A 99,850-nucleotide genomic window follows, 5' to 3' on the forward strand; every position below is an offset into this window, starting at 1 on the left:
CCGTGCCGTGTCTCCATGCGCGGACCTGCGGCCCGATTATCAAGATGCCCGCCGATGAAGAGCGCTGGACTCGCCGGGGCTCGGATACCTACGCCGGGTCAGGTTGTGCAGATAAAGGCCCGGGGGTCTCAGAACCCGAGGGACTCACCCACCAGGAAGACCTTGAAATCGGTCATCATGGGCCTCTGGCGGATGATGGTGGTGATGCGGCAAATGCTGGAGGGCAGGGTGCAATCGTAACACCTGCCCTTCTGCACGCAGGGGCTCGCGTCCATGCCCGGCACCGCCATGCCGTAGCGGACGGCGTTGGCGGGGGCCGCCACCTCCTTGATGCGCTCGAAGGCGGCGTCCAGGTCCGGCACCAGCTTGTTATAACCGGCGACGATGATCACCGTCCCGGGACCGAAGGAGGTGCCCGCCACGCGGTTTCCGATACCGTCGGTGTTAACCAGCTCTCCCCGCAGGGTGACGGCGTTGGCGCTGCAGAGGTAGTAGGGGCACAGCAGGGCCTCCCTGCGCACGCGCGTGGCCTCCTCGAAGTCCATCCCCGGCTCATGGGCGTACACCGGGTTGCCGCGCTCGCGCAGGGCATCCAGCAGGCCGATCTGGCGCGTGGTCCAGGAGCCCCCGCATCCCACGCCCGCGTCCGGGGGAATGATCTCCATGACCGCCCTGACCACCTCCTCGCGGCCCGGGAAGAAACGGGCGTCGAATTCGCGTTTTGTCAGGGCCTTGACGGCGGTTTCGCAGCGGGCGCGCACGTAGCGGCTCCAGACCTCACCCATCTCCGAATAGCTCATCTCTCCTCCTCTCCAGGCCGCCACCGTGGCGGCGGCTCACGTTTCGCCTGCCGGGCCGGCCGCCGGGCTCCAGGCCGTCTCCGCTCCCTCCATGCCCGGCGAGATCCCCCGGGCCGAGCCTGCAGCGTACGGCCGCCTCGCCCTAAGGCTATCACCTGCACGTCACCTCCGTCAGCCCACGGCGACATCCAAGGCCGGACCCGAGCCCCGCGGTCCTCTCCTGCTGTCTCCTCGACACCGGAGCCTCGCGGAGGCGGCGGCCCGACATCTTCGCCCATGTCGACAAGCCCGGGAGGAAGACCTCGCTACGTCCGACCGAGGGCATGACCACTCCACGACCCCTCGACCCCCTCCATAGCGCGGACGCCTCGGCGGTCCGCCGCACCGTGTGTGAGCCCCGCGTCGGGGAAGGCGGCGGGCGGGGCGCGCGGGATGTCCAGCGGGCGAAAGGCGGTGAGGCCGGTCAACGCTACGCCGGCCGATTAGTCCTGCGGGCGGGACGCGCGGGAAGTCCGGCGGGCGAAAGGGCGACTGGCTTCCCGCCGATAAGCGTTATATAATCCGTGCACGCAGGACCGGCGAGGCGACGGGAGGGAAGTGTGGACCGGCGAGAGTTACTGGCGGCCGCCCTGGCCGGGGAGCCCACGCCGCGCTTCCCCGTCCTCGGTCCGGGCGGCCTCATCAACGTGATCACCCGCGAGGTGCTGGACCGCTTCGGCATCCCCATTCCCGCCGCCCACTACAGCGGGGTGATGATGGCCGAACTGGCCGCCGCGGCCTACGACATGGCGGGATTCGACAACGTGGGCGTCCCTTTATGCCTCACGGTGGAGGCCGAGGTCCTGGGGGCAAAGGTGGACATGGGTGACGGTATGGCCATGCCGCGCATGGTGGCTTACCCCGAATCCACCCCCGAGGAGATCGTCGCCAACGCCGTGCCCGCCCTCCTCAACCACGGACGGGTGCCCCAGGTGCTGCGCGCCATGGAGCTGTTGCGGGAGATGCGCCCGGGCGCCCCCATCATCGGCAACATCGCGGGCCCCGCCACCCTGGCATCCTCGCTCATCCGCCCCTCGGTGATGATGGAGCTGGTGAAAAAGGACCCCGCCTTCCTCAATCACCTGCTGGAGGGGATCGTCTCCTTCCTCTGCGCCTACGCCGAGGCCATGGTGGAGCGGGGCGCGGACATCATCATGATCCACGAGCCCGCAGGACGCTCCGGTTCCTACCTCGGTTTCGACCTCTTCCTGAACGTGCTGCCCTACCTCAACGAGGTGAGCAGGTACGCCCACCTTGGAGGGGCGAAGCTCATCCTGCACCTCTGCGGAGGGCGCATGGAGCAGGTGAGGATGTGCAGGGAGACGGACATGGACGCCTATTCCTTCGAGGCCGAGGTGGACCCCGGTGAGGCCCACCGCATCCTGGGAAAACCCATCGTGGGCACCGTCCCCGCTTCCCTGGTGCATTACTTCCCCCCCGAGATGGTGCTGGAGGAGACCCTCATGGCGGTGAGCAGGGGAGCAGCCATGATCACTCCCCCCTGCGGACTGGGCCTGGACACCCCCTTCCAGAACCTGCGCATCATGAAGGAGGCGTCCCACCGCTTCCGCGTATGAGCGCGAGCGCACCGGAAAAGGTAGGGCCAACGGCCCGCCGTCCGACTCCCATATGATGCCGGGGAGAGAGCGTGCCGCGGCATCGCGTCCTCCCGGCTCACGCCCGTCCGCCCTCGAGGCGGGCGCCTTCGGCGCGGTCGCGCAACCCGCCGAGCGCACCTACCCCAGCTCGCGCGCCACCTCCCCACCGCCCAGGCGGCGCAGGCGGACGCCTCCGTCGATCACCAGGTAGGTCATGCCGGTGCCCCCCTCGCCGTCGTCCAGCCAGCAGCCGGTGTTGGCCACCCGCACGCGGACGCTCCCCACCCCCGTCTCGCCCAGCCCCGCCCTGTGGGTATGGCCGAATACGAAGAGGTCGGGGATGTAGCCGGGCAGGAGGTGCAGCAGCAAGTCCCGCACCTCGGAGGCGTTCTCCTCGATGCTGGTGAAGCGGCGCGGGCTGGCTCCTTTGCCGGTCTGGAAACGCAGCAGGCGGGCGAAGAGCCTCAGGACTCCGTAGAGGCGGTATTCCCAGGAGGTGATCTCGGGCACGCGCGAGGTACAGGCCAGCAGCTCGAAGAAAGGCTTGTTCAGGCGGTCGATGTCGGAGAGGGCGATGCCCGGCGTGCCCTTGAGGATGAACCTCGCCAGCCAAGCCGTCTTGGCCCACCAGAAGGAACGGCTGAAGAAATCCAGATGGTGGCCGTGCGTGAGCAGCACCGACCTCATGCCGACCCTCAGGGTGAGGAAGGGATAGCTCATCCACAGAGGGAGCCCCTCCACGGCATAGACCGGCTCCTCCCATGCACGGCAGGGCCCGAGGACCAGCGACAGCTCGCCCGATTCCTCCCATCCCGCCTCCCGGCGTTCCCAGGCCTCCTCGTGGAAGGACCATACGTGGTGATCGTGGTTGCCGCACACCAGGACCAGTTCCTTGGCGCCGCCCCAGGCCGCCAGGGCGCGGAAGAACCCGGCCCCCGCCGCAGCCGCCGCGGACAGCCGCGTCCTCCAGAGGTCCCACACGTCCCCCAGAAGGACCAGGAGGTCTATTTCCCCCAGCCCGTCCAGCTCGCGGAGAAACGCCTCCACCACCTCCCCGCGCGTCAGCACCGCCGCGCCGTCGCCGAAATGGGTGTCGCTCATCACCACCGCCCTGCCCGCGATCTCCCTGTCCATACCTCCTCCTCCGAACGCCGTGCCAAAGCAGACCGGGGAACGACAACAGGATACCAGCTCAAGCCGCGCCCGCGCCGCAGGTGCCGGGTCCGGCGGCGTGACCCCGTGTCCGGTCCAACGCCTGACCTCCGGATGAGCATGGGATATAATGCGGATATCCGCCCACGGCCGCGGCGATACCTCCGCCTCGGACGGCTGGCAGAACGGAGAGGGAAAGGAAGAGCGAGTGCCATGATCCGTGCCGACAACCCCCTGGAGATGATCGGGCGCACGCCCGTGGTGCGCCTGACCAAGGTCGTGCCCCGCAACCCCCGGGTGGAGATCTTCGCCAAGATGGAGGGCTATAACCCCTGTTCCTCGGTGAAGGACCGCATCGCCAAGTACATGATCGCGGGCGCGGAGGAGCGCGGGGAACTGACCCCCGACAAGGTGATCGTGGAGGCCAGCTCGGGCAACACCGGCATCGGCCTGGCCATGGTGGCGGCGCACAAGGGCTACCGCCTGAAGATCATCATGCCCGAGTCTATGAGCGTGGAACGCCGGCGCGTCATGCAGGCCTTCGGGGCTGAGGTGGTGCTCACCCCCGCCGCGGAGGGGATGAACGGGGCCATCGCCAAGGCCTTGGAGCTGGAGAAGGACCCCGCCTATTACCATCCCAACCAGTACGCCAACCCCGACAACGTGAGGGCCCATTACGAGGGCACGGGGGCGGAGATCCTGGAGCAGGTGGAGGGCATCGACGTGCTGGTGGCCGGCCTGGGGACCGGGGGCACCATCATGGGCGTGGGCAGGCGCCTGCGCGAGGTCTATCCAGACCTGCGCATAGTGGGAGTGGAGCCCTACCCCAACTCCCTCATCCAAGGCCTGCGCAACCTGCAGGAGTTCATGCCCCCCATCCTCGACCCCTCCATCATGGACGAGAAGATCAACGTCGAGGACGGCTGCGCCTTCAACACCGTGCGGGTGCTGGCCAACGTGGAGGGCCTCTTCGTGGGCATCTCCTCCGGCGCCGCCGTGCACGCCGCCCTCCAAGTGGCGGAGGAGATGGACTCCGGGCGCATCGTGGTCATCCTCCCCGACCGCGGCGACCGCTACCTCAGCACGGAGTGCTTCACCTGCGGCAACCTGGAGTGCGTCTACCGAGACTTCATCTCCTCCCTGCAGCCGCGGCAGCGGAAGGGCTGAGCGGCCCGCCGGGACGCCGTTACCGCAGGGCCCGGGGATGGTGATGACGGCCGGGCGGGGAGATCCCGGGAGATGGAGCCGAGAGTATATAGAAACTTCAATCCGGCGCCGATTAATCATATGATAAAAACGGAGCGGAAGCGGCCGTGGGGCCTTCCGCCTTGCGGCGCGTAAGCCTTGGGCAAGGCCGCGGCGAGCTCCTGCGAGAGGAGGGGAAGGGATGCCTTCCGCGACCGACCGACTGTCACAGTTGCTGCTCAAGAACAAGGTCATCACCGAGGAGCAGCTCACGACGGCCCTGGAGCGCCAGAAGGAATCCGGCGCTTCCCTAGGCCGGGTGCTCCTGGAGCTGGGCATGGTGAGGGAGAACCAGCTCGCGGAGGTCATCGCGCGCGAGCTGGGCATGGAGTACGTGGACCTCCTGGAATACAAGATCAACATCCAGGCCACCACCTCCATCGAGGAATCCACCGCCCAGCGCTACGCCTGCATCCCCATAGACTTCGAGGACGGCAAGCTGGTGGTGGCCATGGCCGACCCCACCAATATCTACGCCCTGGACGACATCCGCCTGAGCACGGGATACGAGGTGAAGCCTGTGGTCAGCGCCAGGGACGACATCATGAACGCCATCCAGCGCTATTACCACCTGGACACCGACGTGGTGGAGCAGGCGTTGGAGGGAAAGATGGACGAGGAGGTGGAGGGGATCTCGGGGGTGGTGGACGACACTCCCCTGGTGCGCTTCACCACCACCATGATCGCCGAGGCCATCAACCGCGGCGCGAGCGACATCCACGTCGATCCGAGGGAGAACGAGGTCCTCATCCGCTACCGCATCGACGGCGTGTGCCAGGAGATCAAGCGTGTGCCCAAGAACATCCACCAGGGCATCGTCTCGCGCATCAAGATCATCTCCGACCTAAACATCGCCGAGCACCGCGTCCCCCAGGACGGCCACTTCGGCATGGTACAGAACGGCAAGGCCATCGACTTCCGCGTGGCTGTGCTGCCCACGGTCTACGGCGAGAAGGTGGTCATGCGTATCCTGGACAAGTCCAGCATCCTGCTGCGCCTCGAGGACCTCGGGTTTCTCCCCGGACCCCTGGAGAAGTTCCGCAAGGCCTTCACTCAGCCCCATGGGGCTCTGTTGGTGACCGGCCCCACGGGTTCCGGCAAGTCCACCTCCCTTTACGCCACCCTCAACGTGCTCAACACCGCCGAGAAGAACATCACCACCGTAGAGGACCCTGTGGAGTACCGCCTGCCGGGCATCAACCAGGTGCAGGTGAACCCCAAGGCGGGGCTCACCTTCGCCAACGCGCTGCGCAACATCCTGCGCACCTCGCCGGACATACTCATGGTGGGCGAGATCCGCGACCGCGAGACGGCCAAGACCGCCATCGAGGCCGCCCTCACCGGCCACCTGGTCCTCTCCACCCTGCATACCAACGACGCCCCCAGCGCCCTTCCGCGCCTCATCGAGATGGGGGTGGAGTCCTTCCTGGTGTCCTCGGCGGTGAACTGCGTCATGGCGCAGAGGCTGGTGCGCAAGCTCTGCCCCAACTGCAAGGTGCCGTACGAACCGGACCCCGAGGTGCTCGCGACCCTCAATTTCCCCCTGGACGAAGAGGACGGCGACCTCATCCTCTACAAGGCCAACGAGAACGGCTGCGCCAAGTGCGGGGGCACGGGGTACAAGGGGCGCGTCGGCCTCTACGAGGTCATGCCCATGAGCGAGGAGATACAGCGCCTCACGGTGAAGGAGGCCTCCGCCACGGTGATCATGAACCAGGCCAAGGAGGAGGGGCTCCTGACCATGCGCGACGACGGGTTCATCAAGGTAAAGATGGGAATTACTTCCATCGAGGAGGTCATGCGCGTGGTGGCCATCTGAGGGGGCGGAGGGCGGCCTCTTCCGGGAGGTTCACCGCACGGCCTCGACCGCTTCCTCCAGCTCTTCGTAGAAGTCGATGATCTTCTCGAACTGCGCCACCCGGAAGAGGTCCCGCACCATCTCAGAGGCGCGCGCGATCACCAGCTTCCCCCCCATGGCCTGCGCCTTTTTGTAGGCGTCGGCGATCACCGAAAGCCCGCCGCTGGAGAGGTAGCTGGCGAAGGCCATGTCCAGGACCACGTTCTTCATGCCCTTTTTGAAGACGCCGTTGATGAACCCGAAGAACTCCTCCACGTTGGTGGAGTCCACCACCCCCGCCACCTCCACCACCGCGAGCGACCTCTCCGGGTCGCTCTCCCTAACCTTCCAGGCCATGCCGCGCTCCCTCTTCCTCCGTGCCCTCACCCCGCAGGGCACGCCAGAACTGCGCGAAGACCTCGGGGATGGGAGGCATCCCGAAGGCGATGATGAAAGCGGCCAGAGTGGGCAGGATGAGCAGCAGCAGGAAGCCGGTGGGGAACATGGCCTCCACGACGTTCCTCATGATCTCCGCCCCGTTCTCCCAGATAAAGCGGAAGGAGACGAGGTCGAAGAAGATGGTGCGGAAGGCCTTGTGCTTCACGATGATCAGGAACCAGTGCAGGAACTCCCCCAGGAAGAGGGCGAAGAAGGTGACCAGGGAGGCCTGCACCGCCAGCTTGGTCCCGTGCTTCCTTCCCGCCTTCCACCAAAAGGCGAGGCCTACGAGCACCCCGATGACGATGGCCACGGCTCCGTACTCGGTGTCCCTGGGTATGAGGTAGGCGTTCACCACCGCCCACAACGCCGCTCCCCCAAAGAGCACGCCGGCGATAAAGAGGGCGGCCCGCCACCAGGAGAGCGCAATGAGGGTAAAGTCGGAAGAGCGTGGCTGGGCAAGGAAAAACCACCGCCCGGCCCTTTTCTCCCTTGCGGCGCGTTCCCTTCTCCTCCCGGCCGTCCTCGCGGCCTTCACCGCTGGCCTTCGTGCCGGCGGGGCTTCCTCGAGCGCCGCCGCGGAAGCGGTAGGCACACCCGCATCGGCTCCCTCCGGCATGAGCAGGGTGGAGACCACGTCGTGCAGCAAGGCGTCCTCCGGGGAGAGTTCCCCTTCCCCTCCCCTCACCGGCAACTTTCTCTCCCGCTTCCTGCGGCTCGGCTTCGGCACGGCGGCCGACCTCTTTGCCTCGAGGCTTCCCGCCGCGGAAGCGGGAGGCGCGCTCTCCCCGCCCGGCAGGGCCGTGGCCGCCGCCACCGGCCCGGTATCCCCCCCGTCCGAGATATCGTAACCGGTTTGCGGCTTCCCTTCCCTCGCTCCTTTTCTCCCCCTACGCCTCCCCGGGCCAGCGGCTGCCCCCCTTCCCTGGAGCAGGCTGAAATCCTCGTCCGGGCCCTGGGCGAGGAACTCGTCCGCGCCGGATACGGCACCGCCCTCAGAAACTCGCGCGCCTTCCTTATCCGCTCCTCGCCTCCGTGATCCCTTGAGACCGGTTACCCTGGCCATGATGCCGGGTCCCGCCGTGCTTGCGGGGGGAGTCGGGGAAGGGTGCTCCCCGCCGGCCCTCCGTCCCGGCTTCGGCACCGCTCTCCCAGCGGCGATGCCGCCGGCCGCCGTTGTCGCGGTTTCGAGAGACCCGGGGCCGGGCACCCTAGCCGCGGGTCCCGCCAACTCGCCCGTGCCCTCGCCTTTCCCGGCTTCCTCTTCCGCGGCCGCGGCGGACACGGGACCCGGGCTCGAGGCCATGCGCCGCCCCTCGAGAGAAGGCCATTCCCGCGCTCCCGCACCGCCTCCGTACTCGCGCTCCATATCTCTTCTGTGGCGGCGCAGACAATCGTGGCAGAGGGTGGTCTGGTCCGTCTCGCGCACGCATTCGATGCAGAAACCCGATCCGCATTCCTTGCAAGAGGCGATCTCCCGTTTGCCGGGATGTCTGGGACAGTTCAAGCGCAGCCCTCCCGTCTGGAACCGGCCGCACGCAGTGCGGCCGTATGAAACCGCCTGTCGTGTCTATATTAACTGAAAGCGCATCCCTCCGAAAGGACGGGGAAGGAAGGCCGGCGCATCGCGTCATGCATCCAGTTCCCGGGCGTACATCGCCGCGTCCTGCCCGCTTGACGGCTCTCTTGACGCGACGCCCGGATACCCGGGGGTCGGCGGTCTCCACCCAGCACCGCCCGATCTTTTCCGTACCCGCCCCTAACCGAGGCCCGAGAAACCCTTCCCGCTCTCCACTCGCCCCGCCCGGCACGCCTCGGGAAAGGCTGCGGCATCACCCGGAATTCTCCAGGTAAAGCCGGTTTATCTCCAGCTCGACGCGCTCCATCAGAGGGTCTATACCCGCCACCTTGAGCTTACTGGATAAGCCCTCAACGAGAGAAGGATAGGTGGACAGGAGCTGCTGGAAGAGCAGGAAGTCCGGATTGTGTTCGACATCGACGTTGGGGATCAGGCCTTGGGTGACGGCGATGAGGTCGTCGACCAGCTTGCCCAGTACACCCAAGAGCTGCTCGAAATAATCCCTGTACTCGCGGAGAAGGGGTGGGGGCGCCAGCCGCTCCAGCGACGAGAGCGATTCCGCAAGGGCGGCATCGAGCCTCTGCAGGCGCCCCATGAACTCGACATCGCTGCGGGGCGCTTCCAGCTGCGTGACCGAGGCCTCCTCGCGCAGGATGGGCTCCAGGGCGAGCAGGATCTCCTCCAGCCCGCCGTATACCACCTCCAGCTCGCCCACCGCTTCCCCCATGGCGGAGGCGTATTCCTCCACAACCCTTCCCAGCTCCTCTAGCTCGCCCGGATACGCGAGAGTTAAAAGCTCGTCCATGCTTGCCCTCAGTTCCGCGCAGGCGGTCCGTCCGGCTTCGATCCCCGCCCGTACATCTTGGAGGAAGGCGGCGTTCTCGAAATCGAACCTCTCCAGGCAGCCCATGAAAGCGGTGGTCTCGGCCAGGCGCGAGGATCCCCGGCGGAAGGAATCGTCGATCCGCTCCACATCTTCGCGCGTTACCGTGTCCCTTGCGCAACCCGCCGTGGCGAGAGACACGCCGGCCAGGACCAGCAAGGCCAGGGCCGGCATAGCCGTCCTCTTCCACTTCCGTCTCATCGCGCTCACAGGGAATCCTCCCCCTTACCCCCCGGTTCCTGCTGGGGCCAGGCCTTGGATCTTGAACTCCTGCCCAATGTCTACCATATATCTTGCCGTGCTTGCAGCGCGACCCGTCCCGCCGGCCCGTGCCGGCTTCTGCGGCCGGCCCTCGTGGTTGGGTCCAAATCTGTACCATTTTATGGTATTAGATTCAAGATTCAAGACCTGACCCCATAAAGAGGGCCGGCCCTTTCGAGCCGGCCTCCGTGCGAAGCTGTGACCGCGCTCAGTACGGGTCCCCTCCGTTGGCATCCCAGACGAACCCCTCGATCTTCCCGGCGATGTGATGGCCGAGGCCCAGCACGTTCAGGTCGGAGTGGAGATGCAGGATGAACTGGTCGAAGAAGGTGATCGGAGCCGAGTCGTTGTCCGGATCCACCCCGGTGGCGTTGAGGGCGTTGACCAGCGCCTGGCCGCGGGCGTTGTTGTTGGGCCCACCCAAGTTGATGATGAGGTTGGTGAGGAAGGTGCCGTTGGAGGCGATGGCCCCCGCCAGCACGTTGGTGTCCAGGGCGCCGATGAGGTTGGTGAGGAAGGTGCCGTTGGCGTTGATGGCGCCCGCCAGCACGTTGGCATTGAGGTTGGATATCAGATTGGTGAGGAAGGTCTGGTTGGTGTTGACAGCGCCTGCGATGACCGTGGGCGACAGGTTGGCCAGCAGGTTGTTGAGGAAAGCCCCGTTGGAGTTGATCACCCCCGCCAACGTGGCCGCGTTCAGGTTGGACACCAGGTTGGTCACGAAGGTCTGGTTGTTGTTGACGATGTATGCGACCTGTACCGGGTTCAGCCTGGACACCACGTCCGTAAGCCAGTTCCTCACCGAGTTGGAGTTGAGCACGTTGGCAAGGACCTGGGAGTTCAGGTTGGTGAGCAGGGTGGTGAGGAAAGCCTCGTTGGCGTTCACGGCGTTAGCCAACACGCTCGGCGACAGATTGGTGACCATGTTGGTGACGAAGGTCTGGTTGTTGTTCACCGCCCCCGCGATTACGGAGGCATCCAGGTAGCTGACCAGGCTGTTTATGAAGGCACCGTTGGCGTTGACGGCAGCCGCCAGCACCTGGGGGTTGAGCGTACCGATGAGGGTGGTGACGAATCCCTGATTGGCGTTGACGGCCGCCGCTACCACCGTGGGGTTGAGCGCCCCGATGAGGTTGGTGAGAAAGGTGCCGTTGGCGTTGACGGCAGCCGCCACCACGTTGGGATCCAAGGCGCCCACCAGGGAGGTCACGAAGGCACCGTTGGCGTTGATGGCGTTGGCCAGCACCACGGGGTTTAGGTGCTGGATAAGGCCGTTGATGAAGGTGCCGTTGGCGTTGACGGCAGCCGCCAGCACCTGGGGGTTGAGGTTGGCAAGGAGCTCCTGGACGAAGGAGCCGCTGTTGTTCAAGCCTCTGGCCGTGGCCCTTGCGGTGTTGGGGTCGAGGCCTGGCAGCAGGTTCTCGATCAGGGTGTTGCCAACCCCGAGGGCCGAGTTGTTGTTCACCGCCGTGGCGATGACCGCGGGGTTGAGGTTGTCCAGGACCGCCTGGAGAAGCGGCGCGTTGGCGTTGATGCCCGCGGCGGCTGCCTGCCCCGTTCCGGCGTTCAGGCCGGTGATAAGCCCGGTGGTGAGCGACGGGTTATCGTTGACCACACCCGCCAGCGTGCCCGCGTTGAGCCGCCCCGCCAGGTCGGACAGCCAGGCGCCGTTGTTGTTCACAATATTGGCAAGGTTCTGCGTGTTGAGCTGGGGCAGCAGGGCGTTGAGGAACGCTGCCGTTTCGGGCAGGTTGGCGAGATTTGCGATCGAACCCACGGCGTTCAACCGCAGGTCATCTAAGAGATCGCCCACCCAGGCGGGATCCAGGTTGTTGACGATGTCCACCACCATGCCGGTGTTGAGGTTGGAGATGAGATCGCCCACGAAGTCGCCGTTGTTGTTGAGTACTCCCGCCAGGATGGTCGGGTCGAGGTAGCCGATGAGGGCGTCCACGAAGGCGGTGAACTGCGGCGAGTTGGCGATGTTGCCTATCACTCCCAGGGTGGTGGCGTTGTTGAGGGCGGCGAAGAGCTGGGAGGTCCAGGCGGGATCCAGGTTGTTGACGATGTCCACCACCATGCCGGTGTTGAGGTTGGAGATGAGATCGCCCACGAAGTCGCCGTTGTTGTTGAGTACTCCCGCCAGGATGGTCGGGTCGAGGTAGCCGATGAGGGCGTCCACGAAGGCGGTGAACTGCGGCGAGTTGGCGATGTTGCCTATCACTCCCAGGGTGGTGGCGTTGTTGAGGGCGGCGAAGAGCTGGGAGGTCCAGGCGGGATCCAGGTTGTTGACGATGTCCACCACCATGCCGGTGTTGAGGTTGGAGATGAGATCGCCCACCCAGGCGCCGTTTGCATTTACTATATCCGCGATAGCCTCGGGGTCCAGGAGGGGAAGCAACCTATTGAGGAAATCTATGGTGTTGGGGTGGTTGACCATGGTGGCCACGATGTGCTCATCCAGGCCCGGCATGAGGGAACCCAGGAACCAGGGGCCGATGTCGACGAGCAGGCTGTTGACGGTTGCGGGGGTTATCCCCGAGACCAGGTCTCCCACCCAGTTCCAGTTGGTGTTCATGATCCCCGCGAGGGCAGAGGCGTCGAGCTGGGGCAGCAGCGCGTTGATGAAGGCGATGGTCGCCGGGTCGTTGGCGATGCCCGCGATGGCCCCGGTGTTCAGGTTGGGCAGGAGTGTCCCGGTGATCCAGGGCCTGAGGTCGGAGATCATGGTGTTCACCGTGGCGGGGGTAATCCCCGATACCAGATCGGCCACCCAGCCCCCGTTGCCGTTGACGATGCCCGCGAGGGCAGAGGCGTCGAGCTGGGGCAGCAGCGCGTTGATGAAGGCGATGGTCGCCGGGTCGTTGGCGATGCCCGCGATGGCCCCGGTGTTCAGGTTGGGCAGGAGTGTCCCGGTGATCCAGGGCCTGAGGTCGGAGATCATGGTGTTCACCGTGGCGGGGGTAATCCCCGATACCAGATCGGCCACCCAGCCCCCGTTGCCGTTGACGATGCCCGCGAGGGCAGAGGCGTCGAGCTGGGGCAGCAGCGCGTTGATGAAGGCGATGGTCGCCGGGTCGTTGGCGATGCCCGCGATGGCCCCGGTGTTCAGGTTGGATATCAGCCCCACAACCCATGAGGGGTTACCGTTGACGACGTCAGCGATGGTTTCAGGAGAAAGCGCTCCCACGAAGTCCACCAGGAAGGCGGAGTTGTTGTCGATGATCGCTCCCAGCTGCGCGCCGTCCAGCTCCCCGATGAGGGCGTTGATCCAGGCGGCGTTGTCGGAGACCGCGCCCGCCACCACCGAGGGGTCGAGCTTGCCCAGGAGCTGGGTGATCCAGGCTTGGTTGCCGTTTACGATGTCGGCCACGGTATCGGTGGAAAGCGCTCCCACGAAGTCCACCAGGAAGGCGGAGTTGTTGTCGATGATCGCTCCCAGCTGCGCGCCGTCCAGCTCCCCGATGAGGGCGTTGATCCAGGCGGCGTTGTCGGAGACCGCGCCCGCCACCACCGAGGGGTCGAGCTTGCCCAGGAGCTGGGTGATCCAGGCTTGGTTGCCGTTTACGATGTCGGCCACGGTATCGGTGGAAAGCGCTCCCACGAAGTCCACCAGGAAGGCGGAGTTGTTGTCGATGATCGCTCCCAGCTGCGCGCCGTCCAACTCCCCGATGAGGGCGTTGATCCAGGCGGCGTTGTCGGAGACCGCGCCCGCCACCATACCGGGATCCAAGTAGCTGAGCAGGGAACTCACGAAACCGGCGTTGGCGTTGATGGAGCCGGCGATGGAGGACGGATTGAGGAAGCCGATCAGCGAGGTGACGAACTTCTGATTGTTGATTATCGAAGCGATGAAAGACGGCTCGAGCATCCCCACCACGTCAAATACCAGTTCCTGGTTGTTGTTGAGGACGTCGGCGATGACCGCCGGATCGAGGTAACCGAGCACGTCCACGAGAAAACGGCCGTTGGCGTTGACGGCGCCCGCGAGCACCCGGGCGTCAAGCAGCCCCATCACCATGGTGAGGAAACGTCCGTTGTCGTTGACGGCCATGGCGGCGACGCAAGGATCGATCAACCCCAGCAGTCGAGAGAGCAAGCTCGGATTCTCGTTCACCGCGCGGGCCAGCACCGCGGGTTCCAGCAACCCCGCCACGCGGGTGATGAAAGTGCCGTTGTTGTTGATGACGCTGGCGATCACCACTGGGTCCAGGGAGCCTACCAGCTTGATGGCGAAATCGGCGTTGCTATTGACGATATAGGCAAGGGAGACGGGATCCAGATACTGCGCAACCTCCACGATGAACTGCGTGTTGTTGTTGACCACGTTGGCCACCACTTCGGGGTCGAGGTACTTGATCACCTCACCCAGGAAGGTCTGGTTCTCGTTGACGATGGAGGCCGCCGTCTTGGGGTCGAGGGCCGCGACCAGCTTGCATACGAAGTCCTCGTTCTCATTGATGGCCTGGGCCAGGAGGTCGACCTGGAGCAGGGGGAGGAGCTCCGCGACCAGATCGGGGTTCTCGTTAAGGGCCTGGGCGACCTCCATGGGGTCGAGGCTGCCCATGAAGTTCACCAGGATATCCTTGGAGTTGAACAGCTTTCCCAACATCGGCCCCATGGGGCTTCGCGCAGGTAAGGCCATCACGCCCCCGAAGGCGAACAGGCCCACCAGCAGGATGATCACCACGAGGTTCACCGCTTTCTGGATGTTCCTGTTGAGAAGCATCTCCATCTCCCCCTTGCTCCCTTGCTCCTGGATACGTCCTAAATCCCTGAAAATGCCAGAACCTGTGATCGCCCCCATGGGTACCGCGCCCCGGGCCGAAAGGCCGGCGACGAGCCATATCCCATCTCCAGCGGGCTTCCATCATCTTTCACGTGGGAAAGACCCGGGGGCGCATGCTCACGGCCGTGTATCGGGCTTCTCCAAGTCCTCCAGGCTCCGCCAGCCACGCTCCGTCCGGCATGCGAGTGGGACCGGTCGCCCCGGAGGCCTGGATAGTCCGGGCCGCCTCCGCTTTTCCCGTAGAGGCTGTATGGCATGACGATACGATCGGCAGGGCATGAAACGGCATGTAGGGCTGCGCTGTCCGGCAGACGAGGTCAAAGAAAGGCCCGGTCAGGAGGGATTCTTTACGAAAGCGCAGATAACGGCACTGCGCGCATGCGAACCAGCCTTTCCCTGCTTCCCTTGGTGGCAGCACAGGATGGAACGCGCCGAAACCTGAGGCCGGCCCTGCGTTTGTTTTTGCGACCCCTCTCATCCTTGTCTGCATACAGGGCTCTTTCTCTTGCCGCGCTCTTACCTGCTTAGATCTTTATGGCATTCACTCCTTCGCGATACACGTCGCTCAGGTCATTGTCTCCGGGTCGGCGGAATCTTCACCTTGCCGCGACTCCGCCGAACTCCAGCCATCTTTCGCGCTGATTCACTCCTATATATCGGGCAGCAGGGGTGGTTTTTTCACACAAGAGGGTGAATTTTATAGAAATCGTAACATCTCCGTCACACCTATGTAACATCACCGGTAACATATACGCTAAGGGTGACAGGTACGTACGTAAAATGCATAAAATGTTATGCATTTTACGGCTTGCACCCCGGGATGCATGCGCGCTGCGCGTCCGCCCCCCGCCATTCCCTTCCCGGCGCCCCACTCGCCGGTCGACGCACCGCCCGAACGCGTCGATCATCTCAAGGCCGCCGTCAATGCCTCCGTCTTTCCCGCTTCCGGGCCCATCACACCGGCGGGGTGATGGAGATGGGCTGGTTGATGCTGCTCAGGGTGGTGACGATGCGAATGTCGCCGTATCCTATCTTGTCGGTGATCAGGGCGTTGTTCACCACCGCCTCATACTTGACCCGGTAGCCGCTGTCCTTCTCCACCCACACGTCGACCTTCCCCCCGGTATTCGATGCAAGCTGTTCCGCCTGCACGTTCTTGAAGAGGGAGGAGACCTCGTTGGGGGAAAGGGTGAAGGAGAGATGGTAGGCATCGACGCCGCCGATCTTCTCCAGACCGAGGTTCTGCGAGGATGAAGCCACCTCCGGAAGGCGCGAAAAGCCTTCGAGCTGTTCCGAGGCCGCGCTGCCGCTTATGGTCGCCGGCTGTTCCTTCCACTCCTCGCTGCCAGCGCTGCGCACGTACTGTTTACCTCCCACTACGATGATCTCGCTGAAGCTCTGCCCGAAGATGGCACTGGTGGAGTGGACGTTGTTCCCGCTCACGTCGATGGAGGTGGTCTGGATCTGGCCTCCGCCGAACTTCGTGTTCTGGTAATATATGGCTACTTCCATGTGCAGGGAGGTGATGTTCTTCTCCGCCGCCTCACTCTTCTCCCAGAGCTCCTGCACCCCGGGCTCCCCCTTGCCGCAACCCGCTAGGGCCACCGCCGTGCAGGCCACCACCAGTCCCGTGACCAGCGAAACCCATATCTTCATCTGCCCGGCCTTCATCATGCTCACCCCTTTATCGTCTAGGCCCGACCATACTCCGTACGGTACATCATCTTCCCATATCGGTGTTTCGGCCTCCGACTTTACCTCCAACCGCTCCCTAGGGTGCCGCTCCGGGGCCCACCTTCGCGTCCCGGGCCCCGCATCCAGCCTCCGGTCGCCCCCCTCTTTCCCGCTTTTCCATTCCGCTCCCTTTACCGCCGCCCATCGCGCCCCGGACCGCCATTCCTGCGGAGGAGCCGGAGAGCGCCCGGGCAGCACGGGGAGCTCTCCCACGTTTTGATTATTCTACTCTCCGTAGCAGTAGACCTTGCGGTTCTGGGCGCCTATCAGCAACCGCTCCTCCGTCAGGGTCAAGGTCTGCGGCAGCACGCCCGGCAGCTCGAGATCGAAGCTGGGGGTGCCCGAATCCACGGAAAGCGCCCTGAGCTGGTCCCGGCCGCAGAGATAAGCATCCTTGTTGCTGGCATAGAGCCGAGTCCGGGCGGAGGTCTCTCCGGAGGCGGCGTCCCAGAGTCTGTCTCCCGTCCTCGCGTCCAGGGCCAGGGTACTAGACAGCAGCCCTTCCCCTCCGATCACCACCAACACCTGGCTGCCCCTCAACGCCAGGTCGGATATCACCGTGGGACCGGTCTCGTATTCCCACAGCAACTTCCCGCTCTGTGCGTCTAGGCAGAAGATCTCGAACTCCGTCGCCAGGAAGACCCTGCCGCCGTCCGCGGCGGGGCAGGCCACGGGGACGGCATGCGACTGGAAGGTCCACACCAGGCGACCGCTCCCCGACTCGAGGGCGAAGAGATCGCCCTCGTAAGATACCCCGAAGACCTGTCCCTCATAGACACATGGCGATACCTCCACGGGCCCGGCCGCCCCGAAAGACCAGCGCTTCTTGCCGCTGGCCATGTCCAGGCAGTAGAGGTGGGCGTCAACGGATCCGAAATAGACTCCGTCCCCCTCGGGAATGGGGGTAGAGGGGACTGAGCCGCCCACCTCCGCCTCCCACACCGGTTTGCCTCCGGAGGAGACCAGTCGGACCCTGCCGTCCGAGGTGGCCACCAGGATGCCCCGCTCGCAGACCGCCGGCATGCAGGACACGCCTCCTTCCGCGTCATGCCTCCACAGCGGGCGTCCGGTTTCCAGGTCCAGGCAGTAAAGTAGCCCTCTCCTGCATGCGGCGTACACCCGCCCCGCCGCTACCGCGGGGGGGCCGGCGGGCTCATCTTCCAGCCTCGTGCTCCAGAGCTCCCTCAGCCTGCCCTCGGGAGCGAGGGGGAGGTAGGAGAGGTGAGCGGGGTTTCCTCCCGGCATGGGCCAGACCCCTGCGCCCGGCGCTGTCCTCTTTCCCTCGGAGCGCAGGGTGAGCGGCAGGATCACCGCCAGCGCCGCAACGCCGGCCACGCAGGCCGCTATGAATATCCATCGCCTGGCGTTCATGGCGACACTTCCTCCGAGCAGCATCCCCTCAGCGGGGTGACGGGTATCCCCCAGCTCCAACGGGTCCCGTGTTTGCCTCATGTAAAGGGCTGGATGGTCTTCTCTTGCCGCCGAGCGAAGCCCAGTGGCGCGACGCCGGGGCTCGTCTTTGGCGTCCGTAATACCGCGCCCCCATGTGCATCCTCTAAAAGGGCGGCTCGATCTCCACCGGCTCATTGACGCCGCTGATGTTCACCACGAACCTTATATCGCCCTTGCCGATCTTCTCCGGGATGATGACCTCGCGGATGACTATCTCGTAGCGCAGGAGATAATATTCGTCGCTGTCGATCCACACCTCCACCTCTCCTCCCTTGTTGGCGCTGAAATCGAAGGAGGGCTGGCTGGAAAAGATGGACTTCACGGCCTCGGGACCGAGGAGGAAACGGAAGCGTTCCGCCTCCTCGCCGCCGATGGTCTCGGTGCCCAGGTGGGACTGGGATTCCGCCAGGGAGGGTAGTTCCAGGAACTGGGAGGAGTACTCCCTGGCCGCGTCAGACGAGGCGTCCGGCGTCACCTCCTCCCAAGTCCCGGTGGACATGTTCCGGTTATACTGCTTCCCCCCCACGCGCTTGTACTCGAAATAGACCTGGCCGAGGAGGAGATCCTGTTCGTGAAGGTCGTCCCCGTTGACGTCGATGATGATGCTCTGAATCTGCCCGCTGCCGTACTGCGTGTTCTCGTAATAGCTAGCGATCTCCATGTGCCAGGAACGGATCTCGCTGTCGGCCTCCTGCGCCCGGGACCAGAGCTCCTCTATGGTCATCTCGCCCGCGCCCTTCTCCGCCTCTTCCCCAGCCCCGCATCCCGCCAGAGAAGCGAGGCCTACGGTCGCTAGCGCAATGAGGACGGGCAAGATGGCCATATAACCGACGCCGCGCCTGCCGCCCCACAACCTCATGCCGTCTCCGCCTTCCCTCGCACCCTTTCCGTGTTTCGTCCCGAATCGCCGCGGGCTCACGCCCTTTGTAACATAGCAAACCGAATCATTTCAAACCGGATGTCCGCCCGCATCTCCGCCGTGCCACCCGGACCTGCTCTCGTCTATGAGCGGTGACCGTTATTAGCTGACGCGCGCCGCGGGACGGGGGTTCCCGGCTCGTCGTCGTAGGGGGGCGGTGAAGTCGCCATTTCCGGCCGGAAGCGTTCCTGACGCCCATCCACTCATGGTATATGTTATATATATTGACTAATATTACTAACTGTATTATATTACGCATCAGGAGGTGGTATGGAGATGATAATGACAGCCGTGGCCCTAAGCGCCGGGGAGGAAGTCCCCGGCATAATAGCGGTCCTGGAGAGACATCCCTCAGTGGAACTGTGCGGGATCTCTCGCTCCGTCGGCGATCTTTTCCGACTCCTTACCCGTTTCGCGCCCTCACTTCTCATCGCCTCGCCTGGCATCCTGGAGGAAGTCGTCCAGGAAGGCCTGACGGGCGAGGGGGCACACCACATGAGCGACCCGGTCACCTTTCTGCTACGGGAGGGGAGAGGGACAGAGGAGGGCGTCGGCCTGGAAAGGATCATGCAGCTCCCCGTGAGGATCGCCGGACTGGTCGAGCGGGAATGCGACGAAAGGGAGATTGACCGTGTTTTTCAATATATTAAAGCTAAACTAGAGATATATAATTGCGCCTGTGACTCACATACTTCAAGGAATACCAACGGCTCCGAAGGCGGCTTTTTAGTCTTTTCAGGCTGCAAGGGAGGCGTAGGCACCACCCTCCTCTCATGCTCTTTCGCGGCGGTCGCCGCCTCGGGTTCAAGGCGCGTGCTTCTTATGGAGATGGGCGGGAACCATTCCCAACTTACATATATTAAATCTAATGTTGAGGGTAAGACATTATACGAATTATCCCCCATGGCCGAGGAGGTCTCGTGGGACCTCCTGCGTATCTCCCTCTTTCGCCACCCGTGCGGGTTCTATCTACTTCCAACGGGCCGGCGGAACGCAGGCGGCAAGGGGGTAGCATCCCGGAATGCGGCACCTCTCCTGCGCAACCTGCTCTTTCTCTTCGACGTGGTGGTCATGGACCTCCGGGATCCCTGGAGCGGTGATCTCTCCCTCGTCAACCCCTTCTCTCCGCTGATCCATCTGGTCACCCTTCCCGACGTCCTGTCCGCGGCATGCGCGCGTGACGCCGCCGAGCTGCTTCGCCGCACCGGGATGGACATGTCCCGCCTGCGGCTGCTGGTCAACCGCAGAAGCGGAAACCACCTGCTGGGCCTGGAAGAGATCTCGCGTGCTACCGGGCTGGGGATCGCGGCCGTGCTTCCCGAGGACCCCCGCTCCGGTCTTGATTTCGCCGAGCTCGGAGAGGTCCCCCGCCCCGAGTCGCCCCTGGGGAGAGCGGTCGCGTCCCTGGCCGCAGGCCTGGGACTCGCCTCCACGGGACACGCGGGGACCATGGCCGACGGGCGTTCCCGCCGGAAAGGCAGGTTTCGCGGCAACGGGCCCCCGGTCAAGGTGAGGGGAGCGACGCATGGGTGGTCGGCGGAAGCCTAGCGCTCACGGGCCGGCCGTGCCCGCCGCGAGGGGCGCGCGGCCCGGAGAGGGAGATGACCGGGGAGGACGGAGATGAGAGAGGCTTAAGCGCGGCATGTCGCCCGGCGAGCGGTCGAGGGGCACCCCCGCGAGGGGCGCGCGGCCCGGAGAGGGAGATGACCGGGGAGGACGGAGATGAGAGAGGCGTATGTTCGACTGAAAGAGAAGGTCAAGGAGAGGTTGCCCCAGGGTGAGTTCTCGCCCCTTTCCGACCGCGGCTCCGAAGGCCTGAGGAGGGCGGTCCTGCGCGCGGCCCGGAGAGGGAGATGACCGGGGAGGACGGAGATGAGAGAGGCGTATGTTCGACTGAAAGAGAAGGTCAAGGAGAGGTTGCCCCAGGGTGAGTTCTCGCCCCTTTCCGACCGCGGCTCCGAAGGCCTGAGGAGGGCGGTCCTGCGCGCGGCCCGGAGAGGGAGATGACCGGGGAGGACGGAGATGAGAGAGGCGTATGTTCGACTGAAAGAGAAGGTCAAGGAGAGGTTGCCCCAGGGTGAGTTCTCGCCCCTTTCCGACCGCGGCTCCGAAGGCCTGAGGAGGGCGGTCCTGCGCGCGGCCCGCGAGGCGGCCTGGGAGGAAGGGCTGATCCTGGATCCAGCGGAGATGCAGGCAATGCTGGGGCGGTTGATAGACGACATACTCGGTCTCGGACCCCTGGAGTCCCTCATGCGCGACGAGGCCGTCACCGAGGTGATGGTAAACGGTCCGCGGTGCGTCTACATAGAAAAAGAGGGGCGCATCTATCCCTCGGATGTGGTCCTGGAGGGGGAGCAAGAGATCTACCGCATTATCGATCGTATAATCGGGCCCCTGGGGCTGCACGTGGACGAGGCCTCACCCTACGTCGATGCCCGCCTCCCCGACGGTTCCCGGGTGAACGTGGTGCTGCCCCCCCTCTCGCTCCTCGGTCCCGTGCTCACCATACGCAAGTTCCGCCGCTGCCCCTACACGGTGGAGGAGCTGACCGCGGCCGGCACCCTGACCCCTGCCCAGGCGGAGTTCCTCTCCCGCGCCGTGGCAGAGAGGAAAAACCTGGTAATCTCGGGAGGGGCGGGTACGGGCAAGACCACCCTGCTCAACGCGCTCTCCTCATGCATCGGCCGTGAGGAGCGTATCATCACCCTGGAGGACGCCGCCGAACTGCGCCTGCAACAACCGCACGTCATCCCCCTGGAGACCCGCCCTCCCAACCTCGAGGGAAAGGGAGAGGTGACCCTGAGGGACCTCCTCCGCAACGCCCTACGCATGCGCCCGGACCGCATCATCATCGGAGAGGTACGGGGCGCCGAGGCGCTCGACCTGCTGCAGGCCTTGAACACCGGCCACCGCGGATCCCTCACCACCGTGCACGCCAACTCCCCCCTTGACGCCCTCTCTCGGCTGGAGACCATGGCCCTCACCGCCGGGGTGGGCCTGCCCTCACACGCGGTCCGGGAGCAGATCCTCCAGGCCGTGGACGTCATGGTGCACATGGAGCGTACCGCCGGAGGCGAGAGACGGGTGGCGGAGGTGGCGTGCATGGAACGCGAGGAGGGGTCACAGCCCCACCTGCGCCGCGTCACCCCGAGCGCCGTCGAGAGCCCGCGCGGAGAACCCGGGGGCTCCGGCACGGTAGCATCCCTGCCCCTTCGCGTGCCGCGAGAGGAGGTGACGGCGCCCCCCCTCGCGGCGCCGCGCCCGTGATCGTTCTCGCCCTTTCCCTCGCCCTCGCCGCCGCGTCCCTCGCCGCTTTCCTCGCCTGGCGCAAAGCCGGCAGGAGAGAACGGGCATGGAAAACCCTTTTCGGAAACACGGGGCCGGACGGGCCTTCCCCCACCTCCCTCCGTTCTTGCCTTCCCGACCTTGTCTCCGCGGCCGCCACGAGACGCGGAAGGTCAGCGCTCCTCGTCGCGGCGTCGGCGGCGGCCTTCCTCCTCACCCGCAATCCATTTCTCTCCGCCTCCGTGTGGCCGGGATACGTCGCCCTGCGACGCCTCACGACCAGAAGAAGGCGAGCGCGCTCCCTCGGCGCTCTCGAGGAGCAGACGCTGGAGCTCATCGACTCCCTCAACCAGTCGCTGCGCTCGGGGCTGTCCCTCTTGCAGGCCCTGGAGGCGAGCCGCGAGGACGTGGGCGCGGAGCTCGGCGCGGAGGTGGCGCTGATCCTGCGCGACGTAGGCATGGGCTCCGGGCTGGAGGAGTCGCTCATGCTGGCCGCCGGGCGCGTTCCCTCTTCCTCCCTGCGCCTGACCTTCACCATACTGGCGCTGCTGCACGGCAGGGGCGGTGACCTGCCCCGCATCCTCGAACGCCTCCGCAGGCGGGTACAGGAAGGCCTGGAAGTGAGGCGCGAGGCGAGGATGCTCACCTCCCAGAGCCGCGCCTCCGGCTACCTCGTCGCCTCCCTTCCGGCCGCTTTCCTGGCCCTCCAGGGCCTTCTCAATCCCCGATCCCTGAGCCCGCTGCTCACCACCCCCGCCGGTAACCTCATGGTGGCGGCAGCGGTGGCGCTCAACGCGGGGGCCTTCCTGGTCATCCGCAAGATGGTCAACCCGGGGGCTTAAATGGAGGCGCTCATCGCGTTCCTCGCGGCGATATCCGTGTTCTCGCTGTGCCTCCATCTCCTCCCGGGTCTTCACAGGCGGGCCTCGGCCCTTTCCCTTCTGGGGATGGAGGAGTCGGAGGGGGCGGAGGAGCGCCCCGCTGTACGGCCACTTCCTCTCTTACGGAGGGCGGTCACCCGACTGGGAGGCCTTCTGCCGGAAGCGCCCGCGTCCGAGACCACATCCCTGCTCCAGGAGTCGGGTACGGACTGGACGCCCTCCTTCCTGAGGGGGATACGCCTGGCTTCCGCCCTGGCCCTCGCGCTCCTCCCTCTCCCCCTCGGACCCGCATGCCTCCTCCTCTCCCCCTTCCTCGCCGCGGCCGCATACCACGCTCCGGTGGTCATGCTCAAACAGCGCGCGAAGAGGCGCGGGGAGGAGCTAGCCGCCGACCTCCCCGAGATCGTGGACCTCATGGCGGTGCTCTGTTTCGCGGGCGAGAGCCTGCACACCGCCCTACACCATTCGCTCCAGGCCTGCGCCCATCACACCACCCGCGCGGTCATGGAGGGAGTGGTGGAGCGCATGAGATTGGGGGAGAGCGCCTCCGAGGCCCTGCGCCGCGCCTCCGCGCACTCCGGGCGCGAGATGCGCCGTTTCTGCCGCACCCTGCTGAGGGCGGACGAGACCGGCGCCCCCATCGCCGACATACTGGAGGAGCTGGCGGTGGAGTTCAGGAACGGTAGGCGCGAGCGCGAGAGGACGCGCGCCGCCCGGGTCTCCATCTATATCCTCTTCCCGCTCGTCTTCATGATCCTGCCCTCCTTCCTTCTCCTGACCGTGGGGGGCATCATCCTCGGGAACACCATGTAGAGACGGCTGAAAGGAGGTGAGCCGGATGCGGCAGCTGGTGGAACTGGTCCGTGATGACAGCGCCCAGACCACCGCCGAATACGCCCTGGTGATACTGGGAGCCGCGGCGGTGGCGGGAGCCCTTATCGCCTGGGCGGGGGGCACCGACATCATCAAGAGCTTCTTTAACAAGATATTCCAGCAACTGATGAAGGCCCTGGGCTGATGGAGAACGGGAGAGGGGGTCGGTGAGATGGCCACCGCCAGGCTGGCGGCGCTCCTCGCCTTCGCCGCCGCGGCGAGTTATCACGACCTGCGCTACCGCAGGGTCCCCAACGCGCTAGTTCTCGCCTTCCTGGTAGGCGGGAGCGCCATACTGGCCTGCGGGGGATGGAGCGCGCTGGGCCGCGGCCTCCGGGGCATGCTCCTCGGTTTTCTCGTCCTGCTGCCCGCCTTCTTCCTGCGTATGGTGGGAGGGGGAGACGTGAAGTCCCTTGCCGTGATCGGCCTTCTCGCCGGTCCCTCTCTGCTATGGCCGGCCTTCCTCCTGGGAGCTGTGGCGGCGGGTATGGCGGGGGCCATGCTCATAGCCGCCCGCCGCCTGCGGCGCCGCAAGGGCAAGGGCGCGGGGGAGGGGCGGGCAGGCATCCCTTACGCGGCCTTCCTCTCCCTGTCCGCCGCGCTGTGCGCGCTGCTCTTCTGAATCCCCTGCGTCACGTCGCGGGAGGAAACCCGCGTCGGTTCCAGACTATATAATGGTCCCATGTCCGGCTTACGGGAAACGGAGACGGGAGCGGGGACCTACGTCAACGTCCTCATAGACGCGCCTGCGCGCCAGCTCGACCGTCCCTTCACCTACCTCGTGCCCTCGCACCTCGAGGGAAAGGTGGTCACGGGAAGCGTGGTGCTGGTCCCTCTGCTCAACACCCTTCAGGTGGGCTACGTCCTGGGTGCCTGCGAGCCTCCCGATCTCCCGAGGATCCGCGCCATCGAGGCCCTTGTGGACGAGCCCCCGGTCTTCGACGCGGAGATGGTGAGGCTCTGCGAATGGATCGCCGAGCGCTACCTGTGCTCGCTGTCGCAGGCCTTGCGTCTGGTGGTGCCGCCTGGCCGCTCCCGACGCGTGGTGGAGTTCATATCCCTCGCCGCGGATGCCGGGCATATCCTGGAAGATATTCCCTCTAGGGCCACGCGCCGCCGCGAGATCCTCCGCGCCCTGGCCGCGAGGGGAGGCGAACTCCCCCTTCCGGAGCTCAAGGAGACGCTGGGGGCCGGGTTCTCATCCCCGGCGCTGAAAGCCCTGCTGGACAGGGGGCTGGTGAAGCGCCGCTACGTTATCCCGCGGCCTCGGGTGTCGCGGGTCACCGTGCGCCTGGCGGAGATCACCGCCGCCGGCCGCTGCGCGCTCGAAGACCCCGATGCCGCCAGGCGAACCCCCGCCCGCCTGCGCCTCCTGGAGGTACTGCGGGACCATGGCGGTGTCCTCACCGTCAGCGAGCTGCAGCACCTGGCCAGGACCTCATCCGCCGTACTGCGGGAGGCGGAGGCGGCTGGGCTGGTCTCCATCCGCCACGAGGAGAGGTTGCGCGACCCTTTCGCCATGCGTTCCTTCCCCCCCGTAGAGCCCCATGAACTGAATCCCGAGCAGGAGGAGGCGCTGCGGGCCATCAAGGAGAGGATGGATGCTGGCGAGGGCGGGGTTTTCCTACTCCACGGCATCACCGGCAGCGGCAAGACGGAGGTCTATCTCCACGCCATCGAACATGCGATATCGCGTTCCCGCACCACTCTGGTGCTGGTCCCCGAGATCGCCCTCACCCCCCAGATGGTTCAACGCTTCAAGGGAAGGTTGGGGCGCGAGGTGGCGGTCCTCCACTCCCGTCTGGGGCTCGGCGAGCGTTACGACCAGTGGCGGGGCATCAGGGAGGGATATTACCGCGTGGTCATCGGGGCGCGTTCCGCCCTCTTTGCCCCTCTGCGCGACCTCGGCCTCATCGTCATCGACGAGGAGCACGAGTCCACCTACAAGGAGAACTCCGCGCCGCGTTACCATGCCCGGGAGGTGGCGGAGGAGAGGGCGCGCCTGAGCGGCGCCGTGCTGCTCCTGGGCAGCGCCACCCCTCTCCTGGAGAGCCGCCACGCAGCCGAAAAGGGCGCCTACGGATACCTTCTCCTGCCGCGCCGCGTGGATGACCGCCCCCTGCCGGGAGCGGAGATCGTGGACATGCGGGAGCTCAGCGTACCCGGTCTGCGCACCATCCTCTCACCCCGTCTGGTCAACGCGCTGGTGAGGGTACACGAGACGGGGGAACAGGCCATCCTCTTCCTCAACCGCCGCGGTTTCGCCCGTTTCCTTCAGTGCCACGACTGTGGCTATATCTTCCAGTGCCGTAACTGCTCCGTGAGCCTTTGCTTCCATGCCCGGGAGACCTACCTTCTCTGTCACCACTGCAACTGGAGCGTATCCGATCCCTTCGTCTGCCCGCAGTGCGGCAAGAACGTGGTGCGTTACGCGGGCATCGGCACGGAGCGCGTGGAGGAGGAACTGAGACGCCTGCTGCCGCAGATGAGCTGCATCCGCATGGACGCCGACACTACCCGCCGCAAGCACGCACACTGGGATCTGCTGGAGGATTTCAAGTCCCGCCGGGCGCAGGTGCTGCTGGGGACCCAGATGATCGCCAAGGGGCTCGACATACCCAACGTCACCCTGGTGGGGGTGATAAACGCCGACACCTCCCTGGGGTTGCCGGACTTCCGCGCAGGGGAGAGGACCTTCCAGCTTCTCACCCAGGTCAGCGGCAGGGCCGGCAGGGGGAGCCTCCCGGGCAGGGTCATCGTGCAGACCTTCAACCCCGAGCACTATGCCATCCGATCCGCCGTGCGCGGGGACGCCGAGGCCTTCTACCGCCAGGAGCTCGCCTTCCGGCGCGAGGCCATGTACCCCCCCTTCAGCCGCCTGGTCAATCTGGTGATCAGCTCGGAACGCGAGGAGCACGCCCGCGCCGCCGCGGCAGGCTTGGGGGAGATCCTGCGGCCCCTCATCCAGCCCCCGGAGGGAGAACTCCTGGGGCCGGCTCCCGCCCCGCTGGCGAAGCTCAAGGGGCGCTACCGCTACCACCTCACCCTCAAGACGCCGGTGCTGGAGAAGCTGGCGGGAAGGTTGAGAGATGCCCTTTCTGCCTATGATTCCTTCCGGCAGTCCTACTGTAGGGAGGCGGGCATCCCGCGCGAGGACCTCTCCCTCGCCGTGGACGTGGACCCCGTCACCCTCCTTTGAAAAAGGCTGTCTGTACGTGCCCTGACCGCGGAAAGGTAGAGGAGGAACATATCAATAGACATGTGGGCTGAGTGGAGATGCCGGCCAGGCGGAGATGATCATGACCGGGGGTCCGAGGTTAGCGGCGAGGCGGGTGAAGTGTTAAGATGGGGCGAAAATCATCGGATGACGCCGTGTGGATGACCCGCGGGAAAGGGAGGAGTCGCGATGGTAAGGTGGCTGGCATCTCTGCGGTGGAGGGCCACGGCTTTTATCGCCGTATCCTCCTGGTACGCGGGCATCCCGGTATGGGTGCGCACCGCGGCCATCGCCATGGTGCCCGTCTTCGAGCTGCGGGGCGCCATCCCCATCGCCTACCTGACCTGGAAGATGAACATCTGGCACACCTACCTCTGGGCGGTGGTCGGGAACATGATCCCGGTGCCTTTCATCCTCCTCCTGCTGGGCCCCGTCTCCAACTGGCTGCGCCGCCATTCCGGGCTCATGGACCGCTTCTTCACCTGGCTCTTCGCCCGCACGCGCAGGAAACACGGGAAGTCGTTCGAGCGCTGGAGGGACGTGGCGCTCTCCCTCTTCGTGGCCATTCCCCTTCCCGGCACCGGGGCATGGACGGGCGCGCTGGCCGCTTTCGTCTTCGACGTCCCCTTCTGGCCCGCCCTGGCCGCCATCCTCGCGGGGGTGCTCATCGCGGGGGTGGTGGTGAGCGTGGTGGTCTACGTCTTCTCCGCCATCCCCCTCTGGCTCACCCTGGTCTCGGCGGGGGCCATGCTTGCCCTCCTGGCCGGGATCTGGGCGTACGGTCGCCGCGATAAATCCTGAAGCCCGCGGACCGCAAGCCTCCGCGTCCATGTGGTGCATGTGGCGGGAAGTCCGGCACGACCATCGTGGAGACCAAGCCTCCGCGTCCATGTGGTGCATGTGATTATTTTCCCGGCGCAGGGGGTAAAACATCATCGTAGGGCTTGAGTCGCTGAGCGGACTCACAGGCGGGGCATGGACAAGGAGGGATCGCCCATGGCAAACAAGAAGCTGACCCGCAGCGAAGCGGGGAGAAAGGGCGGCAAGACCACGCTCAAGAGGTATGGCACCGGGTTCTACCAGGAGATCGGCAGGAAAGGCGGCCGCAAGGGCGGGCAGACCACCAAGGAACGGTACGGGACCAAGTTCTACCAGGAGATCGGCAGGAAAGGCGGCTTGAAGTAGGCCGTTCCCCGAGCCCGCACCCCGCGCCGCGGCACGAGAAAGGCAAGCCGCGGAGTGCTTCCTGTGCTATAATGCGCGCGTAGAGCCATCCTCCGGCCCCATGCCGCCGACAGGGCCGCGTCACCCGCGCCGGAGATAAAGCAGATGGAGGTCGCATTGCTCAGCAGCGTGGATGTCCATAATTTTCTCCAGAACGCCAACATCCCCCATGAGCTGAGCAGGATGCCCGAACCCACCCGCACCGCCGCCAGGGCCGCCGCGGTGCTCGGCCTGCAGCCGCACCAGGTGGTGAAAGCGGTGCTCTTCCTGGCAGACGGGAAGCCGGTCATGGCCCTGGTCCCGGGGAATGCCACCGTCGATTACTCCAAGCTCAAGGCGGAGCTCGGCGCCCGGCGGCTGCGCCTCCTCAACGCGGACGAGGTGCGCCAGCTCACCGGCTACCTCATCGGCTGCACGCCGCCCGTGGCCCTGAGGTCCGAGATGGCCACGTACATCGACCTGCAGGCCCTGCGTGAGGACGTGGTGTACACGGGCGGCGGCGAACCGGGGATGATCCTCAAGATACGTTCCTATGACCTGGTGAGGGCGGCTGACGCCGAGATCGCGGACATCATCCGCTGAGCGCCCGGGGAGGAGAGCCGGTGTATCGTGCCTGTGAGTTCCTTTTCGCGCTCCTCCTGGGTTTCGCCGCCGGCTTCACCTCTGGCGCCTTCGGGGTGGGAGGGGGGATCATCACCACTCCCGCCATCCGAATGCTCCTGCAGCGCTCCTCGGATATCGCGCTAGGCACGCCTCTCCCCATCACCTTCCCCTCCGCCCTGGTGGGAGGGCTGAATTACTGGCGCGCGGGCAAGGTGGACCACCGTACCGTGGTCACCTGCGCGCTCTTCGGCCTCGCCGGCACCGGTATAGGTTCCTCCGTGACCGCCTTCATGGACACGCGCTATATCATGATCGTCACCGCGCTGGTCATCATCTACCTCTCCTGGCGCACCGCCCTGGCCGCCTTGGGCAGAGACCTCTACGGGCGCCTGGAGGCCCCCACGGAGCGCGAGCGTGCTCCGTTGTGGAAGCTGGGCGCCATCGGGTTCACGGCGGGTTTCTTCTCCGGTTTCCTGGGACTGGGCGGGGGATTCATCATGGTGCCCGCCTTTTTCTTCCTCCTGCGGCTGGAGATAAAGGAGTGCCTGGGCAACTCCCTGGTGATCATCACCATCCTATCCATACCCGGAAGCGTCATCCACGGCTTCCTGGGCCACGTGGACTGGGCGCTGGCCTTCGCCATGACCCTCGGGGTCATGCCCGGCGCCTTCACCGGCTCCTTCTTCACCCTGCGCGCGCGCAACCGGCGAGTCCTGCTGCTCTTTTCCTTACTGCTGCTGGCCATCGGTATAATATTCATGACCCGGGAGATCATGGGGTTGGTTTAGGCCGCCCCGGCAGCGGAAAGGAAGTGGTCTCGATATTCGAACCCGCCATAGCGCGCCGTGACGCCACGGGCATAGAGGAAGCCCCCCCGCATAGCTTCAAGTCCTTCTGGCCCGAGGTCAGGAGGGGCTATTCCTTCCGCAACCGGCAGCGCTACCTGGAATTCATGCGCACCTGCGACGGGCGCATATATGTCCTCCAGGATCCCGGGAGTCCGGAGACCCCCTTCGCTCTGGTGGGGAACTGGAGGAGTAACGGCGACATCAGAGCATTATGGCACCTGAAGGGGCACGGAGATGCGCGCGAACTCCTGGCGCGCGGGGTCGCCGCCAGGAGCTTCGAGGAGGGAGCAAGCCTTTTCGTGACCAGGCCCCTGGGAGAGGGGGAAGCGGAGGAATTCCGGGGCTGGGGCTTCACCCCCCTCTATCGCATAGTGCTCCTGGAAAGACGGCCTCGCCGTGTGGAGGAAAAGGATACCGGCGGAGGCGGGGTGAAGTTCATACGCTTTCACAGACGACATCTCCAGGAGGTACTGGAACTGGATTCCGCCGCCTTCGACGTTTTCTGGAGGCTTGACCGCCTCACCCTGGACGCAGTGGCCTCGTCCTGTGCCCGCAACCTGTTTCTCCTCGCCAGAGGACGCGATCGCCTGGACGGGTACGCCATCGGGGGGGTCAACGGACGCTTCGGCTACCTGCAGAGACTGGGCGTGCGGGCGGGACGACAGGGCGAAGGCATCGGGGAGGCCCTCGCCCGCCGTCTCATCTCCGCCCTGACGGCGATGGGCGCGGGGGTGATATGCGTCAACACCCAGGAGGAGAACCTGGCGGCGCGCTCTCTCTACCGCAAGCTGGGCTTCGAGGAGATGCCGCACCGCCGCCTTATCATGGGGCGCACGCCGGACGGTGCGGGGTGGGACCGGTGAGGCGCGGCGCGTCGGGGATACTCGAGCTCCGGGCGGCGGCATGCGCCGCGCTCCTGCTTTGCCTTTTGCCCGCGGGAGGCATGCCTGCCGCGGCCCAGGAGCAGGCGCCCGCGGTCTCCGCGCGCATGCAAGCCTTTTATTACCAGCCTGGAGAGCAGGCTTACCTGGACCTCCACCTCACGCTCCCCGAGGCTGAGAGGACGGGATCCCTGTACCTGGAACTGCTCATCTATCCTTCCGCGACCACCCGCTCCTCCCTGTCCGCTTTCCGCGAAGGCACGCGCCGCAGACCCCTGGTGTGGAGAGACCTCGAGGCCATCGAACCCGGAGAGGGATGGACGGACAAGATGTACGAGCTGGACCTCAAGTCCTTGGGGCTTCCTGCCGGGGTCTACCCCTTCGAGGTCCGGGCGACCGCCGGAGGCGAGACCGTGGCCTCGGACTCCAACTTCCTGGTGATCATGGACCCCGCGGCCGGCTACCCCCTCAACCTCTCGCTCCTGTGGATTCTGGACTTCCTCCCCCCCACCGACGCGCAGGGGAACGCCCTCGACGGCGCCCTGGCCGCGGCGTGCGCTTCCTCCGATACGGATACGGGATATCTCTACGCCCTGACCCGGGCCCTGAAGAGGTTCACTGCCGTGAGCACCAGCCTGGCCATCCCCGGCAGTACCTATGAGGACCTCGAGCAGCTGGCCGGGTCGGAGACCGCGGGCCAGTCGCCGTCCTCCGGCGCGGCGGTGGTACTCGCGGACCTCGCCTACCTGTCGGGCGAGAACCGCGTGGATTTCCTCACCACCCCCTATTCCTTCGCCGACCCGGACCTGCTGGCCGCGCGGGGCTGGGAGGAGGAGGCCTCGCGCCAGCTGCGCCTGGGCGCAGAGGGGAGCGGCGCGCTCGGGGCGGCATCGAAGGGTTTCGTCTCCCCTCTTTTCCGCCTGAGCGACAGCACCTTGGGGCGCCTGGCGGAGGGGGGGATGGAATTCGCGGTGGTGGGAGCGGAAGCCCTGCGGTACAGCGCCACCGGCCGGCGCCTGCTGGAGGGGGCCACTCTCTCGCAGCCGGTGCGCTTCGCGAACTCCGAGGGACTGCTGTTCAAGGCCTTCGTATGCGACGAGGCCCTGTACGCCTACCTGGAGGGGATGCCGTCCGGAGACTCCTCGCATCTCGTTCAGAACATCTTCGCCGAGCTGGCCGTGCTGCAGCGGGAGAGGCCCAACGCGGTGCGTTCATGCGTGCTCGCCTTCCCGCCCTCCTTCTCGCCCTCCCGTGATTTCATCGATGCCTTCTACGGGGCGGTCAACGCCTGCCCGTGGCTGCAGACCCGCAGGCTCTCGGAGCTGAACGCGGACCAGTTCCCGCTGGAAGGGGTGGCCGTGCAGGCCCCGGTCTACGAGGATCCCGGCTCCCCCTATCTTGATGAGCTGGAGGCCGTGAGGTCGGCGGCGGCGGACTTCCTGGCGGTCATCCCCGCGGAGCACCCCCTCGGGGCACGGCTCGAGCGCTCCCTGCTAGTGGCGGAGAACCACCGCTTCGTGCGTGACGGGGACAACGCCGCGTCCCGCACCTACCTGTCGAGTATCGAGGCGGTGGTAAAAGGCGAGCTCTCGAGGGTGAGCATCAGCAAGAAGCGATCCGTCACCCTTTCCAGCACCCAGGGGAAGCTCAGCATCGACGTCAACAGCTCCCTCGACTATCCCCTCAGCGGGGTCACCCTGCGCCTTGATAACCCCGCGCTGTCCTTTCCCGGCGGCGATTCCATGGTGGTGACCATCGAGCCGCGCGAGAACCGCTTCACCTTCGATGTGAACACCCATCGCAAGGGGTCCTTCATCGTGGACATCGTGCTGGAGGCGGGGGGGCTGGTCATCGACGGCACCTCCACCACCGTCAACACCTCCATCATCAACACCCTGGCCGTGATCATGCTGGCGGCGGTGGCCGGCCTGGTGGTCGTGGCCCTGCTTTCGCGCCGCCTCCTGCGCGGGCTGCGCGGGGGAAGGCACGCGCGGGGAAAGGCGAGCGGATGAACACGCAGCCGGAAGGCCCGCCGCCCTCCTCCCTCGAGGCTCCCGAGACCCGGGTCTTCGCCAGGGACGCGGCGGTCATGGCCCTGGGGACCGCCATCAGCCGCGTCACCGGCTTCCTGCGCTATGCCGGGCTGGCCTACGTGCTCGGCCTCACCCTGCGCTACGGCAGCACCAACCTTCCCAGCACCTACAACCTCGCCAACTCCATGCCCAACATGATCTACGACCTGGTGATGGGGGGCATCATCGCCTCCCTCTTCATACCCGTGTTCGTGGAATACCTGAGCACGCGATCCCGCGAAGAAGCCTGGTACGTGGCCAGCTCGGTCACCAACATCTCCCTGATCATCCTGGCGGCGGTCACCGCCCTGGGCATCGCGGCGAGCCCGCTGATCATCCGCCTCATGACCGCCTTCGGATCCTACTCCGCGGGCGACGTCACCACCCAGGTGGTGCGCGACCAGGCCACCTTCCTCCTGCGTTTCTTCGTGCCCCAGATCATCTTCTACGGCCTCAGCGCCATCTTCGGGGGGCTGCTCAACGCCCACCGCCATTTCGCCGCCCCCGCCTTCGCCCCCATCGCCAACAACCTGGTGGTCATCGGCACGGTGGTGGTATTCCATTTTCTTCCAGGACCGCGCGACAACCACCTGCACCTGGTGGTGCTGGCGGTGGGTACCACCCTGGGGGTGGTCGCCCAGGCCTTGGTGCAGCTCCCCGTGCTCTTGCGCATCGGGGTGCGCTACACCTTCGCCTTCGACCTCAAGCACCCCGCCATCCGCAAGATCGGCCGCCTGGCCGTGCCCCTCCTGGGCTACATACTGCTATGGCAGGTGGGGACGTGGTTCGTGTTCGCCCTCGCCATCAAGGTGGACGGGGGGGTGCCTTCTTACCAGTACGCGCAGATGTTCTTCCAGCTTCCCTATGGCATCTTCGCCGTCTCCATCATCACCGCCATCTTCCCCGCCCTCAGCGAGCACGCCGCCCTGCGCAGGCAACAGCGCTTCAAGGAGACCATGAACGGGGGCCTTCGTTCCACCGCCCTGGTCATCGTGCCCTGCGCGGTGATCTACCTCATGCTCAACCGGCCCATCATCCGTTTCCTGCTCCAGCACGGCTTCTTCAAGGCGGGGGACACCGAGCTCCTCTCCGGGGTGCTCTTCTTCTTCGCCCTGGGGCTCATCCCCTACTCCCTGGACATGCTGCTCACCAAGACCTTCTATTCCTTGCAGGATACCCGCACCCCCATGATCATCAACTGCTTCGTGGTGGCCATAAACATCGGGGCCAATCTACTCTTCTTCCGCCTCATGGGGGTCAAGGGACTCGCCCTGGGCTTCAGCGTTGCCTACGTGTTCTCCATGCTCATGGACGGTACGGTGCTGCGCCTGCGCCTGGGTCCCCTGGGGGGACGGCGCCTGGCGTCCACCGCGGCCAGGGTGCTGGCGGCCGCGGCCGCCATGGCGGCGGTGATCTACGCCGTGCTCTACCTGGTGGAGCGGCTCTTTCCCTTTGCCGGCCTGGCAAGGGAGCTCCTGGAGATGCTCCTGCCCATGGCGTGGGGACTGGTGACCTTTTTCGCCGTCGCCCATGCCCTGCGCCTGGAGGAGCTGGGGACGCTGCGGGAGATGGCGGCCGGGAGGCTCGGTCGCCTCATACATCGCGGCGCCAGGCGTTGAGAAACCGGGGAGAGAGACCGGGAGGAAAACGAGGGCGTGAAGGGCTAAAGGAACCCCGCCTGCGGCGTCGAAGGAAATGGAGGAGAATCGAAAGGGGTCTCATCTTCGATCTACGATCAGACCGGTAGGACCGGGGAGGATGCCTTGTCTAACCGAGACCGGAGATCCGGGGCAGGTTCCCTCTTGAACGGGGAAGGCGGGCAGGTATGGACCTACGTGGTCAACATCCTGCTCGCGGCGGCGGTGATCGGTTTCCTCATCACCCAGTGCGGGCCCGTGATCTGGAACCACATCTCCCTCAGGGGAACCGCCGACGACGCCGCCAGCGAGGCGGCCCTGACCTACACCCAGACGCGAGGGGACATGGAGCGCGTCAACGAGGTGGTGCGTAAACTGCTCGAGGACCGGGAGGCGCGCCTAGACGGACCCATAAACGTGGAGCGCGACGAGATGGGGCGCCCGGTGAGGATCGGCGTCCCGGTGAGAAAGATCGTCAACACTTATCTCTTCGAGAAGATCGGTTACCTCTGCCGCTACACGGAGGCCAGGGCCTACGCGGAAAAATCCCTGGAGTAGGCGGCCGCTCCCGACGCCGCTAAAAGGCTCGCCCCGGAAAAGCGTTTCAGCCGGTGCTGTCGGTTCGCCCTCCACCCTCTCGCCGGACGCGGCCATCCCCGCCGCCCCCAGAAGCGCTTGCGACAGTGGGGTCCTCGTGTCGATGGTGATGTCGTCCCCGGCGAGATCCCCGCCGTTCTCAGAAGCGCTTGCGGTAGTCGGGGCAGGAGGTGGCGTTGGGGCGCTCGGGACGGGAACACGCCGCCGGATAATCGAAGGCGCAGGTGTCGCAGAGGAACTTCTTGCCCACGAAGAACTGCTTTATCCTTTTCCAGATGTTCATGTTGCGATTCTATCACTGCTTGCCGCCGCCGCACATGACGCGGCATAGGACGACCCGACAAGGTGCACTCACATCCCGGCGCGTCCCAGCCTGTCGGTGAGGGCTATGACGCGTGTCTGCGACCACTCCAGCTCTATCTTCCCCTCCTCGGCCAGCCGGGAGAAGACCTCCACCACCCGCGGGTCGAACTGCCGTCCCGCGTTGTATCTCAGTTCCGCCATTGCCTCCTCCACGGGCATGGCCTTGCGGTAGGGACGGTCGGAGGTCATGGACTCGAAGGCGTCGGCGACGGAGATTATCCTGGCCCCCAGGGGGATCTCCTCCCCCCGCAGGCCGTCGGGATATCCCGTGCCGTCGTATCTCTCGTGGTGGTGATAGACCAGGGGCATGACCGGCTCCAGCAGCCTCACGGAGTGCAGGATCTTGGTCCCGATGAAGGGATGGTATTCCATCTCCCTTCTCTCTTCCTCGCTCAGCCTCCCGGGCTTCTTGAGGATCTCCTCCTTGATGCCGATCTTGCCCACGTCGTGGAGGATGCTGGCGTTCCTGATGATGTCCACCTCGGCGGGAGAGAGGCCCATCTCCTCCGCGATGGCCACGGCGTATTCCGTGACGCGCTGGGAATGGCCGTGGGTATAGGCGTCGCGGGCATCTATGGCGGAGGCCATGGCCGTGATCACCTCGATGTAGATCTCCTCCAGGCTCTCGAAGAGGCGGGCGTTCTCGATGGCTATGGCGGCCTGGCTCGCCAGGCTGGTGAAGAGGTTTATCTCGTGCGGGGTGAAGGCATGGGGCTCGTCGGTATAGATGTTGAGCACCCCGATCACCCTGTCCTTCAGGTTCAGGGGCACCGAGAGAAGCGAGCAGAGCCCCTCCATGCGCGCCTGCTCCGCATAGGCGTGCCGGGGGTCCTGGCGGATGTCGTACACCGCTATGGGCCTGCCCTCCAGGATGACCCTTCCCGCTATGCTCTCGCCGACCTTGATGGGGCCTTTCCTGATGTAGCTCTCCGAGAGCCCCTGGGCGGCGGCGATCACCAGCTCCTCGCTCTCCTCGTCCAGGAGCATGATGGAGCTTATCTTCGCGTCCATGAGGCCCACGCTCATCTGCACGATCTGCTGCAGCACCGTCTCCAGGTCGATGGCGGAGGTGATGGCCTTGTCGATCTCGAAGATGGCGTGCAGCTCGCCGATGCGGTCCTCGAGGTCAGAGTACAGCCGGGAGTTGTGCACCGCCAGGGCCGCCTGCACCGAGAGGGCGGAGATGAGGTTGAGGTCGTTGTCGTCCAGGCTGTCGCGCTCCTGGTTCCCGGCCAAGGCCACGCCGTAGATCTCATCCCGCCACTTAAGGGGCGAATAGACGGCGGAGCGTATGCGGCGCGTCTCCAGGAGCTGGCGGAACTCGCGCTCCATGTCCGTGTCCTTGAGCAGCAGCGGCTCGCGCTCCTCGAGCACCCTCCCGATGATCCCGTATCCCAGCGGCACCTCGAGGCCGGCCTCGCTCTCGCTCACCCCGTCGCACGACGCCACCACCAGGCGTTCCCCGTCTTTTTCCAGCCTGAACACCATGGCCACGTCGGAGTTTACGCTGCGGGAGATGGCATTGCAGAGGTTGGAATAGACCTTGTCCTCGAGGAGGGTGGAATCGAAGAGGGTGGCGAACCCCGAGACCGCGGTCAGCTCCACCATACGCCGCGCCTTCTCCTCGCTCTCGCGCTCGGCGAAATCCGCCATGAACCCCATGATGTAGGAGGCCGCGAAATAGAATACGCCCGTTCCCAGGATGCCGCCCAGCGAGGAAGTCCAGTCGATCCTCCCCGAGGCCCACATGGTGAGCGAGAACGCCGCCGTGGCCGCTCCGGCATAGGCGATGCCGGCACGCAGCCCGAACCACAGGGCCGCGTTCGCCACCGGCAGCACGTAGAGGTATTCGAACTCCCGGACGGGATTGGAGCGGGTGAAGTAGAGGAGCAGGGAGACCAGGAACATCTCGAAGAGCATAAGGCTCAGGGCGGCCAGCCTGAACCTCTGCTCGGGAACGCGGAAGATGACGCGGTCCATGATGATATAGAAGACCCCGAGCCCGACGACGACCGGGATCATCTGCGCGGCCTGGTAGCGCTCCCTCACCACCAGGTACTGGACCACGAGATAGACGAAGGCGAGAAGCCTGATCAGACGGGTGAAGAAGATCAGTCTCTTCCGCAGATCCAAGGCCACACCCCTAGCCGCTCCGCTTTGCCTCCCGGGCCTGACTCTTATAAGGTTCGATCACCCCACGGCGCGCGAAATCCTCTCGCCCGCCGCCGGCCGATATCTTTGCCACCTCCATTTCGTCTGTACGGTTATTTATCGTCTCAAAGGGCGGATAGCTGAAGACATAACTTGACCGGATTATTCTCCCCGGCAAAGGAGCTATTATTCCTCCCCCCGGCGGCATCAAGTCACCGAGGTCAGCGCACCGGCCTGCCCGAGGCAGGCCCGCCACCGTCCCGCGCGGGTGACTTCTCCGGACTTGGTCCGGGGAGGGCGCCGACTCGCCTCTCGTCTGCCTGGCCATGGAACGTCCTGACAGGTTCTCTACCACCGCCGTAAGCGGTCCCGGGGTCACTGCGAGGTCCTGCCCAGCACCGCCAGCTCCACCGCCTCCGCCCATCCCTCGTTGAGGAAGCCCTCGGTGACGATAAGGTTGTCGTATGCGGTTATCTCCTCCAGCAGATCGGGGTTGCCGTACAAACCGTTGCGCACCAGGAAGAAAGCCCCCACCTCGCGCGCGAAGGGGAGGTCGGCGGCGGAATCTCCCACCGCGATGGCCTGGGACCTGTCGAACCCGCGCAGGTTCATGTCCATGGCGGCCGCGCCCTCCTTGGTCACCCCCCGGGGCACTAAATGATAGGCTCGCACCTCCTCCACCTCCAGGGTGGGGCTGGTGCGCGGCAGCACGCCGTTGTCCACCAACACCAGGCCTGGGAACCTCTCGTCCATGAGGCGGTTGACCTCCCCCACGTCCACCAGACCGCGGAAGAGCGGTGTGCAGTCGCGGAAATCCGACCACGGCGTGTGGTATTCCATGCGCCCGGCGTAGCGTTCCAGCAGGAAATCCGGGGCTCCCGTCTCCATGATGGCCGCGTATAGGTCGGGGCAGGCATCGCCGAAGGGGCCGCCGTTGACGATCACCCTTTCGCCCAGGTCATAGACGATCTCCACTCCCAGCTCGGCGATGTAGTTCCTCATCCCCAGGACGCGCGCCGTCTCCCGGAGCTGCCTGCCGCTGCGCCCGGATACCGGGACCACGTCCACACCCCTCTCCAGTGCCTCCACCAGGGCGCGGACGGGGCGCAGGGTGTATTCACGCCGGATGTTGAGGAGGAAGTTTCCCATGGGACCCATCATGGTCCCGTCGAGGTCGGTATAGACCACGCGCACCTCTCGAAGCCCCTCGCGCACGCGCCGCCAGCGCGAGGCGGGCCCCATCTCCCGTGCCGCCTCCTCCAGCTCCCGCGCCCTACGGGTATCGAACGCCATCTCCGCGATCCTTTCCCCACTGCCTTCAGCGGCCGAACCGCCTCCGGTATTCCTCCAGCTCCGCCATGGCGGGCCTCTCCTGCACCGGCAGCAGTTTCCTCTCCAGCAGGTACTCGCCGTCGCGGTACTCCACCTGGGTCATCTCCACGCTGTATTCCTCGCGCAGCTCCAACCTGCCCAGCTCCTGCAGCCGGATGAGCACCGCCTGCACTATCTGGAAGGCCATCCTGCCCAGGGCGGGTACGGGTTGGTTGCGGTGCTGCCGCTCCACCAGGTCCACCTGCCCGATCACCCCCATGCCGTAGCGACTGTGGATGTCCATGAGCATGCCTATCTCCACCCCGTAGCCGGAGAAGAAGGGGATGCTCTCCAGCACCTCCCGTTCCCCGCCGTATTCCCCCGAAAGGGGCTGTATGAGGGCGCTGAGCTCGGGGAAGAAGAGGCTGAGCAGGGGCCGGGCCACCAGCTCCGTGACCCTGCCGCCCCCGGTGGGGAGCAGGCGGTGTTCAGCCTTGATGGGCCGCTGGTAGTACCCCTTGACGAAGCGCACGTCGGGGCGGGTGAGCAAGGGGCCCAGCAGCCCCGTCACGAAGCGGGGGTGGAAGTTGCGGATGTCCGAGTCCATCCAGATGATGATGTCCCCTCGCAGGCAGTAGAGGCTGCGCCACAGGGCGTCGCCCTTGCCCTGGGGCTCGAACATGCCGGGCAGTATCTCGTCCTGGCGGAAGACCTCCGCCCCCGCCGCCTCCGCGGCCTCCCTGGTGCCGTCCTGGCTGCCGCCGTCCACCACGCAGAGCTGGTCCACCAGGGGCACCTTCTCCATCAGCTCTTTCCGCGTGACGGCGAGGATGTCCCCGATGGTCGCCTCCTCGTTAAGGCTGGGGAGGCATACGCTCACCGTCTTTCCCGCTTCCTCCTTGATCTCCAGGAGCTTCCCGAGGTCGTCGAACTGAGCGTGGTGGAAGGTGTTGGCGTCATACCAGGCGCACCTCTCCAGCCGGCTGGAAGCGTAGCATCCCCCGTCGAGTCCCTTTCCCTCCAAATCTCCACCCCCTCCCCACTGCGACCGGTCAAGCGCTCCCGCGCCCCCGACCCGCCCCCGCCGAGAACGCCCGCAGGTTGACCTCCACCGCCTTCGCGGGCACGGCGGCGACGATGGCCTCCCGCCACGCGTCATCTGGAAAATCAAGGTAAACGGAGAGCGCCCCCAGGAGGACCGAGCCCACGGCGCGGAGATTTCCCGCCCGCGCGGCCATGTCCCGCGCGTCCAGCTCCACGGCGCGGGCGGCGTAATCGCGTATCTTCTGCAGTGCGTTCTCGGGATATTCCGCGTCCCCGCGCAGTACCGTGAGCGGGTCCAGCTGGTAGAGGTTCACGATGGCGGTGCCCTCGCCCGAGAGGTAGCGCAGGTAGCGCAGCCCCTCCAGCAGCTCGAAGGCGAGGAGGAAATCCGCCCTCCCCTCCGGTATCAGCGGCGAGTGCACCTTCTCTCCCCAGCGCACCATGCACACCACGCTGCCCCCTCGCTGCGCCATGCCGTGCACCTCGCTGGTCTTGACATCGTATCCCATGCGTAGGGCGGTCTCGGCGAGCACCCTCGCCGAGAGCACGTTACCCTGCCCCCCGACGCCGGCGAGCACCACGTCAGGCATGCCCGCTCACCTCCTCGATGGCGCCCCGCGCGCATACCTGGGCGCAGAGGGAACACCCCACGCAGAGGTCCTCGTCCACCGCCGCCGCCTCCCCCCGCATCACCAGGGCGGGACAGCCCAGGCGCATGCAGCGCCGGCAGGCGTCGCACCTCTCCACGTCCACCCGGTAAGGGGCGCCCTCACGGTGCTCCCGCAGCACGCAAGACCGCCGCGAGATGATAACCGAGGTGCGGGGCGCCGCCATCTCCTCCGCCACGGCGGCCTCCGTCTGCGCCAGGTCCCAGGGATCCACCACCCGCACCGATTCCACCCCCAGGGCGCGTGCCAGCTCCGCCAGGTCCAGGGCGTGCGTCTCCTCGCCCATGAGGGTGCGCCCCGTCCCGGGATGGTCCTGGAAGCCGGTCATGGCGGTGGTGCGGTTGTCCAGGATGATGATGGTGGTGGGCGTGCGGTTGTAGACCATGTCGATGAGGCCGGTTATCCCGCCGTGGATGAAGGTGGAATCCCCCAGCACCCCCACCACCTTGCACGCCTTGCCGGCGTTGGCCTCGCTGGAGGCGAAGGCCTTCTCCAGACCCAGGGCCATGCCCACCCCCGCGCCCATGCACACCTGGCAGTCGATTCCCGAGAGGGGCGGCAGCACGCTGAGGGTGTAACAGCCGATGTCGCTGGAAACCACGGCCCGGTTGCGCCTCAGGGCATAGAAGAGGCCGCGGTGGGGACAGCCCGGGCACATGACCGGCGGGCGTGCGGGCAGGGAGGACTCCTCGGGTAGCTCGCCGCGCTCGGGGGGAGGAGACCAGCCCCCGCCCCTGACCCCCGTGTCCATCTCCAGGAGTTCGGAGAGCGACCTCGCCACCACGTCGGGGTCCAGCTCCCCGTCCCTGGGGATACGCGCCTTTCCCACCACGTCCAGGCCCATGGCCTTGAGCCCCTCCTCTATCCAGGGCTCCATCTCCTCCACCACGTAGAGGCGGTGGAAATGCGAGGCGAACTCGCGCAGCATCTTCTCCGGCAGGGGATAGACGAATCCCAGCCTGAGCACCGAGGCCTCGGGGAAAGCCTCCCTCGCGTACTGGTAGCAGACGCCGGAGGACACGATGCCGATGCGCGTGGAGCGCATCTCCACCCGGTTGAAGGGGGAGCGCTCCGACTCTTGCTGCAGCTTCTCCAGGCGCTCTATGACCACCGGGTGCCGCAGGCGCGCGTGTCCGGGGATCATCACCCGCTTCACCGCGTCCTTCTCGTAGGGGAGGTCCACCTCGCGCCTCTCCTCGCGGTACTCCACCACGGTGCGGGAGTGGCTCACGCGCGTCTCCAGGCGCAGCATCACCGGCGTGTCGTATCTCTCCGAGAGCTCCAGGGCCGCCCCCACCATGGCGAAACATTCCGCGCTGTCGGCGGGCTCCAGCATGGGAACCTTGGCCATGCGCGCGTAGTAGCGGCTGTCCTGTTCGTTCTGGGAGGAGTGCATGCCGGGGTCGTCGGCCACCGCCAGCACCAGCCCGGCGTTTACCCCGATGTAGGGAAGGGTCATCCAGGGGTCGGCGGCGACGTTCAAGCCGACGTGCTTCATGGCCACCAGGGTCCTGGCCCCTCCCAGACACGAACCGATGCCCACCTCCAGGGCCACCTTCTCGTTGGGCGACCACTCGCAGTAGACCCCGGGTCGGCGGGCGAGCTCCTCCAGTATCTCCGTGGACGGGGTACCGGGGTAGGCCGCCGCCACGCGCACGCCCGCGCACCACGCCCCCAGGGCTACGGCTTCGTTTCCCGAAAACAGGGCCCGTTTCAAGCTCTTTTCCTCCCTCTGTGCGCGTCTCCGATCCTCCGGGAACGGCCGCGGGGAGCCGGCGCGGCCTTTTCCCCCGCCATACGCTGGAATTATAACAGGTCGGAGCCGCCGGACGGCGGGCGCGAGAGGGTGGTCCGCCCGCTCCTTATGCTAGAATTACAGGGACCGCACCCCCGCGAAGGAAAAACCTATGACCCTGGACGAACATGACGGAAGTGACAGAGACAGGCCCACGGACGAGGAACTGGTGCGCGACTTCCTCGCGGGGGACCATGCTGCCTTCGAGGAGCTGGCGACCCGCTACCAGCCGGCGATCATGAACATGGCCTACCGCCTGCTGGGGAACCGCAACGACGCCGGCGACGTGTGCCAGGAGGTCTTCGTGCTCCTGCTGCGCAAGCTGGGGTCCTTCCGCGGGGAGGCCAAGTTCTCTACCTGGCTCTACCGCGTCTCGCTCAACGCCTGCCACGACTACGCCCGCAGGTCGCGCCGCAACGTCTCCCTCTCCGAATCCCCCGGGGACAACCTCCCGGAGATCGAGCAGCGCCTGGCGGACGACGGCCTGGAGGCCCCCGAGGCGAGCATGGAACGGGCGGAGGTGCAGAAGGCGGTGAGGGAGGCCATCTCACGCCTCCCCTACAAGTTCAAGGAGATAATCTATCTGCACGATATCAGCGGATACAATTACAAAGAGGTGGCGGAGATCCTGGATATCTCCCTGGGCACGGTGAAGTCGCGCCTCAACCGCGCCCGCAACCGCCTCGCGCTGGAACTGCGGGATTTCTGGGAACAGATGCCGTGAACGTCCCATCTAATCCTGCGCGAGGGGGAACCGAGGGTAAGAAGGGTGACCGCCCACCGCGAGAGAGCGATATCGACTGAGATGAACTGCAGAAAAGCCACCAGATCCCTGGGGCCGTTCCTGGACGGCGAACTGGCCCCTTCCCGCGCTGAGGAGCTGCGGAGGCACCTCTCCTCGTGCCCGGACTGCGCGCTGCGCCACCGGCGCATGCGGGCTCTCCTGGGCGAGCTCTCCTCGCTGCCCTCCCTCCATCCCACCCCCCGTGAGAGGGAGGCGCTGCTCATCCGGCTGCGCCGCGAGCCGGCGGAGCCCGCGCCGGCTCCCTTCTTCCACCGCCGGGCGCAGCTCGCCGCCGCCGCCGTCTCGATGCTGGCCATAGCGGTCATCACCGGGGTGGCGGTCACGGTATGGAGAGGGGAACAAGCGCCGACGGTGGTGGAAAGGGAGGCGGCACCCGCGGAGCGGGGCGGATCCGAGACCGATCACGCCGACAAATACTCGACGGTTGAAAACTGGCGGCCGGATGCCGCGACACCGGGCGCGATGGCCGCGTCCCTGAAGCCATCGCCCTCACTGGTGCTCTCAGGCCGGGAATACGGACCGAGGGACCTCGAAGCCTACCGCGATGACCTGGGGGCGAGGATGGACTTCTACTCCGCTTACTGGTACCCGGCCTCCACGGGCGCCTTGGACGAGGCGGAACTGCGCGGCACGCAGCAAGAGCTGGTGGAGGAGATGGCTGCCAGGGCGGCGTCGCTGGGCGGTGACCCCGAGGGCCTCAAGAGGGCCGTGGAGTCGGCGCTCGCCGGGTCGGACGGCGAGATCCTCCTGCCCTGCCACGCGGAGCTGGCGAAGGTGAACGGCAGGGAATGCTGGCTGGTGTCCCTGAGCGGACCGGAGGATTACCTCCTCTTCCCCGACCCGCAACGCCCGCCGGCCATGGTCCTCGCCTCCCTGGGCGGCGAGGAGAGCCTGGCGGTGAGCGAATCGCTACTGAGGGAGCTGGCCGCGGTCCTGGCTCCCTGCGACGGCGCCGGCCCCTTGACCGTCACCTCGCAATGGAACGGAGCGGCGGGAAGCGGCGCAGAGGAGGGGCGGGCGTCCATCCCCCCGGACGACAGGGCCTCCGGCAAGCAGGGAGAGGAGGCGGGCGAAAGCCTCTCCGGGGTCGATTTCCGCTCCTTCCTGCGCGACCTGGCCGCCCGCTACAACAGCCTCGACATGCTTGGCAGGCTGGAGAGCCTGAACTACCAGAAGGTGATCATGATCCTGCACGGGGACTGGGCCGGGCTGGCCGCCGAGGGCGTGAACCTCGGCGACTTCCTGCGCCCCCCGCGGCGCCTGTGGGCGGTGGACCGCGAGAGCGGCGCAGTCCTCAAATAAGGTCCCGCCTCACCGCCAGGATCGCCGTCCTAAAGCCCCCGCTTTTCTCGCCCTGCTCGTGTCCGCCCTCCAATGCGGGCGGATATGACGCTTTCCGGCAGCCCTCCCGCCCGGGCGCCGCGTGCCGGAGCGCTCCGCCTCCCTCCCCGGACACCTTACGGCGCCGCTCCCCGAAAGCACTCCCGCAAGGAAAACGGGAGCGCGCGCCGTGGTCTCTACCGGTGGTCTATTCGCCAGGGCCGGGGAAGACCCGCGGCTTCGGCGAGACCGGGGAACGGGGAAAAGAACGGAGGGGCGAACCTCGCCCGAAAAAAGAGGTGGAACGTCCCCGCCATGCGCCCCACGACCTCCGTGTTGCGCAGGCACAGGGAACCCCACCCTAAAAAAGAGGGGGGAACGCCCCCCCTCTCTCATGAGACGTGGCCGGGCTAGAATACGAACAGCTGGTTGGGGTCCACTTCCTCGCGCAGGACGCGCAGCTCCTCCTCGGTGGGCTTGGGGGTCTCGGTCACGTCGTCGGGGATGATGAGCTCGAAGCCCGTGAACTGCTGCACCACCTCAGGGGTCACGCCGGGATGGTAGGAGATGAGCTTCATGCGGCAGGTCTCCTCGTCGAAGCCCATCACCCCGAGGTGCGAGATGACCCTCCAGGGCCCGCCGCCCACCAGCCCAGCTTTCTCGCGCGCTCCCGGGCCGTCCAGGAATCCCGGGGTGGTGATGTAGTCGCACTTCTCGGGGAAGCGCTCCGGCAGGTGCAGGCCCATGAAGATGACCTTGCCGCACAGGGAAGCGATGTCGTTGGCGCCGCCCGAGCCCGTGAGGCGCACCTTGGGGTTGTCGTAATCGCCGATGCAGGTGGCGTTGATGTTGCCGTACATGTCGATCTGGGCCCCGCCCAGGAAGCCCACGTCCGCGTAGCCGGCGCGGCTGTGGCCGAAGACCGAGGTCATGGAGAGGATGGTGGGCGCCTTGTGGTAGGTCCAGGAACAGGCCACCGACCAGGGGAGCACGCGGGGCTCCGGGTCCACGGCCCCGCACTCGTAGATGGCCATCATATTGGGGGCGTGCAGCTTGTGGGCCAACAGGGCGCCCACCAGGGGCAGGCCGGTGCCCACGAAGACGCTCTCGCCGTCGCTTATGAGGCGCGCGGCCACGCACGCCAGCAGTTCCCGGGGGGTGTACTGTACCTCGCTCATCTTCGTATCCTCCTTAGATGGCCCGCTTGGCCACTTCCTCGTATTTCCACTCCCGCTCGCCGCCGATGCCCCAGGTGCCCAGACCGTAGAAAGAGGCGTCGCAGGCGAGCTGTTCCAGCTTCTTGAGGTAGTCGATGACGTTCATGCCTTCATCCTCGGCGATGAGCTGGATCATCTCGAAGTGGTCCTTGGTGCCCAGGATATATTTCTCGTACCACTCCCTGGTGCTCTCGGCGGTCTTCCACTCCACGCGCACCACGCGCTCCTGGAGCCTGCGGTCGAAGTAGTACATGCCGGGCATGTCGCCGGGGTAGGCGCCGTAGGGCACCTCGCAGACCGCGTCCACGCAGTAATGGGGGACGATGACCTGGTAGGGGTTGGTGCGGATGTCCAGGGTGTCCACGATGCGCTCGCAGGTGACGATGACCTTGTGCGCCGCGATGCAGATGGAGGTGTCGTTGACCGCCGGTCCCCAGATGCGGCCGTTGCCGAACTTGTCGGCGTGATGGACGTGGATGATGGCCACGTCGGGATACATGGCCGGGACCAGACATACCGGCTCGCCCGTGAACGGGTCCTCAGCTTCTTTGATGTAGGGGTTGGTCTTCATGATGTCCGTCCCCAGCATGGACTTGCAGGCCACGTAGTTGACCCCCTTCTCCGCCGCCAGGAGGGAGAGCGCCAGCCCGCCGTGGCTCCATTCCGAATAGACCTTGAGGGTGCCGTTCTGGACCCCGCGGCGGAAGGGAGATATCAGTCCCCGCATCTCCACCCCCACGTAGGCGACATGGCATCCCTCCATGCCCCCGAACTCGTGCCAGGCGGTGTTCATCCCCCCGGGGGTGAAGATGCCCACCAGGTCCTTCTTGCGCTGGCGCCCGATCTCCCAGAACGCCGCCATGGGCCCGCGCACGTAGGCGAAGCCCGTCTCCACGATGGAGTCGCCGTCCTGCACGAACTCGGCGACGGCGTCCTTGAGGGGCATGCGCTTGTCCTTCTCCGCCCTCGACTTCCTCAGCTTCACCTCCCGGGCGAGCTGGTGGTCGAAAAGTCTCTCGTTGGCATGGCTCATCCTCGTACCTCCCGGTCTCTAGTGGCGGATTGTGGAACAGGGCTCGAAAGCGCTCCGGCCGCTTGTGAGGGAAATGTCCTTTTCGTTCCGCGATCGGCGGTCGCACCGGGGATGGTGCTCACCCTGGTCCATCTCCTGTCTCGTCTTGTGCTGCATCCTCTATCGCCGTTCGATAAACGGTCCCGTATATTTTTACACCAAAACCGCCCTCCTGCCAACCGGCGCCCGCCTCCGCCCGTCTCTGCGCCTCCCAGGCGGCGGTCTCCGGGTGGGCACGGGCACAGGCGAGGGACGCCCTTCCCCGCCATGACCCGCATCCTTTTGTGCCGGGGCTTCTTTGGACTATGCTTAAGTCGCCCTGACGACGAAGTGCGCGAGGAAGGAAGTCATATGCATGAGCTCGGAGTGACCGAGAGCATCGCCGCCATCTGCCTGAAGCATGCGCAGCGCAACAACGCCAGGAGGATAATTAAGGTCAACGTCAAGCTGGGGGAGCTGGCGGGGATCGTGGACCATTACGTCAGCTTCTACTGGGACATGGTCACCAGGGACACCATCGCCCAGGGCGCGGAGCTCAACTTCATCAAGGTCCCGGTGGTGGCGTATTGTAAGGAGTGCGAGGAGCGGTTCGCGGTGGAGGAGTTCGACCTCACCTGTCCCAGGTGTGGCAGGGCGGAAACGGAGCTGGTCTCCGGCCGGGAGTTCATGGTGGAGTCCATCGAGATAGAGTAGGAGGGAAGATGGACGTAGAGGTGCTGGAGGGGATATTCGACGCCAACGAGAAGATCGCGCGGGAGAACGCCTCCCTTCTGCTCGCGCACGGGGTGCTGGCGGTCAACCTCATGGCCTCGCCCGGCGCCGGCAAGACCTCCCTCATCGCCGGCACCCTCGAACGCCTGGAGGGGCGGCTGCGCGCGGGGGTCATCGAGGGAGACATAGCGTCCAGCGTGGACGCCGAGAAGATCAAGGCCTACGGCGTGCCGGTGGTCCAGATCAACACCGGCGGAGCCTGCCACCTCGACGCGGTGATGATCCGCCAGGCCCTGGACCACCTCGACCTCGTCTCCCTCGACCTCCTGATCATCGAGAACGTGGGCAACCTGGTATGCCCGGCCGAGTTCAAGCTGGGGGAATCCATGCGGGCCATGATCCTCTCCGTGGCCGAGGGGCACGACAAACCGCTGAAGTACCCCCTCATGTTCAGCGAGTCAGACGTGCTGGTGGTGAACAAGACCGACCTCATCGGCCTGGGAGATTTTGACATGGAAGAGCTGCGCGGCACCGTCAAGCGCATGAACCCGGACATGGTCATCTTCGAGGTGAGCTGCCGCACCGGCGACGGGCTCGACGCCTGGGTTGACTGGCTGGCGGAGAAGGCCGTGGAATACGGGGGGCGGGCGGGGAAGGCCTGACGCGTTGTCCCCTGCTTTTCCCCTCCGTGCCGGCCTGCACCACATGCCGCGGAAAGTCACGTGGACTTCTCCTGGCGGGGGCCCTCCGGCATGCGCGGCGCGCTCGAGCATGCCCCGGTCCGAAAACACGGTGGGCACCCCCACGCAGACCCTGCGGCGATAGAAGCAGACCGTTCCCTGCGGCAGCAAGGGACGGTGGAATGGCGATACATCCATATCATGTAAGGCGGCGAAGAGCCCGGTGTCCGGCACACCTAGTGGGCGGTCCACAAGGCCGGGAAAGGGGGTTTCCGATAGCAGTAAAGATGAAGGCTCCGGCGGGGATATAGTCGTGATGCTGGCGACACTCGTCGCTCCGGCGTGAAGCGCACAGGGAACTATACGGTGGGCTGAAAACGTGGTGGCCCTGTGCAGCATAGCGGGCAAGAGTGTTTTTGGTCCCGCCATCGCCTCCGACGGTGCGGGCGGGGCCGTTGCGGCCTGGGTGGACCCCCGCTCAGATTCCGGGGGCATCTACGCACAGCGGGTATCCGACGTCCACGTCATCACCGCCGCCGCGGGCTCCGTGGGCTCCATAGAGCCCTCGTGCGAGGTACTGGTGCGCGACGGAGAAGACCAGGCCTTCGCCGTCTCCCCCGACCCCGGCTACGAGATAGCCGATGTGACAGTGGATGGAGAGAGCGAGGGGGCGGTGTAGGAATACGCCTTTCACAACGTGACCACCGACCACGCCATAGAGGCGACCTTCGCCCCCGCAGCCCCCGCGGTCAACGCCCGGTACCTGGCCGAGGGCTCCATGGACGGGGACATGGAGACCTGGGTGCTGGCGCAGAACCCAACCCCCGCCCGGTGACCGTGGACATATCCCTCATGACCGGGGAGGGAGAGAGGCCGGGGCCTCAAGGCTACGTGGTGGACGCCGGCCGGCGCGCCACCTTCATAGCCAACGACTACGTGACCGACTACCACGTCTCCGCCCTGGTCGCCTCCAGGGGCGGAGGGGTGGTCCGCGAGCGGGCCATGTACGGGCCGGGCAGGATCTGGTCCCACTCCTCCGTGGGACACGCGAGGAGATAGCGGCGGCGGAAGAGAGGGGCGGCGGGTGCCGCCCTCTTTTTCGCTGCGCGCGTGCGCGGTTTAACGGGAGCTCTTCACCCTCTGCACGGATAGACCGGGCGTGCCGCGGCGGGGGCTCAGAGGACGACCAGCACCAGCACGAGCGCGGCGGCAAGCACCAGCCGGTAGACCGCGTAGGGGCGGAAGGTGCCGGATTCGAGGCGGGTGAGGAGCACCCTGATGGCCAGGTAGCCGGTGACGGCGGAGGCGGCGGCGCCGCAGAGCATGGGCCACGCCGCCCCCCCCGGCATCTCCGCCCTGAGGAGCTTGAATCCTTCGTATGCCGCCGCCGCCCCGATGATGGGCACGGAGAGGAGGAAGGAGAAATCTGCCGCCTCCCTGCGCTCCAGCCCCCCCGCACGCGCCGCCGAGATGGAGGCGCCGGAACGCGAGACCCCGGGCATGACGGCCAGAGCCTGGGCCACGCCCACCGCCAGGGCCTGCCTCCATCCCGCCTCCCGCCAGGTGAGGGCCTCGCTGCCCAGGGCGTCGGCGCACCACAGCGCCAGACCGAAGGCGGCCAGGGTAAAGGCCATGAGCAGCGGCATCCCCTCCATCATCTCCGAGCTCTCGGCGAACACCGCCCCCAGCACCACCCCCGGGACGGTGGCGAGGAGCAGCATCCATCCCAGGCGCGCCTCCTCCCCGCCCCGCCCCCTTCCCGTCAACTCGCCCAGGCAGGCGAGGACGATCCTCCACAGACGGCGCCGGTAGTGCCAGACCACCGCGATCCAAGTCCCCAGATGCAGCGCCACCAGGAAGGAGAGGTCGGGCTCGCCCCATCCGAAGAGGTGGATGAGGAGGGCGAGGTGGGCGGAGCTGGATATGGGCCAGAACTCCGTGACCCCCTGCACCGCTCCCAGGAAAAGGGCGGGAAGGATCCCCATCACGCACCCCGCGCGGGAAGTGACCGCAGGCGGTCTCCCCTCTCGGCGAGCATGGAGGCCACGCGAGCCGCCCGCTCGGGGTTGGTGTAGATGGTGATGCGGTCCCAGGGATACCCGGAGAGGAGGTCGCTGTCGGAGTCCCTCTGGGGCATGCCCACGGTGACGATGGGCTTGCCCTGCTCCTCCATGAGCTCCGCCACCCGGCGCGCGAAGGCGGCGCTCCTCTCCTGCACGTAATACCGGCGTGCTCTCTCCAGGTCGCCCATGTCCTCCCCCTGCTCCTCCCTTCCCGCCAGCCCGAAGGCGCCCGCGGCATTGATGGTGCCCAGGGAGACCACGAGGTCGTAATGGGGGCAGGTGGCAAGTATTTCCAGGCAGCGCACGTGCTTGTCCAGGTCCAGGATGCCCACCATGTCCACGGGGTTACCCTTACTCCAGTAGGAAGGCAGGATGCCGGCCAGCTCCTCCCTGATCTCCGGAGGAAGCGGGGCCACGTCGAGGCCCGCGCGCTCGCAGAGGTCGGCGGCCACCACCGCCCATCCCCCTCCCCAGGAGAGGATGGCCGTCCTGCGGCCCCGCGCCGCGGGCAGCTTCACCAGCGCGTCGGAAAAATCCAGCATCTCCTCCGTGGTCTCCGCCCGGATCATCCCCGCCTGGCGGATCATGCCCTGGTAGATCTCGCGCGAGCCGGCCATGGAGGCGCTATGGGATGCGGCAGCCCGGCTGCCGGCCCCCGTCCCGCCGGCCTTGTAGATGACGACGGGCTTATGGGGGGTTATCTCCTCCGCCAGCTCCAGGATGCGCCGCGGGCGCTTGAACCCCTCCACGTAGAGGAGGATCACCCGGGTCTCATCGTCGCGCGCGAAGTACTCCAGGTAGTCGGCGAAATCGAGGTCGCACTCGTTGCCTATGCACACGAACCGGGAGAACCCGATGCCGCGATAGGACCCCCAGCCCAGCATCTGGGTGCCCAGGTTGCCGCTCTGGGCGGCGAAGGCGACGTGGCCGGCGCGCGGCTGCACCGGAGGCATGAGGGCGGTCAGGCTCCAGGGCGCGGAGGTGATGCCCATGGTGTTGGGCCCCACCAGCCTGATGCCCAGGGAACGTGCCTTCCTCACCAGGCTCTCCTCCATGGCCCGCCCCTCGGGGGAGGACTCGCTGAAACCCCCGGAGATGACGATGGCCACCTTCACCCCGGCCCGGGCGCAGTCCTCCATCACCCCCTCCACCTTCTCGGCGGGGATGGTGATCATGGCCAGGTCTATCTCCTTGCCGATAGCGGCAAGGCTGCGGTGAACGGGTATCCCCTTGAGCTCGCCTCCCCGGGGATTGACCAGGTAGAGCTCTCCTTTATAACCGTCCCGAAGGATGTTGGTGGGGATGATGTTGCCCCACTTGCCCAGGTTGGCCGACGCTCCCACGACGGCCATGCGGCGGGGGTTGAAGAGCGCTTCCACCGCCCGCATGCTCTCTGGTGTCAATTTCCGCCTCCTTTTCGCCCCCGTGAACCGTGCCTCCGGCTGCTTCCGCCCGGACCCTCCCGTCCCGGACCGCAGCCTCCCGCCGTTGGCCGTCCCGCCCCTCACCCCGTCGCCGGTTTTCCGCGGCACCCCGCGAGCGTTCCGCCGACCCCGGTCTCCGATGCGGCCTCATCGGATCGCGTAAGGCCGGGAGGCAGAGAAACGGCCTCAGAGTTCCTGCACGCGTTCCGCCAGCTCCTTTCCCTCCGCTATGAAGACATCTATCCTGGCGCTGAGGCCCGACAGGATGCCCAGGGCCTCCTCCCTCAGCGCGGGAGCCTCCGCGACGGCGCCCGCGAACCATTCCCGGAAACGCTGGTAAGGCCCCATGTCCTCGGGCTTTATCTCGCGGTCCACCGTGGCGGCCGCGTCGTCGATGGAGTGTAGATATCCCCACAGGCGCTCCCGGAAAGCGAGCAGGTCGTCGGGAGGCTCCATGCCCCTCAACTCGCGGCAATACCCGCTCATGGTCTTGCTGTCCTCCGCGGCGGCGGCCTTTATCTCCGGCACCCCAGCGTTTTCGGGAAGCCCGGGCAGGGCGATGTTCTCCACGTCGGCGAGCATGGGGAGAGCCGCCTCGAAGAACCCGATGGTGTTTTCGGCGTCGCTCATGTCCCGCACCCCTCGGGCATAGAAATCCATGAGGTCCAGGTGCAGCGGGACCGCCTCGGGAGGCGGGTACATGGCGTCTGCCTTCTGCCACGCCGCGTCGAAGACCTCCGCGGCCTGGCGGAAGAGCTCCTGCAGGTCGGGCAGGTCGTAGTAGTCCCTGGGGTCGAGCCCGCCCATCTCTCCCAGGAGCGCCCCCAGGTCCCAGGCCACCCCGTCGTGGAGTTCCGAGACGGCCTCGAGGTATTCCGAAAGCCCCATCTCCGTCCCCCCTCCGCATCCGAAGGAGACGGCTAGCAGGCATCCCGCGAGTAAGAAGGCTGTCACGCGCCGCATACCACAACTCCCTTGTCAGCGAGCCAGGGCTGAGACCATTATATATCCGGCCGCGCTCCACCGTGCATACAATTCCCTCCAGACGTAGTACCATGGTTCCCAGATCGAACATTTGGGAGATCACCCCTTTCCTCTTGTCGAACTTGCTTGATTTGTCAGGATGATAGGGTGGCCTCTCAAACTTTTTCAGCCCAAAGCGCCTACTTAAACGTTACAGCATCCCCTCCAGGCCCCGTTCCGGGGCGGACGGCCAGGCATACAGACCATACATTAATGTTCATTCATGCTTGCCTGTGGTGGTAAAATTCTAATTACGGCCCTGCGACAAGGAAAAGGGCGGTGGACTTTTTGCACAGACGGGAAACACAGATGCGAGGCAATGGAAGCGAATCCGCGAGCAGCGCCTACAAGGTGAGGATAAGCAAAGGGTTCGTGGATGCCTCCTTCGGCGAGGGCTTCCTGGTGGAGGTCTGGGACTTCCGCGTGCAGCGCCTGGTGTACGGGGAGAAATACAAGGAGCTGAACCAGGCCAGGAGGCGCCAGAAGGAGATCAGGAACGACCTCGAGAACATGAGCCTTGACCGCTTTCGCCAGGCCTACCTCTCGCGCCAGCACAGGGTATAGCGAGACCCCTCTTCGCCGTCCTGGATCATCGCCCTGGCCCGCATCATCCTGTAGTCCATCCAGGTCTACTCCCCATATATGCCCGTCCCTCCCTTCTCTCTGAGGAGGGATTCAAGACACTCTCAGACGTTGCTTGCTTGCTCGGGTATGTACGGTTTTAATGGCCAGGACCTGGTCGTTCCTATCTGGCGGTCGACATCCAAGAGACTCCGGTTCTTCCCTGCCTGCTCAGGTATGTGCGATCTTGAACGGCCAGGACATGATCGTTCCTGCCTGGCCGTTGACATGTCGGCATTTACGCCGCGGTTTCGACGTCCTGCCATCGGAGGACCGGGCAGCCGCCCGCCCGGATCGGGTGCTTCCAGTTGAACAGCTTGGCGCGTTGAATAGCATGATGCGTCCGGCTCCAACCCTGTCGCGCGGGCATCCTCCAGTACGGATCAGTTGCTTCCGGGGGGATTCACCCCGTAGACCGCCAGGGTGGTGAGTGCCCGTTCCCTCAACCTCCGTTTGAGTTCCGGGGGCGAGATCACCTTCACCTCCGTCCCGTGGCGGAGCAGCTCCCGCTCCAGCCAGGAGAGGTTGTCGGTGCGCAGGGTGCACACCAGGCGGCCCCTTACCTCCTCGCAGCTCGAGAAGGTGGGCTGCTCCCTGGCCCAGTCCGCCAGAGCGGAAGAGAAGCTCAGCTTCACCTCGATCTCCCCGCTTTCCGCAGCCCCGTAGGGACTCGGGAGGCCGGACTCTACCTCCTCTCCCGGAGGCGGCTCGAAGGTCTCCTCCGTGGTCTCCAGCTCCTTGATGCGATCCACGCGGAAAACCCTCCCCTCGCCGCTGCGTTCGTCCCAGGCGCGCAGGTACCAGTGTCCCATGCCGAATTCCAGGGAGAGGGGGCGGACGCGGCGCCGCGTCAGCTCATCCCTGCCGTAGGAATAATATTCCATCTCCACCACCCGCCTCTCGCCGCAGGCGCGTGAGAGCTCCGAGAGCACCTCTCTTTCGTGGGAAGGGGGTTTTATGGCTATCCTCCCGTCGATCTCCTCGCGCGATGGGCGACCCTGGCTGAGAGCCCTCGATATCTTCTCCATGGCCGAGAGCAGGGGCTCCGAGGCCTCCTCCCCCGAGAGCTCCACCAGGGCTCTGCAGGCCAGGTGCAGCCCTGACAGCTCGGCGGGAGTGAAGCGCAGCGGGCGCGCGAAGTAGTCGGCCATGCGTATGAACACCCTGTCCCCGTCTATATCCACCTCGATGAGGTCGGCGGGGGTGTAGTCCGGCTGACCGCACAGGAAGATGAGGTTGAGGTCGCGCACCAGCTGGTCGCGGGAGACGCCGAAGACCTCGCAAAGCTCACCCAGGGTCGCTCCCTGGTGCTTGAGCACGTAGGGCACCAGGGAGAGGAGCCGCTGTATCCTGGCTCTCTGATCCGCCATCCTACACATCTCCCAGGCTCTTCAGGAGTCTTTCCAGGCGCCGCACGGTCTTCTCCCGCAGGTCGGGGGGGGAGAGCACCTCGGCGTCCTCGGCATAGGAGAGCACCCAGTTCAGGAAGGCGTCCTCGTTGCGCACCGTCACCTCCAGCACCCCTCCCCCGTCGGGGGCGGCCTCGAAACGGTAGACGTCTCCCAGGTCCTTCTCCACCTGCCAGGCCATGCGGGGGGAGAAGCGCACCCTGGCCTCGCGGGGAGCTCCTTCCTCGAACTCCCAAGGGAGGATGCGCGCGTGCTCCTCCAGCCGGAAGTCCGGGGGGCGGACGAAGTCCGGCCCCTTTCCCTCCCGGTGCGCGAACTCCACCTCCGACTCGATGCGCGAGACCCGGAAGGAGCGCACCTCCCCGCGCAGGTGACAGAATCCCACCACATACCAGGAGCCGCGCTCCAGGTACAGCCCATAGGGGTCGAGCTCTCGCTCCTTCGCCCTGCCCTTCCCCTTCCCCGGGGAACGGTAGGCGAAACGCACGGTGCGGCATTCCACCGCCGCCCGCCACAGCATGTTGAGGACCTCCTCGCGTTCGCGGATAGGGGCAAAGCGCAGGCGCGGCGCCGCCGGGCCGCCCAGCCTGCTGCCCTCCCCCAGGTCCGGGCTCAGCTTCCTGAGCGCCGCTGCGGCCTCCCGCGAGAAGGGGATGAGCTCCCCGGAGGAAAGGCGGTTGACCAGCAGTAGGGCGACCTTCTCCTCGGGGCTGAAGTCCAGCTCGGGAAGATAGTACTGTTCCTTGGGGATGCGGTAGCCAAACTCCTCCCCCAGAGCGTCCACGGGCACCACCTGGATGGGAATCCCCATCTCGCGTAGCTCGCTCTTGTCTCGCTCGAACATGCGCTTGAAGGCGGACATGGATGCCTGTCCGTAGCCGGGTATGGAGGACCTTATCTGCTCCAGGGTCACCGGTTTTCGCGCCTGGAGCAGCATGGCGATGAGGTCGATGAGGCGCTCCGCCTTGTTCAAGCAGCACCTCCCCGCCCCATCCCGCGGCTGGCCCTCCCACGGGGAAAGGAGAGCATGCACGCGGGCTGCGCCCGCCCTCGACCTCGCCGCCCACGGGAGGTCACGCTGTCACCGCGGGTGAGGGAAGGATTGTCATCGGGGGATGCTAGCCTCGTGATGTAAGGCAGGAAGACCGCTGAACAGGCAGGTGTGAAGATGAAAGGTTTGCGGACCGTTCTTTTCCTATCGGGCATACTCCTCGCCTCCCTGGCAGAGAGCTCGGGGCCGGCATGGCTGCTCGCCGCGGCCGGGAGCCTGGTCTCCTTCGTCGCCCTGCTGGTGATCTGCGTGAGGGAGGAGACGGCGGTCGCCGCGGCGCAGAGGTCCCGCCTGGAGACCCTGGAGGCCTCCGCGCTCCGTCCCTCCCCCGTCCCGCCCGAGGCCGCGAACGGCCGCGTCATCGCGTCCGTGGAGGGCATGTCCATCCTCACCCCCTCCGCCTCGCTCTCCCGCGGTCCGCGGGGCGGCACGGACACCGCGCCCCGCGCAACGATTCCAGGCCGGAGGTCAACCGCCGCGCCTCTTCCGGCATCCGGCCACCGGCAGGGATGCAGCGTCCCCTGAACCCGGCTACAGCGCGGTGCAAAAGGGCACGCGTAGGCCCCTGGGTCGCCTCCTCGAAGATCGTCGTGGATCAAGCTCCAACCCCCGGGGTGGTCCCGCAACATCATGCCCGATTTCCTCGTTCGGTCTTCCTGATCCCCGCCGTACGCCCCGCTCCGGCTGGTATCCCGGAGCCCCGGCATCCGGCCCCATCCGCCCGGGTTTCCGGCTCTCATCCGCATCCCATCCCCATGATATCACCGAACATCACCCGCCGTACCGGTCTTTCCTCCCGTGGGGACTCCGGCGCCGGGGAGTTGCCATGACCCCACGCGACGGAGGGCCGGAGAGGACGCGCGCTTGCTCCGCGGCGCGGGGCATGCTCCGGAAGCCGCTTCTGGTATCATTATGCCGTATCAGGGAGACCCGTAAAGGCTTTCCACGCCGGTGAACTCGCGAGGGGGGAACGCTATGGTCAGGAAAAAGCGTGGGGACGAACGGGGGAAGGAGAAGCGCCGCGATGGCATGAGACGCCCGGTGCTCCTGTCATCCCTTGTCGCGCTGCCCCTCCTGCCCGGCGCCGCCAGGAAGGTGGCGGAGCTCGAGGGCAGGCGCAAGGGCTTCGAGGTCAGGCAGTTCAAGCTCACGACGAGGGACGGCACCCGCCTTTCGGCCGCCCTCTACGTGCCCGGGGGCGAGGGCCCCTTCCCCGCCCTGGTGATGGTGCATTCATGGATGCTGTCGCGCTGGCAATGCCATCTCTATGCCCCCTACTTCGCCTCCGCCGGTTATGTGGTCCTGACCTACGACTGCCGGGGTTGGGGGTCGTCGAGGGGAAAGACCCACTGCGCCGACCCGGAACTGGAGCTCCGCGACCTCGAGGAGGCCATCGACTGGCTGACGAGGGACAGCGGCCTGCCCCTCAAGGAGGGCGCGGTGGGGATCACCGGCATATCTTACGGCGGCGGCCATTCCTTCCTCATCGCCTCTCGTGACCCCCGGGTGAAAGCCGCGGCGCCCATCAACGGCTGGACTGACCTGCGGGAGAGCCTCCTGCCGCAGGGGTCTCTGAAGATCTTCTGGGGGATGCTGCTGCTCCTGACAGCCTCCTGTGCCACCCGCCTCGACCCCCGCAACCCGCTCTACCGCTGGACGGGGACCATGTTGCTGCGGCGAGGCGACGCCGAAGCCTTCGAGGAGGACATGCGCCGCCGATCCCGCCTGCAGGATGCGGAAAACATCGACACCCCCATGCTCATCGTGGGCTCGTGGAACGACGACCTCTTCGAGCCCAACCAGATGATGCATTTTTACGAGAGGCTGAGGTCCCCCAAGATGCTCTACATCGCCAACGGCATCCACGGGCTGGACGCCGGATTCGGGCCGCGCTGGGCGGGGAAGGATATCTGGGCGCTGATACGACGCTGGTTCGACCACTGGCTTAAGGGAGAGGACAACGGGATGCTCGAGGAGCCTCCCGTGCGCCTTTACCGGCCCTGGAAAAAAACGGTGGAGCCGGAGGAATCCTGGCCCCCTCCGGGCGTCACCATGCACCGCCTCTTCCTCGGCGATGATGACGGCGCTCTCAAGATGAGTTCCCGGCCCGGGGAGGGCAAGGGCGAGCTGGACCTCAAGCCCCGCCTCCTGAGCCCGGCCAGCTCCGGACCCTCGGTGGTGAGACCCCAAGCCCTGGGGTTCGTGATGCCGGGGCCGGGCCGTGACCGCGGCAGAGGATACTTTTCCTTCACCACCGCCCCCTCCCGGCGCGATTTCGAGCTCATCGGGATACCCAGGCTGACCCTGGCCGTCGAGCCCCGTCAGGAGCGGGTGCAGGTCAACGCCCTCCTTTACGACGTCCCTCCCCACGGCAGGCTTCCACGCCTCATAACCTACGGCACCGCCACCCTAGAGGGGCTGCGACCGGGGGAGGAGCACCGGTTGTCCATGGAGCTGGTGGCGGCGGATTACCTGCTGGAGGTGGGACATTCCTTCCGCCTCACCCTGACCGGGACCAACCTCTCCTTCGTGCTGCCCGTCCTCGGGAAAGGCGCCAGGATCATCTACGGGGAGGGGAAGAGCTTCCTCGAACTGCCCCTGAGGGAGGTAGGGATCGGGGCATAGAGGCCCGTCGCAGCAGACGTATCATGGGAAGGGGCGGAAAAAGCGAGGCGGGCGGGGTCCGGGAAGGCACATCGCCGCGGACACCATGGAGCCGGAGCCTGCCCCGGCGCGGAAGGAGGGGTATCTCATGGTGAGGCGCACGGTCTGCGCGGTCCTGGCGGCGTTCCTCCTCCTCGCCTTCCCGTCATGTGGACGGCTTGCCGCCTCCGCGTTCGCCCTCCCCTCCGGGGACGGCACCTGCGGCGAGGCGAGCTCGAGCGGCTCCCCCACCTGGTATTTCGCCGAGGGCTATACCGGCGAGGGGTTCCAGGAATACCTGGTCGTATTCAACCCCTCGGAAGAGGCGACCTCCCTCAGGGCGACCCCTCTCTTCAACCACTCGCTGTTGTCCGCCTCCCGCCCCGCCCAACAGCCCCCTGCCGGCGACGGGGAGCCGCGCTCCGCGGGAGGCGAACGGGGCGAGGCGATCGCCCTGGAGCTGCCTGGCGAAACCCGCGTCACCCTGGACGTCAATTCCCTGGTGGGCCCGAACCGGGAGGTGTCCTTTCTCCTGGAGGCGGAAAGACCCGTGGTCGCCGAGAGGCCGATGTACTTCACCTACCGCGGGATCTGGAAGGGCTGCACGGTGACGGGCGGCTCGGCATCTCTTTCCAGCATATGGTATTTCGCCGAGGGCTGCACGCGACGGGGCTTCGAGACTTGGGTACTCCTCGCCAATCCCGGTGAGGCGGCGGCTCGGGCCACGGTGCGGCTCATCCTCGAGGACGGTTCCGCGGCCCCCGTCCCCGTGGAGCTGCCGCCCCTCTCGCGGCGCACGCTTTTCATCAACCAGGCCGTCGGGGAAGGGCACGACGTGGCGGTCCGCGTGGAGGCGGACACCGGTATCTGCGCCGAACGGGTGATGTACTTCCTCTACCACGACAGGTGGCCGGGGGGACACGCCTCCAGCGGGCTGGACCGGCCGCGCAGGACCTACCTCTTTCCCGAGGGATACACGGGGGCGGGCTTCGAGGAATGGCTGACGCTGTATGCTCCGGCCGGTAATGCGGGGAACGGCGGCACCCGCATCACCATGAACTGCCTCTTCGAGGGCGGGGAGGAGCGCGCTTTCGAGGTGTGCATCGAACCCGAGCGGCGCCATACCCTGAACCTGAACCAGCTCCTGGGGGAGGGGAAGAACGTGTCCCTGGAGCTGCGGGCGGAGGAGCCCTTCTTGGCCGAGCGCCCGATGTATTTCAACTACCGGGGCGTATGCCGGGGAGGGCACGTGTCCAAGGGGGTGGGGGAGGCTTCGGAGCGCTGGTTCCTCGCAGAGGGCACCACGCTTCCCGGTTTCCGCACCTATCTCTGCATCATGAACCCCAACCTCGAGGACGCCGAGGTGGAGGTGGAATACCACTACGGCACGGCGACATACACCGAGACGACCCCGGTCCGGAGCCGTGCCCGCCTCACCCTGGAGGTGAAAGCCCTCCCGCTGCCGCGGGATGCGGGCGCGGGTGCCGGCGATCACCGGGACGTCTCCATAGAGGTCCGTTCCTCCCTGCCCGTCGCCGTGGAGAGGCCCATGTACCATCCCGGTGCATCCTTCGAGGTCGCCAACGCCATGGACCACATCCGCCACCTCAGCGAGGTCATAGGGCAGCGCGTGGAGGGCACGCCGGGAGAGGCTTCCGCTGCCGAATACCTAGCCGGGGTCCTCCGGGAATACGGTTACTCCCCCGTCATCCAGGAAGTGCCCCTCCCCAACGGAGGCATCACCCGCAACATCATCGCGGAGCTGACGTCCCCGGTAAGCCCGGACAGCACGGGGGTCCTATTCGTGGGAGCTCATTACGACACCAAGGCGGGGACCGGCAGCCCGGGCGCCAACGACAACGCCTCGGGCACGGCGGTGGTGCTGGAGCTGGCGCGCTGCTTCATGGAGGAGCCTCCGGCGGACGGCGTCGCCCTCCGGTTCATCTTCTTCGGAGGAGAGGAGCGTCTCGTGGACAACACCGACCTCCATCATTTCGGCTCCCGGTATTACGTGCAGAACCTCTCGCCCTGGGAGAGGGAACACGCCATAGGCGCCGTGGTCGTGGACATGGTAGGCGTGGGAGAGCAGCTCTATGCCCGTACCATGGGCATCGGCCCCATGGACCTCTGCAACCGGCTCATGTCCCATGCCCGGAGCGCGGGGATATCTCTCTCCTACCTCGTGAGCGGCTCCTACTCCGACCACGAGCCCTTCGAGGCGGCAGGCATGGCCGCGGTATGGCTGGAATACAAGGACGATCCCTGGTATCACACCCCGAGGGACAGTTACGACAAGATCGACCCCGCCCACATCGAGAACACCGGTCGCCTCCTGGAGAGCTTCATGCGCTCGCGGCTCGTACGCGGAGACTAGCATGACGCAGCCTCTCGGGCAAAGGTTTTAAGGGGACCTGGTCTGCGGGATTCAGCGCACGCGGAGAACGGCACCCCGTGGCGCTTTTTTGGCCTCCCACCATTTTCCCCATATCCAAGGGGATTCAGCGCACGCGGAGAACGGCGCCACATGGCGCCTCTTGAGGCACGGCGCCGGAATCGCTCCTCCGCGGGGGTCCACCTTGCCGGTGAGGCCGGAAAGGGCCGAGGGCGTGGAACCCTTCCCCCGCGGGAGGCGACTCCGGGGGCCGCGGACGCACTCGGTGGCCGCGAGGCCGGCCTATCCCGCACATACCGTCAATTCAGCTGCGAATCCACCCGTACTGAAGATCGAAGATGTGACCCCGTGCGTGTTCAGTCCGGGAGGTGAGCGTCCGACATATATGATGGTCAATGAACACCAGTCTTGCGGGGAGTGAACGGAGCCTATGCAGGGCGATGAGGACAGCCGCCGCGATCGCGAGGAGGCCGGGGCGGGGCACGCGCGAAAAGGCATGCCCGAAGCCCGGGAAGGGGGACTTAGGGAAGGGGAGACCCCGGGACGGGGCAGGCTCCGCCTGGTGGAGGAGGCCCTCGACGAGCGCCTCAAGGAACTGCGCTATCTCCACTGTCTATCCCGGCTGGAGAGCAGGCCCGACCTCGATCTGGACGCGTTGATCCAGGAGGCGGTCGAAGCCCTCCCCGGTGCCATGCGCTACCCGGAGGTTGCGGGTGCCAGCCTGGCCATCGAGGAAAAGCGCTATGTCTCGCCCGGGTTCGTGCGGGGACCGTGGAATATGTCCGCCGCCGTCCGCGCCTGGGGCGAGGATATAGGTTCCCTGGAGGTCTCCTACCGCGAGGAAGTCCCCGACGCGGACGAGGGACCCTTCTTGGCCGAGGAGCGCGCCCTCCTGGATACCGTGGCCGAGAGGTTCGGGCACATCATAGAGCACCGCCGTTTCGAGGAGGCGCTGCGGGCCTCGGAGGAGCGCTACCGGGACCTGGTGGAGAACGCCGTGGACCTCATCCAGAGCGTGACGCCCGAGGGCCGTTACTTCTACGTCAACCCGGCGTGGAGAGAGGCCCTGGGTTACGATATGGAAGAGGTTGCCAACCTCACCCTCGCCGACGTCATCCACCCCGAGGACCTCGCCCATTGCCTGGAGATCCTCAAGAAGGTGATGGCGGGAGAGAGGATACGGGGGGCAAGTGCGAGGTTCCTGCGCAAAGACGGCAGCATCCTGTGGGTGGAGGGCAACATCAACCCCTTCCTGGAAGGCGGCCGCGTCACTCACACGGTGGGCATCTTCCGCGACGTCACCTCGCACCATGCAGTGGAGGAGGCGGTGAGGGCCTCGGAGCGCTGGTTCCGTTCCCTCATCGAGAACTCATACGACGCGGTGACGGTGCTCGACGCCGACGGCAACATAAAATATTTCAGCCCCTCCCTGGAGCGCATGACGGGGTACCGCCCTGAGGAGATCGCCGGGAAGGCGGCTTTCGAGTTCATACATCCCGAGGACCTGCCGGCGGTGGCCGCGCTCTTCTCCGAGAAGATACGCGAGCCCTATTCCTCAGCCACCGCCGAGTACCGCTACCGGCACTCGGACGGGTCATGGCGCTACCTGGAGGCGGTGGGCCGCAACCTCCTCTCCGACGAGGCGGTGCGGGGCATAGTGGTGAACTACCACGACATCACGGAGCGCCGCCGGATGGAGGAGGCGCTGCGCGAGAGCGAAGAGCGTTTCCGGGCCCTGGCCTCCGCCGCCCACGACGCCATCGTCACGGTCAACGACCTGGGGGAGGTCACCTTCTGGAACGCCGCCGCCGAGAGGATGTTCGGATACGCGGCGCACGAGGTGCTGGGGCGCGACCTCCACAAGCTCCTCATCCCGCCTGAGAGGAAGGTGGACTATCACCGCGACATCGCCGCCTTCGCGGTGAGCGGAACCGGACGCATGCTGGGAAAAACCCAAGAACTCACGGGCAGGCGCAAGGACGGGAGCACCTTCGCCCTGGAACTCTCGCTGTCCGCCCTGCGTATCCGGGGGCGCTGGCACGCCGTGGGCATAGCCCGCGACATCAGCGAGCGCAGGGAGGCGGAGGAGAGGCTGCGCGCCGCGAACCGCGAGCTGGAGGCTTTCGCCCACACCCTCTCCCACGACATCCGGGGTATGATCTCCACGGCATACGGTTACGCACGCATGCTGCAGCGTTTCTGCGGCGACGCCCTCGACCCCGAGAGGCGTTCCTGGCTGGAGGAGATCGTCAACTCCCTCTCCCGTATGGACCGTTTCACCACCTCCCTGCTGGAATATGCCCGGGCCGGGGTCCCGGAGGGAGCGGTCACCGAAATGCCCATGCAGGAGGCGCTGGAAACAGCGCTGCGCGGGCTGGAGGCCGCGTTCCTGAGGAAGGGGGTCGAGCTGACCGTCGCTGAAGGCCTTCCCTCCGTGCGGGCGGACGCAACCAGGCTGCAGCAGGTCCTCTACAACCTGCTGCACAACGCCGTCAGGCACGCCGGCGCCGCGGGCACGCCGCGCGTCGAGATATCCGCCTCCGTGCAGGGGGAAGAGGTGGTGGTGGCGGTCAGCGACAACGGCCGGGGGATCCCGGCGGAGAAACTGGACATCATCTTCGAGCCCTTCGTGCGCCTGCGCGGCGAAGGCACCGCTCCGGGGCTGGGCATCGGCCTCTCAACCGTGAAGCGGGCGGTGGAAGGATGGGGCGGAAGGGTGTGGGCGGAATCGGAGCCGGGCAGGGGCTCCACCTTCTTCTTCACCGTGCCCGCGGCCCGGGCCGGGGCATGACTTCGCGTCAGGTTATTGCCAGCCGCGCTCCCAGGGGTTAGAATCTTGCCGTCTAGGCTACACGGGGTCCTCCCCGGACCCCCGGCAGGGATGGAGTATCGGAAAGGCAAGGGGGTATCTTAATGAGCGTCCTCTACATCCCCAGGGAAGACGGCACCTACGAAAAAGTCCCGGTGACGCCCGAGAACACGCAGCGCTACATCCAGAGCATCCCGCTATATGCCCAGGACGACGACCCCACCTTCTGGTCCCAAGAGCGCATCCGCGCCATGCAGGACGAGCTCTTCAGGCGCCAGATGGAGTGGGTGTGGGACGGCCACGATTACTACAAGCGCGTGTTCAGGGAGAACGGCATCGAGCCGGGGGACATCCAGGACCTCGACGACCTGGAAAAGCTCCCCCTCACCTACAAGAAGGACTACATGGCGGAGCCGGAAGAATTCAAACTCAAGCCCTCCAACCCCACCCTCTACGACTGGATATTCGACGTCACCTACACCACCGGCTCCACCACCGGGGTCCCCACCCCCTTCTGGAACACCATCCACGACGCCCACGGCGTCTGGCAGATGCTCTTCCGCGGTATCAAGCTAGGGGGCTTCCCGCCCTACGCCCGGGGGATCAACCTCTTCCCCCTGGGACCGGTGCCGCATATCGGTTTCTTCCGCGCTCGGGACATAGGCATGATGGGCTTGGGGACCTTGAGTATGTACGGCTGCACCGGCATGACCTACCCCGAGTTCCCCGTGCACCGGTCCATGGACTACGCCATCGACCTCATCGAGAAAGGCCGTGCCGAGGTCTGGCTGGGCATCGCCAGCTTCATCCGGCGCCTGATCATGAAGGCGGAGGAGGAGGGGCGCGACTTCTCCGCCACCAAGCATATCCAGGCCCTGGGCGAGGCCTGCCCCAAGGGCATGCGCGACGACATACGGCAGCGCCTGATGAACATGGGCGCCGAGGACCCCTTCGTCTCCAACTCCTACGGCTTCACCGAGATGCAGGGGGCCATGCCGGAGTGCACGGACTTCAGCGGATGCCACAACCCCGCGCCAAACCTCTATTTCTTCGAGGTGGTGGACGAGCAGACGGGAAAGAGGCTGCCCGACGGGGAGCGCGGCCTGCTCGCCATCACCCACCTCAACCGCCGCGGCACCGTGCTGCTGCGCTACGTAATCGGCGACCTGGGCGCTATCACCCACGAGACCTGTCCCCACTGCGGGCGCAACGTGGAGCGCTCCATCATCGCCGTGGGCAGCACCTACGCCACGCGCACCTCGGAGCTGGTGAACCTAAAGGGCACCCTCATCAATCCGGAGATCCTCCGGGACGAGGTGGCCAACACCCCGGGGGTCAAAGAATACCAGATCATCTTCACCAAGCGCGACCTCGCCGACCCCTACTCCCCGGACGAGCTGGTGGTGAAGATCTCCCCCGCGGAGGGCGTGGACACCGCGCAGCTCGAGAACGAGGTGGTCACCAGGCTCATCACCGCGGTGGAGATGCGCGCCAGGGTGGAGTTCGTGTCCATGGAGGAGATCTACGATCCCACCGTGGCCCTTAAGGCCTACCGCGTGCTGGACATGCGGCCCAAGGACCTCTGAGGGGCCCTGGCCGGGGTGGAAGGCGGGGCGACCAGCCCGGCACGCACGCCCGGACACCGCGGCGTCAGCCGCGGCTGCCGATGACCCGGGCGGGCACGCCGGCGACGATGGCCAGGGGGGGCACGTCGCGCGTCACCACCGCTCCCGCCGCCACCACCGCTCCCGCTCCCACCCTCACCCCCTTGAGGATGATGGCGTGGGACCCGATCCAGCAGTCCTCCTCGATCACCACGGGGCCGTAACTCCCGGGCTGGAAGCGCATGGGCACCCCGTTCATCTCCATGCCATGGTCGGCGCAGTTGATGTTCACGTAAGGCCCGAGCATGGAGTTCCTGCCGATGGTGCAGTCATCGAAGGCGTTGATGATATTGTAGGGTCCGACGGCCACGCCCTCCTCCAGCAGCAGGGTGGCGTCGTTGGCCGCGAAGAGCCTGGCCAGGGTGTCCAGGGAGCAATTCCTGCCGATCACGATGCGCCCGCGGTCATTTCCCCTGATCTGCACCGGGGTGGGGATGAAGGTGCCGTCATCGATGCTGCAGGAAGATTCCCCCGCCAGGGCCACGTCCGGCCGCGCGGCGATCCACACATAGGGGCCGCACCGCACCCCTTTTCGGCGCAGGCAGCGCTGGTAGTAGAGGATGGCGGGGTGACGGAAGGCAAAGCGCAGGCGGTCCAACATCTTCTTTTCTCCCCCTCGTCCGAGTCCTTACACCATATTATCCCGCGTATCCCGCGCTCACGCGCTTCATCCACCGGCCTTTTCCTGCCTCCCGCCCCACCGCGGACAAGGGTACTCGCCGTTCACGGAGTTTTTCTCGCTCCCTGACCGAATTCTGTCCCATGTCCGGGGCTGACCCCATCAGGGGATGACCTCCAGCTCGGATGCCGTCTCGCCGAAGGCGCCCAGGCGCCTGCCCATGGACCAGTACTCGCGGTGGTTGAGGACGTAGGGCCGGAACTCCTCCACGTCGATGTTCCCTTTTTCTCCCATGCACTCCTCCTCCAGGTGCACCGCGAGCACCAGCCCCACGAAGAGGGTGTGCGAGCCCAGGGGCAGGGAGGCGGAGACCCGGCACTCGATGTTCAGGGGGCACTCCTCCACCAGCGGTGCTCCCACCTCGGCGGCGCGCCCGCGCGAAAGGCCCGCCAGGGCGAACTTGTCCTGGTCCCTTCCCGAGACCATCCCGCACATGTCCACGGCGCGCCACAGGTCGCTCGAGGGCACGTTGACCACGAACTCCCCGCTCGCCTGCACGAGCTGGTGGGTGAACCTGCTCTCCCGCACCGCCACCGCCACCTGCGGCGGCTCCATGCACACCACGTTCACCCAGGCCGCCGTCATCACGTTGTCCCTTCCCGCGTGCGCCGCGCTGATCAGCGCCACCGGCTTGGGAAGAAACAGGGTCGAGGGACTTCGCTTCCTCTTCAACCGCCCACCTCCTCTCCCGTCCATTTGTGCCCGGGTCCGGCGAGGCGCCGCCCGCGTCAACACAGCCATTCCCGCTTACCGCGATTTATCGGTAAAGCCGTCAGGGTCCAGCAAGGCAAGGTCAGCCGCCGGACAATCTCTCTCGCTTCCCGGTAACCGCCAGCGCAGTTGCCATTGTCCGGCGAGGCGCCGCCCGCACTCACGACGGCGATGACCGGGTCTCCTCGGGGTCTCCGCACCCTCTCGCGCCATGCCCTCTATCGCCGGCGCCCATACCTCGAGTCCGTTTTTCATGCCCCCTTCTCCCCCGTCTCCGCCCTGCCACGCCGGCCACGACCCCACGGCTCCTCACGCGCGCCTTCCGCCGCTGAGCCTCCTCTCGAAACAGGCCAGCTTGTAACCCGCCCACAGGGCATAGATGAGGTGCACCTTGACCAGCTCCCTCTCCTCCAGGCGGATGAGCTCCGGCCCGTAGGCCACCTCGCGCACCAGCGCCTCGGCCAGCGCCTCCACCCCCATGGGCTCGTCCGCGAAGGGATCCGTGCCCACTACCTCCTCCTCGTACATGAGCCGCAGCCTTTCCACGCCCCGCTCCACCGTCTGCGGCCTCTCGGGGTCCGTGAAGGCCACGCGCTCGGGCCCTTCCCCCAGCGCCGCCCGCGCCAGTATATAGCCCTCGAGGAAGGTGGAGTTGATGACGGCGGACACCTCGTCCACCAGGCTGCGCGAGGCCACGCGCGGGAAACAGTTGCGTATGACGCGCTCCCGGAAGATGTCCAGCCATAGCATGGCCATGGTGCGCGAGGCCAGGTCGAGGTCGGCGAACCTGATGCGCCCGCGGTAGTCCTCGAATCTCTCCCGCAGATTCATCCCCGAGCCTCCCCTTAAGGGTCCGTGCCGACGCCGGGCGTTCAGGTAGCCGCCGCTTCCAGCTCCACGATACGGTCGGCGTACGCGTCGTAGTGATCCCCGCAAGTGAAGATGACCGCCTGCCAGCCCCGTGCGAGATCCCTCATCACCCCCATGGCCCGTTCCAGGCGGCGCGGATCGAAGGTCACGAAGGGGTCGTCCAGAAGCAGCGGCGGCCGCCGTTCCCCGCAGATGATCTCCGCCAGGGACAGCCTGGCCGCAAGGTAGAGCTGGTCGACGGCGCCGCGACTCAAGGCCTCCGGAGGGACCGGACCTCCCTTCTCCCGCGACCACACCGCGATGCCCAGGCTGCCCTCGTCCATCTCCACCCGCTGGTAGCGGCCGTCGGTTATGCGGCTGATGTAATCCCCGGCCATCTCCTCCAGGCGACGCGCCGTGCCGGAAAGGGTCTCTCTGGAAGCTTTTTCCATCCACGCCACGGCCAGCTCCAGCGCCGCCGCGCGCCGCGCCAGGCGCGCCCTGCGTTCGCGCAGGTAGGCCAGCTCCTCCTCCAGGCGCAGCAGCTCCTCCTCCGCGTCCTCCTCCCCGAGCAGGACCTCCAGGCGGATGCGTTCCTCGCGGAGGGCGGACAGCCTCGCCCGCAGGGAATCCCTCTCGCGCAGGTACGCCTGAAGGCCGGCGCCGTCCACGGTGCGCCCGCGCAGCTCCCTGAGGCGCCTCTCCCGCAGGCTCACCTCCGAGGCCAGGCGCCGCGCCTCTTCCTCCACGGCAGCCCTCTCGCCGTCGGGCAGCAGCACCTCCAGCTTGTCCGCTATCTCCTTGCGCCTGGCCAGCAGCTGCAGGTAAGCGACCTTTATCTCCAGGAAACGCCGGACGGTGCCACAGCCCGCCGCGGCGGCCATCCTCTCCAGCTCCCGCTCCACCTCGGCGCCGCGCCTCTCCAGCTCCTCCATCTGCTCCCGGACGGCCTCCAGTTCTCCGCCCCTTCTCAAGAAGGAGAGGTAGCGGCCGGGCAGGAGCGCCGCCGCCGCCAGCCCCGCACCCGCCGCCGAGGCCAGCAGCATATAGGGCGAGAGGGCGATGCCGGCGAGACCCACCAGGATGAGGGTCATGCCGCCCAGGAGGAGGTAGGGCGCCCAGGGGCGGTAGCGCGCCCGGCGCGCTTCCTGCAGGCGTCTCTGCAGCACTCCCACGCCCTCGGCGATCCCCGCGCGCTTGAGCTCGAGCTCCTCCAGCTCGCCGCGCCTACTCTCCAGCACGGCGCGCAGCCCCCCGAACTCCCTCTCCTCCTGCTCTCGCAGGCGCGCGTCCTCGGCCACCAGGGCGGCGGCGGACTCCAGCTGCCGGTAACGGCGGTGGAAGTCCTCGATGTCCTCCTCGATATCCGCCCGCTCCTCGGAGTCCGAGATCAGGGCCGCCAGCGTCTCCAGCCTGGCCTCTATGCCCGCGCTCTCCCCGTCGATCTCCTCCAGGCGGCGCCGCGCGTCGAGCCTCTCCCGCGCCGCCCCGGAAAGCTCCGCGCTCCTGGCCTCTTTCTCCCCGATCTCCGCCTCCACCCGGGCCAGAGGCCCGGGGTTCTTGGCCGTACCCCTCATCCCCCGCAACAGCTCCGCAAGCTCCCGCTGCAGTTCGCCCAGCGCCTCGGGGGCCGCCGCGCCGCCGTCCGACCCGGTCATGGCGGCATGCAGGGCGCGTCCCAGCTCGTCCCTGCCCGCCCCGATGGCCGCCACTTCGTCCTGCCTGATGGCGGCGGTGGAACGGTAGGCCGCCTCCGACCCCAGGCCCAACCATTCCCGTACCGCCTCCTCGATGCGCGCGTGATCACGGGTATCGAGGTCACCCCATACCAGGTGAGCGCTCCTCGCCGCGAAATCCTTGACCAGCCTGAAATCCCTGCCCCCGGCCTCGCCCTCGAGCTCCAGCACGAAACCGCCGCTCTCTCCCCAGGTGACGCTCTCGCGCACCTCCCTGCGCCCGGAGTCCGCCTTCCAGAAGAGCGCCGCCAGCATCGCCTGCATGAGGGTCGATTTTCCCGCTTCGTTCGGCCCTTTCACCACGTTTATCCCCTCGCCCAGCTCCAGCCGCCCCTGGCGGAAGCGGCGGAAGTTGCGCATGGTCAGGGAGGTGATCTTCATGCCCCGCGCGACCTCCTCCCGAGGGCCTCCAGCCCCAGGCGCAGGGCTTCTCCCGCGACCTCCAGGTCCTCGCCCTGCCGCGAGGCCATCTCCCGGGCGGCGATGCGCATGAACCTTCCCAGCACCGTGGACTCGGGGTAGGCCTCGGGGTCCGGCGGCGGCGTTTCCTCGTGGACCGGCACCAGGGCGAGGTGGAAGAAGAGGGGGGCCAGCTCCTCCTCCAGGGCGTCCCAATCGCATCCCGACCACCCCTCTCCCTGCAAGCCCCTGACCCGCACCTCCAGGCCCAGGTCGCGGTCAGCGAGGCGGCGCAGGTGAGCATAGAGCCCGGCGGGGTCCCCCACCTCCGCGCCCTCGAGCTCCAGACGCGCGAGGCGGCGTTTTCCCACCGCGATGGGTTTCACCCGCGGCGGCTTGTCCTCCTCCAGCTCCACCAGCAGGACGCAGCCCTCCTCTCCCCCGCCCATCTCCAGAGGCTCCGGCGGGCCGCTGTAGAAGGCGACGGTCTCCCCCTGGGAGTACTCTACGCGCGTGTGCCAGTGCCCCAGGGCCAGGTAATGCAGGCCGGAGGAGGCGATGCTCTGAGCCGATACCAGCATCTCGTCCCTCTCCACCCTCCCCGGCACCAGGTAGGAGGCATGCAGCACGCCCACCTTCCAGCGCTCGCTCCCCTCGGCGCGAAAACCGGCCAGGACATCACTCCCCTCGCGGCTCACCGCGGAACCGTACACCCGCACGTCGAGTCCCTCCAGCCGGGCCGAGGCGAGCTCCCGTTCCGTGAAAACAAGCACGTGGGGCAGGGAGCGGAAGGCTTCCCGGCCGAAGACGCCTCCCGGCTGGGGACGGTCGTGGGTGCCGGGCACGATGACCGTCCAGATTCCCTCGCGATCAAGGCGCTCCAGCTGGTATTGCACCTCGCCCGCGAGCGCCGCGGGGGGAAAGGGGGAGTCGAAGAGGTCGCCCGCGACGACCACCATGTCCACCTGGGTGGTGAGGGCGAGGTCCACCACGCGCGAGAAGGTCGCCTTGAGCTGCTCGCGCTGCTCCTTGCCGCGCGGCCCCAGGAAGCGGAAGGCCGCCCCCAGGTGCACGTCCGCGGTGTGCAGGATCCTCAACCCGGCCATGGTTCCTCCCTCGTCGCGACGGACGAGAACATTATAGATCAGGGCGTTATGGGGTCACATCTTCGATGTTCGATCCCGCCAGCCTATCGCCTTGTTGAGCCCGCTTCGCTTTCCCCCATCGCCTCGCAAGAAAACCCGCATCGAAGATGCCCCGTTGTTCAGTTCGCATCCAAGATCCCATTGGGATGGCGTTGGTCGAGAGCCTCCACCTGAGACCGAAGGCCCCGTAACGCATCGTCTTCTCCGATGTGACGATGTCCCATGTCCGGGGCTGACCCCATAGGCGGGTATAATGTCCGTATGGAACCTTACCTGTATGTCTTGGCCGTCCTGGCGGCCCTCCTGCTGGCAGTGGCCCTCGTTTATAACCGCATGATCCGCCTGCGTAACCGGGTGCGGCGTGCCTGGAAGGACATCGACGTGCAGTTGAGACTGCGCCACGACCTGGTCCCCGTCCTGGTATCGGTGGCGGAAGGATACGCCGCGCACGAGAGCCGGATGCTGGAGAGGGCCGCGCACCTGAGATCGGTAGCCCGGGCGGCCGCCGGGGTGAGGGAACGGGGAGCGCGCGAGCTGGACCTTGCGTCATCCCTTGCGGAGCTTTTCGCCCTGGGGGAGAGCTACCCCGATCTCAAGGCCGACGAGGCCTTCCAACGCCTCTTCCGGGAGTCGGTAACGGTGGAGAACCACCTCGCCGCGGCGCGCAAGTACTACAACGGCTGCGTGCGCGCCTACAACAACTTCATCCAGAGTTTTCCACAACTGATCCTCGCACGCCTCCTCCGCTTCCGTCCATCGGAATATTTCCAGGAGGGTGAGGGGCAGGATACCCCCGCCTGAGGGCCGCTTGCGAGCCCCCTCTACAGGCGCCGTTGCGCGCCGCGCCGGGTCGGTCTGCATCCAGGCGGCGGAACGCCCATCCTACATCCTACCCCTTGAGGGCCTGCCCCTTCTCCCTGCGCAGGGCGATGGAGGCGAGGAAGGAGGGCTCTATCACCAGGGCCGCGAAGCAGGCGCTGGCCAGGGCGATGGCGGTGATGATGCCGAACCTGCGCAGGATGCTGAGGCTGGAGATGGCGAGGATGAGGAAGGCCCCGCAGGTGGTCACGGCCGCGGAGATGAGGGCGACGCCCACATTGCGCACGCTGGAGTTGATGGCCTCCTCCGCCCCCAGCCCGTTGACGTAGACCTCCTCCCGGAAGCGGTGGGCGACGTGGATGCCGAAGTCGATGCCCGCCCCGATGACCATGGAGGCGATCATCACCGTCATGATGTCCAGGGGCCAGCCCATGAGGCGAAGGATGCCCAGCTCGAGGGCGATGGCCAGGAAGACCACCGAAGTGGCGGCGACGCCGTAGGAGAAGGACCGGAAGATGAACATGACCAGGAGCGCGCAGAGCACGAGGGCCATCAGGCTGGTCTCTACCTGGGTGGCGAAGAGCTTGTCCATGGTGTCCGCGATGAGCAGGGGAAGGCCGGTCACGCGGAAGCGCGGGTTGAGCGCCGGGCCGCCCTCGGCCGAGGCGTTGTCCTTTAAGATGGCGGCGATCTCCTTCTCCTCCTTCTCGCCCAGGAAGAATACCTCGAAGCTGATGAGGGCCCGGTCGCGTTCGGGGGTAATGAGAAGCGAGGTGTCGAAGCCGTACTCCTCACCCGCCCTCGCAAGGGCGGCCTCGGCCTCCTCCCGGGTGGCGGGAAGCGCGCCGTCCACGGCCTTGAAGATGGTGGTGATGCCGAAGACGCGGTTGGCCTCGAAGTATCGCTTCTCCCCACCGGGAGCGAGGTTGCGCGGATCGGAGAGGACGCCGTTTATGAACGAGTCCATGGTGCGCAGGGACTGCGGCGACAGCAGGTCCTCCCCCTCCACCAAGGCCACGGCGTTGTCCTGTCCGCCGAAATAGACCTCCATCTGGTTGACGAGCCTGTACTTGGGCAGGTCCTGGGGGACGAAGCCGCGGATGTCGGCGGCGGTGGAGAGCCCCGAGGCCAGCACCGCGCAGGCCACGACCAGCACCGCCGCCGCGACCCATACCACCCCGCGGTGGCGCTCAGCGAGCAGGGACAGCCTGACCAGGCCGCGGTCCAGCCAGTCCAGCACGCGGTGCGTCTCCACCCGCCTGCGCTCCTGGGGCCTGCGCCGGCGGTCCCTTATCACCAGGGCGGCGGGGAGGAGGAGCACGGAGAGCGCATACCCGAAGAAGACGCCGGCCAGGCAGAGGAAGCCGAAATCCCGCATGGGCGGGAGATCGGTGATGGTGAAGGAGAGGAAGCCGAACATGGTGGTGGCCGCGGCCAGAAAGACGGCCACCCCCACGGTGGACACCGCCCCGGCGGCGGATTCCAGGGCGCCGGCTCCCCGGTCCCGTTCCTCGTAGTAACGCGTGAGGACGTGTATGGAATAGGCGATGTCGATGCCCAGCAGGAGGGGCACGATGGCTATGCCCACGATGGTGAACTTCATGCCCGCGAAGCCCATGAGCCCGAAGACCCACAGGATGGAGATCATGACCACTGCCAGGGTCAGAAACACGTCCAGCAGCTTGCGGAAGGTGACGAAGAGCACCAGCATGATGAAGGCCAGCGCCGCCAGTCCCAGGATCAGCCCGTCCCGCATGGAGAGGTCCTGGATGGCCTTGGTGAGATAGGTCTCGCCGCTGGCCTCGGCGGTGATGCCGTAGCGGGCGAAGTGCTCTATGGTGAACTCTTCCAGTTCCTGGGCATAGGAGACGATGGTCGCCTGGGGAAGGTCGGGCCTCACCTGGACGCGCAGCAGGGCATGCTCGTGCCCGTCATCCTCCCCGCTCAGGGTCCTTCCCAGCACGAACCCCGCGGCGCCGGGGTCCGCCAGGTACCCCTCGGCCGCCTGCTGGAGCGCGAAGCCCAGGAACGACTCCACCTGGGACCTGCGCGAGCGGGCGTCGCCGGAAGCCAGCGCCCCTTCCACTATCTGGAACAGGGGTGCGGCGTCCGGCAGCTCCCGCAGCGCGGCCGTCCGCGGGTCGGCGAGGAACGTCTGCAGCGCGGACGCAAGCTCCTCGGTGCTGTCGGCGTTCTCCACCGCCCAGGCGAGCTCGAATATGGGAGCGACCTGGGAATTGCGCGCCAGCTGGCTGATGTAGCTCTCCACCCCCAGCACGTATTCTTCCCAGAGCACGGGATCGCTCTTGGCCTTCAACTCCCGCTCGTAGCCGTAGAGGGCGAGGACGGCTTCGGGAGAGGTGAAATCGGTCCCGCTCAGCAGCACCTTGTCGAACTGGAGCCCCCCGAAGGCCTCCTCCACCAGCTTGATGGCATCGACGGATTCGTACCCCTGGGGCATCACCGACCTCTGGCTGAACTCCATCTCCACGCGCAGAGCCCCTATCAACGCCGTCACGCTTACGGCGGCGATGATGGCCAGCACGACCCAGGGGTGCCTCACCGCCGGCCTTGCCATGCGCGCGAAAAACCACTCCGCCCCGCGCTTCCGTCTCATCTCTACCCGCCTTTCACCACCGCGCCGCGACCCGCTCCGTGTCACACCCTCCGAAACGCGTCGCTACCGCCCCGCGACCCACCCGGATCCCTGGACTTTCGTTGCGTAAAAAGACCTTTGCAAATAACAACCTTTTAAGCTCACAAGGATAGTACGACACCCGCGGAAGGGCGTCAACCGACCGCCCGGCCGGGCCCGCTTACCTGCGCGGAGACGCCGGCGGGTAAGGAAAAGGACGCGAGGACTATAGACCACCAGGCGCCTCTACCCGTTTCAGGAGGCGATCCGTCTGTCGCGGACAGGCAAGCGGAGGCGGGGACGGTCAGCTCTCCCGCGCCTCCACGCCGCCCGCCATGAGGTGGAGGAGGGCCTGGTTGACCTGCTCGATCACGTGGTAGACGAAGACGCGTTTCTCCTCTTCCAGGCCGTCGGCGAGCCTCGCGAGCACCTCGGCGGGCTGTCTCAGCATGCCCGCGATCTTGCGCTTTCCGGCCGGGGAGAGGCTGACCATGACCTTGCGCCGGTCGAACCTGTCGCGGGTGCTCCGCAGCCACCCCTTCTCCTCCAGCGCATAGACCATGCGGCTGACGGTGGAGGGGTTCACGAAGAGCATCCTCGCCAGGTCGCCCTCGCTCAGGCTCCCGTACATGTACACGGTGAGGATGGCGGCGTACTGGCTGTAGTTGATCTCGTACTTCTCGAGCACGGCGTTGAAATCGCCGTAATAGGCATGGATGAACATAAAGACCGTCTTCACCAGGTTCTCGAAGACCTCGACCCCCCGCTGGCCGCCCCCGGAAGCGCTTGCATCTTTCATGTTTTTCATATCTCAAACATTGTAGATTGCTCCCCTGACAACGTCAAACCCCGTACCCGGCCTCCCCGTCCCGCCGGCATCGAAATTGACCGGGGGTGAACGGCGGTGGTAGATTGTGACCGTCAGTCATAATCCTGCCGTTCATATCGGGCAGGCGCCGGGAAACGCGAGGACGGGGACACGGGCATGGGCGCAAAGAAGAGGCGGGCGGGAGGGCGCGGCGTGCGCTTCGCCCAGGACCGCTCCCGGGAGACCCAGCGGCGCATCCTCGACGCGGCGCTGGAGGTGTTCGCGGAGAAGGGATACAACGGCACGACGGTGGCCGAGATCATCTCCCGCGCAGGTATCGGGCACGGCACCTTCTGGCTCTATTTCCATAACAAGGAGGACCTCCTGCGCTACCTCCTGCAGGAGATGGTGGACGAGTTCGAGGCCTTCGACTGGTACCGCCGGGGCGACGCCTCCATGATCTCCATGCGCTCGCTGCAGGAGGTCGAGGAGATCATCCGGGCGGTCATGGAGATCTTTGCGCGCTATTCCACCATCCACCCCCTCATCGTGCGCGCCGCCATGGACAGCGAGGAGTTCTGGGAAGCCCTGGAAGACCTGAACCAGCCCTTCGTGCGCATCGTGGAGATGAAGCTGCGGGAGCACCTCGAAAAAGGCTTGTGCGGGGACCTGGACCCGGAGGTCACCGCGCGCATAATCGTGAACATGCTGGAATACACCAACCTACAGTGGCTGAAGGAGCGCCGCGAGGCGGAGCGCGACGCCCTCATCCACAACCTCAGCGTGATCATCCACCGCACCCTCAACCACGCCTGATGGACCGCCGGGATTCCGGGTACAATCCAAACCCTTCTCCTGTCTGTCGAACCGCGCCCTCAACCACGCCTGATGGACCGCCGGGACCGAAGGCCCCTTTTTACCCGCTCACCCCGATCTGTGCCAGCCTCTTCTGAGACCGCGCCCCTCGGGATCTCTTGAGACGGCTCGGCGGAGGGGATAGGCCCGATTTCAGCCTTCCGCGCACAGCCCGGTGCCCGGGGGCTCGCTCCGCCCGACAGCCCCGTTCACCCGCCCGCCCGGCGCCTTGCTATAATCTTTTCAGCCATACAGTCGCAGTATTCTTTATTCGGGAGGGAGACGATGAAGGTTATCGTGATCGGAGCGGGAACCTCCGGCCTTGCCGCCACCCATACCCTGCGCAAAAGGGGCGTCGAGGTGCTGGCCCTCGAGGCCAAGGAGACCGCGGGAGGACGCATCGTAGGGGCGCGCCGGGACGGCTACACCATGGACCTGGGCGCGCAGTTCTTCTTCAAGTTCTATGACACCACCTTCGGCATCTGCCGCGAGCTCGGGCTGGGCAACGACATCGTTCCCTTTCCCTTCAAGGTGGCCATATGGAAAAACGGCAGGCTCAATCCCATCACTGCCGGGTTGAACCCCCTGGCGCTGTGGCGCGACCGCGCTGACCTGCTGCGTTTCCGTCTCTTCTCCCCCCGCGGGATGCTGCAGGTGGCGCGCATCATGCCCATCATCCTCAAGCGGCGCCGCGACCTCCACTTCATCGACTTCCAGAATATGCTGGACCTCGACGACGAGAGCCTGGCCGACCTGGCTAAGCGGCGGGGGGGCGAGGAGGTCCTGGAGTATTTCCTGCAGCCGGTGGCCTCTTGCCTGACCCTGGGGGAACCCGAGGAGGTGGGAGCGGGATACGGCCTGACCCTGGTATGGTACTCTCTCAACGGGCTGTTCACCCTTAAGCGCGGCATAGGCACCCTCGCCGAGCGCTTGTACGAGGAATGCCGCGACAGCGTGCGCCTTTCCTCCCCCGTGAAGCGCGTGGTCATCGAGGGCGGCGCGGTAAAAGGCGTTGAGACCGCGGAGGGCTTCATGGACGCGGACGCGGTGATCTGCTCCGTCACCGCCACCCGCGCCCTCGAGCTCATGCCCGATCTCCCCGAGGGAATGCGCCGCTCCCTGGAAAAGGTGACCTACAGCGCTTGCTGCCACGTCATGTTCGGGCTGGAGAAGCGCCTCCTGCCCGAGGGCTGGTACGCGGTGGGGCTGCCCCGACTGGCCGGCACCTCCATGGCCGGGTTCACGGACAACTCCATCAAGTCGCCGCACTATGCCCCCCCGGGCGGGGGGATGGTGCACTGCTTCACCTTCGGCAGGCACGCCTTCGAGCTCAACGCCATGTCCGACGCCGAGGTCTTCAAGCGCCTCAAGGGAGAGATCAGGCGCTTCATCCCCTCCATGCCCGAGGAGCCCTACATCTCCGAGATCTACCGCTGGGACGAGGCGGTCTGCCTCTCACCTCCCGGGATGCTGCGGGAGATCTGCCGCCTGAAGCGCGACCATTACCGCGACGTCAAGGGGCTCTTCCTGGCGGGAGAATACCTGAACATGCCCTCGGTGGACGGCTCCCTGCGCTCGGGCATCGACGCCGCCGAGGCGGCCCTGCGCAGCTGAGAGGCCTGCAGCCGGCACGGTGACCGGGAGGCTGCCTCAACCTCCCTTGTAGCCCGATCATCTCCCCGCAAGCATAAGGGTCCGGGCCAGCGCATTGACCGTTCCCGTAAACGGAAACTCTGGCCGACCCTCGCGGCCCGCTGGTCTGCGGCTCCGTGACCCGCGCGGAAAGCGGGGAGAAAAGCCGCCCTTATCCCACCGCGGGCTCAGCCCCCCTCCGGGTCACCGCTGGGGGCCCTTCCCTCGCCCGCACCGGGTTCCGCCTCGCATCCCGGTTCCTCGCGCCGCACGCGGCACCCCTCCGAGATTCAAGTCGGCACCCCCAACCTGGGCAGCAGGAAGCCGCTCACCACCACCCAGGCCACGATGACCAGCAGCGGTATCAACCATTCCACGGCACATGACCCCCTCGGCATTTCTGGGAGCATGACCCGGCCGTCGCCCGAAAATGTCGTAAATATCCTTCCATGAGATTCCTCGCCAACCCTATAAAGCGGCCCAGGTCACCCCCGCCATCTCCGCCTGTCCCTTCTCTTCTTGCACTGGGTCCGACCGGACCCTACCAGGGACGTCACGTGGAGCGGGTGCCGCATGCGTCCGCCTGCGATGCTCGCCCCGAGCTCCTCTCTCCTGTTTTCTCCCCGCGGGTCCGACCGGACCCTACCAGGGACGTCACGTGGAGCGGGTGCCGCATGCGTCCGCCTGCGATGCTCGCCCCGAGCTCCTCTCTCCTGTTTTCTCCCCGCGGGTCCGACCGGACCCTACCAGGGACGTCACGTGGAGCGGGTGCCGCATGCGTCCGCCTGCGATGCTCGCCCCGAGCTCCTCTCTCCTGTTTTCTCCCCGCGGGTCCGACCGGACCCTACCAGGGACGTCACGTGGAGCGGGTGCCGCATGCGTCCGCCTGCGATGCTCGCCCCGAGCCCCCGAGGCCGAGGACGGAAAACAGCTTCTTCACCCGGCCGGAGCCGCACTTCCCACAAGCCGGGGGCTTTTCCTCGCTCTCCTCGGCATGCCGGAAAAAAGCGTCGAAACGGTTCCCGCACTCCTCGCACCTGTACTCGAAGATGGGCATCTCTTCAACACCTCGCCTCGTCCGTCTTTCTCTGACCTTCCTACCTCGAAACGCACGCCGCGCGCACGGCACAACCGCCGCGCGAGGCGCACGTGGCGCAGTCCTCGCATACCGGCGCCGGCACGGAACCCCTAGGCCCGCCCTCCCCGATCACCGTGAACGCGCTCTTGACCTTACGGGAGCCGCATCTTTCGCAACCCGGCGCCTCTTCCGCCTCGTCCAGGCGGCGGACGAAGGCCTCGAAACGGTTCCCGCACTCCTCGCACCTGTATCTCACTATGGGCATTTACACCCGCCTCCCGTTGCCTTACTCTTTCGGTCCCGCTCGGAGAGCCGTCGGGATCCATCCTCGTCCCCTGCCTGCGCTCGCCTCCCGCTGCATTTCTTTCGGAGCCCGCCCAACCTCTCCCCGGTATGCCGGTCCTCCCGGGCCGCGCTCTCCATGAACACAGGTTATTACCTGGAGCGGCCCCCCGCCATGACCCTCCTCAGCCGCGGGGGCACCAGGTTAACCAGCCCTTGCCCGGGCGGCCGGGAACCCGGTCGCCGCCGCAGGGGCGCGGCACCATGGCGAGCCCATCGATCACATACCGGCGGAGAATGCACCCCATGCCGGCGAGGATGCAGGCGAGGCCGCGATCGAGCGCACCGCGGAGGACCTCTCACGCCGGGGAATCAACCTCCTGTCAGCGGGGATTCAACCCCCGCCGCCTCAAGCCGGCCCTCCCGGCGTCCGATTATCAGAATGCGGGGAAGAGCGCAAAAACGTTGCTCACAAAAGGCTTTTTCGTCTTGTGGCGTGAAGAGGTGTGCGAACGGTGAGGTCACGATATCGCCCTATGAGCTGGCTCTTCCCCGCGCTCACCCTCATCCTCGCCGCCCTCGTCCTCCTCGTTCCCGCCCTGCCCTGCGCCTCGGCTCCCCGGGCAGGGACGGAGGGCACGGCGGCGCGTATCCTGGTGGGCTTCCGGGAGGCGCCTGGCGCCGCCGAGCTGCAGGCGCTGCGCGCGGCGGTGGAGAAGGCGGCGGGGCTTTACGGTTGGGAGGGACCGGAGCTCGTCCTCCCCGGCGTGGCGCGCCTCCGCCTCTCCGCGGTGCCGGATCTCCCGCGCCTGAAGGAGCTGCTCTCATCCCTCCCCTTCACGGCCTTCGTGGAGGACGACCACGTGGTCAGGATCTCCGCGGATCCCAACGACCCCCGTTACGGGGAGCAGTGGCACCTGTTTGCCGTCTCCGCCCCGCGGGCCTGGGACCTGACCACCGGTTCCAGCGGGGTGACCATAGCGGTGGTGGACACGGGGGTCGATTACAACCACCCGGACCTCAAGGACAAGTGCGTGGCCGGATACAACTTCGTGGACCGCAGCTCGGATCCCATGGACGATCACGGCCACGGCACCCACGTCGCCGGTATCGCCGCCGCCGTGGGCAACAACTCCACCGGAGTGGCGGGCATGGACTGGAAGGCGCGGGTGCTCCCCGTCAAGGTCCTCAACGCCCAGGGGGCGGGGTACGACTCGGACGTGGCGGCAGGCATACGCTACGCCGCCGATCACGGGGCGAAGGTCATCAACCTCAGCCTGGGCAGCCCGGACTACTCCTATACCCTGGCCGAGGCGGTGAACTACGCCTGGAACAAGGGCGTCCTCGTCGTCGCCGCCTCCGGCAACAGCGGGTCGAGCGTCAACTACCCCGCCGCCTTCGACAGGGTGGTCGCGGTGGGGGCGCTGGATTCCAATGACAAAATAGCATATTTTTCCAATCGGGGTCCGGAGCTGGACCTCACCGCACCGGGCGTGTCCATCCTCTCCACCATCCCCGGTTCCTACGGCAAGATGAGCGGCACCTCCATGGCCTCCCCGGTGGTGGCCGGCTGCGCCTCTCTCGTCCTGGCCGCCAACCCCGGATATACCCCCGCCCAGGTGAAAGAGGCGCTGGAAAGCGGCGCCGTGGACCTGGGCGCCGCGGGTATCGACGAACTCTACGGCCACGGCAAGGTGGACGCCTTCGCAGCTCTCGCCGTCAGCGCCCCGCAGCCGGAGCCGGAGCCGGAGCCAGGCCCGGAGCCGGCTCCGGAAGACGGGACCTGGAACCCCCCGGAGCCCGGGGGAGAGAAGGTATGGTATCTCGCGGAGGGATATACCGGGCCGGGCTTCCAGACCTACATCCTGGTGCAGAACCCCAACGGGAGCGAGGCCTCCCTGCGCGCGGAATACGTGGACCCCGGGGGCGGCTACATGGAGGAGTTCTACACCCTGGGCGCCCATTGCCGCCTTACCCTGAACCTCAACGCCATCTTTCCCGACCGCGAGGTCTCCACCTGCATCTCCTCGCAGAACAACGTGGGAGTGGTGGTGGAGCGCGCCATGTATTTCGACTGCGGGGGACGCTCGGACGGTCACTGCGCCTCCGGCAGCCCCGGTCTCTCCACCACCTGGTACTTCGCGGAGGGATACACCGGCGCGGGCTTCGACGAGTACATCCTGGTGCTCAACCCCTGGTTCAAAAGCAACCAGGCGCGCCTTACCCTCTACGACGAAGCGGGCAACGAACAGTCGTACGAATACTGGCTGCTCCCGGCGTCGCGGCTCACGGTGCACGTGAACGAGCTGGCACCCGGTAAGAACGTGGCCGCGAAGGTAGAGACCGCCAGCGGCTCGGTGGCGGAGAGGGCCATGTACTTCGACTACGGCGGCCGCCGGGGAGGCCACTGCGCCATGGGCACCCCGGAGCCCTCCAACACCCTCTTTTTCGCCGAGGGATATACCGGAGCGGGTTTCGACGAATGGCTCCTCCTCTTCAACCCCTCCCCTGAAGACCGCACCGCCACCGTGGACTACCGCTTCACCGACGGCAGCGAGCTGAGGGCCAACTACGTGGTGCGGGCATGCCGACGCCTCTCGGTGCACGTCAACCGTGAGGCCCCCGACCGCGAGGTGGCCATCAAGGTGAGCTGTGGAGGGGAAGGCTTGGTGGCGGAGAGGGCCATGTACTTCGACTACCGGGGGATATGGGACGGCGGCCACTGCAGCGAGGGCGCCACCTCGCCCGCGGAGCGCTGGGACCTGGCAGAGGGATATACCGGACCCGGCTTCGAGACCTGGATCCTCATCCAGAACACCAGCGCCTACGAATCCGCCGACATCCGCCTCGCGGTCATGGGCAACATCGGGATGTCCTCGCCGCGCGCCTATGTGCTCACCCCCGGTTCCCGGACCACCATCTTCCTCAACGACATCGCCGCACCGGGCGACGCCTCGGTGACCGTCTTTTCCGCCAACAGCGTGCCGGTGGTCGTCGAGCGCGCCATGTATTTCGACTGCGGCGGCAGGAAAGGCGGCTCGGTGAACACGGGCTGCCGTTGAGGCCTCCTTGGGGGGCGTAGAACGAGGGAGCATGCCTCCGGTCCGAGGCGACCACCCAACGGTGACGACTAGGCGCGGCGTTCATCCCGGGCTTGTCGGGATGACCTGAGCCGACACGGCCTCTCCTCGATCCGCCCGCCCCTCGCGTTGAAAAGCCGCGAAATTGAACCCCCGCGAGCCCCGTGCTACCATGGGATGATCTACCATCCGGCGCACGCTCACGGCGAGGGGAACCGGGACTGCCGTCCGGGTGTCAAAACAGTGCGTGGGAAGCTCGAACGCGGACCGGAAACGGCCGAGCGGGCTTCACGGGCGATGACCGCTCACGGAAGGCATGGAGACGATGCGCGGGCCGGAAAGGGCAAGGGTGCAGGCGGACTGCGGGTGGGGCCGGCGCCGAGGCTTGTCTGCGATCCGGACCTTGCCGCAAAATAAATGTTGGATGAATACTGGTGCAGGCGGACTGCGGGTGGGGCCGGCGACGAGGCCGCAGGATGCCGGCGGCTCCCGCCGGAAGCGAGGCAACGAAAGAGGATGGGCATGCAAAGGATCAGGGAATGGTACCTGGGGCTCGGCCGCGGCGCCAAGATCGCTCTGCTCTCATGCGGGATGATCCTGGCCGCCGCCGCGGCGGCGGCCATCGTGTTCATGGTCAGCAACCCCAGCAAGGTAGAGGTGCGTTTCGGCACCATCGTGCGCGACCCCATCGACAACCACGTGTGGGAGGACAACACCCAAACGGCATGGGTGGACCCCTCCGAGGCCGCCAACTACCGCGTGGAGTACATCGACCGGTACAGCCCCGAGCACGAGGAGCAGATCAACAAGGAGAAGGAAGCGGTCGCCCAGCGGGAGAAGGAGCTGGAGGGATCCTCCGGCTACCAGGCCATAGAATCGGCCGTCCCCGCGGGGACCTTCGAGGACATGCAGACGCTGCAGCGCAACATCCAGACCATGGGGCAGGACATCATCTCCGGCATGAAGATGGCCAACGAGATCTCCAACACCAAGTCATCCCTGGTCTATTACCGCAACCAGGCGGCCTCCATCGAGCTGCCCCCGGAGCTGGAGCCCCTTCGCCAGCAGGCCCTGCAGGTGTTCGACATGTACATAAAGGCCTGCGACCTTTACCTGCAGGCCATCGCCACCGGAGAGCTGGCCCTGGTCGACGAGGCCAACGCCCTGGTCAACGAGGCCACCTCCATCATCCAGGGGCTTCTCCCCTCCTACTGACGCGCGTTCTCACGACTTCGCGCGTCCCTCCCGAAGGCACCGGCACGGGCATCGGCGCGTGCCTTCCCCCGCGCGGCGAGGATGCGCACGCCGGGAACGCAGGCCTAAAAGAACGCCCGGTTGTTCCCCGATAATCGAGGGTGACGGTCATAGGTCCCGTAAAGGAGGTAGTGGACGGTTGTCTGTGCCGCAAAAGGGGGTCGTGATATCCTGGATCTTCGGTTACGATGGAGCAAGGCATCCCTCCCGGGCTTATAGGCGAGACCGAAGTCACGACCTATCCGGGAGCACGCGCCCCGAAAGCGGAAAGGAGGCTCGCGGGTGAGAGAGGAAAAGCGCGGTGCGCGCAGCGGTTTTCTGGCGGTAGTCGATCTCTCGCTTCTCACTCTGGTCTATCTCACCAGGCTCCTCGTCCGCATCCTGCCCCCGGCCGCCATGGATGCGCTCTACGACCTCTTAGGAACCGCGGTCCTGCGCCTCCTCCCCGGGATGGGCGCGAGGCTCGCGGCCAAGGCGGGTGAGGTCCTGGGGGAGGACCTCGGGCACCGCGAGCTGGAGCGCATCAGCCGCGGGGTGTGCGCCTCCGCCCTCAAGCCCATCCTGGACCTGGCGCTCTTCTGGAAACACCGGGAGCGCATGATGGCGGAGCTGCGGGTGGAGGGCATGGAGAACCTCGAGGAGGCCGAGTCGCAGGGCCGGGGGGTCCTGCTGCTCTTCGTCCACACCGGCTCCTACGACCTGTCGCCGGTGATCTTCAACCGCCTGGGCAAGCCCTTCACCCCGGTGATGTTCCACCCCAACAGCACGCCCCTCCACCGCTACGTGGCCGAGATGGCCGTGTTCGGGCAGATCCTGGGATGCGACCGCGAGAGCCCCGTCTTCTGGGCCGGCCGGGATACGGGGGAAAAGGTGCGCCGACACCTGGAAAAGGGCAAGCGGGTGGCCATCGCCCTGGACGTGGACGGGCCGTGCGTGGTGGATCTCTTCGGCCGCCCGGCCGCCCTCGCCGACGGCATCGCCCGCTTCGCGCTGGAGACAGGGGCGCCCATCGTGCCCTTCGCCCTCCTGCGCGGCGCCGGGCCCCTGGAGCGCAGGCTGATCCTCTACCCTCCGCTGCGGTACGAGCGCAGTGGAAACCGGGAGGCCGACGTGAGGGCGGTGATGCAGCAGGCGGCTCTGGCGGGAGAGAGGATGATCCGCGAGGACCCGGGACAGTGGATGAGCCTTTTCGGCATCCGACACTGGTGGGAGAAAGCGCGGAAGATCATGGCGGAGAACGGGGGCGGAAAGGGGACGGTGTCGTGAGCGGCGGGCTCCTGGAGGGCATCTTGCGCTGTCCCGCCTGCGGGGGCGAGCTGAAACGGGAGGGCGCGGGTCTCACCTGTTCCGGCTGCGGGACCGCCTACGGCGAGACGGAAGGTCTCCCCGACCTCATCCCCCCGGGCTCATCCGCGCTCAAGCTCTCGGAGCGCGAGCATTACACCAGCAAGGTGGACTATTACCTCCAGATGCACGCCACCTGGTGCGGCAGTCCCTTCTACCGCCATTACCACGCCTCTTTCCTGGCCAATTTCCGCACCCTCCCCCCGGGTTCCATCATCCTGGAAACGGGCTGCGGCCTGGGACACGACGGGCTGGAGCTGCTGCGCGCGGGCTACCGCCTGGTGGAGACGGACATCGCGCCGGGACAGCTCGCACGGGCGCGGGAGCTCCACCTCTCTTCCGGCTACGGCGCGTCCTCCGCCCATCTCCTCGCGGACGCCGAGCGGTTACCCCTGGCATCCGGATGCTGCGACGGCGTGCTGGCGGTCGCCTCCCTGCATCACCTCCCCGACCCCCTCGCCGCCCTGCGCGAGATGCACCGCGTCCTCCGGCCCGGGGGGATGCTGGTCCTGGGGACGGAGCCCAACGACTGGCAGAATCGCACCATCTATCCCGCAGGCAAGGTGCTGCTGAAGGCCCTGCGCCGCTTCAAGGGCGGCCCCGTTGGGGGAGAGGAGATGGTCTCGGAGGCGGACAAGCTCACGGAGGGGTTCTCAGCGCGGGACCTCGCCTCCCTTTTAAGGGAGGCGGGTTTCACGCAGATCGCGCTGCAGCCGGCGGGGTACTTCTCCGCAGCTATCTTTTTCCTGAGCACCGAGCTCTCGCAGATGGTCGGGCGCCCCTTGCGACTCTTCGCCCTGGAGAAAGCGCTCATCCCCCTGGACGAGGCTCTGGGCAGGATGCCTTTTCTTTCCAGATACCCCTGGCACTGGAACGCACGGGCGAACAGATGAGGGGAGCCCTTCCTCCGGGTGCCCTCCCAGGCCACTATCCTTGCCGGGGATCATTTCCCCGTTCTCGCAGATGGTCGGGCGCCCCTTGCGACTCTTCGCCCTGGAGAAAGCGCTCATCCCCCTGGACGAGGCTCTGGGCAGGATGCCTTTTCTTTCCAGATACCCCTGGCACTGGAACGCACGGGCGAACAGATGAGGGGAGCCCTTCCTCCGGGCGCCCTCCACGCTGGATGCGCCCGCCAAAGGTCGGTCTTCCCCTTAATGTTACGCCGGTGTTACAAAACGGTTGTGATCGTGTGACATTACCCATAGGTAACTTGAATAGCGCGGGCTCGGGGTATATATTTTGTTTACAGGGATGAAGGACGGGGCAGGCACACATTACTATCCCTGGGAAAGCGAGCGGACTAGAGCGGGTGCGAACTGGGGGTGCGTGAACACAAAAAGCGGGACACAAAAGGTCGAGACTCACTCGGGTAGAACAACCTGAACCAGAACCTACCTGAACATCCCGAAAGATGTCCTGGTCTTTTTCACCGCCCCGGAAAACCGGAAACCCCGCTCCACGGACGGATCCGCCGGGAAGGACGAGTTGCGGCATCGCCGATGGCGCGCCGCACGGGAGGCCAAGGACGGGCAGAAAAGCGATGAGGCTGGCGCTGGTACACGACTGGCTCACAAATCTCGCGGGCGCTGAGCGGGTTCTGATGGCCATGTGCGAGGTCTTCCCGGAAGCCCCCGTCTATACCTCCGTCTTCTGCCCCGAGCATTTCCCCCAGTTGCAGGACAGGGAGGTGCGCACCTCTTTCCTGCAGAAGGTGCCGGGGGCGAAGAAGAAGCACCAGGCCTTCCCGCTGCTGCGCACCGTGGCCTTCGAGCGTTTCGACCTCTCGGAGTTCGACGTGGTTATCTCCTCCTGCCACGCCGAGGCCAAGGGGGTGATCACACGTCCTGAGACGCTGCACATCTGCTACTGTTACACCCCCGTTCGTTACTACTGGAGCGGTTACCACCACTACCTAGAGAACCCCCGCTACGGCTTCCTCAATCCCTTGGTGAAGGCGGTCATGCCCTACATGACCGGCTATCTGCGGGTCTGGGACCGCTGCGCCGCAGACCGGGTGGACCGCTTCGTGGCCATCAGCAGGCACGTGGCCCGGCGCATCGAGAAATACTACCGCCGCGAGGCCGAGGTCATCTACCCGCCCGTGAACACCGCATGGCTCGGGATCTCCGAAAAGGTCGATGATTACTTCCTCCTGGTGGGCAGACTCATCCCCTACAAGCGCGCCGACCTGGCGGTGGAGGCCTTCAACCGCCTGGGACTTCCCCTGAAGGTCGCGGGCACGGGCTCGGAGCTCGAGAGGCTGCGCGCTGCGGCCAGGCCGAACATCGAGTTCCTGGGCAGGGTGAGCGACGCGGAGCTGGCGGAGCTCTACTCCCACTGCCTGGCCCTGGTATTCCCGCAGGAGGAGGACTTCGGCATCGTCCCCCTGGAGGCCATGGCAGCGGGGCGTCCGGTGATCGCCTACCGCGCGGGTGGAGCCACGGAGACGGTGGCGGAGGGGAAGACGGGGGTCTTCTTCGACCGCCAGGACGCGGAATGCCTCGCCCGGTGCGTGAGGGATTTCGATCCCGGGCGCTTCGACCCCGCCCAGGCACGCGCCAGGGCTATGCAGTTCGACGTGGAGGTCTTCAAGCGCAGGCTGGAGGAATTCGTACGCCAAGCATGGGAGCGCTTTTCCCAAGGTCATGCGACGCCGACGAAAAAGGGGCGCCTGGTGAACATGCCGGCGCCGGAGACAAAGCTGGAGGGGGAGCATGGACAGGCAATTGATAGAAAGCGGGTTGTCTGAGACGCGAGCCGCCCTGCCGGTGAGCGGCGCCGGGATGCCCGAGATGGGCATCCAGGACGAGGACCTGCACGCCCTGCTCGCGGGGGCGGAATACGGCCTGCTGGAGCGCCCTGTATCCAGGCGCGCGGAGGTGGCGGCGCGCATCACGGCGCGCTTGCTGACCGACGTATTGGCGGTGTTCACCGCGGCCACCGTCGCCTACTGGTTGCGCTTCGAGAACTCCTTCTTCGTGCGCGCCTTCCCACCCGAGGAAGCGGTCTTCTACGGCAGCGTCATCGCGGCCCTCATGGTCACCTCCCCGGTGCTCTTCCTGGCCCTCAAGGTGGCCGGTATGTACGACCCGCGCACCCGCGTGCGCATCCTTGACCGCATCCCCCGCATCGTGGGAGCGACCAACGCCTATCTGGTCTTTCTCCTCGTGATGTCCTTTTTCCTCGACTCCTCCGTGTCCACCCGGGGTTACCTCATCGTCTTCTGGGCGCTCGCCATCCTCTGCCTCTTCACGGGACGCATGATCCTGCAGCTCTCTTTGAGGGTGGCAGGCATCAACGACGTGGTCATGCGCAACACCCTCATCGTGGGCGCGGGCAAGGTGGGGAAGCAGGTGGCGCGCAAGCTGGTGCGCCACGAGGCCTTCGGGCTCCGCCCGGTGGGGTTCGTGGACGATGACCCTCTCTTCAGACGCTTCCAGGAGCCCGAGCTCAAGGACCTGCGGGTGCTGGGCGGCATCGCCAACCTGCAGGACATCATCCGCGAGTTCGAGGTGGAGAAGGTGATCATCGCCTTCTCCGGGACCGGCTCCGAGCAGCTTCTCGACCTCGCCTCGAGGTGCAACAGGGCGGGCGTGGAATGTTCCATCGTGCCCCGGCTCTTCGAGGTGATAACCGACGAGATAAAGGTGAACGAGATCGGCGGCATTCCCCTCATCAAGCTGCGCGATAAGAAGATCACGGGATACCGGAAGCTGCTCAAGGACCTGGAGGACTACGTGCTCGCCACGGCGGCTTTGCTGATCACCTGGCCGCTGCTGCTGATCACCGCCATCGCCATCAAGCTCGACTCGCCGGGCCCCGTCTTTTTCCGCCAGGAGAGGGTGGGAAAGAACCAGAGGACGTTCACCTGCCTGAAGTTCCGCTCCATGGTGGTGAACGCAGAGGAGCTGCAGGACGAACTGATCGACCTCAACCAGGCGGAAGGCCCCCTCTTCAAGATAAGCGACGATCCCAGGGTCACGAGGGTGGGGAAGTGGATACGCAAGTTCTCCATCGACGAGCTCCCGCAGATCTTCAACGTGCTGGCGGGGCACATGAGCCTGGTGGGGCCAAGGCCGCCCGTTCCCAGGGAGGTCAAGGAGTACAAGTTCTGGCAGACCCAGAGGCTGAACGTAAAGCCGGGCATCACCGGCCTCTGGCAGGTGAGCGGGCGCAGCGACCTGCCCTTCGACGAGATGGTAAAACTGGACCTTTACTATATCGAGACCTGGTCCCTGTGGCAGGATTTCAAGATCATCCTCAGGACCTTCTCAGCCATACTGTCCTCCAACGGCGCGTACTGAAGCGATGGGGAAGGGAGTACGTCCTCACCCCGTCGCGCACGCAAAGGCCACGTGCCCCCGTGGCTGGAGCGCGAGCGAGGAGCGCGGCAGCGAAGCGTAGGGGGGTTTTGGGGGGACCGGGCGGCATCCGTGCCGCCCGGTTTTCTATCTCTACGCGGGGCGGGCCTTGCGGGACGGCCCGATCCCGCGTTGTATCCCGATCAGAGAGACATATCCAGTTGTTGGACCGCGCCGGGCGTCCCGTTCTCGCGCAGATATAACCCGCTCGACCTCACCCTTCCCAGTACCTGGTTGCCGGGGTCCGTGAGGGAGAAGGGGGTGCCGGCGCGCCCGAGGAAAATGGCCCCTATACCGAGGTCGGTGAGGGAGAGCAGGAAATCCTCCTCGCCGTTCTTCACCCATACCCGCAGGTCGCGGAACACGGGATCGGCCTCATCTATCCAGTTATTACCATCTATGTCGTGGGTGGCGAGCTCCGCGAAGCCGTCTCCCGACAGCGGACCGAACATCTCCCTCCCGCTGGTGACAGACCCGTCGCCGTCCAAGTCCAGGACCAGGAAGCCGCTGCCTGCCTCCAGCATGGGAACATCATCCGCGACGCCGTCCGCGTCCAGGTCGAACGCGAACCTAAACCCTGAGAGGCGCGCCGCGGAGCCGTCGAGGTTCAACACCAGCGGGTCCGAGACCGCCGCCTCCCCCACGCGCAGACGCGCGCTCTCGTAGTGCTCGTACTCCCTGTGCATGACCAGCTCCAGCCGGAAGAAGATCTCCCTGCCGTCCGCGGTTCTCACCACCCCCGCGGCGCTGAAAGAGGTGGTTTCGCTCTCCCTCTCATACCTCGCGAACTCGTACTCCAGGCCCCAACCCCCGCGGGAGCTTTGCGCGGGTCCCGCGCCTCCCGGGCCGCCTCCCGCATCACTTTCCTCCACGTAGCCCTGACCGCCGGGGAAGAGCTCCGCGGTACGTATCCGGATGCGTCTCCCGGTCACCATCTCCACCAGCTTCTCCACCAGGCTCTTCAGCCTCGCAAGATCAGGCCTCCCCGCCTTTTCCGGCTCGCAGGGCTTCTTCGCCCTACGCGAGTGTTCGGTCTCCCCCGGGGCTTTCGAGGCCGCATGCGGGTGGATGGCCTCGCGCCCCGGACCCGGTATCCGGCCCGCCTGCCGTCCCGAAGCAGGCGGGGAAGCGAGATGCAGACGAAGGCTCTCGCGGGCCTCCTCGACCCGCGAAAAGGTATGCCCGGCCTGCAGGGAGACGCTGGAATCGGTGATCCTCAAGGGCTTCTCCTCTCATCCATGAGAGCGCGGCGGACCGCTCCCTGTCCTCTTCGCAGCATGAAGGAGACCCCCGCTCCCGCGCATCCATCCAAAGTGCATACCGCGGCGGCCAAAAGAGGGAGACTCCGTTTCCCGCCCGGGGCATCGGGCGCACCTCTCTCCATACCCGTTCCGGGTGGGTCGAGGTTCCGATACGCGCCCGGGGCAATGGCCACGGCGCCCCAAAGCCCACCCCGCGGAAATGATCCTCGTGGCGCCCTGTCCCGCGCCCCCTCGGCAACCGGGTCGCGAAATAGCGGCTTTCAAACGGGATGTGGCGGCGGTGCGCGAAGGGGCTTTTCCCCATGCCGCCCTCCGCCCCGCAGGTCCCCCCAGCCCTTCCGGCCTGTGAGATAATGGAGGCGCCCACCGGGAGGCGAGGAAGGGAGGCGCGATGCCGAAGGAGTTCTTCGAGCCTCCGGAGGGATTCAACCCCTTCGGAGACCTGTTGGGCATCGTCTTTACCGCCTACGGCGAAGGACGCAGCCGCTGCGAGCTGGAGGCACGCCGGGAGCTTATCAACCCTCACGGGGTGCTGCACGGCGGGGCTATCTATTCCATGGTGGATTTCGGCATGGGCGCCGCCCTCTACTCGGTCATGGAGGAGAAGGAGCTATGCGCCACGGTGGAGATAAAGATCACCTATCTCAAAGCGGTGAGAGAGGGCAGGCTGGTATGTGAGAGCGTGGTGGTGGACCGCCGCAAGCGCATAGCCGTCCTGGAATCCGAGGTGCGCAACGGCGAGGAGCTGGTGGCCAAGGCCCTCGGCACCTTCTATATATACTAATCGGGGTCAGATCTTCATTCTTCGACGCGGGTAACGGATGCCTCGTTCAGGCCAGCTCTTTCAAGAGTAAAGCCTGGTCGTTTACAGACCTTGACCCTGGCGCGCGATCAAAGAAGGCGACGTTGCGCGGGAGGGAAGAGGCGCTGACGAGGCGGAGGCGCGGCTCCGAGCCGCGCCTCCGTTCTTCCGGCCTCGGGGGAAGGGAACCGGGACATAACGTTGACCAAAACTCTGCCTCCCCTAGGCCTTTTCCGCCCCAAAACCGCCGCCGCTGCAATCTCCCTGCTGACCATGCGCCTCCACGGCCGCGTCTCCCGCGCCCGTGGCCTCCCATCGCGCCGGGGCGGTTTCGGGGCCCCAGCCCCGCGCCACCCTTCGGGGAAGGCGGCGGTCGGGCCGGACACTACGCAGAGCGGGATGCCTTGATCAGCTTCAGCGCGCCGCGGGCCAACACCAACCCTCCCAGCGCCGCGCCTACCTGGGTGGCGGGCTTCAGGATGGGGGTGAAACCCTTCTTCGGCTTCCACTCCACGTTCAGGGAGAGGGTCTTGCCCAGTTTGTCCAGGGCGATGACCTCCGCGCAGTGATTGGCGGTCCAGATGGCCGCCTCCATACCGCCGGAGGAGACGTGGGTCTTGGTATAGTCTCCCGCCAGGTAGAGGTTGTCGATGGGGGAACGCTGATAGGGGCGGTGCTTCTCCATCCCCGGGTAGGCGCGGTACACGCCCTGCCGCTCGCGAACCACCTTGTACTTGCGCACCTCCGCCTCGCGTGCCGTGGGGAAGAGGGCCCGGATCTGCTCGATGGCGATGTCGAAGATCACCTCGTCCGGCAGCCCCTCGATATTGTCCGCCGGGGAGAGCACCATCTCGAACATGGAGCCGCCCTTGAAGATGTCCGGCAGCACATTGGAGAGGTCCGCGTAGGTGTTGAAGATGCAGTTGTTGGAGAAGAAGGTCACGTCCACGTCGGTGAGCTTGCGGTCGAACCATATCTGCAGGGAGAGCGAGGGCGCGTAGTGGAAGAACCACAGGTCGCGGAAGTACTCGTAGTGGAAGGCCTCCTTGGGCAGCACGCGCCGCAGCGAGTAGGGGCTCATGGTGGAGACGTAGAGGTCCGCGGTCTTCTCCTCGCCGTTAACGGTCACGCTCTTCACCCTGGTGCCCTCGAGGTTGATGGCGGTCACCGCGCTCTTGAGGGCGGTGGTGCCCCCCTTGGAGTGGATGTACTCCAGGCAGGTGTCCACCCAGATGTCGCCCAGCCCGCCGTTGGCGAAGCCCACGCGCGCGCTGTCCGGGTCCGCGGCCACCTTGCGGAACCAGTTGATCATCACCTTGGCGGAGATCATCCACGAGGGGGTGAAGGTGAGCCCGTTGATCCCCGGCTCCAGGGGCAGCAGGGCGTCCTTGGGCCCGCGGCGGCATAGCCACTGCCCGAAGGATATCTCGTCCAGCTTCTCCAGCTTGCGATCGGAGTACATCACCGCCCCGCCCATGGCCCCGGCGGTGAAGAGGAGCTTCCACCTGGGCACGCGGGTGTAGGACTTCAGCAGGGAGCCGAAGGCCACCGCGGCGTGGAAGGGCGCGGGCAGGTTGGCGAACCTGAGCACCGCGTCCTTGCCCCCCTCCTGCATGTAGTAGAACTCCGTCTGCTTCCAGAGGATGTTCTTCTCGATGCCCATCTTGTTGAAGAAGTTGAGGAGGTTGGCGTAGTAGGGGAAGAAGACGTGCAGGGCGTTGTCGATCATGTCCCCGTCTTCGTCCTTCCAGGAACTGGCGCGTCCGCCGAAGATCTCGTCGGCCTCCACCAGCTCCACCTCGATCCCCAGGTCGAGGAGGTTGATGGCCGTCGCCAGCCCCGCCATGCCGCCGCCCATGACCAGAGCTTTCATCTCACACTCTCCTTTCTCGATCTACCACCGTCATGTTCTCTGCTGGATGAGGCATTGCTCACTATGTTTTCCAGGACCTCCCGCACCGCCAAGAGGGCTTTGTCGCGCGTCAGCACCTCGTTGAGGCCCATGAGGGAGGCAAAGGCCAGGGTGAGCCCGAGGGACAGGATCTGCCACGCGGCCACCGTGGTGTCCAGGTCCTTCCTCACCACCCCGTCCTTCTTCCCCTCCTCGAACATGAGGGAGAGGATGGTGGTAAAACCTACCAGCTTATCGCTGAGCGCGGCTCTGATGTCCGGGTCGCGCGCTCCCGTGACCGCCTCGAAGAGGAGCATGGACTCGTCGGGGTGAGTGATCACGAACTCGTAATAAGCGTCGCTCATGCGGTAGATACGCTCCGTGACCTCGCCGCTCTCCCCCGCCCCCCTGGAGAGGGTCTCGTAGAAGAGCTCCCCCAGGGCGTCTAGAGCCTCGAGGACGAGTTCCTTCTTGCCGGGAAAGTACTTGTAAAGGGCGGGTTCGGAGACCCCGACCTTCTCCGCGATGCGCCTAGTAGTGGTCCCCACGAGGCCCTGCTCCGCCATTATCTCCAGGGCTGCCTGCACGATCTGCCTCTTGCGCTCGCTTCCGCTCATGCGCTCGCCCTTGCCCGTCATCTCTTCCGTGGCGACCCCTCCTGGACAAAAGGTTAGTGAATATTAACTAACTTATAGCACGGCGGCTACCCCGCGGTCAACACCCAGCCGCGCTGAGACCCGGCGGGACCTCTGCCCGCTTTCCCGGCGCCGGAAAAAGGGCAGCGTGACGACATAAAAGATATGCGGGCTTTGATGCATGATCCTCCTCTGCCCATACTATGCAGGGAGGGCGGTGTGATGATGCGGCAGGCTCTTGCGCCGCGACTTCCCTGTGGGCGCCACTCGGGGCGAAAGGATCGAGGATCCAACCGGTAATTCTTTAGGGCGGCAGGACGAACGGGTTGATGTTTGACCTCCCGGTTGCTCAGCCCGCCTGCCACGATCCCGCTGCGGCCTCCCAGGCGAAGGACGTCGAGAAGATAGAGGCGGGGCATCAGGGACTGCGCCCGAGCCGACTCAAGGCGGCGCTTGTAATGCGTGCGCTTTTTAAGTTGACTATTTTACTCAGGCCCGGGCCACACGGTGTCCCGTCATTTATATCCACTTGTAATGCGTGCGCTTTTTAAGCTAACTTTTTATTAAACTGCTTCTACGAGGAGGGAGGAAAAGATGTCCGTGGTCGCCGTCACCGGATGTTCGGGTTACATAGGCACGCGCCTGCTGCGTTTTCTGGACGAGAGCGAAAAGGTCACCAGGATCATCGGGGTGGACCTCAACCCCCCGCGCCACTCCACGCCCAAGATGGACTTTCACCGCCTGGACGTGCGCGACCCCTCCCTGGTGAACCTCTTCACCCTCAACAACGTGGAGGTGGTGGTGCACCTGGCCTTCATCGTCAACCCCCTGCACGACGACGCCCTCATGCACGACATCGACGTCAACGGCACCCGCAACGTGCTCAAGGCCACCGCGGCATGCGTGGCCCGGCATTTCGTCATCGCCTCATCCACCTCGGCCTTCGGCGCCCACCCCGACAACCCGGAGTGGCTGACCGAAAAGGACCACCCGCGCCTGCAGCGCAACTACACCTATGCCGCCGACAAGTACGAGACCGAGATGCTGGTGCGCATCTTCAGGGAGGAGAACCCGCATACCAAGGTGGCGGTGGTCCGCCCCTGCATCGTCTACGGGCCCAACGTGGACAACTACCTGTCGCGCTTCATCGTCCGGCTGCCCTTCTTCCCCGCCGTGGACGGCGTCAAGCCCGACATGCAGTTCGTGCACGAGGACGACGTGGCGGAGGTCTTCCTGCGCGTGGTGGAGAAGGAGGCGGTGGGCTATTTCCACGCCGTGGGCGAGGGGGTCGTCAACTCGGAGGAGATAGCGCGCATGGCCGGAAAGCCGGTGATCCCGGTGCCGGCCAAGGTGGCCTACCCGGTCATAGACCTATTGTGGAAGCTGCACGCGCCGCTCATCGAAGGGCCCTCCGGCATGCTGGACTTCATCCGCTACCGCTGGACGGCCTCGGACGAGCTGACGCGCGAGGCGCTGGGCCTGGGGCCGCGCATGCACTCCCGCGACGTGGTCCGCCTCATGCTGGAAACCCACCGCTAATGGGGTCAGCCCCGGACATGGGACATTATCTTTCGAGGGATCAGATTTCGTAGGGGCACAACGACATCCGGCGGATCGCCCGGCCCACACGCACCGGTCCGATATCGCGGCACGCCTGGGGCCCGGGATATACGGGATATTATCGATCCGCGGGTCAGGATTCGCCCGGGCACCCGGAAAGCCGACAGACCCCCCCATCGGCAAACCCTTGGTCATGCCGATCCTTCACACCAGCTCGGTTGCTCTCCCGAGATCGCGGCACAAAGGTCCTCACGTCAACCCCTCGAGCCGGTCCTCCGCCGTCGCCCGCTCCTCTGCCCCCAGAGATCGTGATACAAAATCCCTCTCCTCCACTACACCGGCGAATCACGACCCGGACAAGCACGGAATAAACGAAAGGCCAAAACAGCGAGCTTCTCCATAATGGAGAGCGATGAAAAAATGCCGGCTTTCCTCGCCTCAGGCCTTCGCTCTGAGGGCCTTCCTCTCTTCCCTGCTCAGCTTGGGCTTGCGCAGCAGGGGCACGAGCACGAACACCCCGAACACCCACGTCAGCAGGTAATAGAGCTTGGGGTTCTTCCCCCTCTTCTTCGCGGCCCGGTAGGCGATGACCGACTCCACGGCGTGCATGACGGCGAGCTGCTTGGCGATCTTCTTGATCTTTTCGCTGTCCAAGGAAACCTCCTTCTGCCCCGAGCTCCAGCCATTGACGGACGTTGCCCCCACCCCGGCGGGTATGGAGTAGAATCATTATATCAGAGGCCTGGAGGCGGACCCGGCCCGCGGCGGCGTTGTCGGGGAGGCGCCCCTGAAAGGAGACAGGAGATCGACGGGATATGAGCGACCTTAACCGCAAGCTGCAGCAGATCTACCGCACCATCGAGGACAGCGGGCTTTACATCAACCTCAACCACGACATCCGCTTCCGCGAGCAGAAGGAGATCCCGCTCAACCTCAACGAGACCGAGACCATCGTGCTCGCCGAGGAGAGTTACAACTCCCCCCTTCTCCTGGCTCTGCTCACCTCGGTGCTGCGCAACGGCACCATGATCCTCTACGGCTCACCGGGCTCGGGTAAGACCACCTCGGCGGAGTTCGTGGGCGCCTTCGTCCACGGCACCCTCCTGGAGGAGACCTTCGGGGACGGGCGCGGCGGCTTCAGGGTCATGGAGGCCATCCATGAGGCCACCATCCACGGCCATCACGAACTGACCGAGGAGAAGATGATCGGCCGCCCCCACCTAGGCAAGCTCATGCGCGACGGCGAGGAGGACATCATCCCCCGCAAGTTCATGCTCTCCCCCTTCCGCATGGTGGACGAGGTCAACCGTCTCACCCCCGGGCGCACCAACAACCTCCTGGAGATGATGGACCGCGGCTTCTCCGTCTACGGCGACTCCAAGATCTACGCCGCGGAAGGGGTCACCTTCCTCACCGCCAACTTCCGCGACATCGCCTCATCCGACCTCACCCCGCCCTTCCTGGACCGCATCGACGTGGGGGTCTTCGCCCCCACCCTCAACCCCTATTTTCTGGAGATGGCCCAGGGAGGCGAGGACCGCAAGCTCACCGGCGACGAGGAGGCCTATGTGGCCCATCTGCGCCGCGAGATGGGCGTGGAGCTCACCTCCTCCGACTTCGAGACCATCCGCCGGGAGATCGCCGAGGTGGTGGTGGAGCCCGAAGCCCTCTACATCCTCTACAACTTCATCTCCGAGCTCAACGGCTGCGCCCTCGCCTCCCCTGACATCGAGCGCAAGAGCAAGGGCTTCGCCTGGTTCGTCAAGCCACCCGTGCTCTGTTCCCAGGTGGACGACGGGGGCATGGCCGGGGGCGGGCACCTGGGCGGCTGCCACTACCACAACACCGAGAACATCTGCTACAAGACCGAGAACGAGGTGAGCGTGCGCGCGGGCAAGACCATCGAGCGCTACGCCAAGGCCCTGGCCTGGTTCCGGGGCCGCGAGAAGGCGGGGCTCGAGGAGGTGGAGGCGGTGGTCCCCTACGTGCTGTGGTTCAAGCTCATCCCCACCGACCGCGCCTGGGCGGAGCGCCCGGAGTTCATGAACGACCGCATCGCGCTGGTAAAGGACCTCTTCGCCACCTCGCGCAACCACTACCTCAAGAGCCGGCGCATGATCAAAACCCTCGATGGGGTGCTGGAGCTCTACGAGCAGGCGGTGAAGAACCAGCCCGTGAACCCCGACCTGGTGCTGGAGGCCTTGGAGTCGCTCAAGAGTTACGACTCCCCCGCCAAGTACCCCATCGCCACCATGCTGCGCCAGGTCCACCGCGAGATCCTGCGTGAGACCGCGAGGTGAGGGAGCCTTGCGCATCCAGGGCGTCGATCTGGAGGAGGTGCTGGAGCGGGCCCGCGCCTTCTGCGGCTACCCGCGCATCATGGAGCCGGAGTTCGTGCTCAACCCCGCCGGGCACCCCCACGCCGCCAGGCTCAACGGCGAGTTCGGCATCTGGGAGCCTTCCGAGAACCGCGTGTACATCAACGTCCCCGAGGTGATGGAGAGGCTCGGTATCCAGAACCTGGAAGCCGTTGTGGTCTACCAGCTCCTGCACTACGCCCTGGCCCCCTTCGACATGCGCACCTCCCTGCGCCTCACCGCCTCCGCCAAACTAGCCCTGGAGGAGGTGAAGGACAGGGGGAGGGCCGTGACCCACCAGGAAGCCCTTTCCATCCAGCGCCTTTTCTGCGACATGGTGGACGTCACTTACGCCGCGCGCCACGGCATGCGCGAGCAGATGATCTCCCTCTACCACGCCATGGACAGGGCCCACGGCTGGAAGCAGAGCAAGATGTGGAAGTTCCTCCTCTGCTGTTTCGAGGAGCTGTGGGACTGCGAGAACGCCCTCATCGGCAAGGTGCCGCGGGAGATGCGCGAGGACGCCGGCCGCCTGGCCTCGCGCCTCCTGGACCGCCCCTTCGCCGCCGCCGCCTGGGAGGAGAAGGTGCGCTTCCTGGTGGGCTACCTGCATAAATACTACGATGACCCCCAAGAGATGGACGACAGCCGCCTCATGGACCACGGCATCGACGAGATGCGCTCCCGCTCCCCCGAGGAGGCTCTGCGCTCCCTGGCCATGGAGATGGGCATGCAGGACTTCAAGGAGCTGGTGGGGGGCATCGGGGCGGGCACCGAGACCCAGGCCCTGGTGTGGTACTATCGTGACCTCTCCCGCCGTTACGAGGTGCGCTTCCGTCCCGTGAAGAGCGAGGCGGGGGAGGAGATACCGCACGCCCCCCTGGCCTGGGGCATGGCCGACCCCTTCGAGCGCTTGGACCTGCCCTACACCCTGTACACCTGCGGCAAGGCCATCCCCACCCTCACCACCAAGCAGTGGGAGAAGATGCCCATGGAGGTGGTGGTGAGGCGCAAGACGCCCCCGGACGTGATCATCATCCTCGATGCCTCGGGCTCCATGACCAATCCCACCTCGGAGGTGGCCAACGCCGTGCTGGCGGGCTTCGTGATGGCGCGCAGCGCGGGCAACCTGGGCGCCAAGGTGGGCTTGGTGGTCTATTCCGACCAGCAGCGCTCCCTGGTGGTGGAGCCGGTTTGGGACGTGCGCCGGGTGGAGGAGGGCTTGGTGACCTATTACGGAGGGGGCACCGTCTTCCCGGTGCAGGAGTTCCGCTACCTGGCGGGCCTGGAGCCCCACCGTCCCAAGCATTTCTGCCTCATCTCCGACGCGGAGATAACCAACGTGGCGGAGGCCTCCTACCACCTGGGAGAGGCCCTGCAGCTCAACCCGGAGAACTCGGGCTCGGTGTTCCTCATCGACCAGCCCTACAGCGAGAAGGCGGAGATCCTGCGCCAGGCGGGATACGACATCTTCCCCGTCTCGCGCGGGGAGGACCTGGTGCGCATCGTGGCCGGGAAAGCACAGGAGCTGTATGCGTGATGAAGCTCCCGAGGCCGGTTTTCGAGAACGATCCCGAGTCCCTGCTGGACATACTTGAGGCCAACCGCCGGGAGGAGGAGGCGCGCCGCCGGCGCTTCCAGGAGTTCACCCTCCAGGACTTCTTCCTCAACCTGCGCTCCCGCGACCGGCTGAGCAAGGCCCGCGTGCGTCGGGCGGTCCCGGCCCGCGATGACCGCGAGCTGGTGCAGTTGGCCCAGCGACTCATGTGCGAGGCCTCCGAGGATTACCTGCGCCTGCGCATGCAGTGGCAGCGCGAGGCGGTGGGATATATTACCAGCCTGGCCATGGAGGCCCACGCGCGCATGGGGGGTGGGGAGATGAAGATCCCCGACGGACTGGACTACGTGGGCATGCAGGCGGAGGGCAGCGCGGAGCGACCCCTCCTCATCCGGGCTGGTCGCATCGGCAACTTCGCGGGGCTGAGGGCGAAGCACCTGCGCATCCGGGCCGAGGAGGTGGGCGATTACTGTCTGCGCCGCGCCCAGCACTGCGTGGTGGAGACGGGCACGGCGGGGAAATGTCTGGGCGAGGAGGGCGAGGAGCTCCGCCTCAGGGCGCGCGAGGCCGGCGACTGGCTCATGCTCAAGTCCAAGCGCTGTAAGGTGGAGGCCCGCAAGGTGGGCAGACTGGCGGGACTCGATTCCCATGACCTGGAAATGCACGTGCACTACGCCGGGGCGGAGCTGGGCGCCCGCGCCCGGGACGCCATCATCTACGTCTACCGCGAGGCGCGCAGCCTGGGTCTGCGCGGCAGCGGCGTGGTGTACATACGCCACGCCGCCCCGCCCTGGCGCACCTCCTTCCGGGTGGAGAGGCTGCCCTGAGGAAAAACGCCTTCCCACCCGGCCAGACGCATTTCCCGGTCAGGGCAAGCCTCCGAAAAAGGCCGCCAAATACATCCGGCTTGCAGCGGAACTTCCGAGCCATGAATATAATCAATCCATAGAAGCCCAGGTAAATCCCCATATGGGGTTGAATCATGCCTGGTCATGTTGCTAAGATTACAAAGGCGCCATCGATTATATAGTACCTTTA

General features: G+C 66.1%; 80 protein-coding genes. 45 read left to right on the forward strand and 35 right to left on the reverse strand.

The window, feature by feature from the left end:
- Positions 1-128 precede the first annotated feature (128 nt).
- The gene (locus H5T74_09985; GenBank protein ID MBC7230703.1) at positions 129-800 is read right to left on the reverse strand and encodes a lactate utilization protein; all 672 of its coding nucleotides are present in this window, start codon (positions 798-800) and stop codon (positions 129-131) included.
- 599 nt (positions 801-1,399) lie between these two features.
- On the opposite strand from H5T74_09985, the gene H5T74_09990 reads away from it, so the two are divergent.
- A complete protein-coding gene (locus tag H5T74_09990) occupies positions 1,400-2,416 on the forward strand; it encodes a hypothetical protein (protein ID MBC7230704.1) in 1,017 nt (338 codons plus the stop codon).
- A 159-nt stretch (positions 2,417-2,575) separates the two neighbouring features.
- Here the strand turns inward: H5T74_09990 and H5T74_09995 are convergent, their stop codons facing one another.
- Positions 2,576-3,571, reverse strand: a complete 996-nt coding sequence (locus tag H5T74_09995; GenBank protein MBC7230705.1) for a metallophosphoesterase family protein — start codon at positions 3,569-3,571, stop codon at positions 2,576-2,578.
- 231 nt (positions 3,572-3,802) lie between these two features.
- On the opposite strand from H5T74_09995, the gene H5T74_10000 reads away from it, so the two are divergent.
- Both H5T74_10000 and tadA read left to right on the forward strand, forming a co-directional pair.
- Positions 3,803-4,756 carry a cysteine synthase family protein gene (locus tag H5T74_10000; GenBank protein MBC7230706.1) on the forward strand — a complete coding sequence of 318 codons (954 nt, stop codon included), beginning with the start codon at positions 3,803-3,805 and terminating at the stop codon, positions 4,754-4,756.
- Positions 4,757-4,976: 220 nt separating this feature from the next.
- The gene (gene tadA, locus H5T74_10005) at positions 4,977-6,653 is read left to right on the forward strand and encodes a Flp pilus assembly complex ATPase component TadA (protein ID MBC7230707.1); all 1,677 of its coding nucleotides are present in this window, start codon (positions 4,977-4,979) and stop codon (positions 6,651-6,653) included.
- A gap of 30 nt (positions 6,654-6,683) precedes the next feature.
- On the opposite strand, the gene H5T74_10010 is transcribed toward tadA, so the two are convergent.
- From H5T74_10010 to H5T74_10040, 7 genes are all read right to left on the reverse strand, one after another.
- Entirely contained in the window at positions 6,684-7,028 is a 345-nt protein-coding gene (locus H5T74_10010) for an STAS domain-containing protein (GenBank protein ID MBC7230708.1), read from the reverse strand.
- Entirely contained in the window at positions 7,012-7,926 is a 915-nt protein-coding gene (locus H5T74_10015) for a hypothetical protein (protein ID MBC7230709.1), read from the reverse strand. Before H5T74_10015 ends, H5T74_10010 begins: the two co-directional genes overlap by 17 nt.
- A 1,015-nt stretch (positions 7,927-8,941) precedes the next feature.
- On the reverse strand, positions 8,942-9,781 hold the full coding sequence (locus tag H5T74_10020) for a hypothetical protein (protein MBC7230710.1): 840 nt from the start codon (positions 9,779-9,781) through the stop codon (positions 8,942-8,944).
- A 259-nt stretch (positions 9,782-10,040) separates the two neighbouring features.
- Positions 10,041-14,561, reverse strand: coding sequence for a hypothetical protein (locus H5T74_10025; GenBank protein MBC7230711.1), 4,521 nt, complete (start codon positions 14,559-14,561; stop codon positions 10,041-10,043).
- Between the two features lie 1,014 nt (positions 14,562-15,575).
- A complete protein-coding gene (locus tag H5T74_10030; protein MBC7230712.1) occupies positions 15,576-16,277 on the reverse strand; it encodes a hypothetical protein in 702 nt (233 codons plus the stop codon).
- A 303-nt stretch (positions 16,278-16,580) separates the two neighbouring features.
- On the reverse strand, positions 16,581-17,726 hold the full coding sequence (locus tag H5T74_10035) for a PQQ-binding-like beta-propeller repeat protein (protein MBC7230713.1): 1,146 nt from the start codon (positions 17,724-17,726) through the stop codon (positions 16,581-16,583).
- A 184-nt stretch (positions 17,727-17,910) separates the two neighbouring features.
- Positions 17,911-18,666, reverse strand: coding sequence for a hypothetical protein (locus H5T74_10040; protein ID MBC7230714.1), 756 nt, complete (start codon positions 18,664-18,666; stop codon positions 17,911-17,913).
- Between the two features lie 963 nt (positions 18,667-19,629).
- Here H5T74_10040 and H5T74_10045 point away from each other — a divergent pair.
- The 15 genes from H5T74_10045 (at position 19,630) to H5T74_10115 (ending at position 34,805) form a co-directional block, all read left to right on the forward strand.
- On the forward strand, positions 19,630-20,274 hold the full coding sequence (locus H5T74_10045) for a hypothetical protein (GenBank protein ID MBC7230715.1): 645 nt from the start codon (positions 19,630-19,632) through the stop codon (positions 20,272-20,274).
- Between the two features lie 474 nt (positions 20,275-20,748).
- The gene (locus H5T74_10050; GenBank protein MBC7230716.1) at positions 20,749-21,993 is read left to right on the forward strand and encodes a CpaF family protein; all 1,245 of its coding nucleotides are present in this window, start codon (positions 20,749-20,751) and stop codon (positions 21,991-21,993) included.
- Positions 21,990-22,853 (forward strand): type II secretion system F family protein, encoded by an 864-nt coding sequence (locus tag H5T74_10055; protein ID MBC7230717.1) that lies wholly within the window; start codon positions 21,990-21,992, stop codon positions 22,851-22,853. The genes H5T74_10050 and H5T74_10055 overlap by 4 nt, the downstream gene beginning before the upstream one ends.
- Positions 22,854-23,705, forward strand: a complete 852-nt coding sequence (locus tag H5T74_10060; protein ID MBC7230718.1) for a type II secretion system F family protein — start codon at positions 22,854-22,856, stop codon at positions 23,703-23,705.
- A 16-nt stretch (positions 23,706-23,721) separates the two neighbouring features.
- Positions 23,722-23,910, forward strand: a complete 189-nt coding sequence (locus H5T74_10065; protein ID MBC7230719.1) for a DUF4244 domain-containing protein — start codon at positions 23,722-23,724, stop codon at positions 23,908-23,910.
- Between the two features lie 27 nt (positions 23,911-23,937).
- Positions 23,938-24,387 (forward strand): prepilin peptidase, encoded by a 450-nt coding sequence (locus H5T74_10070; protein MBC7230720.1) that lies wholly within the window; start codon positions 23,938-23,940, stop codon positions 24,385-24,387.
- Positions 24,388-24,447: 60 nt separating this feature from the next.
- A complete protein-coding gene (priA, locus tag H5T74_10075; GenBank protein MBC7230721.1) occupies positions 24,448-26,964 on the forward strand; it encodes a primosomal protein N' in 2,517 nt (838 codons plus the stop codon).
- A 207-nt stretch (positions 26,965-27,171) separates the two neighbouring features.
- Positions 27,172-27,783 (forward strand): small multi-drug export protein, encoded by a 612-nt coding sequence (locus tag H5T74_10080; protein MBC7230722.1) that lies wholly within the window; start codon positions 27,172-27,174, stop codon positions 27,781-27,783.
- 195 nt (positions 27,784-27,978) lie between these two features.
- Positions 27,979-28,167: a hypothetical protein gene (locus H5T74_10085; GenBank protein MBC7230723.1), complete on the forward strand. Its 189-nt coding sequence runs from the start codon at positions 27,979-27,981 to the stop codon at positions 28,165-28,167.
- Positions 28,168-28,311: 144 nt separating this feature from the next.
- Positions 28,312-28,788 carry a YbaK/EbsC family protein gene (locus H5T74_10090; GenBank protein ID MBC7230724.1) on the forward strand — a complete coding sequence of 159 codons (477 nt, stop codon included), beginning with the start codon at positions 28,312-28,314 and terminating at the stop codon, positions 28,786-28,788.
- 20 nt (positions 28,789-28,808) lie between these two features.
- Positions 28,809-29,597: a sulfite exporter TauE/SafE family protein gene (locus H5T74_10095; protein MBC7230725.1), complete on the forward strand. Its 789-nt coding sequence runs from the start codon at positions 28,809-28,811 to the stop codon at positions 29,595-29,597.
- Positions 29,598-29,620: 23 nt separating this feature from the next.
- On the forward strand, positions 29,621-30,520 hold the full coding sequence (locus tag H5T74_10100) for a GNAT family N-acetyltransferase (protein MBC7230726.1): 900 nt from the start codon (positions 29,621-29,623) through the stop codon (positions 30,518-30,520).
- Positions 30,517-32,550 (forward strand): hypothetical protein, encoded by a 2,034-nt coding sequence (locus H5T74_10105; GenBank protein ID MBC7230727.1) that lies wholly within the window; start codon positions 30,517-30,519, stop codon positions 32,548-32,550. Before H5T74_10100 ends, H5T74_10105 begins: the two co-directional genes overlap by 4 nt.
- The gene (murJ, locus tag H5T74_10110) at positions 32,547-34,229 is read left to right on the forward strand and encodes a murein biosynthesis integral membrane protein MurJ (protein ID MBC7230728.1); all 1,683 of its coding nucleotides are present in this window, start codon (positions 32,547-32,549) and stop codon (positions 34,227-34,229) included. Before H5T74_10105 ends, murJ begins: the two co-directional genes overlap by 4 nt.
- Positions 34,230-34,412: 183 nt before the next feature.
- Positions 34,413-34,805 (forward strand): hypothetical protein, encoded by a 393-nt coding sequence (locus H5T74_10115; GenBank protein ID MBC7230729.1) that lies wholly within the window; start codon positions 34,413-34,415, stop codon positions 34,803-34,805.
- 178 nt (positions 34,806-34,983) lie between these two features.
- On the opposite strand, the gene H5T74_10120 is transcribed toward H5T74_10115, so the two are convergent.
- From H5T74_10120 to iorA, 6 genes are all read right to left on the reverse strand, one after another.
- Positions 34,984-35,127, reverse strand: a complete 144-nt coding sequence (locus tag H5T74_10120; protein ID MBC7230730.1) for a hypothetical protein — start codon at positions 35,125-35,127, stop codon at positions 34,984-34,986.
- Between the two features lie 68 nt (positions 35,128-35,195).
- Positions 35,196-37,340 carry a GAF domain-containing protein gene (locus tag H5T74_10125; protein MBC7230731.1) on the reverse strand — a complete coding sequence of 715 codons (2,145 nt, stop codon included), beginning with the start codon at positions 37,338-37,340 and terminating at the stop codon, positions 35,196-35,198.
- Positions 37,341-37,733: 393 nt separating this feature from the next.
- Positions 37,734-38,651 (reverse strand): HAD family phosphatase, encoded by a 918-nt coding sequence (locus tag H5T74_10130; GenBank protein ID MBC7230732.1) that lies wholly within the window; start codon positions 38,649-38,651, stop codon positions 37,734-37,736.
- A 25-nt stretch (positions 38,652-38,676) separates the two neighbouring features.
- Positions 38,677-39,693: a glucosyl-3-phosphoglycerate synthase gene (locus H5T74_10135; GenBank protein ID MBC7230733.1), complete on the reverse strand. Its 1,017-nt coding sequence runs from the start codon at positions 39,691-39,693 to the stop codon at positions 38,677-38,679.
- A 28-nt stretch (positions 39,694-39,721) separates the two neighbouring features.
- A complete protein-coding gene (locus H5T74_10140) occupies positions 39,722-40,303 on the reverse strand; it encodes an indolepyruvate oxidoreductase subunit beta (protein MBC7230734.1) in 582 nt (193 codons plus the stop codon).
- Positions 40,296-42,098, reverse strand: coding sequence for an indolepyruvate ferredoxin oxidoreductase subunit alpha (gene iorA, locus H5T74_10145; GenBank protein MBC7230735.1), 1,803 nt, complete (start codon positions 42,096-42,098; stop codon positions 40,296-40,298). The genes H5T74_10140 and iorA overlap by 8 nt, the downstream gene beginning before the upstream one ends.
- Before the next feature lie 190 nt (positions 42,099-42,288).
- Between iorA and H5T74_10150 the strand changes: the two genes are divergently transcribed.
- Both H5T74_10150 and H5T74_10155 read left to right on the forward strand, forming a co-directional pair.
- On the forward strand, positions 42,289-42,900 hold the full coding sequence (locus H5T74_10150) for a sigma-70 family RNA polymerase sigma factor (protein MBC7230736.1): 612 nt from the start codon (positions 42,289-42,291) through the stop codon (positions 42,898-42,900).
- 81 nt (positions 42,901-42,981) lie between these two features.
- Positions 42,982-44,283 carry a zf-HC2 domain-containing protein gene (locus H5T74_10155; GenBank protein ID MBC7230737.1) on the forward strand — a complete coding sequence of 434 codons (1,302 nt, stop codon included), beginning with the start codon at positions 42,982-42,984 and terminating at the stop codon, positions 44,281-44,283.
- 428 nt (positions 44,284-44,711) lie between these two features.
- Here H5T74_10155 and H5T74_10160 read toward each other — a convergent pair whose 3' ends face one another.
- The gene (locus H5T74_10160) at positions 44,712-45,479 is read right to left on the reverse strand and encodes a glutaconate CoA-transferase (protein ID MBC7230738.1); all 768 of its coding nucleotides are present in this window, start codon (positions 45,477-45,479) and stop codon (positions 44,712-44,714) included.
- A gap of 13 nt (positions 45,480-45,492) precedes the next feature.
- Positions 45,493-46,551, reverse strand: coding sequence for a CoA transferase subunit A (locus H5T74_10165; protein MBC7230739.1), 1,059 nt, complete (start codon positions 46,549-46,551; stop codon positions 45,493-45,495).
- A gap of 390 nt (positions 46,552-46,941) precedes the next feature.
- Here H5T74_10165 and hypA point away from each other — a divergent pair, with 390 nt between their 5' ends.
- The 5 genes from hypA to H5T74_10190 all read left to right on the forward strand — a co-directional run bounded on the left by hypA (position 46,942) and on the right by H5T74_10190 (position 49,040).
- Positions 46,942-47,283 (forward strand): hydrogenase maturation nickel metallochaperone HypA, encoded by a 342-nt coding sequence (gene hypA, locus H5T74_10170; GenBank protein ID MBC7230740.1) that lies wholly within the window; start codon positions 46,942-46,944, stop codon positions 47,281-47,283.
- Positions 47,284-47,291: 8 nt separating this feature from the next.
- The gene (gene hypB / locus H5T74_10175) at positions 47,292-47,963 is read left to right on the forward strand and encodes a hydrogenase nickel incorporation protein HypB (GenBank protein ID MBC7230741.1); all 672 of its coding nucleotides are present in this window, start codon (positions 47,292-47,294) and stop codon (positions 47,961-47,963) included.
- 400 nt (positions 47,964-48,363) lie between these two features.
- The gene (locus H5T74_10180; GenBank protein ID MBC7230742.1) at positions 48,364-48,660 is read left to right on the forward strand and encodes a hypothetical protein; all 297 of its coding nucleotides are present in this window, start codon (positions 48,364-48,366) and stop codon (positions 48,658-48,660) included.
- Between the two features lie 18 nt (positions 48,661-48,678).
- Positions 48,679-48,816, forward strand: a complete 138-nt coding sequence (locus H5T74_10185; GenBank protein ID MBC7230743.1) for a hypothetical protein — start codon at positions 48,679-48,681, stop codon at positions 48,814-48,816.
- A 17-nt stretch (positions 48,817-48,833) separates the two neighbouring features.
- Positions 48,834-49,040: a hypothetical protein gene (locus H5T74_10190; protein MBC7230744.1), complete on the forward strand. Its 207-nt coding sequence runs from the start codon at positions 48,834-48,836 to the stop codon at positions 49,038-49,040.
- A gap of 116 nt (positions 49,041-49,156) precedes the next feature.
- Here the strand turns inward: H5T74_10190 and H5T74_10195 are convergent, their stop codons facing one another.
- The 3 genes from H5T74_10195 to H5T74_10205 form a co-directional block, all read right to left on the reverse strand.
- The gene (locus tag H5T74_10195; protein MBC7230745.1) at positions 49,157-49,966 is read right to left on the reverse strand and encodes an undecaprenyl-diphosphate phosphatase; all 810 of its coding nucleotides are present in this window, start codon (positions 49,964-49,966) and stop codon (positions 49,157-49,159) included.
- Complete coding sequence (locus H5T74_10200) at positions 49,966-51,447, reverse strand: CoA-binding protein (GenBank protein MBC7230746.1); 1,482 nt, start codon at positions 51,445-51,447, stop codon at positions 49,966-49,968. The genes H5T74_10195 and H5T74_10200 overlap by 1 nt, the downstream gene beginning before the upstream one ends.
- Before the next feature lie 207 nt (positions 51,448-51,654).
- A complete protein-coding gene (locus tag H5T74_10205) occupies positions 51,655-52,431 on the reverse strand; it encodes a hypothetical protein (protein ID MBC7230747.1) in 777 nt (258 codons plus the stop codon).
- A gap of 369 nt (positions 52,432-52,800) precedes the next feature.
- On the opposite strand from H5T74_10205, the gene H5T74_10210 reads away from it, so the two are divergent.
- A complete protein-coding gene (locus tag H5T74_10210; protein ID MBC7230748.1) occupies positions 52,801-53,055 on the forward strand; it encodes a hypothetical protein in 255 nt (84 codons plus the stop codon).
- Between the two features lie 440 nt (positions 53,056-53,495).
- On the opposite strand, the gene H5T74_10215 is transcribed toward H5T74_10210, so the two are convergent.
- Both H5T74_10215 and H5T74_10220 read right to left on the reverse strand, forming a co-directional pair.
- Positions 53,496-54,482: a WYL domain-containing protein gene (locus tag H5T74_10215; GenBank protein MBC7230749.1), complete on the reverse strand. Its 987-nt coding sequence runs from the start codon at positions 54,480-54,482 to the stop codon at positions 53,496-53,498.
- A 1-nt stretch (position 54,483) separates the two neighbouring features.
- Positions 54,484-55,494, reverse strand: a complete 1,011-nt coding sequence (locus H5T74_10220) for a YafY family transcriptional regulator (GenBank protein ID MBC7230750.1) — start codon at positions 55,492-55,494, stop codon at positions 54,484-54,486.
- Between the two features lie 195 nt (positions 55,495-55,689).
- On the opposite strand from H5T74_10220, the gene H5T74_10225 reads away from it, so the two are divergent.
- The 5 genes from H5T74_10225 to H5T74_10245 all read left to right on the forward strand — a co-directional run bounded on the left by H5T74_10225 (position 55,690) and on the right by H5T74_10245 (position 65,002).
- Entirely contained in the window at positions 55,690-56,097 is a 408-nt protein-coding gene (locus H5T74_10225) for a hypothetical protein (GenBank protein ID MBC7230751.1), read from the forward strand.
- A 450-nt stretch (positions 56,098-56,547) separates the two neighbouring features.
- Positions 56,548-58,197, forward strand: a complete 1,650-nt coding sequence (locus tag H5T74_10230) for a CocE/NonD family hydrolase (GenBank protein ID MBC7230752.1) — start codon at positions 56,548-56,550, stop codon at positions 58,195-58,197.
- Positions 58,198-58,324: 127 nt separating this feature from the next.
- A complete protein-coding gene (locus H5T74_10235; GenBank protein MBC7230753.1) occupies positions 58,325-60,589 on the forward strand; it encodes a M28 family peptidase in 2,265 nt (754 codons plus the stop codon).
- A gap of 448 nt (positions 60,590-61,037) precedes the next feature.
- Complete coding sequence (locus H5T74_10240) at positions 61,038-63,398, forward strand: PAS domain S-box protein (GenBank protein MBC7230754.1); 2,361 nt, start codon at positions 61,038-61,040, stop codon at positions 63,396-63,398.
- A gap of 122 nt (positions 63,399-63,520) precedes the next feature.
- Complete coding sequence (locus H5T74_10245; GenBank protein ID MBC7230755.1) at positions 63,521-65,002, forward strand: phenylacetate--CoA ligase family protein; 1,482 nt, start codon at positions 63,521-63,523, stop codon at positions 65,000-65,002.
- Positions 65,003-65,066: 64 nt separating this feature from the next.
- Here the strand turns inward: H5T74_10245 and H5T74_10250 are convergent, their stop codons facing one another.
- The 5 genes from H5T74_10250 to H5T74_10270 all read right to left on the reverse strand — a co-directional run bounded on the left by H5T74_10250 (position 65,067) and on the right by H5T74_10270 (position 70,560).
- Positions 65,067-65,681 (reverse strand): acyltransferase, encoded by a 615-nt coding sequence (locus H5T74_10250; GenBank protein ID MBC7230756.1) that lies wholly within the window; start codon positions 65,679-65,681, stop codon positions 65,067-65,069.
- A 180-nt stretch (positions 65,682-65,861) separates the two neighbouring features.
- Complete coding sequence (locus H5T74_10255; GenBank protein MBC7230757.1) at positions 65,862-66,431, reverse strand: flavin reductase family protein; 570 nt, start codon at positions 66,429-66,431, stop codon at positions 65,862-65,864.
- Between the two features lie 348 nt (positions 66,432-66,779).
- Positions 66,780-67,301 (reverse strand): hypothetical protein, encoded by a 522-nt coding sequence (locus H5T74_10260; protein ID MBC7230758.1) that lies wholly within the window; start codon positions 67,299-67,301, stop codon positions 66,780-66,782.
- 41 nt (positions 67,302-67,342) lie between these two features.
- Positions 67,343-69,436 carry an AAA family ATPase gene (locus tag H5T74_10265; GenBank protein ID MBC7230759.1) on the reverse strand — a complete coding sequence of 698 codons (2,094 nt, stop codon included), beginning with the start codon at positions 69,434-69,436 and terminating at the stop codon, positions 67,343-67,345.
- Complete coding sequence (locus tag H5T74_10270; GenBank protein MBC7230760.1) at positions 69,433-70,560, reverse strand: DNA repair exonuclease; 1,128 nt, start codon at positions 70,558-70,560, stop codon at positions 69,433-69,435. The genes H5T74_10265 and H5T74_10270 overlap by 4 nt, the downstream gene beginning before the upstream one ends.
- Before the next feature lie 300 nt (positions 70,561-70,860).
- Between H5T74_10270 and H5T74_10275 the strand changes: the two genes are divergently transcribed.
- Positions 70,861-71,400 carry a LemA family protein gene (locus H5T74_10275; GenBank protein MBC7230761.1) on the forward strand — a complete coding sequence of 180 codons (540 nt, stop codon included), beginning with the start codon at positions 70,861-70,863 and terminating at the stop codon, positions 71,398-71,400.
- Between the two features lie 88 nt (positions 71,401-71,488).
- On the opposite strand, the gene H5T74_10280 is transcribed toward H5T74_10275, so the two are convergent.
- Positions 71,489-74,035, reverse strand: coding sequence for an MMPL family transporter (locus H5T74_10280; GenBank protein MBC7230762.1), 2,547 nt, complete (start codon positions 74,033-74,035; stop codon positions 71,489-71,491).
- Positions 74,036-74,357: 322 nt separating this feature from the next.
- Positions 74,358-74,852 (reverse strand): MarR family transcriptional regulator, encoded by a 495-nt coding sequence (locus H5T74_10285; protein MBC7230763.1) that lies wholly within the window; start codon positions 74,850-74,852, stop codon positions 74,358-74,360.
- A 186-nt stretch (positions 74,853-75,038) separates the two neighbouring features.
- Here H5T74_10285 and H5T74_10290 point away from each other — a divergent pair, with 186 nt between their 5' ends.
- Complete coding sequence (locus H5T74_10290) at positions 75,039-75,677, forward strand: TetR/AcrR family transcriptional regulator (GenBank protein ID MBC7230764.1); 639 nt, start codon at positions 75,039-75,041, stop codon at positions 75,675-75,677.
- Positions 75,678-76,001: 324 nt separating this feature from the next.
- Entirely contained in the window at positions 76,002-77,330 is a 1,329-nt protein-coding gene (locus tag H5T74_10295) for an FAD-dependent oxidoreductase (protein MBC7230765.1), read from the forward strand.
- 874 nt (positions 77,331-78,204) lie between these two features.
- Here the strand turns inward: H5T74_10295 and H5T74_10300 are convergent.
- Positions 78,205-78,405, reverse strand: a complete 201-nt coding sequence (locus tag H5T74_10300; protein MBC7230766.1) for a zinc ribbon domain-containing protein — start codon at positions 78,403-78,405, stop codon at positions 78,205-78,207.
- Between the two features lie 40 nt (positions 78,406-78,445).
- The gene (locus tag H5T74_10305) at positions 78,446-78,691 is read right to left on the reverse strand and encodes a zinc ribbon domain-containing protein (GenBank protein ID MBC7230767.1); all 246 of its coding nucleotides are present in this window, start codon (positions 78,689-78,691) and stop codon (positions 78,446-78,448) included.
- Between the two features lie 532 nt (positions 78,692-79,223).
- Between H5T74_10305 and H5T74_10310 the strand changes: the two genes are divergently transcribed.
- From H5T74_10310 to H5T74_10335, 6 genes are all read left to right on the forward strand, one after another.
- Entirely contained in the window at positions 79,224-81,770 is a 2,547-nt protein-coding gene (locus H5T74_10310) for a peptidase S8 (protein ID MBC7230768.1), read from the forward strand.
- A gap of 540 nt (positions 81,771-82,310) precedes the next feature.
- Positions 82,311-83,003 (forward strand): hypothetical protein, encoded by a 693-nt coding sequence (locus H5T74_10315; protein ID MBC7230769.1) that lies wholly within the window; start codon positions 82,311-82,313, stop codon positions 83,001-83,003.
- A 321-nt stretch (positions 83,004-83,324) separates the two neighbouring features.
- Positions 83,325-84,308, forward strand: a complete 984-nt coding sequence (locus H5T74_10320; protein MBC7230770.1) for a hypothetical protein — start codon at positions 83,325-83,327, stop codon at positions 84,306-84,308.
- A gap of 203 nt (positions 84,309-84,511) precedes the next feature.
- Positions 84,512-85,279 (forward strand): methyltransferase domain-containing protein, encoded by a 768-nt coding sequence (locus H5T74_10325; protein ID MBC7230771.1) that lies wholly within the window; start codon positions 84,512-84,514, stop codon positions 85,277-85,279.
- 647 nt (positions 85,280-85,926) lie between these two features.
- Entirely contained in the window at positions 85,927-87,135 is a 1,209-nt protein-coding gene (locus H5T74_10330) for a glycosyltransferase (GenBank protein MBC7230772.1), read from the forward strand.
- On the forward strand, positions 87,101-88,690 hold the full coding sequence (locus H5T74_10335) for a sugar transferase (protein ID MBC7230773.1): 1,590 nt from the start codon (positions 87,101-87,103) through the stop codon (positions 88,688-88,690). The genes H5T74_10330 and H5T74_10335 overlap by 35 nt, the downstream gene beginning before the upstream one ends.
- Before the next feature lie 200 nt (positions 88,691-88,890).
- On the opposite strand, the gene H5T74_10340 is transcribed toward H5T74_10335, so the two are convergent.
- Positions 88,891-89,967 (reverse strand): hypothetical protein, encoded by a 1,077-nt coding sequence (locus tag H5T74_10340; GenBank protein ID MBC7230774.1) that lies wholly within the window; start codon positions 89,965-89,967, stop codon positions 88,891-88,893.
- Between the two features lie 433 nt (positions 89,968-90,400).
- Between H5T74_10340 and H5T74_10345 the strand changes: the two genes are divergently transcribed.
- Positions 90,401-90,793 carry a PaaI family thioesterase gene (locus tag H5T74_10345; protein ID MBC7230775.1) on the forward strand — a complete coding sequence of 131 codons (393 nt, stop codon included), beginning with the start codon at positions 90,401-90,403 and terminating at the stop codon, positions 90,791-90,793.
- Positions 90,794-91,196: 403 nt separating this feature from the next.
- On the opposite strand, the gene H5T74_10350 is transcribed toward H5T74_10345, so the two are convergent.
- Both H5T74_10350 and H5T74_10355 read right to left on the reverse strand, forming a co-directional pair.
- Complete coding sequence (locus H5T74_10350) at positions 91,197-92,684, reverse strand: FAD-dependent oxidoreductase (GenBank protein MBC7230776.1); 1,488 nt, start codon at positions 92,682-92,684, stop codon at positions 91,197-91,199.
- Entirely contained in the window at positions 92,681-93,340 is a 660-nt protein-coding gene (locus tag H5T74_10355) for a TetR/AcrR family transcriptional regulator (GenBank protein ID MBC7230777.1), read from the reverse strand. Before H5T74_10355 ends, H5T74_10350 begins: the two co-directional genes overlap by 4 nt.
- A 591-nt stretch (positions 93,341-93,931) precedes the next feature.
- Between H5T74_10355 and H5T74_10360 the strand changes: the two genes are divergently transcribed.
- Positions 93,932-94,876: an NAD-dependent epimerase/dehydratase family protein gene (locus H5T74_10360; GenBank protein MBC7230778.1), complete on the forward strand. Its 945-nt coding sequence runs from the start codon at positions 93,932-93,934 to the stop codon at positions 94,874-94,876.
- 459 nt (positions 94,877-95,335) lie between these two features.
- On the opposite strand, the gene H5T74_10365 is transcribed toward H5T74_10360, so the two are convergent.
- Complete coding sequence (locus tag H5T74_10365; protein ID MBC7230779.1) at positions 95,336-95,551, reverse strand: DUF4499 domain-containing protein; 216 nt, start codon at positions 95,549-95,551, stop codon at positions 95,336-95,338.
- Between the two features lie 161 nt (positions 95,552-95,712).
- Between H5T74_10365 and H5T74_10370 the strand changes: the two genes are divergently transcribed.
- Genes H5T74_10370 through H5T74_10380 form a run of 3 tightly spaced genes read left to right on the forward strand, consistent with a single transcriptional unit; the run spans position 95,713 to position 99,639 of the window.
- Positions 95,713-97,197: a hypothetical protein gene (locus H5T74_10370; GenBank protein ID MBC7230780.1), complete on the forward strand. Its 1,485-nt coding sequence runs from the start codon at positions 95,713-95,715 to the stop codon at positions 97,195-97,197.
- A 7-nt stretch (positions 97,198-97,204) separates the two neighbouring features.
- On the forward strand, positions 97,205-98,794 hold the full coding sequence (locus tag H5T74_10375) for a VWA domain-containing protein (protein MBC7230781.1): 1,590 nt from the start codon (positions 97,205-97,207) through the stop codon (positions 98,792-98,794).
- Positions 98,791-99,639, forward strand: coding sequence for a hypothetical protein (locus tag H5T74_10380; GenBank protein ID MBC7230782.1), 849 nt, complete (start codon positions 98,791-98,793; stop codon positions 99,637-99,639). The genes H5T74_10375 and H5T74_10380 overlap by 4 nt, the downstream gene beginning before the upstream one ends.
- The last annotated feature ends 211 nt before the right edge of the window (positions 99,640-99,850 follow it).

This window comes from Actinomycetota bacterium (genome assembly GCA_014360645.1).
GTDB lineage: Bacteria > Actinomycetota > Geothermincolia > Geothermincolales > RBG-13-55-18 > Solincola_B.

What these genes read in the sequence shown, in the direction of transcription:
- H5T74_09985 (MBC7230703.1), bottom strand. Translation starts at nt 800, where the DNA reads ATGAGCTATTCGGAGATGGGTGAGGTCTGGAGCCGCTACGTGCGCGCC.
- H5T74_09995 (MBC7230705.1), bottom strand. Translation starts at nt 3,571, where the DNA reads ATGGACAGGGAGATCGCGGGCAGGGCGGTGGTGATGAGCGACACCCAT.
- H5T74_10000 (MBC7230706.1), top strand. Translation starts at nt 3,803, where the DNA reads ATGATCCGTGCCGACAACCCCCTGGAGATGATCGGGCGCACGCCCGTG.
- tadA (MBC7230707.1), top strand. Translation starts at nt 4,977, where the DNA reads ATGCCTTCCGCGACCGACCGACTGTCACAGTTGCTGCTCAAGAACAAG.
- H5T74_10010 (MBC7230708.1), bottom strand. Translation starts at nt 7,028, where the DNA reads ATGGCCTGGAAGGTTAGGGAGAGCGACCCGGAGAGGTCGCTCGCGGTG.
- H5T74_10025 (MBC7230711.1), bottom strand. Translation starts at nt 14,561, where the DNA reads ATGCTTCTCAACAGGAACATCCAGAAAGCGGTGAACCTCGTGGTGATC.
- H5T74_10030 (MBC7230712.1), bottom strand. Translation starts at nt 16,277, where the DNA reads ATGAAGATATGGGTTTCGCTGGTCACGGGACTGGTGGTGGCCTGCACG.
- H5T74_10035 (MBC7230713.1), bottom strand. Translation starts at nt 17,726, where the DNA reads ATGAACGCCAGGCGATGGATATTCATAGCGGCCTGCGTGGCCGGCGTT.
- H5T74_10040 (MBC7230714.1), bottom strand. Translation starts at nt 18,666, where the DNA reads ATGAGGTTGTGGGGCGGCAGGCGCGGCGTCGGTTATATGGCCATCTTG.
- H5T74_10045 (MBC7230715.1), top strand. Translation starts at nt 19,630, where the DNA reads ATGGCCGAGGAGGTCTCGTGGGACCTCCTGCGTATCTCCCTCTTTCGC.
- H5T74_10050 (MBC7230716.1), top strand. Translation starts at nt 20,749, where the DNA reads ATGAGAGAGGCGTATGTTCGACTGAAAGAGAAGGTCAAGGAGAGGTTG.
- H5T74_10060 (MBC7230718.1), top strand. Translation starts at nt 22,854, where the DNA reads ATGGAGGCGCTCATCGCGTTCCTCGCGGCGATATCCGTGTTCTCGCTG.
- H5T74_10070 (MBC7230720.1), top strand. Translation starts at nt 23,938, where the DNA reads ATGGCCACCGCCAGGCTGGCGGCGCTCCTCGCCTTCGCCGCCGCGGCG.
- priA (MBC7230721.1), top strand. Translation starts at nt 24,448, where the DNA reads ATGTCCGGCTTACGGGAAACGGAGACGGGAGCGGGGACCTACGTCAAC.
- H5T74_10080 (MBC7230722.1), top strand. Translation starts at nt 27,172, where the DNA reads ATGGTAAGGTGGCTGGCATCTCTGCGGTGGAGGGCCACGGCTTTTATC.
- H5T74_10085 (MBC7230723.1), top strand. Translation starts at nt 27,979, where the DNA reads ATGGCAAACAAGAAGCTGACCCGCAGCGAAGCGGGGAGAAAGGGCGGC.
- H5T74_10090 (MBC7230724.1), top strand. Translation starts at nt 28,312, where the DNA reads ATGGAGGTCGCATTGCTCAGCAGCGTGGATGTCCATAATTTTCTCCAG.
- murJ (MBC7230728.1), top strand. Translation starts at nt 32,547, where the DNA reads ATGAACACGCAGCCGGAAGGCCCGCCGCCCTCCTCCCTCGAGGCTCCC.
- H5T74_10120 (MBC7230730.1), bottom strand. Translation starts at nt 35,127, where the DNA reads ATGAACATCTGGAAAAGGATAAAGCAGTTCTTCGTGGGCAAGAAGTTC.
- H5T74_10130 (MBC7230732.1), bottom strand. Translation starts at nt 38,651, where the DNA reads ATGGCGTTCGATACCCGTAGGGCGCGGGAGCTGGAGGAGGCGGCACGG.
- H5T74_10140 (MBC7230734.1), bottom strand. Translation starts at nt 40,303, where the DNA reads ATGCCTGACGTGGTGCTCGCCGGCGTCGGGGGGCAGGGTAACGTGCTC.
- H5T74_10150 (MBC7230736.1), top strand. Translation starts at nt 42,289, where the DNA reads ATGACCCTGGACGAACATGACGGAAGTGACAGAGACAGGCCCACGGAC.
- H5T74_10155 (MBC7230737.1), top strand. Translation starts at nt 42,982, where the DNA reads ATGAACTGCAGAAAAGCCACCAGATCCCTGGGGCCGTTCCTGGACGGC.
- H5T74_10160 (MBC7230738.1), bottom strand. Translation starts at nt 45,479, where the DNA reads ATGAGCGAGGTACAGTACACCCCCCGGGAACTGCTGGCGTGCGTGGCC.
- H5T74_10165 (MBC7230739.1), bottom strand. Translation starts at nt 46,551, where the DNA reads ATGAGCCATGCCAACGAGAGACTTTTCGACCACCAGCTCGCCCGGGAG.
- hypA (MBC7230740.1), top strand. Translation starts at nt 46,942, where the DNA reads ATGCATGAGCTCGGAGTGACCGAGAGCATCGCCGCCATCTGCCTGAAG.
- hypB (MBC7230741.1), top strand. Translation starts at nt 47,292, where the DNA reads ATGGACGTAGAGGTGCTGGAGGGGATATTCGACGCCAACGAGAAGATC.
- H5T74_10190 (MBC7230744.1), top strand. Translation starts at nt 48,834, where the DNA reads ATGACCGGGGAGGGAGAGAGGCCGGGGCCTCAAGGCTACGTGGTGGAC.
- H5T74_10195 (MBC7230745.1), bottom strand. Translation starts at nt 49,966, where the DNA reads ATGGGGATCCTTCCCGCCCTTTTCCTGGGAGCGGTGCAGGGGGTCACG.
- H5T74_10205 (MBC7230747.1), bottom strand. Translation starts at nt 52,431, where the DNA reads ATGCGGCGCGTGACAGCCTTCTTACTCGCGGGATGCCTGCTAGCCGTC.
- H5T74_10210 (MBC7230748.1), top strand. Translation starts at nt 52,801, where the DNA reads ATGCGAGGCAATGGAAGCGAATCCGCGAGCAGCGCCTACAAGGTGAGG.
- H5T74_10215 (MBC7230749.1), bottom strand. Translation starts at nt 54,482, where the DNA reads ATGGCGGATCAGAGAGCCAGGATACAGCGGCTCCTCTCCCTGGTGCCC.
- H5T74_10225 (MBC7230751.1), top strand. Translation starts at nt 55,690, where the DNA reads ATGAAAGGTTTGCGGACCGTTCTTTTCCTATCGGGCATACTCCTCGCC.
- H5T74_10230 (MBC7230752.1), top strand. Translation starts at nt 56,548, where the DNA reads ATGGTCAGGAAAAAGCGTGGGGACGAACGGGGGAAGGAGAAGCGCCGC.
- H5T74_10235 (MBC7230753.1), top strand. Translation starts at nt 58,325, where the DNA reads ATGGTGAGGCGCACGGTCTGCGCGGTCCTGGCGGCGTTCCTCCTCCTC.
- H5T74_10240 (MBC7230754.1), top strand. Translation starts at nt 61,038, where the DNA reads ATGCAGGGCGATGAGGACAGCCGCCGCGATCGCGAGGAGGCCGGGGCG.
- H5T74_10245 (MBC7230755.1), top strand. Translation starts at nt 63,521, where the DNA reads ATGAGCGTCCTCTACATCCCCAGGGAAGACGGCACCTACGAAAAAGTC.
- H5T74_10250 (MBC7230756.1), bottom strand. Translation starts at nt 65,681, where the DNA reads ATGTTGGACCGCCTGCGCTTTGCCTTCCGTCACCCCGCCATCCTCTAC.
- H5T74_10260 (MBC7230758.1), bottom strand. Translation starts at nt 67,301, where the DNA reads ATGAATCTGCGGGAGAGATTCGAGGACTACCGCGGGCGCATCAGGTTC.
- H5T74_10265 (MBC7230759.1), bottom strand. Translation starts at nt 69,436, where the DNA reads ATGAAGATCACCTCCCTGACCATGCGCAACTTCCGCCGCTTCCGCCAG.
- H5T74_10270 (MBC7230760.1), bottom strand. Translation starts at nt 70,560, where the DNA reads ATGGCCGGGTTGAGGATCCTGCACACCGCGGACGTGCACCTGGGGGCG.
- H5T74_10275 (MBC7230761.1), top strand. Translation starts at nt 70,861, where the DNA reads ATGGAACCTTACCTGTATGTCTTGGCCGTCCTGGCGGCCCTCCTGCTG.
- H5T74_10280 (MBC7230762.1), bottom strand. Translation starts at nt 74,035, where the DNA reads ATGAGACGGAAGCGCGGGGCGGAGTGGTTTTTCGCGCGCATGGCAAGG.
- H5T74_10285 (MBC7230763.1), bottom strand. Translation starts at nt 74,852, where the DNA reads ATGAAAGATGCAAGCGCTTCCGGGGGCGGCCAGCGGGGGGTCGAGGTC.
- H5T74_10290 (MBC7230764.1), top strand. Translation starts at nt 75,039, where the DNA reads ATGGGCGCAAAGAAGAGGCGGGCGGGAGGGCGCGGCGTGCGCTTCGCC.
- H5T74_10295 (MBC7230765.1), top strand. Translation starts at nt 76,002, where the DNA reads ATGAAGGTTATCGTGATCGGAGCGGGAACCTCCGGCCTTGCCGCCACC.
- H5T74_10300 (MBC7230766.1), bottom strand. Translation starts at nt 78,405, where the DNA reads ATGCCCATCTTCGAGTACAGGTGCGAGGAGTGCGGGAACCGTTTCGAC.
- H5T74_10305 (MBC7230767.1), bottom strand. Translation starts at nt 78,691, where the DNA reads ATGCCCATAGTGAGATACAGGTGCGAGGAGTGCGGGAACCGTTTCGAG.
- H5T74_10315 (MBC7230769.1), top strand. Translation starts at nt 82,311, where the DNA reads ATGCAAAGGATCAGGGAATGGTACCTGGGGCTCGGCCGCGGCGCCAAG.
- H5T74_10325 (MBC7230771.1), top strand. Translation starts at nt 84,512, where the DNA reads ATGCACGCCACCTGGTGCGGCAGTCCCTTCTACCGCCATTACCACGCC.
- H5T74_10330 (MBC7230772.1), top strand. Translation starts at nt 85,927, where the DNA reads ATGAGGCTGGCGCTGGTACACGACTGGCTCACAAATCTCGCGGGCGCT.
- H5T74_10335 (MBC7230773.1), top strand. Translation starts at nt 87,101, where the DNA reads ATGGACAGGCAATTGATAGAAAGCGGGTTGTCTGAGACGCGAGCCGCC.
- H5T74_10345 (MBC7230775.1), top strand. Translation starts at nt 90,401, where the DNA reads ATGCCGAAGGAGTTCTTCGAGCCTCCGGAGGGATTCAACCCCTTCGGA.
- H5T74_10350 (MBC7230776.1), bottom strand. Translation starts at nt 92,684, where the DNA reads ATGAAAGCTCTGGTCATGGGCGGCGGCATGGCGGGGCTGGCGACGGCC.
- H5T74_10355 (MBC7230777.1), bottom strand. Translation starts at nt 93,340, where the DNA reads ATGACGGGCAAGGGCGAGCGCATGAGCGGAAGCGAGCGCAAGAGGCAG.
- H5T74_10360 (MBC7230778.1), top strand. Translation starts at nt 93,932, where the DNA reads ATGTCCGTGGTCGCCGTCACCGGATGTTCGGGTTACATAGGCACGCGC.
- H5T74_10370 (MBC7230780.1), top strand. Translation starts at nt 95,713, where the DNA reads ATGAGCGACCTTAACCGCAAGCTGCAGCAGATCTACCGCACCATCGAG.